The 113114-nt window shown below is 63.6% G+C and carries 110 protein-coding genes and 1 pseudogene (2 of these 111 only partly in view); 71 read left to right on the plus strand and 40 right to left on the minus strand.

All coding sequences use genetic code 11. The features are described 5' to 3' along the window. Together QRM57_RS00865 and QRM57_RS00870 are read left to right on the plus strand one after the other, a co-directional pair. A protein-coding gene (locus QRM57_RS00865) for a GntR family transcriptional regulator (RefSeq protein WP_284985192.1) crosses the window boundary here: on the plus strand, positions 1 to 192 show its 3' portion. The gene continues 489 nt to the left of window position 1, outside the view; 192 of the gene's 681 nt are visible here — the last part of the coding sequence; its start codon lies off the left edge, out of view; its stop codon occupies positions 190 to 192. A gap of 271 nt (positions 193 to 463) precedes the next feature. Beyond that, entirely contained in the window at positions 464 to 688 is a 225-nt protein-coding gene (locus QRM57_RS00870) for a hypothetical protein (protein WP_257370109.1), read from the plus strand. A gap of 22 nt (positions 689 to 710) precedes the next feature. Here the strand turns inward: QRM57_RS00870 and QRM57_RS00875 are convergent, their stop codons facing one another. Then, complete coding sequence (locus QRM57_RS00875) at positions 711 to 1643, minus strand: LysR family transcriptional regulator (protein ID WP_284985193.1); 933 nt, start codon at positions 1641 to 1643, stop codon at positions 711 to 713. A gap of 168 nt (positions 1644 to 1811) precedes the next feature. Here QRM57_RS00875 and QRM57_RS00880 point away from each other — a divergent pair, with 168 nt between their 5' ends. Further along, complete coding sequence (locus QRM57_RS00880; protein ID WP_257370107.1) at positions 1812 to 3116, plus strand: aromatic ring-hydroxylating oxygenase subunit alpha; 1305 nt, start codon at positions 1812 to 1814, stop codon at positions 3114 to 3116. Beyond that, entirely contained in the window at positions 3113 to 4534 is a 1422-nt protein-coding gene (locus tag QRM57_RS00885; RefSeq protein ID WP_284985194.1) for a ferredoxin reductase, read from the plus strand. Before QRM57_RS00880 ends, QRM57_RS00885 begins: the two co-directional genes overlap by 4 nt. Positions 4535 to 4571: 37 nt before the next feature. On the opposite strand, the gene QRM57_RS00890 is transcribed toward QRM57_RS00885, so the two are convergent. Further along, on the minus strand, positions 4572 to 6728 hold the full coding sequence (locus QRM57_RS00890; RefSeq protein WP_284985195.1) for an amylo-alpha-1,6-glucosidase: 2157 nt from the start codon (positions 6726 to 6728) through the stop codon (positions 4572 to 4574). Positions 6729 to 6998: 270 nt separating this feature from the next. Here QRM57_RS00890 and QRM57_RS00895 point away from each other — a divergent pair, with 270 nt between their 5' ends. From QRM57_RS00895 to QRM57_RS00925, 7 genes are all read left to right on the plus strand, one after another. Continuing rightward, positions 6999 to 7340 (plus strand): hypothetical protein, encoded by a 342-nt coding sequence (locus QRM57_RS00895; RefSeq protein WP_257370105.1) that lies wholly within the window; start codon positions 6999 to 7001, stop codon positions 7338 to 7340. 93 nt (positions 7341 to 7433) lie between these two features. Then, positions 7434 to 8825 (plus strand): cryptochrome/photolyase family protein, encoded by a 1392-nt coding sequence (locus QRM57_RS00900; protein ID WP_284985197.1) that lies wholly within the window; start codon positions 7434 to 7436, stop codon positions 8823 to 8825. A 160-nt stretch (positions 8826 to 8985) separates the two neighbouring features. After that, entirely contained in the window at positions 8986 to 10485 is a 1500-nt protein-coding gene (locus QRM57_RS00905) for a CoA-acylating methylmalonate-semialdehyde dehydrogenase (protein WP_284985198.1), read from the plus strand. After that, a complete protein-coding gene (locus tag QRM57_RS00910) occupies positions 10485 to 11549 on the plus strand; it encodes an enoyl-CoA hydratase/isomerase family protein (RefSeq protein WP_284985199.1) in 1065 nt (354 codons plus the stop codon). The genes QRM57_RS00905 and QRM57_RS00910 overlap by 1 nt, the downstream gene beginning before the upstream one ends. Positions 11550 to 11596: 47 nt before the next feature. Continuing rightward, positions 11597 to 12520, plus strand: coding sequence for a 3-hydroxyisobutyrate dehydrogenase (mmsB, locus tag QRM57_RS00915; protein WP_284985200.1), 924 nt, complete (start codon positions 11597 to 11599; stop codon positions 12518 to 12520). A 36-nt stretch (positions 12521 to 12556) separates the two neighbouring features. Then, positions 12557 to 13336, plus strand: coding sequence for an enoyl-CoA hydratase (locus QRM57_RS00920; protein ID WP_284985521.1), 780 nt, complete (start codon positions 12557 to 12559; stop codon positions 13334 to 13336). Positions 13337 to 13486: 150 nt separating this feature from the next. Next, complete coding sequence (locus tag QRM57_RS00925) at positions 13487 to 13780, plus strand: DUF4190 domain-containing protein (RefSeq protein ID WP_257370101.1); 294 nt, start codon at positions 13487 to 13489, stop codon at positions 13778 to 13780. Between the two features lie 251 nt (positions 13781 to 14031). Here the strand turns inward: QRM57_RS00925 and QRM57_RS00930 are convergent, their stop codons facing one another. Beyond that, positions 14032 to 14694, minus strand: coding sequence for a TenA family protein (locus QRM57_RS00930; protein ID WP_284985201.1), 663 nt, complete (start codon positions 14692 to 14694; stop codon positions 14032 to 14034). 218 nt (positions 14695 to 14912) lie between these two features. Between QRM57_RS00930 and QRM57_RS00935 the strand changes: the two genes are divergently transcribed. Continuing rightward, on the plus strand, positions 14913 to 15803 hold the full coding sequence (locus QRM57_RS00935; protein WP_235521389.1) for a helix-turn-helix transcriptional regulator: 891 nt from the start codon (positions 14913 to 14915) through the stop codon (positions 15801 to 15803). 81 nt (positions 15804 to 15884) lie between these two features. Here the strand turns inward: QRM57_RS00935 and QRM57_RS20925 are convergent, their stop codons facing one another. Both QRM57_RS20925 and QRM57_RS00940 read right to left on the minus strand, forming a co-directional pair. Continuing rightward, the gene (locus QRM57_RS20925) at positions 15885 to 15965 is read right to left on the minus strand and encodes an ANTAR domain-containing protein (RefSeq protein ID WP_350309819.1); all 81 of its coding nucleotides are present in this window, start codon (positions 15963 to 15965) and stop codon (positions 15885 to 15887) included. Further along, positions 15937 to 17133, minus strand: a pseudogene (locus QRM57_RS00940) (MFS transporter); the annotation flags it as partial. The gene QRM57_RS20925 and the pseudogene QRM57_RS00940, both read right to left, overlap by 29 nt. 112 nt (positions 17134 to 17245) lie before the next feature. Between QRM57_RS00940 and QRM57_RS00945 the strand changes: the two are divergent. Further along, the gene (locus tag QRM57_RS00945; protein WP_284985203.1) at positions 17246 to 18550 is read left to right on the plus strand and encodes an HNH endonuclease; all 1305 of its coding nucleotides are present in this window, start codon (positions 17246 to 17248) and stop codon (positions 18548 to 18550) included. Between the two features lie 14 nt (positions 18551 to 18564). On the opposite strand, the gene QRM57_RS00950 is transcribed toward QRM57_RS00945, so the two are convergent. Next, the gene (locus QRM57_RS00950; RefSeq protein ID WP_284985204.1) at positions 18565 to 19074 is read right to left on the minus strand and encodes a MarR family winged helix-turn-helix transcriptional regulator; all 510 of its coding nucleotides are present in this window, start codon (positions 19072 to 19074) and stop codon (positions 18565 to 18567) included. Between the two features lie 25 nt (positions 19075 to 19099). Further along, positions 19100 to 20818 (minus strand): AMP-binding protein, encoded by a 1719-nt coding sequence (locus tag QRM57_RS00955; RefSeq protein WP_284985205.1) that lies wholly within the window; start codon positions 20816 to 20818, stop codon positions 19100 to 19102. A 133-nt stretch (positions 20819 to 20951) separates the two neighbouring features. On the opposite strand from QRM57_RS00955, the gene QRM57_RS00960 reads away from it, so the two are divergent. Beyond that, positions 20952 to 22169 (plus strand): acyl-CoA dehydrogenase family protein, encoded by a 1218-nt coding sequence (locus tag QRM57_RS00960; RefSeq protein ID WP_284985206.1) that lies wholly within the window; start codon positions 20952 to 20954, stop codon positions 22167 to 22169. A 9-nt stretch (positions 22170 to 22178) separates the two neighbouring features. Here QRM57_RS00960 and QRM57_RS00965 read toward each other — a convergent pair whose 3' ends face one another. From QRM57_RS00965 to QRM57_RS00975, 3 genes are all read right to left on the minus strand, one after another. Next, positions 22179 to 23792 carry an APC family permease gene (locus tag QRM57_RS00965; protein WP_284985207.1) on the minus strand — a complete coding sequence of 538 codons (1614 nt, stop codon included), beginning with the start codon at positions 23790 to 23792 and terminating at the stop codon, positions 22179 to 22181. A gap of 143 nt (positions 23793 to 23935) precedes the next feature. Then, complete coding sequence (locus QRM57_RS00970; RefSeq protein ID WP_284985208.1) at positions 23936 to 25591, minus strand: GMC family oxidoreductase; 1656 nt, start codon at positions 25589 to 25591, stop codon at positions 23936 to 23938. Beyond that, positions 25592 to 27103, minus strand: a complete 1512-nt coding sequence (locus tag QRM57_RS00975; protein ID WP_257370092.1) for an aldehyde dehydrogenase family protein — start codon at positions 27101 to 27103, stop codon at positions 25592 to 25594. 124 nt (positions 27104 to 27227) lie between these two features. Between QRM57_RS00975 and QRM57_RS00980 the strand changes: the two genes are divergently transcribed. From QRM57_RS00980 to QRM57_RS00990, 3 genes are all read left to right on the plus strand, one after another. Next, a complete protein-coding gene (locus QRM57_RS00980) occupies positions 27228 to 28814 on the plus strand; it encodes a molybdopterin-dependent oxidoreductase (RefSeq protein ID WP_284985209.1) in 1587 nt (528 codons plus the stop codon). Positions 28815 to 28876: 62 nt separating this feature from the next. After that, positions 28877 to 29281 carry a VOC family protein gene (locus tag QRM57_RS00985; RefSeq protein WP_284985210.1) on the plus strand — a complete coding sequence of 135 codons (405 nt, stop codon included), beginning with the start codon at positions 28877 to 28879 and terminating at the stop codon, positions 29279 to 29281. Then, complete coding sequence (locus QRM57_RS00990; RefSeq protein WP_257370089.1) at positions 29278 to 29556, plus strand: winged helix-turn-helix transcriptional regulator; 279 nt, start codon at positions 29278 to 29280, stop codon at positions 29554 to 29556. The genes QRM57_RS00985 and QRM57_RS00990 overlap by 4 nt, the downstream gene beginning before the upstream one ends. A 19-nt stretch (positions 29557 to 29575) precedes the next feature. Here QRM57_RS00990 and QRM57_RS00995 read toward each other — a convergent pair whose 3' ends face one another. The 5 genes from QRM57_RS00995 to QRM57_RS01015 form a co-directional block, all read right to left on the minus strand. Beyond that, positions 29576 to 30166, minus strand: a complete 591-nt coding sequence (locus QRM57_RS00995; RefSeq protein WP_257370088.1) for a TetR/AcrR family transcriptional regulator — start codon at positions 30164 to 30166, stop codon at positions 29576 to 29578. A 44-nt stretch (positions 30167 to 30210) separates the two neighbouring features. Next, positions 30211 to 30969, minus strand: a complete 759-nt coding sequence (locus QRM57_RS01000) for a MerR family transcriptional regulator (RefSeq protein WP_284985212.1) — start codon at positions 30967 to 30969, stop codon at positions 30211 to 30213. Between the two features lie 77 nt (positions 30970 to 31046). Then, entirely contained in the window at positions 31047 to 31700 is a 654-nt protein-coding gene (locus QRM57_RS01005; protein WP_257370086.1) for a PadR family transcriptional regulator, read from the minus strand. A 220-nt stretch (positions 31701 to 31920) separates the two neighbouring features. Then, a complete protein-coding gene (gene nadE / locus QRM57_RS01010; RefSeq protein ID WP_284985213.1) occupies positions 31921 to 32742 on the minus strand; it encodes an NAD(+) synthase in 822 nt (273 codons plus the stop codon). Between the two features lie 59 nt (positions 32743 to 32801). Continuing rightward, positions 32802 to 33818 carry a LacI family DNA-binding transcriptional regulator gene (locus tag QRM57_RS01015; protein ID WP_284985214.1) on the minus strand — a complete coding sequence of 339 codons (1017 nt, stop codon included), beginning with the start codon at positions 33816 to 33818 and terminating at the stop codon, positions 32802 to 32804. Between the two features lie 129 nt (positions 33819 to 33947). Here QRM57_RS01015 and QRM57_RS01020 point away from each other — a divergent pair, with 129 nt between their 5' ends. The 15 genes from QRM57_RS01020 (at position 33948) to QRM57_RS01090 (ending at position 51711) form a co-directional block, all read left to right on the plus strand. Further along, positions 33948 to 35309: an ABC transporter substrate-binding protein gene (locus QRM57_RS01020; protein ID WP_284985215.1), complete on the plus strand. Its 1362-nt coding sequence runs from the start codon at positions 33948 to 33950 to the stop codon at positions 35307 to 35309. A 12-nt stretch (positions 35310 to 35321) separates the two neighbouring features. Continuing rightward, positions 35322 to 36383 carry a carbohydrate ABC transporter permease gene (locus QRM57_RS01025; RefSeq protein ID WP_284985216.1) on the plus strand — a complete coding sequence of 354 codons (1062 nt, stop codon included), beginning with the start codon at positions 35322 to 35324 and terminating at the stop codon, positions 36381 to 36383. Continuing rightward, positions 36380 to 37315 carry a carbohydrate ABC transporter permease gene (locus QRM57_RS01030; RefSeq protein ID WP_284985217.1) on the plus strand — a complete coding sequence of 312 codons (936 nt, stop codon included), beginning with the start codon at positions 36380 to 36382 and terminating at the stop codon, positions 37313 to 37315. The genes QRM57_RS01025 and QRM57_RS01030 overlap by 4 nt, the downstream gene beginning before the upstream one ends. Positions 37316 to 37317: 2 nt before the next feature. Then, on the plus strand, positions 37318 to 38166 hold the full coding sequence (locus tag QRM57_RS01035; RefSeq protein WP_284985218.1) for a sugar phosphate isomerase/epimerase family protein: 849 nt from the start codon (positions 37318 to 37320) through the stop codon (positions 38164 to 38166). Continuing rightward, on the plus strand, positions 38163 to 39359 hold the full coding sequence (locus QRM57_RS01040) for a Gfo/Idh/MocA family protein (RefSeq protein ID WP_284985219.1): 1197 nt from the start codon (positions 38163 to 38165) through the stop codon (positions 39357 to 39359). Before QRM57_RS01035 ends, QRM57_RS01040 begins: the two co-directional genes overlap by 4 nt. Next, positions 39356 to 40288, plus strand: a complete 933-nt coding sequence (locus QRM57_RS01045; RefSeq protein WP_284985220.1) for a sugar phosphate isomerase/epimerase family protein — start codon at positions 39356 to 39358, stop codon at positions 40286 to 40288. The genes QRM57_RS01040 and QRM57_RS01045 overlap by 4 nt, the downstream gene beginning before the upstream one ends. Before the next feature lie 4 nt (positions 40289 to 40292). Then, positions 40293 to 41687, plus strand: a complete 1395-nt coding sequence (uxaC, locus tag QRM57_RS01050) for a glucuronate isomerase (RefSeq protein WP_284985221.1) — start codon at positions 40293 to 40295, stop codon at positions 41685 to 41687. Next, positions 41684 to 43012, plus strand: coding sequence for a mannitol dehydrogenase family protein (locus QRM57_RS01055; RefSeq protein WP_284985222.1), 1329 nt, complete (start codon positions 41684 to 41686; stop codon positions 43010 to 43012). The genes uxaC and QRM57_RS01055 overlap by 4 nt, the downstream gene beginning before the upstream one ends. 22 nt (positions 43013 to 43034) lie before the next feature. After that, positions 43035 to 44264: a D-mannonate dehydratase ManD gene (gene manD, locus QRM57_RS01060; protein ID WP_284985223.1), complete on the plus strand. Its 1230-nt coding sequence runs from the start codon at positions 43035 to 43037 to the stop codon at positions 44262 to 44264. Between the two features lie 406 nt (positions 44265 to 44670). After that, positions 44671 to 45819, plus strand: a complete 1149-nt coding sequence (gene chvE, locus QRM57_RS01065; protein ID WP_235521357.1) for a multiple monosaccharide ABC transporter substrate-binding protein — start codon at positions 44671 to 44673, stop codon at positions 45817 to 45819. Between the two features lie 107 nt (positions 45820 to 45926). Next, positions 45927 to 47456: a multiple monosaccharide ABC transporter ATP-binding protein gene (gene mmsA / locus QRM57_RS01070; protein WP_235521356.1), complete on the plus strand. Its 1530-nt coding sequence runs from the start codon at positions 45927 to 45929 to the stop codon at positions 47454 to 47456. Positions 47457 to 47461: 5 nt separating this feature from the next. Then, complete coding sequence (gene mmsB / locus QRM57_RS01075; RefSeq protein ID WP_284985225.1) at positions 47462 to 48745, plus strand: multiple monosaccharide ABC transporter permease; 1284 nt, start codon at positions 47462 to 47464, stop codon at positions 48743 to 48745. A 126-nt stretch (positions 48746 to 48871) separates the two neighbouring features. Next, positions 48872 to 49903, plus strand: a complete 1032-nt coding sequence (locus QRM57_RS01080; protein ID WP_284985522.1) for a LacI family DNA-binding transcriptional regulator — start codon at positions 48872 to 48874, stop codon at positions 49901 to 49903. Between the two features lie 5 nt (positions 49904 to 49908). After that, positions 49909 to 50481 (plus strand): orotate phosphoribosyltransferase, encoded by a 573-nt coding sequence (gene pyrE / locus QRM57_RS01085; protein WP_159735654.1) that lies wholly within the window; start codon positions 49909 to 49911, stop codon positions 50479 to 50481. Between the two features lie 105 nt (positions 50482 to 50586). Further along, complete coding sequence (locus QRM57_RS01090) at positions 50587 to 51711, plus strand: alpha/beta fold hydrolase (protein WP_284985226.1); 1125 nt, start codon at positions 50587 to 50589, stop codon at positions 51709 to 51711. Between the two features lie 3 nt (positions 51712 to 51714). Here the strand turns inward: QRM57_RS01090 and QRM57_RS01095 are convergent, their stop codons facing one another. Both QRM57_RS01095 and QRM57_RS01100 read right to left on the minus strand, forming a co-directional pair. After that, on the minus strand, positions 51715 to 52476 hold the full coding sequence (locus tag QRM57_RS01095; RefSeq protein ID WP_284985227.1) for a tyrosine-protein phosphatase: 762 nt from the start codon (positions 52474 to 52476) through the stop codon (positions 51715 to 51717). A 15-nt stretch (positions 52477 to 52491) separates the two neighbouring features. Beyond that, the gene (locus QRM57_RS01100; RefSeq protein ID WP_090826227.1) at positions 52492 to 53322 is read right to left on the minus strand and encodes an HAD-IIA family hydrolase; all 831 of its coding nucleotides are present in this window, start codon (positions 53320 to 53322) and stop codon (positions 52492 to 52494) included. A gap of 303 nt (positions 53323 to 53625) precedes the next feature. Here QRM57_RS01100 and QRM57_RS01105 point away from each other — a divergent pair, with 303 nt between their 5' ends. From QRM57_RS01105 to QRM57_RS01120, 4 genes are all read left to right on the plus strand, one after another. Then, positions 53626 to 54783, plus strand: coding sequence for a hypothetical protein (locus QRM57_RS01105; protein WP_284985229.1), 1158 nt, complete (start codon positions 53626 to 53628; stop codon positions 54781 to 54783). A 41-nt stretch (positions 54784 to 54824) separates the two neighbouring features. Next, entirely contained in the window at positions 54825 to 55523 is a 699-nt protein-coding gene (locus QRM57_RS01110; RefSeq protein ID WP_502868608.1) for a TrmH family RNA methyltransferase, read from the plus strand. 136 nt (positions 55524 to 55659) lie between these two features. Further along, the gene (gene fbaA, locus QRM57_RS01115; RefSeq protein WP_284985230.1) at positions 55660 to 56679 is read left to right on the plus strand and encodes a class II fructose-bisphosphate aldolase; all 1020 of its coding nucleotides are present in this window, start codon (positions 55660 to 55662) and stop codon (positions 56677 to 56679) included. Further along, positions 56679 to 57101 (plus strand): DUF3151 domain-containing protein, encoded by a 423-nt coding sequence (locus QRM57_RS01120; RefSeq protein WP_039239501.1) that lies wholly within the window; start codon positions 56679 to 56681, stop codon positions 57099 to 57101. The genes fbaA and QRM57_RS01120 overlap by 1 nt, the downstream gene beginning before the upstream one ends. A 212-nt stretch (positions 57102 to 57313) precedes the next feature. Here the strand turns inward: QRM57_RS01120 and QRM57_RS01125 are convergent, their stop codons facing one another. Further along, positions 57314 to 57946, minus strand: coding sequence for a uracil-DNA glycosylase family protein (locus QRM57_RS01125; RefSeq protein ID WP_284985231.1), 633 nt, complete (start codon positions 57944 to 57946; stop codon positions 57314 to 57316). 268 nt (positions 57947 to 58214) lie between these two features. Here QRM57_RS01125 and QRM57_RS01130 point away from each other — a divergent pair, with 268 nt between their 5' ends. The 6 genes from QRM57_RS01130 (at position 58215) to QRM57_RS01155 (ending at position 62794) form a co-directional block, all read left to right on the plus strand. Then, entirely contained in the window at positions 58215 to 58874 is a 660-nt protein-coding gene (locus QRM57_RS01130) for a SipW-dependent-type signal peptide-containing protein (protein WP_284985232.1), read from the plus strand. Between the two features lie 3 nt (positions 58875 to 58877). Beyond that, positions 58878 to 59537 carry a SipW-dependent-type signal peptide-containing protein gene (locus QRM57_RS01135; protein ID WP_284985233.1) on the plus strand — a complete coding sequence of 220 codons (660 nt, stop codon included), beginning with the start codon at positions 58878 to 58880 and terminating at the stop codon, positions 59535 to 59537. Continuing rightward, complete coding sequence (locus QRM57_RS01140) at positions 59534 to 60055, plus strand: signal peptidase I (protein WP_235521344.1); 522 nt, start codon at positions 59534 to 59536, stop codon at positions 60053 to 60055. The genes QRM57_RS01135 and QRM57_RS01140 overlap by 4 nt, the downstream gene beginning before the upstream one ends. Further along, complete coding sequence (locus QRM57_RS01145; RefSeq protein ID WP_284985234.1) at positions 60042 to 60740, plus strand: hypothetical protein; 699 nt, start codon at positions 60042 to 60044, stop codon at positions 60738 to 60740. The genes QRM57_RS01140 and QRM57_RS01145 overlap by 14 nt, the downstream gene beginning before the upstream one ends. Continuing rightward, positions 60737 to 61276: a hypothetical protein gene (locus QRM57_RS01150; protein WP_284985235.1), complete on the plus strand. Its 540-nt coding sequence runs from the start codon at positions 60737 to 60739 to the stop codon at positions 61274 to 61276. Before QRM57_RS01145 ends, QRM57_RS01150 begins: the two co-directional genes overlap by 4 nt. Before the next feature lie 228 nt (positions 61277 to 61504). After that, entirely contained in the window at positions 61505 to 62794 is a 1290-nt protein-coding gene (locus QRM57_RS01155) for an adenylosuccinate synthase (RefSeq protein WP_235521341.1), read from the plus strand. A gap of 158 nt (positions 62795 to 62952) precedes the next feature. Here the strand turns inward: QRM57_RS01155 and QRM57_RS01160 are convergent, their stop codons facing one another. Beyond that, complete coding sequence (locus QRM57_RS01160; protein WP_284985236.1) at positions 62953 to 64284, minus strand: MFS transporter; 1332 nt, start codon at positions 64282 to 64284, stop codon at positions 62953 to 62955. 337 nt (positions 64285 to 64621) lie between these two features. On the opposite strand from QRM57_RS01160, the gene QRM57_RS01165 reads away from it, so the two are divergent. The 4 genes from QRM57_RS01165 (at position 64622) to QRM57_RS01180 (ending at position 68265) form a co-directional block, all read left to right on the plus strand. Next, entirely contained in the window at positions 64622 to 66079 is a 1458-nt protein-coding gene (locus QRM57_RS01165; protein ID WP_284985237.1) for an MFS transporter, read from the plus strand. A gap of 10 nt (positions 66080 to 66089) precedes the next feature. Beyond that, positions 66090 to 66980 (plus strand): SMP-30/gluconolactonase/LRE family protein, encoded by an 891-nt coding sequence (locus tag QRM57_RS01170; protein ID WP_284985238.1) that lies wholly within the window; start codon positions 66090 to 66092, stop codon positions 66978 to 66980. Positions 66981 to 67071: 91 nt separating this feature from the next. Beyond that, positions 67072 to 67305 (plus strand): DUF6480 family protein, encoded by a 234-nt coding sequence (locus QRM57_RS01175; protein WP_284985239.1) that lies wholly within the window; start codon positions 67072 to 67074, stop codon positions 67303 to 67305. A 39-nt stretch (positions 67306 to 67344) separates the two neighbouring features. Further along, complete coding sequence (locus tag QRM57_RS01180; RefSeq protein WP_284985240.1) at positions 67345 to 68265, plus strand: NADP-dependent oxidoreductase; 921 nt, start codon at positions 67345 to 67347, stop codon at positions 68263 to 68265. Between the two features lie 108 nt (positions 68266 to 68373). Here the strand turns inward: QRM57_RS01180 and QRM57_RS01185 are convergent, their stop codons facing one another. After that, positions 68374 to 69207: an alpha/beta fold hydrolase gene (locus QRM57_RS01185; RefSeq protein ID WP_284985241.1), complete on the minus strand. Its 834-nt coding sequence runs from the start codon at positions 69205 to 69207 to the stop codon at positions 68374 to 68376. A gap of 95 nt (positions 69208 to 69302) precedes the next feature. Between QRM57_RS01185 and QRM57_RS01190 the strand changes: the two genes are divergently transcribed. Continuing rightward, on the plus strand, positions 69303 to 69872 hold the full coding sequence (locus QRM57_RS01190; protein WP_284985242.1) for a TetR/AcrR family transcriptional regulator: 570 nt from the start codon (positions 69303 to 69305) through the stop codon (positions 69870 to 69872). Positions 69873 to 69896: 24 nt separating this feature from the next. Here the strand turns inward: QRM57_RS01190 and QRM57_RS01195 are convergent, their stop codons facing one another. Beyond that, positions 69897 to 71246 carry an MFS transporter gene (locus QRM57_RS01195; protein WP_284985524.1) on the minus strand — a complete coding sequence of 450 codons (1350 nt, stop codon included), beginning with the start codon at positions 71244 to 71246 and terminating at the stop codon, positions 69897 to 69899. A gap of 138 nt (positions 71247 to 71384) precedes the next feature. Between QRM57_RS01195 and QRM57_RS01200 the strand changes: the two genes are divergently transcribed. After that, positions 71385 to 72521 (plus strand): App1 family protein phosphatidate phosphatase, encoded by a 1137-nt coding sequence (locus tag QRM57_RS01200; RefSeq protein WP_284985243.1) that lies wholly within the window; start codon positions 71385 to 71387, stop codon positions 72519 to 72521. Here the strand turns inward: QRM57_RS01200 and QRM57_RS01205 are convergent. Next, on the minus strand, positions 72518 to 74242 hold the full coding sequence (locus QRM57_RS01205; RefSeq protein WP_284985244.1) for a PHP domain-containing protein: 1725 nt from the start codon (positions 74240 to 74242) through the stop codon (positions 72518 to 72520). The two genes, QRM57_RS01200 and QRM57_RS01205, sit on opposite strands and share 4 nt — an antisense overlap. A gap of 111 nt (positions 74243 to 74353) precedes the next feature. Beyond that, positions 74354 to 74788 (minus strand): SipW-dependent-type signal peptide-containing protein, encoded by a 435-nt coding sequence (locus QRM57_RS01210; RefSeq protein ID WP_284985245.1) that lies wholly within the window; start codon positions 74786 to 74788, stop codon positions 74354 to 74356. 258 nt (positions 74789 to 75046) lie between these two features. On the opposite strand from QRM57_RS01210, the gene QRM57_RS01215 reads away from it, so the two are divergent. Beyond that, on the plus strand, positions 75047 to 75502 hold the full coding sequence (locus QRM57_RS01215) for an iron chaperone (protein WP_284985246.1): 456 nt from the start codon (positions 75047 to 75049) through the stop codon (positions 75500 to 75502). Positions 75503 to 75575: 73 nt separating this feature from the next. Here the strand turns inward: QRM57_RS01215 and QRM57_RS01220 are convergent, their stop codons facing one another. Then, positions 75576 to 75764, minus strand: a complete 189-nt coding sequence (locus QRM57_RS01220; protein WP_235521300.1) for a hypothetical protein — start codon at positions 75762 to 75764, stop codon at positions 75576 to 75578. A 123-nt stretch (positions 75765 to 75887) separates the two neighbouring features. Here QRM57_RS01220 and QRM57_RS01225 point away from each other — a divergent pair, with 123 nt between their 5' ends. Next, a complete protein-coding gene (locus tag QRM57_RS01225) occupies positions 75888 to 76934 on the plus strand; it encodes a saccharopine dehydrogenase family protein (RefSeq protein ID WP_284985247.1) in 1047 nt (348 codons plus the stop codon). Continuing rightward, complete coding sequence (locus QRM57_RS01230; RefSeq protein ID WP_284985248.1) at positions 76931 to 77557, plus strand: TetR/AcrR family transcriptional regulator; 627 nt, start codon at positions 76931 to 76933, stop codon at positions 77555 to 77557. The genes QRM57_RS01225 and QRM57_RS01230 overlap by 4 nt, the downstream gene beginning before the upstream one ends. A 15-nt stretch (positions 77558 to 77572) precedes the next feature. Here the strand turns inward: QRM57_RS01230 and QRM57_RS01235 are convergent, their stop codons facing one another. Next, positions 77573 to 78013, minus strand: coding sequence for a hypothetical protein (locus QRM57_RS01235; RefSeq protein ID WP_284985249.1), 441 nt, complete (start codon positions 78011 to 78013; stop codon positions 77573 to 77575). 758 nt (positions 78014 to 78771) lie between these two features. Between QRM57_RS01235 and QRM57_RS01240 the strand changes: the two genes are divergently transcribed. Continuing rightward, the gene (locus QRM57_RS01240; protein WP_284985250.1) at positions 78772 to 79326 is read left to right on the plus strand and encodes an RNA polymerase sigma factor; all 555 of its coding nucleotides are present in this window, start codon (positions 78772 to 78774) and stop codon (positions 79324 to 79326) included. After that, positions 79323 to 80162, plus strand: a complete 840-nt coding sequence (locus QRM57_RS01245; protein ID WP_284985251.1) for a hypothetical protein — start codon at positions 79323 to 79325, stop codon at positions 80160 to 80162. Before QRM57_RS01240 ends, QRM57_RS01245 begins: the two co-directional genes overlap by 4 nt. A gap of 42 nt (positions 80163 to 80204) precedes the next feature. On the opposite strand, the gene QRM57_RS01250 is transcribed toward QRM57_RS01245, so the two are convergent. The 4 genes from QRM57_RS01250 to acs are packed head-to-tail and all read right to left on the minus strand — an operon-like array spanning position 80205 to position 85310. Beyond that, the gene (locus tag QRM57_RS01250; protein ID WP_284985252.1) at positions 80205 to 80699 is read right to left on the minus strand and encodes a CoA-binding protein; all 495 of its coding nucleotides are present in this window, start codon (positions 80697 to 80699) and stop codon (positions 80205 to 80207) included. Continuing rightward, the gene (locus QRM57_RS01255; protein ID WP_284985253.1) at positions 80696 to 82018 is read right to left on the minus strand and encodes an O-acetylhomoserine aminocarboxypropyltransferase/cysteine synthase family protein; all 1323 of its coding nucleotides are present in this window, start codon (positions 82016 to 82018) and stop codon (positions 80696 to 80698) included. The genes QRM57_RS01250 and QRM57_RS01255 overlap by 4 nt, the downstream gene beginning before the upstream one ends. Next, positions 82018 to 83208, minus strand: coding sequence for a dimethylsulfone monooxygenase SfnG (gene sfnG / locus QRM57_RS01260; protein WP_284985254.1), 1191 nt, complete (start codon positions 83206 to 83208; stop codon positions 82018 to 82020). Before sfnG ends, QRM57_RS01255 begins: the two co-directional genes overlap by 1 nt. Further along, entirely contained in the window at positions 83205 to 85310 is a 2106-nt protein-coding gene (acs, locus tag QRM57_RS01265) for an acetate--CoA ligase (protein ID WP_284985255.1), read from the minus strand. Before acs ends, sfnG begins: the two co-directional genes overlap by 4 nt. Before the next feature lie 224 nt (positions 85311 to 85534). Here acs and QRM57_RS01270 point away from each other — a divergent pair, with 224 nt between their 5' ends. The 8 genes from QRM57_RS01270 to QRM57_RS01305 all read left to right on the plus strand — a co-directional run bounded on the left by QRM57_RS01270 (position 85535) and on the right by QRM57_RS01305 (position 92013). Next, complete coding sequence (locus tag QRM57_RS01270; protein ID WP_235521288.1) at positions 85535 to 85960, plus strand: CoA-binding protein; 426 nt, start codon at positions 85535 to 85537, stop codon at positions 85958 to 85960. 63 nt (positions 85961 to 86023) lie between these two features. Then, positions 86024 to 86890 (plus strand): polysaccharide deacetylase family protein, encoded by an 867-nt coding sequence (locus QRM57_RS01275; protein WP_284985256.1) that lies wholly within the window; start codon positions 86024 to 86026, stop codon positions 86888 to 86890. Positions 86891 to 86940: 50 nt separating this feature from the next. Next, entirely contained in the window at positions 86941 to 87351 is a 411-nt protein-coding gene (locus QRM57_RS01280; RefSeq protein WP_235521282.1) for an MmcQ/YjbR family DNA-binding protein, read from the plus strand. A 96-nt stretch (positions 87352 to 87447) separates the two neighbouring features. Further along, positions 87448 to 88074: a hypothetical protein gene (locus QRM57_RS01285; protein ID WP_284985257.1), complete on the plus strand. Its 627-nt coding sequence runs from the start codon at positions 87448 to 87450 to the stop codon at positions 88072 to 88074. Positions 88075 to 88248: 174 nt separating this feature from the next. Next, complete coding sequence (ngcE, locus tag QRM57_RS01290) at positions 88249 to 89658, plus strand: N-acetylglucosamine/diacetylchitobiose ABC transporter substrate-binding protein (protein WP_284985258.1); 1410 nt, start codon at positions 88249 to 88251, stop codon at positions 89656 to 89658. A 5-nt stretch (positions 89659 to 89663) separates the two neighbouring features. Next, positions 89664 to 90680 carry a carbohydrate ABC transporter permease gene (locus tag QRM57_RS01295; protein ID WP_235521276.1) on the plus strand — a complete coding sequence of 339 codons (1017 nt, stop codon included), beginning with the start codon at positions 89664 to 89666 and terminating at the stop codon, positions 90678 to 90680. Further along, complete coding sequence (locus QRM57_RS01300; protein ID WP_235521274.1) at positions 90680 to 91573, plus strand: carbohydrate ABC transporter permease; 894 nt, start codon at positions 90680 to 90682, stop codon at positions 91571 to 91573. Before QRM57_RS01295 ends, QRM57_RS01300 begins: the two co-directional genes overlap by 1 nt. A gap of 119 nt (positions 91574 to 91692) precedes the next feature. Then, a complete protein-coding gene (locus QRM57_RS01305; protein ID WP_284985259.1) occupies positions 91693 to 92013 on the plus strand; it encodes a putative quinol monooxygenase in 321 nt (106 codons plus the stop codon). Positions 92014 to 92067: 54 nt separating this feature from the next. On the opposite strand, the gene QRM57_RS01310 is transcribed toward QRM57_RS01305, so the two are convergent. Genes QRM57_RS01310 through QRM57_RS01335 form a run of 6 tightly spaced genes read right to left on the minus strand, consistent with a single transcriptional unit; the run spans position 92068 to position 97271 of the window. Beyond that, positions 92068 to 92592: a flavin reductase family protein gene (locus QRM57_RS01310; RefSeq protein ID WP_284985260.1), complete on the minus strand. Its 525-nt coding sequence runs from the start codon at positions 92590 to 92592 to the stop codon at positions 92068 to 92070. 1 nt (position 92593) lies between these two features. Then, entirely contained in the window at positions 92594 to 92965 is a 372-nt protein-coding gene (locus QRM57_RS01315; protein ID WP_284985261.1) for a cupin domain-containing protein, read from the minus strand. 2 nt (positions 92966 to 92967) lie between these two features. After that, the gene (locus QRM57_RS01320; protein ID WP_284985262.1) at positions 92968 to 94434 is read right to left on the minus strand and encodes a 4-hydroxyphenylacetate 3-hydroxylase family protein; all 1467 of its coding nucleotides are present in this window, start codon (positions 94432 to 94434) and stop codon (positions 92968 to 92970) included. After that, positions 94434 to 95126, minus strand: coding sequence for a DUF2848 family protein (locus tag QRM57_RS01325; RefSeq protein WP_284985263.1), 693 nt, complete (start codon positions 95124 to 95126; stop codon positions 94434 to 94436). Before QRM57_RS01325 ends, QRM57_RS01320 begins: the two co-directional genes overlap by 1 nt. Positions 95127 to 95136: 10 nt before the next feature. Continuing rightward, a complete protein-coding gene (locus QRM57_RS01330) occupies positions 95137 to 95931 on the minus strand; it encodes a carbon-nitrogen family hydrolase (protein ID WP_284985265.1) in 795 nt (264 codons plus the stop codon). Further along, positions 95928 to 97271: an MFS transporter gene (locus QRM57_RS01335; RefSeq protein ID WP_284985266.1), complete on the minus strand. Its 1344-nt coding sequence runs from the start codon at positions 97269 to 97271 to the stop codon at positions 95928 to 95930. Before QRM57_RS01335 ends, QRM57_RS01330 begins: the two co-directional genes overlap by 4 nt. Positions 97272 to 97502: 231 nt before the next feature. On the opposite strand from QRM57_RS01335, the gene QRM57_RS01340 reads away from it, so the two are divergent. Continuing rightward, the gene (locus tag QRM57_RS01340) at positions 97503 to 98144 is read left to right on the plus strand and encodes a GntR family transcriptional regulator (protein WP_284985267.1); all 642 of its coding nucleotides are present in this window, start codon (positions 97503 to 97505) and stop codon (positions 98142 to 98144) included. Here QRM57_RS01340 and QRM57_RS01345 read toward each other — a convergent pair. After that, positions 98141 to 98434 carry a DUF503 domain-containing protein gene (locus tag QRM57_RS01345; RefSeq protein WP_284985268.1) on the minus strand — a complete coding sequence of 98 codons (294 nt, stop codon included), beginning with the start codon at positions 98432 to 98434 and terminating at the stop codon, positions 98141 to 98143. The two genes, QRM57_RS01340 and QRM57_RS01345, sit on opposite strands and share 4 nt — an antisense overlap. 219 nt (positions 98435 to 98653) lie before the next feature. On the opposite strand from QRM57_RS01345, the gene QRM57_RS01350 reads away from it, so the two are divergent. The 6 genes from QRM57_RS01350 to QRM57_RS01375 all read left to right on the plus strand — a co-directional run bounded on the left by QRM57_RS01350 (position 98654) and on the right by QRM57_RS01375 (position 107429). After that, complete coding sequence (locus QRM57_RS01350) at positions 98654 to 100585, plus strand: cellulose biosynthesis cyclic di-GMP-binding regulatory protein BcsB (RefSeq protein WP_284985270.1); 1932 nt, start codon at positions 98654 to 98656, stop codon at positions 100583 to 100585. Next, positions 100575 to 102263: an ArnT family glycosyltransferase gene (locus QRM57_RS01355; protein WP_284985271.1), complete on the plus strand. Its 1689-nt coding sequence runs from the start codon at positions 100575 to 100577 to the stop codon at positions 102261 to 102263. The genes QRM57_RS01350 and QRM57_RS01355 overlap by 11 nt, the downstream gene beginning before the upstream one ends. After that, on the plus strand, positions 102263 to 104221 hold the full coding sequence (locus QRM57_RS01360) for a glycosyltransferase (RefSeq protein ID WP_284985273.1): 1959 nt from the start codon (positions 102263 to 102265) through the stop codon (positions 104219 to 104221). The genes QRM57_RS01355 and QRM57_RS01360 overlap by 1 nt, the downstream gene beginning before the upstream one ends. Before the next feature lie 120 nt (positions 104222 to 104341). Then, positions 104342 to 105520, plus strand: a complete 1179-nt coding sequence (locus tag QRM57_RS01365) for a GGDEF domain-containing protein (RefSeq protein ID WP_284985274.1) — start codon at positions 104342 to 104344, stop codon at positions 105518 to 105520. Beyond that, positions 105517 to 106014: a hypothetical protein gene (locus QRM57_RS01370; RefSeq protein ID WP_284985275.1), complete on the plus strand. Its 498-nt coding sequence runs from the start codon at positions 105517 to 105519 to the stop codon at positions 106012 to 106014. The genes QRM57_RS01365 and QRM57_RS01370 overlap by 4 nt, the downstream gene beginning before the upstream one ends. After that, positions 106011 to 107429: a putative bifunctional diguanylate cyclase/phosphodiesterase gene (locus tag QRM57_RS01375; protein WP_284985276.1), complete on the plus strand. Its 1419-nt coding sequence runs from the start codon at positions 106011 to 106013 to the stop codon at positions 107427 to 107429. Before QRM57_RS01370 ends, QRM57_RS01375 begins: the two co-directional genes overlap by 4 nt. An 85-nt stretch (positions 107430 to 107514) precedes the next feature. Here QRM57_RS01375 and purL read toward each other — a convergent pair whose 3' ends face one another. From purL to purS, 3 genes are read right to left on the minus strand one after another with little or no spacing between them, the layout of a single operon-like run. After that, positions 107515 to 109824 (minus strand): phosphoribosylformylglycinamidine synthase subunit PurL, encoded by a 2310-nt coding sequence (gene purL / locus QRM57_RS01380; protein WP_257370524.1) that lies wholly within the window; start codon positions 109822 to 109824, stop codon positions 107515 to 107517. Then, complete coding sequence (gene purQ, locus QRM57_RS01385; protein WP_257370523.1) at positions 109821 to 110603, minus strand: phosphoribosylformylglycinamidine synthase subunit PurQ; 783 nt, start codon at positions 110601 to 110603, stop codon at positions 109821 to 109823. The genes purL and purQ overlap by 4 nt, the downstream gene beginning before the upstream one ends. Before the next feature lies 1 nt (position 110604). Further along, positions 110605 to 110856: a phosphoribosylformylglycinamidine synthase subunit PurS gene (gene purS / locus QRM57_RS01390; protein WP_011773385.1), complete on the minus strand. Its 252-nt coding sequence runs from the start codon at positions 110854 to 110856 to the stop codon at positions 110605 to 110607. Positions 110857 to 111231: 375 nt separating this feature from the next. Between purS and QRM57_RS01395 the strand changes: the two genes are divergently transcribed. Next, a complete protein-coding gene (locus tag QRM57_RS01395) occupies positions 111232 to 111417 on the plus strand; it encodes a hypothetical protein (RefSeq protein ID WP_235521253.1) in 186 nt (61 codons plus the stop codon). A 122-nt stretch (positions 111418 to 111539) separates the two neighbouring features. Beyond that, a complete protein-coding gene (locus QRM57_RS01400; protein WP_211713976.1) occupies positions 111540 to 111830 on the plus strand; it encodes a DUF1540 domain-containing protein in 291 nt (96 codons plus the stop codon). A 48-nt stretch (positions 111831 to 111878) separates the two neighbouring features. Here QRM57_RS01400 and QRM57_RS01405 read toward each other — a convergent pair whose 3' ends face one another. Beyond that, positions 111879 to 112847, minus strand: a complete 969-nt coding sequence (locus QRM57_RS01405) for an NAD(P)-dependent oxidoreductase (RefSeq protein WP_284985278.1) — start codon at positions 112845 to 112847, stop codon at positions 111879 to 111881. Positions 112848 to 113048: 201 nt separating this feature from the next. Between QRM57_RS01405 and QRM57_RS01410 the strand changes: the two genes are divergently transcribed. Further along, positions 113049 to 113114, plus strand: the start of a protein-coding gene (locus tag QRM57_RS01410) for an exo-alpha-sialidase (protein WP_284985525.1). The gene runs 2826 nt beyond the window's last position; only the first 66 of its 2892 coding nucleotides appear in the window; it begins with the start codon at positions 113049 to 113051; the stop codon falls past the right edge of the window.

Below are 113114 nucleotides of genomic sequence, written 5' to 3' on the forward strand. Positions count from 1 at the left end.
TATGACAACCTGGCTACCCGTATCTGGTGCATGGTGCTGGACCGCTTGCCGGATCTCGAACATCACGTCCGCGAGCATCTGGATCTCCTGAAAGCCGTGATCGACGGCAATGAAGATGAAGCTGCCGAGCTCGCCAGGGTCCACGTCAATGGATTCGAGCGCGCCGTCCGTCAGGCATTGTTCGCGGCTTAGGGGCAGTCTTCCCATTCGCGCGGTGGCTCCCGGGACATGGTTGACGCCGGGAGAAGCCGCTTGCATACTGACTTCACTAATATATCACTCGGATATCAGAAGAGCGTTGGCAGCTACCCAGCGTCCTTCCGGTGCTTGTGATCGCGTCCCCCAATTTCCCGGAGTATCAGATGAATACACGAGAACCACTTTTCGATGAGTCGATGGTCGGCATCACGTTCGACGAGATCCGCCATCCCCACCGCCTCGCAGAGCGCGGCCGGTGAGCCCGATGCCGCAGACAAAGCCGGCCAGGACGGTGCAGGGTCGGGCCTTGCGCAAGGACTGGGCCCAGCTGACGGGACATGTGGTGGAAGTGTGGTTCGCGGGCGACCGCGTAATGACCGGGGTGGTGGAGCAGGCGGCGGCTGATGACTCCGTCCTCTGGATCGCAGCGCACGGAGCTGATCGGCGGAAGCTCTTTGACCAGTCCACCGGCTACGAGGTGTGGGCCTAGCCCTGCAGCGAGGGTCCCTGGCTCAGGCCTCATCCTCGGGCCGGGCCATGAGGATGCGCTGCGCCCTCTTCTGGAGGATATCCAGCGACTCCTTGATCAGGGGCGAGCCCATGCTTCCCCTTCGTACCGCAGCGACGATGCGGCGTGCGGGCTTGCCCTTCCCGGTGATGCGTAGCCGGACCACATTCTCGGCACCGTGCAGGGGCGCCAGGCGGGGCAAAAGGCCGACGCCCAACCCCGCACCCACGAACGCGATCTGGGTCTCCCATTCAACGGCCTCATGGGCGATCCGTGGTGTCACTCCGACCGCCGTGAAGGCCGCAGTGAACAGTGAGTGGTACGTGGAGCCCGCCGCCTCGGTGATCCATGGCTCCGACGCCAGTTCTTCCAGAGTCACCTTTGCGCGGGCTGCCAGCGGGTGGTCTGCCGGAATGATCACGTCCAGGGGATCGTCAAGCAGGACCGTTTGCTCGAAGCGGGGATCGTCTTCGCCGTAGTTGTCGGACTGCATGGCAACAATGACCGCGAGGTCGATCCGCTCCGCCACCAGCAGGTCGAAGCAGCGTGAGGGGTTGGCCTCCAGCACCTGCACCTCAAGGAGGGGCCGTGTTGAGCGCAGCGTGGCGGCCAGCGGCGCGAGCAACTGGGCTGCCGCCGTCGAAAATCCGCCGAGGCCAAAGTGGGACTGGACCTGGTCGCCGGCCTTCATGGCAGCGGCCCGCAGGTTCTCCCAATCCGCGATCAGGGTGTCCGAGCCGGAGACGAGGAAGCGGCCGGTGGCGGTCAGGCGCACGCCCCTGCCGTCCTTGGTGAGCAGTTGCATCCCCAGCATGCGCTGGAGCTCGCGTAGCTGCGCGGAAACCGCGGAGGGAGAGTACCCGGTGAGTTCCGCGGTTGCCCCGACGGTGCCGCAGCGGGCAAAAACCCGGAGGGTAATCAGCCGTGGATCGATCATGCACCCATCATGCACCGAATGTGCAGAGTTATCTCCTAAATGTTGCGCTTTTGTTGCAGGTCGATGGTCCCTAATCTCGTACTACGAAGACTTCGACAACGCCCGGCGCAAAGAAGCACCGGCGGCATCCCCAAACACGTACTTATTTAGCCTCCCGGGAGGAACCCCATGACTGCTCCAGTGAACTCACCCCTCAAATCACGCGGGAAACTCGCTTCCACCTTGCCCGCCGAGCAGCTCGCTGAAATCTCGGAGCTGTTCGAGTTCCGCCGCCCGGGGTACTCCCTGGACGCCCCCTTCTACACGGACTCCACGATCTTCAAGATCGACATGGAAGCCATCTTCGGCCAGCACTGGATCTTTGCCGGTAGCGTTGCCGAGCTGCCGGAACCCGGCGACTACATCACGGTGGATTACGGCCCCTACTCCCTGATCGTGCTGCGCAACGACGACGGCGGCGTCAACGTCCTGCACAACGTGTGCCGCCACCGCGGTGCCCGCGTCCTGACCGAGTCCACTGGGTCCACGGGAAACCTGGTGTGCGGCTACCACTCCTGGACCTACTCGCCCGAGGGCAACCTGATCCACGCATCGGCACCCGGCGAGGCCAAGTTCGACAAGAACTGTTTCGCCCTCAAACGCGCCCACAGCCGCGAAGTGGCCGGACTCATCTTTGTTTGCATCGCCGACGAACCGCCCACCGACTTTGACGAGACCGCCAAGATCTTCGAGCCCTACCTGGCGCCCCACGATCTGTCCAAGACGAAGATTGCCTACCAGCAGAACATCATCGAAGAGGGCAACTGGAAGCTCGTCATGGAGAACAACCGTGAGTGCTACCACTGCGACGGCCACCCGGAGCTCGCGTGCTCGCTGTTCCCCACGTGGGGTTTGACCGAGGGATTGATCCCTGCCCACCTCGAGGAAGTGTGGGACCGCAACAAGGAAGCACAGTCCTCGCTGGAAGAGCGCTGCCGCCGCTACGGCCTTCCCTATGAAGTGGTCGAAGAGTTGGACACGCGTATCGCCGGTATCCGCATCTCCCGCGAATCCCTGGACGGCGAGGGCGAATCGTTCTCCGCCGACGGCCGCCGGCTCTCCAAGAAGCTGCTCGGCGACCTTCCGGACTTCCGGCTCGGCCGCTGCTCGATGCACCTGCAGCCCAACAGCTGGTTCCACTTCCTGGGCGACCACGTGATCACGTTCGGCGTCTTCCCGATCAACGAACACCAGTCCCTGGTCCGCACCACCTGGCTGGTAGCGGATGACGCCGTGGAAGGCGTGGATTATGACCTGGACAAACTGACCTACACCTGGAAGCAGACGAACCTGCAGGACAAGGCGTTCGTGGAGCTCTGCCAGACGGGCGCCGGCAGCCCCGCGTATGAGCCCGGCCCGTACATGAAGAGCGAGTACCAGGTTGAGGCCTTCATCAACTGGTACGTACAGCGGGTCCAGGAGCACCTGGCGTGATGGAACTCCTTACTGAGACGGCCATCCAGGAGCCACAGCGCATCCGCGGCCTTGAGATGCCGTGGAACAGGGTGATGGGAAGTGCTGAGGCGCCAGCCCGTGCCGCCCGTGCGCTGGGTCCGTGGCATCCGCAGGAGTTCATGGCTGAATGCGTGGAGACCGTTCCTGAAGCGGGCGGACTCATGACCTTCGTCTTCCGACGCTGCGATGGTGCGCCCTTGGCATTCCGCGCCGGGCAGTACGTCAACGTCGCGTTCCCAGTGAACGGCGAGGACCAGGATCCGGTGGACCGCAGTTACTCGCTGTCCAGTTCCCCCACCGAGCCCTGGACCTTCAGCATCAGCGTCAAGCGCGACGCCGGTGGACTGGTTTCGCCGTGGGTGCATGAAAACGTCAAGCCCGGCACAGTGCTGGAGATGCTCGGTCCCGTGGGAGCCTTCCACCTGCCCGACGCCGACCGGCGCGCCCGTTACCTGCTGCTGGCAGCCGGCGCAGGCATCACGCCCATCATGTCCATGGTCCGGACCATCCATTCGCTGCCCGGCCATGCCGACGTCGTGGTCCTTTACCACGGGGCTGAAGCCGGCGGCTTCGCCTTCCATCGGGAGCTGGCCTACATCGCCTCCGTGGACTCGCGGATCCGTGTTTTCTACTCCCTGGGCGACCGCAGCAAGCCCGAAGGCTGGGAAGGCTTCACCGGGAGGCTGACGGCGGCCATGCTGGACGAGGTGGCCCCTGATGCCAACGGCAGGCAGGTGTACGCCTGTGGTCCGGAAGGTTACCTGAATACAGCCACGGAGCTCCTGAACAAGGTGGGCGTCGATGACACGTCCATTTACATGGAATTCTTTACCGGCGACCGCCAGACACTCCTCGAGTACCAGGCAGAGCTGGCGATTGCGGCTGACATTGCCGAGGAAATCGCGGATGAGATCGCCGATTCGGCCGAGGACTACTTTGAGAGCCAGCCGGCTGCCTTCGGTCTCTACGAGCCCGGATACGATGCCGACGGCACGATGGAAGCGTCCGGGCTCACCCTGGAAACCCACGACGCCGGAGACGCGGCTTCCGAAGCGGACGACGGCGGTTCCGCCGCAGGTGCCGCGCCCGAGGCTGCAACACCTGATGCTTCGAGCTTTGACACGGTTGGAACGGGAAGCCTCACGTTGTCCTTCGTGCGCACTGGCATCAACGTGCGGATCGACCCGACCGAGCACATCCTTGAGGTGGCCCAGCGCGCAGGTGTCAGGATCGGCGCGAATTGCAAGGAAGGCATGTGTGGTTCCTGCAAGGTGGTCAAGCTCTCGGGCGACATCGAGATGAACCACCAGGGCGGCATCCGGAAAAGGGAAATCGATGCCGGCAAGTTCCTGCCCTGCTGCTCCACGGCACGCACCGATATGGTGATCGACGCCTAGTCTGTTACCGGAGCCATCCTGTAACAGACTTCCGTGCCTAGGTTTTGCCGGGAGTCCGGTGATGCGCCCGCTCAACAAGGTCGGTCAACCACGGCCGTTGCCCGTGATGGACTGTGAGGCCTTCGGGAATGCCCTTGACCGTCGCTTGCGTGCCTGCCGCGTCAATGGTGATCCGCGCGCTGCCCATGGGCGCGTTGCGGATGTGCAGGTCCCCGAACGACGGCGGCAGCACCGGGTCCAGCCAGATGCCGCCCAGTGAGATGTGGGTGTCGTAGCGCAGCAGGCTCATGACCAGGTGGATGGGCGTGGTGGCGGCCCACGCCTGCGGCGAGCAGGCCGTCGGATAGGGGACGGGCTCCCGGAATTGCGTGCGGTCGAATCCGCAGAAGAGCTCGGGTAAGCGGTCGCCTGAGATCTCGGCGGCTTCCAGCATGGCGGTTGCTATCCGTTGGGCTTCCTCCACGAAGCCATAGCGGAGCAGCCCGGAAACGATCAGCGCATTGTCATGCGGCCATACGGAGCCGTTGTGATAGCTGGCGGGGTTGTAGGCACCCATGTTTTTGGCGAGCGTTCGGACACCCCATCCGCTGAACATTTCGGGGGACATCAGCCGCTCCACCACGGCGGGGGCCTTGTCGTCGTCAATCAAACCGAACCACAGGCAGTGGCCCATATTGGAAGCACAAGCGTCCACGGGGCGCTTGTCGCGGTCCAGTGCCACAGCGTAGTAGCCCTTGTCGGGCATCCAGAACTGTTCGTTGAACCGCTTCTTAAGGTCCTCCGCGCGTTCCCGCAGGCTTTCCGCCAAGGTGAGGTCGCCGTCGTCGTATGCCATCCAGGCGCGCGCCACATAGGCGCCATGCACGTACGCCTGGACCTCGCACAGCGCCAGGGGCGGTTCAGCCAGGGTGCCGTCCGCAAAATTGATGCCGTCCCACGAGTCTTTCCAGCCCTGGTTGATGAGTCCGTGCTCGTTGGGCCGCCCGTACTCCACGAAACCGTCGCCGTCCCGGTCGCCGTAGGTCCGGATCCACTCCAGGGCACGGTCCGCGTGGGGGAGCAGGCCCGAGATCGCGTCTTTGCCGAAACCCCAGCGGCTCACCGAGCCAAGGACCACCACAAACAGCGGGGTTGCGTCCACGCTGCCGTAATAAGCGGATTTGCCGCCCAAGGCCAGGCCCCCGGAGACCCCCAGCCGGACCTCGTGCAGGATCTTCCCGGGTTCTTCTTCGGTGGCCGGATCCACCACCGTGCCCTGGCGGTCGGCCAGCGTCCGGAGGGTGCCCAAGGCCAGGGAGGGGTCTACGGGGAGGGCCATTTCGGACGCCCACAAGGAGTCCCGGCCGAACAGCGTCATGAACCATGGGGCGCCGGCGGCCACCACCACCCTTTCGGGGTGGTCCGGATCCTGGATGCGGAGCGCGCCAAGGTCCTCGTAGCTGCGGCGGAGGGTGTCTTCGATTGACCGGTTGCTGAGCTGCACGACGGGGATCCGGGCTACCCAATCCTGCCTGCGCTGATCGCTGGGCGAGAGCCCGACCGGATCCTGGTGGGTGAAAGGGGCCCCGGCGCTTTGTTGCTTTGGCACCACGCTGGCACGCGTACTCCAGCTCCCGAACGCGGGAATTTTGGCCGTGAAACCCAATGCCCTGGCACCTGCACCGGCACCATCGGCCCGGATCACCACACTTTTCCGGATTTCCTCCCATTTTCCGCGGATTTCCAGGGAATCGCCGTCAGGCAGGTGGGTTTCGGTCCATTCTCGCGTAATCCGGGCTTCCTTGACTTCGAAAAGATCGGCGAAATCCGATTCGGCTGAAAGCAGGATGCGGCATTGCGTAGCTTGGTTTGAGTAATTCCGGACGGTGATTTCTTCGCGGATTCCGTTACCGACTTCCCGAAGCCGCTCCACCAGCAAGGGGCTGTCGGCGTGCCCATCCGGACGGGGAACCCTGCCGACAAACGACGCCCGGTACGGTTCCCTGGTTTCTGCCGCCAAGGGTTCGATGACTTGTCCGTTGACAGTGAGCTCCCATTTGGACAGGATCCGGGTGTCCAAATGGAAGACTCCGTGGGGCAATTCAGGATGGATGTCTCCGTTGGCGGAGGAGATGCAGAAAGACGAGCCTTCCACCAAGGTCACTGTCCCGGCGCCAAGCGGTCCGGCTGCTGTATCAGCGTTCCATCCAGCCACGAGACGCTCCTTACCGATCCGCTTGAGCTGCCGCCGCTGCCGCCTGTCCGGCCGCTTGTGGAGATGAAGTCGACGCTACGCCGACGCGAGGTGCGGCGCCAGATCCTGGCCGCTCTTTAGGACCTCTCAACGCAAGGATGTGCCGGTCCGTCATCCAGAGTTAATCTGCTTTCCTCTTCCGGGTAGCCGGAAGAGGGCTATAGTAGGCAAATAGGACATTCGCTGATGCAGCCCGGCGGCCCTTACTTCTCTCCGAAGAGGCCCCAAGAAATGACCGACACTCAAATTAGCCAATTCTTGCGCGACTCCGTGGTGTTCGAGGACGACAATGAGAAGGGCCTGGACTTTGACACACTCTACGGCCTGTACATCAGTTGGTGCGTTCTCGGCCGCAAAGTCCCCATTCCCGACTCCGCATTGAAGACAGCCCTGGCCCTTGAAGGACTGAAGCAGGTCAAGGAAAACGGCCAGCGGGTCTACCCGGGTATGAGCATGGTTGGCGCAGCAGCACGTGACTACGTGGTCAACTCCGTACCGATGTGGACCGAAACCGCCACCGACATTGCCGTGCAGGAAGTCATGGAGCAGGAACACGTCGCTTCCATCGCCTGACCCCGGCTTAACAGCTCGAACAGCCCATGCCCCTAGGATTTGATAGGGGCATGGGCTGTTCCCATTTTCCGGTCGCCCACTGAGAGGAAAGATGTGAAGCCTTCCGTCGTTTGGTTCCGTGACGATCTCCGTGTGGCCGACAACCCGGCGTTACGTGCCGCCGTCGACGACGGTGAGGCCGTTGCGCTGTACGTCCTCGACGAAGAATCGCCCGGCATCCGCCCCCACGGTGGTGCCGCGAGGTGGTGGCTGCATCACTCGCTCACAGCGCTCAAGGAGGACCTTGCCGCCCTTGGCATTCCTTTGCTGCTGCGCCGCGGAGCGGCCGCTGAGGTGGTCCGGAAGACGACGACGGCGATAGGTGCCGGCGCGTTGTACTGGAACCGCCGTTACGGTTCCGCCGAGCGAACAGTCGACGCCGGCATCAAGTCGTGGGCGGGCGAGGCCGGACTGCACGTCTCAAGTTTCCAGGCCTCGCTGCTCCACGAGCCGTGGGAGGTCACCACTAAGACCGGTGGCCAGTACAAGGTCTTCACACCGTTTTGGCGGACGATTTCCGCGCAGGAATTCCGTGAGCCCCTGGCTGTTCCCCAGAAGGGCCATGGCTTCGGCGGCGAGCTGCCGGCCTACGATGACCTCGAATCGTGGTCCTTGCTGCCCAAAAAGCCCGACTGGGCCGGAGGGCTGGCGGAGATGTGGACGCCCGGGGCCGCCGCCGGGCACAAGCGCCTGGCGGCATTCGTGGACAAGGGACTTTCCAACTACAGCGAGGGCCGTAACCGTCCCGATACCGATGGCAGCAGCTGCCTGTCACCGTATCTGCGCTGGGGTGAGCTGAGCCCCTTCCAAGTGTGGCACGCACTGGGTTCCCGGCGCTCCGAAAGTGCTTCGATCTACGCGTCGGAGTTGGGTTGGCGGGAGTTCTGCTGGCACCAGTACTTCCATAATCCGCACTTGGCCACGGCCAACCTTCGCACTGAATTTGACCGCTTCCCTTGGGCCTGGCCCGGCTCCAACGGCAGCGGCGGCAAGCACCCGGGCCACGAGTCCGCCCCTGAGGAGTTCCGCGCCTGGCAGAAGGGCCGCACCGGTTTTCCCATGGTTGACGCCGGGCAGAGGCAACTGTGGCACACCGGCTGGATGCACAACAGGGTCCGCATGGTTGCTGCCAGCTTCCTGGTGAAGAACCTTGGCATCCATTGGCAACTGGGGGAGCAGTGGTTCTGGGACACCCTGGTGGATGCCGACCCGGCGTCGAACCCCGCCAACTGGCAGTGGGTGGCCGGCTCCGGAGCGGACGCTTCCCCGTTCTTCCGGATCTTCAACCCGGAGGCCCAACGCGTCAAGTTCGATCCCCAGGGGAAGTACATTGCCCACTGGATTCCCGAGTTCGGCACGCCGGACTACCCGGACGGGATCGTGGATCTCAAGACCACCCGGGCGGAAGCGCTGGAGGCCTACAAGGGGATGAAGGAAGTCCACTAGGGGCGGCCACACCCGGAAAACGGCCCTCTGGAAATTAGTAGGAAGTCCGAGTATATTCGGGTTGAGAGATGACCTGGATCACAGTTGGTCACGTGTTCCCCGCCTGGGTCCCAGACCCGGCGGCACGGCAGTCATTCACGATGCAAAGGAGCATTCCACCATGGTGCGCGAGCTTTCACACTACGTAGACGGCCAGAGGATCGACGGGACGTCCGGCCGGTTCAGCGATGTCTACGATCCCTGCACGGGCGAAGTCCAGGCCCGGCTCCCGTTGGCCAGCGCTGACGAGGTCCGCGACGCCGTCGCAAATGCCGAGAAGGGCCAGCTCGAATGGGCGGCCATGAACCCGCAACGCCGGGGACGCATCCTGCTCAAGTTCGTGGACCTGGTCAACGAAAACATGGATGAGCTGGCCAAGCTCCTGTCCTCCGAGCACGGCAAGACATTCGCGGACGCCAAGGGCGATATCCAGCGCGGCATCGAGGTCGTGGAGTTCTCGGCAGGTGCGCCGCATCTGCTCAAGGGCGAGTTCTCGGACAACGCCGGCCAAGGGATCGATGTCCATTCACTTCGCCAGCCATTGGGTGTGGTTGCGGGCATCACCCCCTTCAACTTCCCGGCAATGATTCCACTCTGGAAGTCCGGCCCGGCGCTCGCAGCCGGTAATGCGTTCATCCTTAAGCCGTCCGAGCGCGATCCTTCCGTGCCGCTGCGCCTGGCAGAGCTGTACAGCGCAGCAGGCGTTCCCAATGGCGTGTTCAACGTGATCAACGGCGACAAAGAAGCCGTGGACGCGCTGCTCGAGGATCCCCGCGTGAAGGCTATCGGCTTCGTGGGCTCCACGCCGATCGCCCAGTACATCTACGCCACGGCCGCGGCGCACGGCAAGCGGGCACAGTGCTTCGGCGGGGCCAAGAACCACATGGTGATCATGCCCGACGCCGACCTGGACATGGCAGCCGACGCCCTCATTGGTGCCGGGTACGGTTCCGCAGGCGAACGGTGCATGGCGATCTCCGTTGCGGTGCCGGTTGGGCAGGAAACCGCCGATGCGTTGGTGGCCAAGCTGACCGAGCGCGTGAAGGACCTGAAGGTTGGCCACAGCCTGGACAAGGACTCGGACTTCGGGCCCGTGGTGGCTGCGTCCGCGAAGGAGAGGATCGAAGGCTACATACAGTCCGGCGTGGACGAGGGCGCCACCTTGGTCACCGATGGTCGCGGCCTCACGGTGGACGGCTACGACGGCGGTTTCTGGGTTGGCCCCACGCTCTTCGACAACGTCACTAAGGACATGAAGATCTACAAGGAAGAGATCTTCGGGCCCGTTCTCAGCGTGCTGCGGGCGGCTGACTACGACGAAGCGCTCAGGCTCTGCAGCGAGCACGAGTTCGGTAACGGCGTCGCAATCTTCACCCGCGACGGCGACTCCGCGCGCGACTTCGCCAGCCGCGTCGAGGTGGGCATGGTGGGCATCAACGTCCCCATTCCCGTGCCCATTGCCTACTACACCTTCGGCGGCTGGAAGGCCTCCGGCTTCGGCGACCTCAACCAGCACGGCGCCGACGCTTTCCGCTTCTACACCAAGACCAAGACCGTGACGTCGCGGTGGCCTTCCGGTATCCGCCAGGGCGCCAGCTTCGTGATGCCGGCAGGCAGCTGATGGGGTTGGCGGAGACGGAAGAAGACGTCCTGTTTGAGCGCCGTGGGCACCTCGGCATCGTCACGCTCAACCGCCCCAAGGCAGTCAACGCGTTGAATGCCGGGATGGTGAAGGCCATGCTCCAGCAGCTCACCGACTGGGCTGACGACGACGCCGTCGCCACAGTTTTGGTGCGCGGAGCCGGCGACCGCGGGTTGTGCGCCGGCGGCGACATCGTGGCCATCTACAAGGACATGCTCCACGGCGGGACGGAAACAGCAGCGTTCTGGGCCGACGAATACCGCCTGAACGCGCTGATCTCGCAGTATCCCAAGCCGTATGTCGCCTTCATGGACGGGCTGGTACTCGGTGGTGGGGTGGGTATCTCGGCGCACGGTTCCGTGCGTGTCGTCACCGAACGGACCCGCACCGGCATGCCCGAAACCACCATTGGGTTCGTGCCCGACGTCGGCGGCACCCTGTTGCTGTCACGATCGCCGGGGGAGACCGGGACCCACGCGGCGCTGACGGGCGCGCACCTGTCCGGTGCGGACGCCCTGTTCCTTGGGCTCGCGGACCACTTCGTCCCGTCCGACAGTCTCCCCGCGCTGGCGGAAGCGTTGGAAAGCTCGACGGCGGCTGCCGCCGTCGATCGCTTTGCCCAAGCCGCGCCGGACTCGCCACTTGCCGCCCAGCAGGGGTGGATCGACGCCGCCTACGCCCAGGACGACGCCGGAGAGATCGTGCGGAGCCTGCGCTCTGCGGGTGCTGAAGCTGCTGCCGCGGCGGACACCATCGAGGCGAAGTCGCCGACGTCCGTGAAGGTCACCTTGGAATCGCTGCGGCGGGTCCGGGGGTTGTCCCTCGAGGAAGCGCTGGACCAGGAGTACCGGGTGGGGCTTCGCTGCCTGGCCGGCCCCGACTTCCGCGAAGGCATCCGTGCGCAGGTGGTGGACAAGGACCGCAACCCGCAGTGGAAACCGCCGACGCTCGCAGAAGTCCAGCGGTCCGACGTCGAAAGCTACTTCGCGCCGCTTGGCGAACGCGAACTGGGGCTCGCCAGCGTGGCGGCCCAAGCGAAGTAGGCAGCAGTGAGCAGACAGTGTCCAGCAGCCATTTTGAAGGAGACGACATGACAGATAACGCAGAATCGGCAACGGGACGCATCGCTTTCCTGGGGCTCGGCCATATGGGTGGGCCGATGGCTGCCAACCTGATCAAGGCCGGGCATGACGTCATCGGTTACGACCCGGTTCCGGCGGCCGTCGAGGCAGCTGCAGCACACGGCATACCCATGGCGGCCACACCGGCGGAGGCAGTGGCGGAGGCATCCGTGGTGTTGACCATGCTGCCCAGCGGGAAGCACGTCCTGGACGCTTACCGGGGTGACGGAGGGCCCGGCTTGTTGGCCGTCGCACGCCCGGACACCCTGTTCCTGGACTGCTCAACCATCAACGTGGATGAGGCACGCGAGGCAGCCGTCATCGCAGTGGAAGCCGGCCACCGTTCAGTGGACGCCCCGGTTTCCGGCGGTGTGGTGGGTGCCGAAGCTGGAACGCTGACGTTCATGGTGGGGGCCTTGCCGGAGGACTTCGAAACTGTGAAGCCGATCCTGGAACTGATGGGCAAACGGATTGTGCACTGCGGTGACCATGGCGCAGGACAGGCCGCGAAGGTCTGCAACAACATGATCCTGGGGGTGTCCATGATTGCCGTCTCCGAGGCCTTCGTGCTGGGCGAGAAGCTGGGGCTCACACACCAGGCGTTGTTCGACGTCGCCTCCAACGCTTCCGGGCAGTGCTGGGCGCTGACCACCAACTGTCCCGTTCCCGGTCCTGTCCCTACGAGCCCCGCCAACCGTGACTACCAGCCGGGTTTTGCCGGTGCATTGATGGCCAAGGACCTGCGCCTGGCACTCAACGCGCTGGAGAGCACGGGCGTTGCCGCGGAAATGGGGCCACTGGCGTCCCGGATCTACGACGCCTATGCGGCCGGGGAAGGTGCTGGCAGGGATTTCTCGGGCATCATCACCGATATCCGCGAAAAGTCCGTGTGAGAGTCTGGCCTGATGAGCATTAGCGAGAGGGAGCGCATGACGGAGCAGTACCAGAACATCGTGGTGGAGCAGCGGGGACGGGTTGGTTTGGTGACGTTGAACCGGCCCTCGGCGTTGAATGCGCTCAACACGGCACTCATGAACGAACTCGTTTCCGCGGTGCGGGACATGGATACCGATCCCGGCATCGGCGCCGTGGTGATTGCCGGCTCCATCAAGGCCTTCGCTGCCGGCGCCGACATCAAGGAAATGTCCTCCAAGAGCTACATGGAGATGTATGCCGCGGATTGGTTCCGGCACTGGGAGGACCTCACACGGCTGCGGATCCCGGTCATCGCCGCTGTGTCCGGGTTTGCCCTGGGCGGGGGATGCGAGCTGGCCATGATGGCCGACTTCATCATCGCCGGAGACAACGCCAAGTTCGGCCAGCCGGAAATCAACCTGGGAGTAATCCCCGGCATGGGTGGCTCCCAGCGGCTGACACGGGCCGTTGGCAAAGCCAAGGCCATGGACATGGTTTTGACCGGCCGTTTCATGGATGCGGAAGAAGCCGAACGTTCAGGGTTGGTCTCGCGTGTCGTGCCTGCAGCTGAGGTGGTGGACGAGGCCCTGAAGGCGGCCGAAGCCATCGCGTCCAAGTCGAAGCCCGCTGCGATGGTTGCCAAGGAAGCGGTCAATGCGGCCTTCGAGATGGGCTTGGCCCAGGGAGTCGTGTTCGAACGCAGGGTGTTCCACTCGCTCTTCGCCACCGAAGACCAGAAGGAAGGCATGGCCGCCTTCAGCGAGAAGCGCCAGCCTGAGTTCAAGCACAGGTGACCCGCGACTCCCCGTCGCCGGCCCGCTATTCCGTCGTTGGCCAACCACGGATTAGCGGGCCGGCAACGTCCTCGGACACCACAGGCGGGGCTGCCCGGTATTTGGGTGCAGCGTGGATAGACTCGGGGCACTTACGAATGGGGAGAGAACATGTCAACGGAGATCGTTCAGACTAACCACACTGAAGCGTCCACCCAGCCGATCAACCGGCAGGCCCTCGTGGCAGCTGCGATGGCCGTCGTCGCCCTGGTGGGGCTGTTCTTCGCCGGCATGGCAGTCATCGCTGTGTTCGTCGTTGGGGCAGGGCACGTCGCCTTGAACCAGATCCAGCAACGCAGCGAACGCGGACGTGCGTTCGCCATCGGCGCTTTGGTTGTGGGCTACGGCATCGGGATCCTGTCACTGGGGTCGGCGCTGATCTTCGCCTTTACCTCGGCCGGATAAATAGGGCGCAGCTCACGGTCCTTCTTTCGTCACTTCCCGGTTGTTCGAGCCTCTTCCTTAGAGGACACAAGAACATGCGACGACGAGGGACCCATGACCTGGCAATTTTGCGACAACGACGACTGCCCCGAGAGCTGGCACTGGATGGATCCGGCGGGGACTCCCGAGGGCTGCCGGGGCTCCGATGAAGCAGCGGACTTCCCTGAAGAAGCAAGGCCTGGTGGAACTCAGTTGCACCGTCCGGAAGCCGCTTAGCGAAGAGCAGCCGGGGCAAGTGCGGCGTCGAAGAACGCCCGCTCCAGCCGTACCGCCTCGGCGAAGACAGCGGCAACCCGCTGACGCTCCTGCGGCTCTGAAGGCTCGACGGCGTCGAACTCGTCCCGCAGCCAGCTCACCCACGCGCTGTACTCGGGATTGTTGTGAAGGCGGATCCATTCGGCGTGCTTGGATTCGGCAGGCCAGGTGGCGGGTTCTCCGGCGCGTCCGGCCCAGTCGCCGTAAAGCCATTCGGCCACCAGCAGCACCGCCAGGACGTTTGGATAGGCCCGGGTGGCCAGGGCGTCGCGCATGAGCGCATCGAATTCCGTGGTTGTGGCAGCAAGGACGGGGGACCGTCGTTCTCGTTCCGGCACGCCCAGCTCATCGAAGGAGTCCTGGAAGTACGTGTTCTCATCCGACGCGAAAGCGCCCAAGACGCGGGCAAAGACCAGCCGTGAGGGCAACGACGGCGCCGAGGCCACGGCCTGGCCGAGGAGGGCGGTAAACGCATCGCAGAACTGGTAATCCTGGACAAGATAGTGGCGCAGCTGCTCATCGGGGAGGGACCCGTCCAGCAGTTGGTCAACGAACGGATGGGTGACGGCGGCGTCCCAATCCTCGGCGGACCGGTTCCTGAGTTCTTCGGCAAATCCCACGGTGTTTCCTCCTGGAGTGTCAGCATCGGAGCCTAGCAGCGTACTGGGTTTTCGCGGCCGTCATGACGATCAGGTGCTGCGTCCGGCACTCTGGTCCGGCTCCAGGGGACTTGGCGGACTCATGAGTTGGCCTTGTGCTGGTGTCCGGCCGGAGTCCCGACCGTAGGTGGTCCTGGGAGGGACTCCCTCGGCAGCCGGTCCGGACCTATGGTGAAGACATGGACAATCGGGCCGAAGTACGTGAATTCCTGATCTCCCGGCGAGCACACGTGGCGCCGGAGCAGGTTGGACTGCCAACCGGCTCCAATCGGCGGGTCAAGGGATTGCGGCGCAGTGAGGTGGCCACTCTTGCCGGACTGAGCGTTGAGTATTACACCCGTTTGGAGCGCGGTGCCATCAGCGGTGCATCGCCCCAAGTGCTTGAGAGTCTGGCACGGGCATTGTGCTTGGACGACGCGGAACGCGCCTACCTCTTTGACCTGGCCCACGCAGCGAGCCCAGTCGCGCGACCGCCCCGGCGCCGGAACGCAAAGTCCTATGTGCCGCACCAGAGCCTGCAGTGGGCGCTCGATGCGATTACGGCCGGCCCCGCCTTCGTCCGCAATGGCCGCATGGATCTCTTGGCCGTCAACCCGTTGGCCCGGGCTTTCTACAAGGACTGCTACGACATGCCGGGCCAGCCGCCCAACATCGCGCGATTCACGTTCCTGGATGAACGGGCCTACGGGTTTTACCCCGACTGGGATGCCTTCGCCGAGGTCACTGTTTCCATCCTTCGCACTGAGGCCGGCAGGGACCCGCACAACAAAGACCTTCACGATCTCATTGGCGAACTCAGCACCCGCAGCGATGACTTCCGCACACGCTGGGGCGCGCACAACGTCCGCCACCACGGAACGGGGTTCAAGACGTTTAACCACCCGATCGTCGGTGAGATGACGCTCGCCTATGAGGGCCTGGAGATGGCGGCCGAACCTGGGCTCACATTGACGATCTACGCGGCAGAGCCTGGGTCGCCGTCGGCGGAACGCCTGCAACTGCTGGCGTCGTGGGCTGCCAGCGAATACGGATCTCAGACCCCCTCTGAAAAGAGCCGTGCGGACAACTGACAACCCTCAGTGGATGACGTCCACCCGGGCTTTCCGCGAGTGTTGGCTTTTGTGGCAGAGGCCGACGCCGTCCACCAACGTTCAAGCGAGGTCACGGATTTTCTGATTGCGGTCGGTGGAGGCTTTTCGGAGGAGACGGAAGGCTTCTTCGCAGCTTCCGATCCTTCAGTATCAGCACTGTGAGGGGCAGGAAGTACAGCGCGGCGATGCCCGTGCCCACCAATACCGGACCGCTGGCTCCCAACGCCGATTCCAAGGCGAAGCCGGCAATCCACGATCCCATGGCCGTGCCCAGGTTGAATGCCGAGGTGCTGAGCGCCGAAGCCAGAGTGGGCGCATGGCCGGCATATCCAACGGCCTTGCCGATAAGAATCGGATTGGTGGCCATGCCGAAGAGACCCAACAGGAAGATCAGCACCACAGTGACCAAGGCGTAGCTGGAGAACATGAACAGGGCACCGAGCACCAGGAAGGTCATGCTTGCCGGGATGAAGAGCGCCGTATAGGGGTGCTGGGCACCGAAGCGGCCACCCAGCGTTGAACCGATAAACGCCCCGACGCCGTAAACCATCAGCACCAGGGGAACCGCGGCTGCGGCAAGTCCGGTGTTCTCCGTGAGCAACGGGGAGATGAAGGTGTAGGCAGCCAAGGATGATCCGCAGACGATTGCACAGCCCCCAAGAACAAGCCACACCCTCGAATCGCGCATACTTGCCAGCTCTGCACGCACCGACGGCGTGTATCCAGAGTGCGGATCCGCGGCAACCAATCGATAGACCGCAACCGCACCTACCAGCGCCAAGACTGTGAGCACCCAAAACGGTCCCCGCCAGCCAATGACCTGGCCGGCAAACGCACCCAGGGGAACACCCACGACGTTGGCGAGCATGCCGCCGCCCAAAACAACGCCCAACGCACGGGACGCCGCAGCGCCTGCGGCTTTTGCACCCACGACGGCGGCTACCGCCCAAAAAGCGCCCGTCGCCAACGCCGTGAGGAAACGCGCACCGAGGATGATCGTGAAGTCCGGGGAAAGCGCCGCCATCAGGTGACCCATCGCGAAGACCACCAGTGCGAGGCTGAGCGTCAGGCGGCGTGGCAGCCTGAGCGTCAGGATCGCCATCGTGGGAGTGCCAACGATCATGCCGACAGCAAAGACAGTGATCATGAGACCCGCGTCGGCAACGGAGATACCCAGGTCGCCGGCGATGTCCGGCAGGATGCCCGCAACGATGAACTCGGTGGTTCCCATCAGGAACACACCCGCAGCCAAAACATAGGTCACCATCGGCAACCGGCGGCTCTTGGTTGTGGAAAGTGTGGTGGTCATATCTCCACACCATCAGGTTTGCAGAGCACCAGGGAGTCCCGCTTAAGGGAGGTCCTCCAAGGGACTCCCTTGCTGACGTCATATTGTCGGTGCTTGCTGAAAGAGTAGGCTCATGGAGCGGATTGGGGAGAGTCGAGCGGGTGCAGTGGTGTCTCCTGCGTTCGTTCCCGCTCGGCCGGAAGCGGCTCTGGCGGGCTCCATCCCGGCCCACACTGTGGGCGGGGACCTGATCGAGCAGCTCCGGATGCTGGAAGAGATGAAGTCGGCCATCTCTGCTCTACAGGCGCGCGTTGCTGTGGCTTTTGATCTTGTCCAGCGCGCCGAGCAAGCCGAGGCAGGCGTCCCTGCGTCCGAGCGTGGCCACGGGGTGGGAGCGCAGGTCGCGTTGGCCCGGAGTGAGTCCCCGAACCGTGGGTCACGTCTCCTGGGTTTGGCGAAAGCCCTCGTCGCGGAGATGCCGCATACCTTGGCTGCCCTGACGTCGGGGCAGTTGAACGAGTGGCGTGCCACGTTGCTGGTCAAGGAAACGGCGTGCCTGTCTGTTGAGGACCGCTGCTCGGTGGACAAGGAACTCGCCCCCGATGCCGGGACCTTTGCCGGGAAGGGCGACAAAGCGATCATTGCCGCTGCGAAGGCTGCCGCGTATCGTCGGGATCCGCGCTCGGTGGCCGGGCGGGCAAGCCGTGCCGCCGCTGAACGGACCGTCAGCCTGCGTCCGGCGCCGGACACCATGACATACCTGACGGCCTTGCTTCCTGTCGCCCAGGGAGTGGCGGCGTACGCGGCGCTGACCCGGGCGGCTGATTCGGCCCGTTCCAGCGGGGATGCCCGAGGCCGGGGCCAGCTCATGGCCGATACCTTGGTCGAACGCATCACGGGCACCCCGGGCGGGATTTCGGGGATCAACCTGGACCTCGTCATGACCGACCGCACCCTGTTCCAAGGCGACTGCGAACCAGCCCGGCTCAAAGGCTACGGAATCGTGCCGGCAGAATGGGCCAGAACAGTTGTCGCCGAGGAGCAGTCAGACCAGGCCCAGGAGCTCAGTGTCTGGCTTCGCAGGCTCTATACCGCTCCGGCCACTGGAGATCTTCTGGCCACCGACTCCAAGGCCCGGCTCTTCAGCGGCAGGCTCCGGCACTTGATCGAGACCCGGGACAACACCTGCCGGACGCCGTATTGCGACGCGCCCATCCGGCATATCGACCATGTAGTTCCGTGGCGTTCCGGCGGCACAACGAACCTCACCAACGGCGCCGGTCTATGCGAAGCCTGCAACCACACCAAGGAAAACCCCGGTTGGACCACACAAACCATTCAAGGGGCTACGCATACCTTGGAAATCAGGACCCCCACCGGGCACACATACCGATCGAAAGCCCCACCCTCGCCTGGGCACCGCCCCTTAAGAACGTAGAGAGCCGAGAATCGCTACTCCTCCGTGAAATCCCCGGCATCCCTGCGGAAGGTGCCCAGGACGCGGATGAGGTGCTCGACGTCGTCGTCCCCGAAACCGGACTTGCCGAAAACTTCGGCGTTGAGCGCCGCCGTCGCCTTCTTCGCCAGGCTGCGGCCATCTGCGGTGAGCTCGATCAGGGTGGTGCGGCCGTCGGTCGGGTGCGGCGAGCGGGCCACCAGGGCGGCCTTTTCGAGACGGTCGACGGCGTTGGTCACCGACGTCGGATGGACCTGCAGGAGCGCGCTTGCTTTGTTCATGGGCAGCGCGCCGCTCCGGGCGAAACTGAGCAGTGCCAGCAGCTCGTAGCGCGCGAAGGTCAGGCCAAAAGGCTTGAGCACTGTCTCGATGCGTGCCAACAGGATTTGCTGGGTCCGCATGATCGCGGTGATGGCTGCCATGGGCGCGGCGACATCGCCCCAACCATGCCGTTCCCAGTTGCGCTGGGCATCGGCAATGGGATCGCGGGGGAGTGGGGTGCCCATGGGCCTCCTTCGGTTGCTTGGTTGGCTAGTCTTTCAGATTCGGGAACTCTTCCTCGGTGTACTCCACGCCCAAACCTGCCGGCAGCGGACCGTCGCCATGCCGGGCCACTTCCGTCCCACGCAGCTCCACACGGCGGATCTTGCCCGAGATTGTTTTGGGCAGCTCACCGAATTCGAGTCGTCGGATGCGCTTGAACGGGGCCAGGTGCTCGCGGCAGTAGCGGAGGATGTCTTCTGCGACACCGGGGCCGGGTTGGTAGCCGGCCGCCAGGACCACAAAAGCCTTTGGTACTGACAGCTTTACCGCGTCAGGTGAAGGCACGACGGCGGCTTCCGCCACTGCGGGGTGTTCGATCAGGACGCTTTCGAGTTCGAAGGGCGACAAGCGGTAGTCGGAGGACTTGAACACGTCATCGTCCCGGCCAACGTAGGTGATGACGCCGTCGGCGTCGCGGCTGGCCATGTCGCCTGTGTGATAGTAGCCGTCACGGAAGGCTTCGGCTGTTTTCGCTTCGTCGCCAAAGTAACTCTTCATGAGCCCCACCGGCCGAGGGTCCAAACGCAGGCAGAGTTCGCCGTCGTCGGCTTCCTGCCCGGTGACCGGGTCCACCAGGACCACGTCGTACCCGGGCAGTGGCCGTCCCATCGAGCCGATTTTTACCGCTTGGGTGGGCGTATTGGCGATCTGGACCGTGGACTCTGTCTGCCCGAAACCGTCACGGATGGTGACGCCCCAGGCTTTCTCCACCTGGCCAATCACTTCGGCGTTCAGGGGCTCGCCGGCCGAAACCACCTTGCTGGGCGGGCTGGTGAGCTGCGTGAGGTCGGCTTGGATGAGCATCCGCCAGACAGTTGGCGGAGCGCAGAAACTCGTCACGCCCTCGCGGCCCATCTGGTTCATGAGGGCGGCAGCGTCGAAGCGGTCGTAGTTGTAGATGAAGACGCACGCCTCGGCGATCCAGGGCGTGAAGACATTGGACCAGGCATGCTTGGCCCAGCCCGGGGATGCGACGTTGAGGTGGACATCGCCGGGTTCAAGGCCGATCCAGTACATGGTGGACAGGTGGCCCACCGGGTAAGAGGTGTGGGTGTGCTCCACCAGCTTGGCCCGCGAGGTGGTGCCGGAGGTGAAGTAGAGGAGCAGCGTTTCATCGGCGCGGGTGGGGGCGTCGGGCGTGAAGCCGGTGTCGCCGTCGTACGAGTCAGCGTACTGTTTGGCCTGCCCGTTGCTGCCTTCCGCGCCGACCTCTATCAGGGTGTAATCACCCTGCACGGAATCGAACTTGCCGATGTTGGCGCTTCCGACGGCGACCCAAGCCGCCCCGCCGCGCTCCACCCGGTCCTGGAGGTCGCGGGCGCCCATGAGGGTGGTGGTGGGGATCATGACGATGCCCAGCTTGATGCCGGCCAACATGAGTTCCCAGAGTTCCACCTGGTTGCCGAGCATGATGATCATATGGTCGCCGCGCTTGACCCCCTGGCTACGAAGCCAGTTGGCGACCTGGGAGGACCGCTCCGACAGATCGCGGTAGGTGCGCCGTGTTGAACTGCCGTCCTGTTCCACGATCACTAATGCCGGCTTGGAGCCCCTGGCCTCATCTGCAGCGATGTGGTCGAACCAGTCGAGGGCGAAGTTGAAGTATTCAAAGCGTGGCCACTGGAATTCTGCGTGCGCCAGTTTGTAGTCCTCGCGCAGCTCCAGCAGCCGGTCGCGGGCCGCACGGAAGTCTTCTGTGACTGTCATAGTCCGCCTTTCGCCTTGGGGTTGGCCTGGCGTCCTCGCCACAGCCCCCGCCTAGTGATCCACATCACCTTGCAATATACTAGGACATCCAAGGGTTTGGAAGAGCCTGCACGGGACATGACGAAGGGGTCCAATGCTCGACGAAAAAGCTGCCGGCACCACCACGAATGGCACGGCACCACAACACGTCCTCCCTCCCTATCCGGAGGCGGACCTGATGCACGTCATCGATCTCCTGCCCGAGGAGGAGCGCACGCGATACCTCGAAATCCGGGAATTCCTGCAGGCGCGCATCCGCTCGGCCAGCATCGACTACTGGAACCGCGAGGAATTCCCCTTCGGGTTACTCGCAGATATGGCCAAGTTCGGGCTCGGCGGGCTTCAGACCGACGGTTCCACCAAGCTCTTCAAGGGCCTCATGTACACCGAAATCGCCCGGGCTGATGTATCGCTCTCGGCCCTGGTGGGCATCCACAACGAACTCATCGTGGGCATGATCAACGAGCTCGGCTCTGACGAGCAAAAGCAGAAGTGGCTGCCGGGCCTCGAAGCCTTCACCCAGATGGGTGCCTTCGCGCTCACCGAACCGGACCACGGATCGGACATTGCCGGAGGACTCTCGACGACGGCGCGGCGCGAGGGCGGCGAATGGGTCATCAACGGTGCCAAGCGCTGGATCGGGGCAGGCACCATTGCGGACTTCGCGCTGGTCTGGGCCCGTGACGAGGGCGATGGGCACATCAAGGGTTTCATCGTGGAAAGTGACCGGGCCGGCTTCACAGCCACCAAGATCTCGAACAAGATCGGCCTTCGCATCATGCAGAATGCGGACATCGTGCTGGATGATGTCCGCATTCCTGAATCGAATCTCCTTCCCGGGGCCTCGGAATTTTCCCGGGCCAACGACCTCTTGCGTGATTCCCGGGCCTGGGTTGGCTGGCAGGCCGCGGGAATCCAGCTGGCAGCCTTCGACATTGCCCGCGCCTACGCGCTGGAACGCCAGCAGTTCGGCAAGGAACTGGCACGTTTTCAGTTGGTGCAACAGCAGCTCGCGGACATCCTGGGCAACGCCAACGCTTCACTGTCCATGATGGTGGAACTGGCCCGGATCCAACAGGCCGGCAAGCTCGAAATGGTCCAGGCCGCCATGTGCAAAGCCACCACCACCCGGTTGGCACGCTCCTCCGTAGCCATGGGCCGGTCCTTGCTGGGCGGGAACGGAATCACCACGGATTACGAGATGGGCAAGCTCTTCGGAGACGCCGAGATCCTCTACACGTACGAGGGCAGCTACGAGATCAACTCCCTCATTGTTGCCCGGGCAGTGACAGGAAAATCGGCGTTCGTCTGAGGTTGACTGCTAGGAATTTTGGGCGGCCACCAACCCGGGGTCCGGGTCCGGGGATGGGGACGGCGATGGGGATGGGGACGGCGATGGGGCGGCGGCGGCGTGTTCGGCCAGCACGCCAGTCCGGTGCCTGATGCGGAGGCGGTATAGCAGTGTTCCGCCGATGACTACTGCCGCGACGAACATGACACCGCCCCATTGCAGGTACCACTCAAAGGGAGGCACCGAGTTGTAGATCTCCGGCCGTGGCCACACCAGGTTCAGTGTCATGGCGCCGCCCCAGAGCACCGCGAGGATGTTCACCGGCAGTCCCCATTTGCCGAGGCTGAATCCGGGTTCCGATCCGTCGTCCTTCAGAGGCCACTTCTTGAGGAACCGGCGCCGCAGCATAGGCACGGTAACCAGCAGGTAGGAGAGATAGATCAGCACGATGCTGATGCTGGAGAGGATGGTGAAGATGGCCGGCTGGGAGATGTTGACCAGCAGGGGAATCACTGCCACCACGCCGATGACGATAGCCGCCACGGTAGGCGTCTTGCGGGTGGGGTGAACCTTGCTGAGCTGGCGGCTGAAGGGAAGGTTGTTGTCCCTGGCCATGGCAAACATCATCCGGATGGCAGCAGCGTGGACGGCCAGCGTGCACACCACTACAGCCACGACGATGCACGCCAGGAACGCCTTGCCGAAGGGTCCGCCGAGCACCGACAGCACAATGTATTGCAGCCCGCCGTCAGCAGCCCCGATCTTCGGGTCGGAGAGGTCCGGCGCGGCCAGTATTCCGCCCAGCAGGAGCAGCCCGCCCAGAAGGAAGGACGCCGTGACAGCGCGCAGGATGGCCTTGGGCGCCGTCTTCTTGGGGTCCTTGGTCTCTTCGCCCAGTGAGCTCGCCGTGTCGAATCCGTACATGACGTAACCCGAAGCCATGGCGGCGATCAGGAACACTCCGAAGAAGCCCAGGGGTTGCCCTTCGCCGAACCCGGCCGTGTCCAGGAGGACTTCCGGGCCCCGCACGGCGTGCCACAAAAGGGCCACGATCAGCAGGACCGCCGCGACCAGTTCCACGAACACGCCCACGCTGTTGATCATGGTCATGAGCTTCACCCCGAACGCGTTGATGAGCGTGGAGATGGCGATCATGATGCTGGCCAGGATCACCCCGTTGACCGCAAAGTCGTAAGGGCCGGTTCCATCGCCCACCAATTGGAAGCCGCTCCAGATCTGCGGCAAGGTGATTTGGAGGGCCAAGGCAACGGAGCCCAGGGCCATGATGGAGGAGAGCAGCAGCAACCAGCCCGCCAGCCAGGCCCACGTTCCGCTGGAGAGCCTCTTGGCCCAGTTGTAGACCGATCCTGCCACCGGATAACGTCCGGCCAGTTCGGCGAAACACAAGGCGACCATCAACTGGCCGACAAAGACGATGGGCCACGACCAGGCGTAGGCGGGCCCCGCCGTCGAAAATCCGAAGTAGAACAGTTGGAAAACGCCGGTGAGGATGGAGATATAACTGACGCCGGCCGCGAAGCTGGCAAACTTACCGATGCTGCGGTCAAGGGTTTGGGCATAGCCAAACTCGTCCATACCGCTTGCATCGCTCTTGCAGGGTCCTGATTTGCTGGGTTCTGACATGCGAACTCCTAGTTCAGACGTGCATGAATGGTGATTACCTGCGGCCGCCGTTGGCCGCAGTCGAAATCAAAACCGGGCACCTCTTTGTGCCTCCGGCTGTTCCCCCATTGTTTGTTGCGTGGGTCTTAAAGCAGGGCGCCTGTTCAGGCGACAGAAAAGCTGAAGTCGGCTTCCGCCGTCGTGGGTTCCTCCGTCCGGTTGTCGTTGATGAGGTCTGACTTAATGAGATCGGCACAGCGCTCGCCGATCATCATGACAGTGATGTTCGGGTTGACGGTGACGTGTTCGGGCATGACGGAGGCGTCGGCCACGCGCAGCCCAGTAACGCCCTTGACCCGCAGTTCAGGATCCAAGGGTGACATCCTGTCCTCCACCGGTCCCATCCGGACGGTACCGACAGGGTGGTAGACGGTGTTGTGGGTTTTGCGGATGTAGTCCTGGAGTTCCTCGTCCGTCTGTGCCTCGACACCGGGGGAGAGCTCACGTCCGGTCCACTCAGCCATGGCCGGTTGCGCCGCGATTTCCCGGGCCTTGCGGATGCCGGCCACCATGACGCGCATGTCGTGGCCCTCCGGATCGGTGAAGTAGCGGGGGTCCACCATGGGCTTGTCGCGGAAATCCCGGCTACGCAGCCTGACCGTTCCGCGGGAACGGGCGTGCGTGACGTTAGGGGTAAGGCTGAAGCCGTTCTCCGTGGTGGGGTAGCCGTAGCGCAGGGTGTTCATGTCGAAGGGCACGGAACCGTAGTGCATCATCAGATCGGGGCGGTCCAGGCCCTCCTCCGTGGGTGTGAAAATGCCGATCTCCCACCACTGCGTGGAGGTCTGCACCATGGGCTGCTTGGCCTCATACTGCACCACGCCTTCCGGATGGTCCTGCAGGTGCTCGCCCACGCCGGGGGAATCCACCAGGACCTCGATGCCATGCGCGGCCAGGTGTTCTGCCGGGCCGATGCCGGAGAGCATGAGCAGCTTGGGGGAATCAATGGCACCGGTGGACAGGATGACCTCGCGTCGCGCGTCCAGCCTGTGCGTCCGGCCGAAAGCGGAGTCGACCACATCGACGCCGGTGCAGCGCTTGTCCGCGTCGAACACCAGCTGGCGGGCCCGCAGGCCGGTCAGCAGCGTGAAGTTTTCACGATCGACGATGGGGTGGATGTAGGAGACCGAGCTGGAGGAACGGGTCCCGTCAGAGCGGCGGTTGATCTGGAAGAAGTTGGCGCCGTTGATCACGGTGTTGCCGTCATTGAACTTTGCGCGGGGAATGCCCGTCTGCTCGCAGGCATCCAGAAGCGCCACCCCGGCGGGATCGCTCGGAGGAACGTTCATCAAGTGGACCGGGCCGTCGTTGCCGTGGTGTGGTGCTTCCGGTCCGGCGTCTTCGTTGCTTTCCAGGCGCTGGTACAAAGGCCAGGCGGCAGCAGCATTCCAGCCGGTTGCTCCGTACTTTGACTCCCATTCGTCCAGGTCCTCGCGGGGAGCCCAGAAAGCGATGCAGGAGTTGTGGCTGGAGCAGCCCCCCATGACCTTGGCGCGGGCATGGCGCATGAAGGAGTTGCCGTTCTCCTGGGGTTCGATCGGGTAGTCCCAGTCGTAGCCGGATTCCAGCAGTTCCATCCAGCGGTCCAGCTGCAGGATCTCGGGGATGTTGCGGTCATCCGGGCCGGCTTCCACCAGGGCCACGGTGACCGCGGGGTCCTCGCTCAACCGGGCGGCGACGGCAGCCCCGGCAGATCCTCCGCCAATGACGACGTAATCGAACCCGCGGTTGCCCAGGCTCTCTATGTTGTCGACGTGCATCTAGTTCTCCTTGCCGTGGTCTGCGAACCAGCCGGTCACCTGGGGGCTGGTGTTCTGGTAGATGTGCTTGGCTTCCTGGTACTCGCCCAGACCGGTGGGGCCGAGTTCACGGCCGACGCCGGACTGGCCGAAGCCGCCCCATTCGGCCTGCGGAAGGTAAGGGTGGTAGTCGTTGATCCAGATCGTGCCGTGCCGCAGGCGGCCCGCTACGCGCTGGGCCTTGCCGGCATCCTGGGTCCAGACTGCGCCTGCCAACCCGTAGATGGTGTCGTTGGCGGTGGCCACGGCTTCGTCCTCGGTGCGGAAGGTTTCCACTGTTACTACCGGTCCAAAAGCTTCGTCGATCACAACGGACATTCCCCGGGTCACGCGGTCCAGGACGGTGGGCTGGTAGTAGAAACCGGCGTCGAACTGTTCGCCTTCAGGGGCCGCGCCGCCGCACCGCAGCCGCGCACCTTCGGCCACGCCGCGCTTGACGTAAGCGTCAACTTTCTCGCGGTGGGCCGCTGAAATCAGGGGTCCGGTTTCGGCGGACTCGTCGAACGGCCCGCCAATGCGGATGGCATTGGCCTTGCGGACCAGTTCGTCGACGAAGCGCTCGGCGATGGATTCCTCCACCACCAGCCGCGCCCCGGCGGAGCAGACCTGGCCTGAGTGCACAAAGGCGCCGTTCAGCGCATTGTCGACGGCGGCGTCGAAGTCAGCGTCCGCGAAGACGACGTTGGGGTTCTTGCCGCCAAGTTCCAGCGCCACCTTCTTCACGGTGCCGGCTGCAGCCGCGGCAATGCGCTTGCCGGTTTCCAGGCCACCGGTGAAGGAGACCAGGTCAATGTCGGGGTGCTCGGAAAGGGGTGCGCCCGCTTTTACTCCCGGACCGGTCAGCAGGTTGGCGACGCCGTCCGGCAGGCCCAGGTCCTTCAACAACTGCATGGTCAGGATTGCGGTGGACGGGGTCAGCTCGGCGGGCTTCAGGACGAAAGTACAGCCGGCGGCCAGCGCAGGAGCGATCTTCCACGCGGCCTGCAGCAGCGGGTAGTTCCACGGCGTGATCAGGCCGCACACTCCAACAGGTTCGTAGACGATTCTGCTGACTACGGCGGGGTCCCCGGCATCGACCACCCGGCCCGCCGACTGCCCCGCCAGGCGCCCGAAATATTCGAAGCAGGCGGCGATGTCATCCATGTCGATGCGGCTTTCGACGATGCGCTTGCCGGTGTCCAGCGATTCGGCACGGGCGAACTTCTCGCGGCGTTCGCGCAGTTCTGCGGCGACCTTGAGCAGGAACGCTCCCCGTTCGGGAGCCGGGACGGAGGACCAGACGCCGGAGTCGAAGGCAGCCCGGGCTGCGGCGATGGCGCGCTCGGCATCTTCGCGGCCGGCTTCGGACACCGTGGCGACCAGTTCGCCGTCGGCCGGATTATGGATCTCGCGCACCGTGCCGGACGCTGCCGGCTCCCACCGGCCGTTGATGAAGAGGGTGGAGGCGGAATCGGAAAATGTGGCTTGGGTCATACGGAGCAGGCTAATGCATCTTGAACACCTGTTCAAGGAAAATATGAACATCTGTTCAAAGTGCTGTTGTGTGTCATGAGGGGTCGGCACCCATCCCCGCTCCCGCCCGCTACGAACCACTGTCATGAAAAAGCTCGGACTCCGGAATAAAGGCCCCCAAACCATGGCCGCGCTGGCAGGCGTGGTGTCGGCCGCCGTCGTACTCGCGGTTGCGGAACTGATCGGCGCCTTCTTCACCGCCAGGGCAACGCCGGTGTTCGCCCTTGGCTCCACGTTCATCGACTTCACGCCCCCGTGGATGAAGGACTTCGCGATCGCTACGTTCGGTACCAACGACAAGGCCGCCCTGTTCGTAGGCATGGGCCTGACGATCGCCCTGCTGGCCTGCGTCCTGGGCATAGTGGCCTACCGGAAGTGGGCCCTCGGGGTCCTGGGTGTGCTGTTCATGGGCACGGTAATAGTGGCTTCCGTCGTGACCCGCGCAGGTGTGGGGCCCGTCGATGCCATCCCTTCCGTCCTGGGAACGATCGCCGGCCTCATCGTCCTGCGTCGGCTCATGGTGCCGCTGTGGGGACTGAAGGCGTGGCCGGAAGCTCCTTCTGACATAGCGGCCGACGCCGATAGCCGGGTTGGGGGCGCCGGCGCCAGCCGTCGTCGCTTCTTCGCTGCGGCAGGGGTTGCCGCAGTCGCGGCAGGAATAGCGGCAACCGGTGGCAGGCTTCTGAGCGCCGCGCGCAACAATGTTGCGCAGGCCCGGGACGCCCTTCGCCTCCCGGCGCCGGTCAAGGCCGCCGCCGCCGTGCCCGCCGGGGTCCAGTCTCCGGTTCCGGGAGTCTTTCCCTGGCTGACGCCGAACAACGAGTTCTACCGCATTGACACGGCCCTGAGTGTCCCGGAGATCAACGTCAAAGATTGGTCACTCCGGGTGCACGGAATGGTGGAACAGGAGGTCACCCTGACTTTCCAGGACCTGCTGGACGCGGACTTGATCGAATCCCACGTCACCCTGACCTGCGTCTCCAACCCTGTGGGTGGCAAGTTGGCCGGCAACGCCAAGTGGTTGGGCTTCCCCATACGCGAAGTCCTGAAAAGGGCCAAGCCGAAGGAGGGCGCGGACATGGTGCTCTCAAAGTCCATTGACGGTTTTAGCGCCTCCACTCCGCTGGATGTCCTGCAGGATGACCGCGACGCCATGCTGGCCATTGGCATGAACGGTGAGCCCCTGCCTGTCGAACACGGATACCCTGTGCGCATGGTGGTTCCGGGGCTGTATGGCTTCGTTTCCGCGACCAAATGGGTGGTGGATCTGGAAGTCACCCGCTTTGCGGACAGCAAGGCTTACTGGACTGAGCGCGGATGGTCGGAACGTGGGCCCATCAAGACCATGGCACGTGTGGACGTACCGAAGTCCTTCGCGAAGTTCCCGCCGGGGAAGGTAGCTGTGGGTGGCACCGCTTGGGCCCAGACGCGCGGCATCACCAAGGTGGAAGTGCAGATCGACGACGGCGAATGGGTGGAGGCAACCCTCTCCACCGAAGCCTCCACGGTGACTTGGCGTCAGTGGTCCTACGAATGGGATGCCACACCCGGCATCCACTACGTCAAAGCACGTGCCACCGACGGAACCGGTGAAACCCAGACGGAAAAGCGCGCCGATCCGGTGCCCGATGGAGCCTCGGGCTGGCCGTCGGTGATGGTGACGGTGGAGTAGTCCGGGTATCCGGTTCCCGGTGGGGGTTGACGGGTTACTTGCATTTTGCAAGTATGGGCCGCATGAGCCTTTTCATCACCTGCCCCGTCGAAAACGTCGAACGCACCACCGCCTTCTACACCGCTCTCGGTTGGACCCTCAACACCAAGATGTCCGACCACAATGTGTCCTGCTTCGAGATCGCGCCGGAGCAGTACGTCATGCTCGGCAGCCGCGAGATGTACGCGAGCGTTGGGGGAACCGAGGACATCATCGGTGGACCCGAAACCCCCTCCAAAGTCACCGTTTCCTTCGACATGGACAGCCGGGAGGCGGTGGACCAGATCATTGAGCGCGCCGCAGCTGCCGGTGGGCGGATCGGTGACACCGACGACTACCCCTTCATGTACCAACGCCAATTCGACGACCCCGACGGCTACCACTACTCGCCGTTTTGGATGAAGCCGGATACCGATCCCACGGCGTGAGCAACCTCGCCGCTGCCCTCGACATTGTCGGAGCACGGTGGGCGCTGCTCATTGTGGAACGCCTCCTCGACGGGCCACAGCGCTACGGTGACCTTCAACGCGACCTTGGTGTGCCAACCAACATGCTGGCAACCCGCTTGCGGGAGCTCGAGGCCGCCGGGGTCCTGGTCCGGCTGCCGCTTCGGCACAACACCCGCGCTTACGCGTTGACCGATCGCGGACGCGCCCTTAGTGAAGCTATCGACGCCTTGGCTCGCTGGGGCGACGAAAAGTAGCCAGGACCGGTAACGGTCTTTAGCTGCCAGGGGCGAACGCAATCTCTTCCGTGCGCGCGATTCCCCGCTCGATGGCTGCCTTGTCTATGCCCAGCAGGGTGGTGAGCCACATGCCGTTTTGCACAACGACGATGTCGGACGCCCGGTCCTTGCATTCATCCACGGAAAGCCCGGGAACGGCGTTGCCGATCAACGCCGCAAGCCCTTGGAGATACCTGTCAAAGGCCGCGGCGTTGATCTGCGCGAAGTCCTCGTGCGCCTGGGCCAGGGCCCACAGGTGGAGGCGGAGTGACAAATATGGCGTTGTGAGGAGCCCGGGGTCGGCGACCCGCCGGAGTGATTCCCGGAGTTGCTCATCCGGGGCCGAGGTGGGAGCCGGCTCCACCAGCAGGAGGTCGTGCTCTTCGATCTGGTGCAGCACCGCCCTGATCAGGCTCGACTTGTCTTCGTAGTAGTAATTCACCAGTCCCAGTGCCACGCCGGCTTCACGCGCGACCGCCCTCATGTTGATGCCGGAAATGCCGTGGCGGGACAGTAGTTCCAGGGCCGCTTCCAGGATGCGCGTCTGTCTGTCAGCCTGTTCGCCGGTTTTAGCGGTGCTTGTACCCATTCGGCCAGACTATTGCCTAACTCGGGTCGGCGCATCCTGACCGTCTACAGGTTCTCTTCCGCGTAAGCCCGCAGGGCATCCCTGACAAACGTCGCCCCTGCCTCCCCGCCATAGTTGGCGCCGAAGCGAGGATCCGCCACATACATTTCGCCGAGTCCCGTGACGTAACCTTTGACGTCTCCGCCGGGCGCCGCCGTCGGGGTTCCCGGTATGCCGCGCAGCCACTCAACGTGGCGTCGGGCGAGATCCTGCGCCTCGGCGCTCCCGGGAGAAACGCCGGATTGGGCAGCGACAATCCAGTCGGCACTCAACTTCTGCAGGCGATCCTTCCACTGCTGCTTCTCGTCGGGGCTCATGCTGCGCCACCACGAATCACCGCCCGCGTAGGCGTCCTTGCCCCAACGCTCCTCCACCTCGTCCTTGTACTGAGTGTGGTCGAAGCCGTCAAACATGTCCTGTGCCATGTACTTTCCATCCCCTTTCAACGTGTCGATGGTTTGCCGGACGGACGCGATCTGCCGGGTAAGCCGGTCCTGCTCGCGGGCGAGCCATTCCAGGTGGCTGCTCAACGCTTTGACGGTGTCCGTCTCGCGGTGGAGCACTTCGGCGATCGCCGGCAGGCCGAGACCCAGCTCCCGTAGCAGGAGGATGCGCTGCAGCTGAACCAAGGCCGGACCGTCATAGTAGCGATAGCCGTTATGGCCGGTCCGGCTTGGTTTCAGCAGCCCAATGTCGTCGTAATGACGCAGCGTGCGGCTGGTGGTTCCTGCCATTTTCGCGATTTCCTGGATTGACCAGTCCATCCGTCCCCCGTCCTGTGCTTGTACTTTCGACAGTAGAGGTTGACGTTACGTCAAGGTCAAGGGGGCTTCGGTAGGCATTAGTCGGCCAGGATCAGGTAGAGCGCCCGACGGGTCTCGTCCAGCTTTTCAATGGCAGCCTGGCGCTGTTCGTCGGTGGCCGCCGCCCGGAACTGGTGGATGACGCCCATGAGCTTTCCGACGCTCTGGTGGAACGCGGCGCCGGTGCCGTCTGCCTCGGTGTTCCAGGCATTGGCAAGCTCTTCTTCGTGCTCGGCGATGTAGGCCTTGCCGTCTTCAGTAAGCGTGAATTCGGTGCGGCGTCCCTCGCCGACAGCGACGATCAATTCTTCATCGACCAGCTGCTGCAGTGTGGGATAAACCGAGCCCGGGCTGGGGCGCCAGGCTCCGGACGTCTTCTCGGCGATGGTCTTGATCAGCCCGTATCCATTGGACGGCGCCTCTGCCAGCAGGGAGAGGATAGCCGCGCGGACGTCGCCTCGGTTGGCCCGGCGGGAGCCGCCGGGGCCGAAACCCCTGGGGCCGAAGCCGGGTCCGAAACCACCAGGGCCGAATCCTGGGCCGAAGCCGCCGGGACCGAATCCACCCCCGCCGTGGCCGCCCGGACCGCGACGACCCTTGCCGCGATTGAAGCGGCCCCGGCCGTGTTCGTGCTCGGGGTGTCCATGTCCGTGATCCGGGAAATTGTTGTCGTGTTCGTTGATGCCTTTCATAGCAGCATCGTCCTTTCGGTTGTTGTTACGCCGAAGGAGTATCGGCGATAGTTAACGATATATCGGTATCTATCGCGACGTCAAGGGTTTGTGAGTGAGCGTTTGGGGGAAGGGGGTGGGATGTGAGAGAGGGTGCTTAAAGCACGACGGCGGATGCGGACTTCCGTACGGAAGCCGGCACCCGCCGTCGTGGTTTAGGCCGATGTGGTTAGAGGGTGGGCTATTTCCACCAGGTGTCGAAGATGGTCACCGGAACCGTGCGCTTGTGGCGCGTGCGCAGGTACTTCTGCTCGATGATCTCCGCAACTGCCTCGGGTACCTCGCGCCCCTCTAGGTAATCGTCGATCTGGTCGTAGGTGATGCCGAGCTCGTCCTCATCGGTGCGGCCGGGCTTGTCGTCCAGGAGGTCCGCGGTGGGAACCTTGTCCCAGACGCGCGACGGAGCGCCGAGTTCGGCCAGGAGTGCACGGTTCTGGCGCTTGTTGAGGCCGAACAGCGGCAGGATGTCCGCGCCGCCGTCGCCGAATTTGGTGAAGAAGCCCGTCACGGACTCCGCTCCGTGGTCGGTTCCGATCACCAGGTAGTTGTGTTCGCCGGCCAGCGCATACTGGGCGATCATGCGGGCGCGGGCCTTGGTGTTGCCCTTGTGGAAGTCGGAGATTGGCGCACCGGTGGTCTTTTCGAACTCTTCCTCGAAACCGTCCACGGCTTGGGAGATGTTGTAGGTCCACTCGGTCTTTGCCTTGATGAAATCCAAAGCAGCCTGGGCGTCGTCTTCATCGTGCTGGATGCCGTAGGGGAGGCGGACCGCGACGAAGTTCGCGTCCACGCCGTCGGCTTCCAGTTCCTCCACAGCCAATTGGGCCAGGCGGCCGGCAAGCGAAGAGTCGATGCCCCCGGAGATGCCCAAAACGAACCCTTTGGTGCCGGTAGCTTTCAGGTAGTTCTTCAGGAAGGCGACCCGCTTGCGGATCTCCTCCGCAGGATCGATCCGGGGCTGGACGCCCATTTCCTCAATGATCTTGGCCTGGAGTTCGCGCATGTGTTCCACACTAGTCAGCCCGGTCACAAAGGCTCAACCATATTGCGCCGTGATTCGGCTTATTTGGAGGGCGCCGGGCCGGTGGAACCGCGGACGGTGAGGTGGGTGGGCATGACGGCGAGCCGCCGGCTGGAACCGGCGTGAAGGGGATCCAGTTGGGCGAGGAGCATGGACACGGCCACCCGCCCTGCCTGCTCAATGGGTGAAGCCATGGTGGTGAGGGGTGGATTGCAGAAGTCGGCGCCGAAAATGTCGTCGCAACCCACAATGCTCATGTCTTCAGGAACGCGGATCCCGCGCTCCCGGAGGCGCTGCAGCATGCCGATGGCCAGGAGGTCGTTGAAGACGATGCAGGCCGTTGCCCCGGTTCGCGCTGCGGCGTCGGCGGCTGCTGCTCCGGACGTTGTTTTGGGGGTGAAGGGTCCTACCCGGGAGGTCGTCAGTCCCCGATCGCGGCTTTCCTCCTCAAAAGTCTTCCAGCGTTTGGCGTTTGACCATGACGACGCCGGGCCCCCGACGTAGCAGATCCTGGTGTGGCCCAGCGACGTGAGGTGTTCAAGGGCCTGGACCACGGCTCCGGGGGTGTCGATGACCACCGTGGGGGCGTTGGCTGAGGAACGGTTAATGGTGACGATTGCCTGTGAGGTTGCTGCCTCAAGGATCTGGGCGTCGGTGAGGCGCGATGCGGCGAGGATGAATCCGTCAGCGGTCCGCTGCATTTTCTGGAGGGTGTCTGCTTCCATTTCAGCTGACTCTTCCGTATCCACCAGAAGCTGCGTATAGCCGGCGGCTTTGAGCTGGTTTTGGGTGCCCCGGATGATATCGAAGTAGAACGGGTTGGTGACATCGGGAACCAGCAGGGCGATGGCATTGGTTCGGCCGGAGCTAAGGCTGCGGGCCTGCGAACTGGGGACGTAGTTGAGCTCGGCGGCCACTTTCTCGATGCGTTCACGCGTTGCCCTGTTCACGCGGTCCGGATTGGAAAGGGCCCTGGAGACAGTGGATGTGGCCACTCCCGCCAAGGCAGCAACATCCTTGATTGTGGGTGCGGATCCCCGCCCGTTCGTCTCAGCCATAAAAAGATTGCACCATCTAATGGCAACTTTTGGCAACCGCTTGCCGCATCCTTGCCACACTCCTAGACTCGAAGCCGAAAGCCCCTGTGACGTGGACCACTATCGGGCTGTGTATCCAAGGAGGAAACAATGAGGTTTGCACCATCAGCCAAACTTGCCGCCGTCGCTTTGACGGCCACTTTGGCACTGACAGCCTGTGGGGGGAGCGGCAGCAGCACGTCGGCCAGCTCCGGAGGTGCCGTCGACGGAGCAGGCAAGACACTGAATGTCCTGACCGGTGTCAACAATCAATACCCGGAAGAACAAAAGAAGTGGCAGAGCGACATTGCCGCCAAGTTCAAGGCCAAGACCGGCGCCGAAGTGAAGTTCGAAACCTTTGCCTCAGCCAACGATGAACTGACCCGTATCCAAACTTCCGTTGTTTCCGGCCAAGGCCCGGACGTCTACAGCTTGGGCACCACGTTCACGCCCACCGCCTACGCCACCAAGGCCTTCGTGACACTTTCCGATGACGACTGGAAGAAGGTCGGCGGGAAGGACCGGTTCAACCCGGCCGCCCTTGGCATTTCAGGCCCGGACTCCGATCATCAGGCGGGCATCCCGTTTGTCAGCCGTCCGTTCGTCATGGCGTACAACAAGGACCTTCTTGCGGCCGCCGGCATCGAGAAGCCTGCGACCACCTGGGATGAGCTCGCCGACCAGGCAAAGAAGATGACCAACGCCGGGACCGGAACCTACGGCCTGGCCACCGGGTACAAGGACAATTTTGATCCCTGGAAGTTCATTTGGGCCATGTCCGTTCAGGCAGGCAACCCGCTGGTGGACGGCAACAAGCTGAAGATGGATGACCCCACGGTCAAGAAGGCCTACGAAACCTACTTCGGCTGGCTCACCAAGGACAAGGTGGTGGATCCGGCAGCGATCGGCTGGAGCAACAGCAACGCGGTTGCAGCCTTCGCCTCCGGCAAGGCCGGATACCTGATGATGACCACCTCCAGCTCCATTCCTACCTTGGACAAGTCCGCCATTGCCGGCAAGTACGCCTACTCCCTCATGCCCACGACAGCGCCGGGCGAGTCTTCCCCCAAGGGCGACGGTGACAAGGCCGCCAGCATCCTTTCCGGCGACAACGTCGTGGTCGCGGACTACTCCCAGCAGAAGGACCTGGCGTTCGCCTACATCGAGATGATTACGTCCAAGGACGAGCAGCTGAACTATCAGAAGATCTTCGGTGAGCTCCCCGCAAACGCCGAGGCACTCGCCACCCTGACCGATCCGAAGCTGAAGCCGATCGCAGATGCTGCCGGCAAGTCGAAGGCAACTCCCTTCACTGGCGCATGGGGCGACATCCAGCTGGGGCTCCTGAACGTCACGGTCCAGTCCATCCCGGACCTGGCCAAGGGATCTGTTGATGAGAGTGCCCTGGAATCACGCTTGAAGGACGCCCAGTCCAAGGGCCAGGCTTCCCTCGACCGGGCTGCGAAGTCCTAGGCAGGGCCTCCCATGTCCACGGATTCCTTCAGGGAAATGAAACCCGTGTCCGGTCCGGCTGCCCGCGGGCAGCTGGCCCGGTCCGGGCCGACAAAGCCAGCGCTCGACGCCGGTGACTCGCCGACCGCAGGCACCGGAACCTTCCAGCCAGCCGGCGGTGACCGGAAGCCCGTCCGCCGCAAGGGCCTGAGCGAGCGCAATCGACCCCTATGGATGCTGATTCCCGGCGGTTTGCTGATGTTCGTCATCATCGTGGTGCCGCTGTTCCTGGGCATCTACATGTCGACGCTCAACCTCGACCAGTACTCGCTGCGCAAGTGGATCAGCGCGCCGTTCATCGGCGTCGGGAACTTTGTGGAGGCCCTGACCGATTCGCCGCTGCTGCACTCGGTGTGGCTGAGCGTCAGCTACTCGCTGATCGCCATGCTCGTCACCTTGCCGCTGGGCATCGCAGCGGCTGTTGCCACGCAGAATTCGTTCAAAGGCCGCGCCCTGGTGCGCTCGATTTTCCTGATCCCGTACGTGCTGCCGTCCTTTGTGGTGGCAACCGTATGGCGGACCATGTTCCAGCCCGACGGAGTCGTCAACTCGGCCCTGGGTGTGTTCGGCGTTGACGGTGGCTTGTGGCTCAACGGACCGCAAACGTACTGGACGCTGATCCTGGTCCAGATCTGGGCGTCCTGGCCGTTTATCTACCTGCTGGCACTCTCCGGCCTGCAATCCGTGGATCACGAAGTCCATGAGGCCTCGGCCCTGGACGGCGCCTTGTGGTGGAACAAGCTGCGGTACGTCATCTTCCCGTACCTCAAGGGTCCGTTGTCGCTGGCATTCCTGATCGGCATGCTGCACCACATCAATAACTTCACGCTCCCGTACGTCCTGTTCGGCGTACCGGCCCCGTCCGACGTCGAAGTGCTTCCGATCCTCACGTACGTCACCAGCTTCCAGAGCTTCCGCTTCGGTCTCAGTGCGGCCATGGCCTTCGTGTCCCTGGTGCTGATCGCCATTCCGCTGTTCATCTACCTGCGCGCCGTCAAGCTTGACGACGCCGAGACGCCTGGAGGCAAGAAGTGAGCGCGTCAACCACCTCAGTGCGCGGCACGGCCCACGGCGGCACGGCGGGAAGCACGTTCCGGCCTGGTTCCAAGCGGCAGAACGAAGTAACCCGTCTCTTACCTGGTCCAATGCTGGCGATCATCCTGACGGTGCTAAGTGCCATAGTGCTCATCCCCGTGGCCTACATCTTTTTGGCCTCGGTGAATTCCGACATCGGCGTGGCTAAGGGTGAATTCTGGCCGTCAAGCTTCTCGCTGGAGAACTACACCAAGATCTGGTCCAGCGTGGGCCTGGCCAAGGGGCTTGCCAACAGCGTCCTGGTCGCGGGGGCTACTGCGGTGGTGTCGGCAGCCATGTCCGTGTCCATCGCCTATGTCCTGGTCCGCTACCAGTTCCGCGGGCGGCTCACTATTCTCCGTGGCCTGCTGGCCCTGCAATCGGTGCCGGGTACCCTGATGGTCCTTCCGGTATTCGTGCTCTTCTCCTCAGCCGCCAGCTACCTTGGCATCCAGGTGATCGGTACGCAATGGGGCCTCTTTGTCACGTACCTGACGTTCGCCATGCCGTTCTCCACGTGGGTGATGGTCACCTATCTGCGCGGCCTGCCGCGCGAACTGGAAGAGGCAGCAAGGATCGACGGTGCCAGCAACCTTGGCGTCCTGGTCCGGATCATCCTCCCGCTCAGCTGGCCCGGAATCGTGGTCTCGGGGATCTTTGCTTTCCTGCTGGGCTGGAACGATGTCCTCTTTGCCTCGGTGATGACCCGCCCCGAAAGCCAGACGGCAGCGGTAGCCCTCCAGATCTTCGGCGCTTCGCAGGAGGGTGGAGCCATTCCCTTCTACGGCCAAATGATGGCGGCTTCGCTGGTTTGTGCGGCGCCCGTCGTGATTCTCTACCTGATTTTCCAACGTTACCTAGTGGGCGGTCTCACCGCCGGAGGAGTTAAGTAGCAATGACCGGTCAAGCAACAGTCCAGTGGACGCTTTCGGGCTTCGGAGACGAGATCGACGACGACCCGGTCCTGCAGATCGCGGTGCTCCAGGCCCTGGGAGCGAACCACATTGAAGTCCGCAGTGCGTGGGGAACCAACATCGTGGATCTGACGTCGGGGCAGTTGACCGAACTCAAGAAACTGCTCGATGCAGCGGGAATGGGTGTTTCGGCCATCGCTTCGCCAATCGGCAAAGTGGACGTCACGCTGCCGGTGGAACACGAGGTTGAGCGACTTCAACGGGCAGTCAACGCCGCCCAGGTTCTTGGTTCCCGCTACATCCGCATCTTTTCCTTCTACTACGGGGAAGGAGTGGCCGTGGACAGCATCCGGGACGATGTCATTGAGCGGATGCGTGCCCTGGCCGACGTCGCCGAACGGTCCGGAGTGGTCCTTCTCCACGAGAACGAGAAAGACATTTTCGGCGATACCCCCGACCGCGTCCTGGACATCATCGAGTCCGTAAACTCGCCGGCCTTGAAGGTCGCCTGGGATCCGGCCAACTTCGTCCAGGTAGGGGTGAAGCCTTTCGATGAGGGCTACGCAAAACTCCGTCCCCACCTGGAATACCTGCAGGTCAAGGACGCGCGGTTCGCGGACGCCGTCGTGGTTCCTGCCGGTGAGGGCGACGGCGACCTGCTCCGCACGGTGGAGGCGCTGAAGGCCGACGGATTCGTAGGATTCGCAAGCCTTGAGCCCCATCTGGCCGGGGCCCATGGACTGGGCGGCTTCTCCGGGCCGACCGCTTTCGGGATGGCAGCCCGAGCCTTTGCCAAAGTCGTCAACGAAGCAGGAGTGGAAACCAAATGAGCACCGAATCGTCCAACCCCATCATCAACGTCGCCATCGCCGGTTGCGGCACCATCGGGCGCACGCACGCTGCGTCCGTTGCCGCGATCGCGGACCTGCAGGTCACGGCCTTGGTGGACGAAATCGCAGAAGCCGCGGATGCCTTGGCCCAGCACATCGAAGACCAGGGTGCCGCCCGGCCGGCCACCTTCCGGAGCCTGGACGAAGCGTTCGCAGGTGCCGCCGTCGATCTTGTCATCATTGCCACACCCAGCGGACTTCACATTGAGCAGGCGCTGGAGGTGCTCAACTCCGGCAAGCACGTGGTGATCGAAAAGCCGCTGGATGTGAACCTGAACCGTACCGACGAGATCCTGGCGGCAGCCAAAGCAGCTGAAGGAAAGGGCCTGGTGGCCAGCGTCATCAGCCAGCACCGCTTCGATCCCGCGAGCATCGTGGTGGACGAAGCCCGCCGGGCCGGACGCTTCGGCCGGCTGACCTCGGCCATCGCCTCGGTGAGCTGGTATCGCAGCCAGGGCTATTACGACTCCGGCGCCTGGCGAGGCACCTGGGCCATGGACGGTGGCGGGGCCGTAATGAACCAGGGCGTGCACACAGTGGATCTCCTGCTGTGGTTCCTGGGCACCCCGGTGGAGATCAGCGCCAAGACGGCCCTGCTGGCACACACCGGCGTTGAAGTCGAGGACACCGCGGTGGCCACGGTGACGTTCGAATCCGGCGCGCTTGCGGTACTCCATGCCACCACCGCCGCCTATCCCGGGCTCAGCGTCAGGCTTCAGGTCATGGGCAGCAAAGGCTCGGCAGTGATTGACAGCGACAACCTCCAGTTCTTCCATGCTGCGTCCTCCGAGGAAGAGACCCAGGGTGGACCGATGGGAATGCCTGGCGCGGGCAACCAGGCCGAGGAGGAACTCGCAAAATTCGCTGAAGCGGCGCCGCAATCCAACCTGGACCCCACCGTCTATCCGGCCGGACACATCCGCCAATACCGGGACGTGGTGGAAGCCATCCGCAACGGCCGGCCGGCAGGGGTCACCGTCGAGGACGCAGTGCGGGCATTGGCCACCGTACGCGCGCTGTACGTCTCGGCCACCCTTGGCCGCCCAGTGCTCATTGCGGACGTGGTTGCCGGCAAGTACAACGACGTTGAGGTGCGCACCGGCAACGGGCACTTCGAGGAGGTCTCCGCATGAAATTCTCCGTCTTCACGGCCTCGACGCCGGAATGGACACCGCAGGAAGCAGCCATTGAACTGGCGGCACAGGGCTGGGACGGCATCGAATGGCGGGTCACGGACCAGGCTGAATCTCCGGAACCCGGGTTCTGGGCCGGAAACAAGGCCACATGGCCCATGACCGGCCTGGAGGAATCGCTGCCGGAGATTGCCCGGATCACCTCGGACGCCGGCCTGGAGTACTCCGGCCTGGGCGGTTACGCCCGCTGCGATAACCACGACGGCGTGGAGCGCGTCCTCGCCGCCACGGCCGCGTTGGGAGCACGGCAGGTCCGGGTCAACGTGCTGCCGCTGGGTAACTCCACCATGGGAGGGGGCGAACCCAGCGGAGTGTCCTACCCGGAGCTCTTCGAGGCCACACGGGAACACTACGAATGGGTGGCCGGTCGTGCCGCACACCACGGTGTCAAGGCACTTGTGGAGCTGCATCACGGGACGGTGACCGCATCTGCTTCGTCCGCCCGTCGCCTCCTGGAAGGCCTGGATCCACGGCACGTCGGGGTCATTCACGACCTCGGCAACCTGCTGATCGAAGGCTGGGAGTCTCCGCTGCCGGCCCTTGAACTGTTGGGGCCCTACCTGTCGCACATCCATGTGAAGAACGCTCGCTGGGTACAGGCAGGAGAACGTGACGAGTCCGGGGCGGCGGTGTGGCAGAACGAGTGGGCGCCGCTCGCCGAAGGGCAGGGGAGCGTGCTTGCCTACTTCAAAGCACTGGCCGACGTCGGTTACGACGACTGGGTCACGGTGGAGGACTTTTCCACCGCCCTTCCACTCGCCGAACGCACCGCAGGCAACCTTCAGTACTTGCGCCGGGTGGCAGAGCTGGCCGGATTGTCAGTTCCTGCCAGCGCCGATCTCCCCGCCGGTTCCATCCCGAAAGGCTGACTCCATGTCCCAGTCCCTTGCCACCCACCCCGACCGCCTGCTCCCGGCGGATCCGGGGACGCGCAGCATCGCGCGTGCCTTGTTGGAGCGGGTCCAGGACCTGCCCATCATTTCTCCGCACGGCCACGTGGATGCGGCAGTGATCGAACAGAACACGCCCTTCCCGGATCCTGCGGCGTTGCTGGTCACACCGGACCACTACGTCACCCGGCTGATCCACGCTTCAGGAGTTCCGCTCGACAAACTCCAGCCACAAGCGGGGGCGCGCAACATCTGGCGGTCCTTCTGCGAGGCCTGGCCGTTGTTCGATGGCACCGCTTCCGGGTACTGGCTGCGGACTCAGTTCGAGTCGGTGTTCGGCTGGCAGGGTGAACTGTCCGCAGGGAGCGCGGACGCCAGCTTCGAGGCGATTTCGGCGAAGCTGGCGGAGCCCGGCTTCCGCCCCCGTGAGCTGTTCAAGGACTTCAATATCGAGGTCCTTGCCACCACGGACGATCCTTTGGACAGCCTGGACAGCCACCGCGCGTTGGCCGCCGACCCATCGTTCCACGGCCGCGTACTGCCCACTTTCCGCCCGGACGCGTATATCAACATCGCGCACCCCGCATGGCAAGCCAACGTGGAACGGCTCATCGCGGAAGCGTCCGACGGCGGCACGGGCTACCGCGGGTACCTCACCGCCCTGGAGAATCGCCGCCGCTACTTCGTGGACCACGGGGCGGTGTCCGCGGACCATGGCGTGAGGACCCCCGCGACCCTCAAGCTGGACCAAGCCGAAGCGGAGGCCCTGTTCTCCCGGGCCCTTTCCGGACAGGCAAGCGCCCAGGACCGCGACGCGTTCGAAGCCCACATGATGTACCAGATGGCCAGGATGTCCGTGGAAGACGGCTTGGTGATGACCATCCACCCGGGTTCCTTCCGCAACCACCATCAGCCCACCTTTGAAGCTTTCGGAGCGGACACCGGCCACGACATTCCCGTTGCCATCAACTACACCGAGGCTGTCCGGCCCCTCCTCCAGGACTTCGGTACTGCCGATAACTTCCACCTGGTGCTGTTCACCCTGGATGAAACCGTCTTCTCCCGCGAACTCGCACCACTCGCCGGTTTCTACCCCTCGGTCTACATCGGTGCCCCGTGGTGGTTCCTGGATGCCCCCGATGCCATGCTCCGGTTCCGCTCGGCCGTCACGGAAACCAGTGGCTTCTCCCGCTCGTCCGGGTTCATCGATGACACCCGGGCGTTCTGCTCAATTCCGGCACGGCATGACGCCTCGCGCAGGATCGAGGCCTCGTTCCTGGCGCGGCTCGTTGCCGAGCACCGCATCAGCGAGGACCGCGCACATGAGCTGATTGTCGACGTCGTCGATTCTTCTCCGCGACGGGTCTTCAAACTATGAGTGCCGGGCAGCTGCCGGCACGCCTCAGCCGGGCCATCGCGTTTCCCGGGCAGGCTGCGCCCCCAGTGCGCATGGTGCACCTTGGCCTGGGGGCGTTTCACCGCTCGCACCAGGCGTGGTACACCCACCATGCCGGGGATGCCTCCGAATGGGGCATCGCCGCATTCACGGGGCGCAGGCCAAGGGCTGCAGATATTCTGGCTGAGCAGGACGGCGTGTTCACGCTGGTGGAGCGATCGGGTGCAGCCGATTCCTTCGAGGTCATCGGCAGCATTGTCGAAGCCGTGGACGGCGCAGACGTCAAGCGGTTGGCCGAGCTGATAGCAGCTCCTGCCACCGTGGTGGTCACCCTGACCATCACCGAAGCCGCATACGCTGCGGCCGGAGACGAGACGCCGCTGGCACGCCTGGTCGCAGCGCTCGCGGCCCGCAAGGATGCCGACGCCGGTCCGATCGCCGTGGTCAGTTGCGACAACCTCGCGGGGAACGGCACGGTAGCCCGGAAGGCAGTGCAGGCCATTGCGGAAGCTGCTGATCCGGCCCTTGGTCAATGGATCCGCGCCAATGTGAGCTTCGTCGGCACTTCCGTGGACCGGATCACGCCGCGGACCACGCCTGCGGACCTTGTGGAAGTGGCCGAACAGTGCGGGTACCGGGATGAGGCCGCCGTGGTGGCGGAGCCTTTCCGTAACTGGGTCCTGAGCGGAGATTTCCCGGGCGGGCGCCCCCGCTGGGAGGACTCCGGCGCTGTTTTCGTGGACGATCTGGAGCCCTACGAGAACCGCAAACTCTGGCTCCTTAACGGCGCGCACTCCATCCTTGCGTACGCCGGACTCGTCCGGGGCCACACGACTGTTGCCGAAGCCCTGGCCGATGAGGTGTGCAGGGCCGCAGTGGAGGCGTTTTGGGATGAGGCTTCCCGCCACCTGTCCGGTGAAGCCCTGGATGTTCCGGGGTACCGGCAGGCCCTGCTGGAAAGGTTCGGTAACTCGCGGATAGCCCACCACCTGTCCCAGATCGCAACGGACGGGAGCACCAAGTTGCGCATGCGTGCCTTGCCTGTGCTGGCCGCCGAACGCGCCCAGGGCCGTTCCGGAGACGGAGCTGCACGCATGATCGCGTCCTGGATCGCGTACGTGTCCGCCACCGAAGACGTCCAGGACCCGCTTGCAGAGGACATCAGAACCGCGAAAACGCACGACGGCGAACAACGCACCGCTGCGCTGTTGGCGCTCATCAATCCGGGCCTGGCCGAAGACACTGCCCTGCTTTCCCACATCCACCGGCAGCAAAGCGCCATTGACGCTGCCCGCACCCACGCATAGACCCTTGGAAGGAATGCCAACCATGAAAATCACTGCCGCTGAGGTCTTTGTGACCAGCCCGTCCCGGAACTTCGTCACCCTCCGCATCACCACGGAAGACGGTGTGACCGGCATCGGCGATGCAACCCTGAATGGCCGTGAACTCGCTGTGGCGGCCTACCTCAAGGAGCATGTGGCCCAGCTGCTCATCGGCAAGGATCCGCACCGGATCGAGGACACCTGGCAGTTCCTGTACCGCAGCTCCTACTGGCGCCGGGGCCCGGTCACCATGGCGGCCATTGCCGCCGTCGACATGGCGTTGTGGGACATCAAGGGCAAGTTGGCCGGGATGCCGGTCTACCAGCTCCTGGGCGGAGCGTCCCGGAACGGGCTCCGGGCTTATGGCCATGCCTCGGGCTCCGACATCCCCTCCCTGTTCGACTCCGTCCGCGAGCACCTTGAATTGGGCTACAAGTCCATCCGGATCCAGACCGCCATTCCCGGCATCAAGGCCGTGTATGGTGTTGCCGCGCAGGCCCAGGCCTCAGGCGAACGTTACGACTACGAGCCCGCCGGACGAGGCGCGTTCCCGCAGGAAGAAGACTGGGACACCCGCGCCTACCTCCGCCACCTGCCCACAGTGTTTGAAGCCGTGCGCAACGAGTTCGGCCCCGAAATCCCGCTGCTGCACGATGGGCACCACCGCATGACCCCCATCCAGGCGGCCAAGCTCGGCAAGGCGCTGGAACCATACGACCTCTTCTGGCTGGAGGATTGCACACCCGCTGAAAACCAGGAGGGCCTGCGCGTGGTCCGCCAGCACACCACCACTCCGTTGGCCATCGGCGAGATCTTCAATACCGTGTGGGACTTCCAGACCCTCATCAAGGAACAGCTGATCGACTATGTCCGTGCCGCGTCAACGCACTTCGGCGGGATCTCGCCGCTGAAGAAGGTCATGGACTTCGCCGCGCAGTATCAAATCAAGTCCGGCTTCCACGGACCCACCGACATTTCCCCGGTGGGCTTCGCCGCCCAGTTGCACGTTGGCCTGGCCATCCACAACTACGGCATCCAGGAATACATGCAGCACTCGGACAAGACCAACGAGGTCTTCCAGCAGTCCATGACCTTCAAGGACGGCTATCTGCACCCCGGAGACAACCCCGGCATCGGCGTCGAATTCAACGAGGAAGCCGCGGCAGCCTTCCCCTACCAGCAGGCCTACCTGCCGTACAACCGCCTCGTGGACGGAACTGTCCACGACTGGTAAACCCCACCACGTTCGGATGATGGAACCTCACCGATGCGCCCATGGCCAGGACGGTCTTATGCGCCTCTGATTCCCTGTTCCCAGAAGGGAGTTCCTCCCCGCCATCACGGAGGAACGAGCTTGAGCCCGGCGATGCCCATGAGGCGCCGCCGGGCTTTTGCGTGTCGTTCCGGCTGCGCGAGCATAATTGTGAACGCTAACAACGTTTCATGTCAAGACTTTTGAGGGCGCTGCCCGTCCGCAACCATTTCGTGATCTACAGCACTTGACCGACGGTATTGTTAGCGTTCACAATGGCATTCGCACCACCTTGAAGTGGCATGTGCCGCCCCCCAAGCCCACAGGCCCACCAAAGCGTTACCGTGCCGGACGCGCAGATGCTCCGGCTGCATCAGAGTTCGCGGCAATGCTGCCGCGGAAGGAGAGCAACGTGAGATTGAAGAAACTCCTGGGCGCCGTAGCGGTTGTCCTTACCTTGACCGTCGGAGCCACGGGCTGCGGCAGCCGTGGAGGCGGTGCCGAGGCCAGCAGCGCCGCGAAACCTGCCGATTCACTGGTGGGTATTTCGATGCCGACGCAGACGTCCGAACGCTGGATTGCTGACGGCGCCAACGTTGAGAAGTCCTTGAAGGACCTCGGCTACAAGACCGACCTTCAGTTCGCCAACGATGACATTCCCACCCAGGTTTCCCAGATCGAGAACATGCTGACGAAGGGTGCCAAGGCACTCATCATCGCCGCGATCGATGGCACCACCCTGACCGATGTCCTGGCCAAGGCCAAAGAGCAGAACGTCAAGGTCATCGCTTATGACCGCCTCATCAACGGAACGCCCAACGTCGACTACTACACCACCTTCGACAACTACACCGTTGGCGTCCAGCAGGCTACCTCCCTGCTGACCGGCCTGGGTCTTCTTGACGCAAGCGGCAAGAAAGTAGACGGCAAGGGCCCGTTCAACGTTGAGCTCTTCGCCGGCAGCCCTGACGACAACAACGCCAACTTCTTCTGGACCGGCGCCATGGACACCCTCAAGCCCTACATGGACGCAGGCACGCTGAAGGTTCCCAGTGGCCAGACCAAGTTCGAACAGGCAGCCATCCTTCGCTGGCAGGCACCCGTAGCCCAGAAGCGCATGGAAGACATCCTCACCTCCGCCTACAGCTCAGGCACCAAGCTCAACGGTGTTCTGTCCCCTTATGACGGTCTGTCCATCGGCATCATCTCCGCACTGACCAGCACCGGCGGTTACTCCACCGGAAGCCTGCCGGTAGTGACGGGCCAGGACGCCGAGAAGGGCTCTGTGAAGTCCATCATCGCCGGTGAGCAGTACTCCACGATCTTCAAGGACACCCGCCAGCTCGGCGCGCAGGCCGTGAAGATGGTTGACGCGGTCCTCAAGGGAACCGAGCCGGAAACCAACGACACCAAGACCTACAACAACAAGGTCAAGGTTGTCCCGGCCTTCCTCCTGAAGTCCGTCATCATCACCAAGGACAACTTCCAGAAGGAACTCATCGACTCGGGTTACTACAAGGAATCCGACGTCAAGTAGCACCCTGCGTGGCTCCGCCGTCCAGCGGCACGGCGGAGCCACGCCTCCTCTAGAGCCTGTCGAGTCCTCGGCCCGGCCAAGTTTCAACCAGTCAGCGGGAATTGACGATGAACGTACCCATTCTTCAAATGCGAGGAATCACCAAGACCTTCCCCGGGGTGAAAGCCCTTCAGGACGTCACCCTGGACGTCAACAGAGGTGAAGTCCACGCCATCTGCGGTGAGAACGGCGCCGGGAAGTCCACCCTCATGAAAGTCCTGTCCGGCGTCTACGCCCACAACACTTTCGACGGCGACATTCTCTTCGAGAACGAACCCTGCGAATTCTCCAGCATCACGGACAGCGAGAAGCGCGGCATCGTGATCATCCACCAGGAGCTGGCGCTGAGCCCGTACCTGTCGATCGCAGAGAACATCTACCTCGGCAACGAACTGGCCAACAACGGCTGGGTGGACTGGCGTAAAACCAACCTGGAAGCCGCGAAGCTCCTGGCCCGGGTAGGCCTCAGCGAAAACCCGGTCACCCCCATCCAACACATCAGTGTCGGCAAGCAGCAGCTGGTTGAAATTGCCAAGGCGCTCTCCAAAGAGGTGAAGCTCCTCATCCTTGACGAGCCCACGGCGGCCCTGAACGACGAAGACTCGGACCACCTGCTGGACCTGATCCTGCACCTCAAGGGCCAGGGCGTCACCAGCATCATCATCAGCCACAAGCTCAACGAGATCCGCAAAGTGGCGGACGCCGTCACCATCATCCGTGACGGCAAGTCGATCGAAACGCTGCGGCTCGACCAGGGCCAGATCACCCAGGAACGAATCATCCGCGGCATGGTGGGCCGTGACCTTGAAAGCCTGTACCCGGACCGGACCCCCACCATCGGTGAGGAAGTCCTCCGCATTGAAGACTGGACCGTCCAGCACCCTCAAGACCACTCCCGCATGGTGGTCAACAACGCCAACCTCAATGTCCGCAAGGGCGAGGTTGTTGGCTTGGCAGGACTCATGGGAGCAGGCCGGACCGAGCTGGCCATGAGCGTCTTCGGCCGAACCTATGGCCGCGCCGTTTCAGGCAAGGTCTACAAGTACGGCAAGGAAATCAACACTTCCACGGTGTCCGACGCCATCGATAACGGGATCGCCTACGCTACCGAGGACCGGAAGCACTACGGCTTGAACCTGATCGAGGACATCAAGCGGAACATCTCCATGGCGTCGCTGGGCAAGCTGGCCAAACGAGGTTGGGTGGACGGCAACAAGGAGACCACGGTTGCCAACCAGTACCGGAAGAGCATGAACATCAAAGCACCTTCCGTTGCGGCCATCACGGGCAAGCTCTCGGGTGGCAACCAGCAGAAGGTGGTGCTGAGCAAATGGATGTTCTCGGACCCGGACGTCCTGATCCTGGACGAACCCACCCGCGGCATCGACGTGGGCGCCAAGTTCGAGATCTACACGATCATCGCCCAGCTCGCTGCGGCTGGGAAAGCCGTCATCGTGATCTCATCTGAGCTTCCGGAGCTCCTGGGCATCTGCGACAGGATCTACACGCTGTCGGCAGGCCACATCACCGGCGAGGTCCCCATCGCCGAAGCCACCCAGGAAACCCTCATGCACTACATGACCAAAGAGAAGGAATAGCGAACATGTCCGCCCTACGAGAATCCCTTGGCTTCCTTACAAGCCGCCTCCGCCAGGTTGGCATCTTCGTCGCCCTGATCCTCATCGTCATCCTCTTCCAGGTCCTGACCAACGGCATCCTTCTGGAACCGCAGAACGTCACCAACCTGGTAGTACAGAACAGCTACATCCTGATCCTTGCCATCGGCATGGTCATGGTGATCATCGCAGGCCACATCGACCTTTCCGTTGGTTCCATTGCAGGCTTCATCGGTGCCGTTGCCGGCGTGATGATCGTGCAATGGGGCTGGGCGTGGTGGCTTGCCATCCCCGCTTGCCTCCTCGTAGGTGCACTGGTGGGAGCATGGCAGGGTTACTGGATCGCCTATGTGGGCATCCCGGCCTTCATCGTCACGCTGGCAGGCATGCTGATCTTCCGCGGCCTGACCCTGATCACCCTGAAAAACCAGCAGATCACCCCGTTCCCCAGCGAACTGCGCGCCCTGGGCGGTGGCTTCCTCCCGGACATTTCCGGCGGCACGTCCGTCCTTGAATGGCTGACGGTCATCCTGGGTGTCGGCGGCACCGCAGCCATCCTGTTCCAGGCCTTGAAGGAACGTCGCGTACGCCGCAAGTTCAACCTGGAGAATGAGCCGATGGCCTGGTTCGCCGTCAAGAACGGGTTCATCGCGGTACTGATGCTCATCATCACCTTCCTGCTGGCCAGCTACCGTGGAACCCCGATTGTCCTGATTGTCCTGGCCGTCCTGGTGATCCTCTACTCGGCGCTGATGAACAACAGCATCTTCGGCCGGCACACGTACGCAATCGGCGGCAACCTGCACGCTGCTGAACTCTCCGGCATCAAAACCAAGAAGGTCACCTTCCGCCTGTTCGTCAACATGGGCGTCCTGGCAGCACTGGCAGGCCTGGTCTTCACAGCACGTTTGAACTCTGCCCAGCCAGCAGGCGGCACCGGCTTCGAGCTCGACTCCATCGCCGCTGCCTTCATCGGTGGCGCAGCTGTCCAGGGCGGTATTGGTACGGTGGCCGGTGCCATGATCGGTGGCCTGATCATGGGCGTCCTCAACAACGGCATGTCCATCCTGGGCCTCGGCACGGACTACCAGCAGCTCATCAAGGGCCTGGTGCTCCTGCTCGCCGTCGGCTTCGACATCTTCAACAAGAACCGGACGGGGGCCGGGGGAGGCTCCGGCATGGCCCGTCGCTTCAAGTGGAAGACCACACCGCCGGCCACCGAAGCCGCTCCGGCGGCCAAGGCCGAACCGGTCGGTGTCGACGCCAAATAGGCGCAGCATCCACGTGGCCCGCGTTGCGTTCCGTGACTACTGAACGCAACGCGGGCCGTTCCTCCCCTTCAACGCAGAAGCGAGGTGCGGATGTCTTCACATGCATCGCACGGCCGACCTCCCGTGATGGGCGACGTTGCCAGGATGGCCGGCGTCTCGCACCAAACCGTCTCCCGGGTCCTGAACAACCACCCGAACGTCAGCAGCAAAACCAAGGAGCGCGTGGAAACAGCCATCGAGCACCTTGGCTACCGCCGCAACACCGCCGCACGCAGCCTGGTGACCCGACGGTCCCGGACCATCGGAGTCCTGGCCTGCGAAACGGGCCAGTTCGGGCCAGCGAACACCCTCCTCGGAGTCGAGCAGGCCGGCAGGGAAGCGGGCTACTTCGTCAGCATCGCCAACCTCCGCGAAGTGACCAGCGAGAGCATCAACGACGCAATCGCACACTTCCGCAACCAAGCGGTGGACGGCATAGTCATCCTGGTCCCGCACCCCGACGTCCTCGCCGTCATGCGCGACGTTTCCGTGCCCGTCCCGATCGTCGCGGCAGGTTCCGGCGCGGGAACCGAGTTGGCTGGTGCTTCCCTGGATCAGCGAATGGGTGCCCGCCTCGCCGTCGAGCATCTGATCGGGCTGGGGCATCGCCGTATTGCGCACATCTCCGGACCGCCCCACTGGATCGACGCCGCCGAGCGCATCAAAGGATGGCAGGAAGCCCTTGAGAGTGCGGGCCTCGACGCCGCTGTGCTTCTCCGAGGCGGATGGGACGCTGCCTCGGGCTACCGCGCAGGCTTGGCCCTGGTGGAACACCGCACCGTTACTGCCGTGTTCGTCGCCAACGACCAAATGGCGGTGGGTGTCCTCCGCGCAGTCCAGGAAGCCGGACTCCAGGTCCCCGGTGATATCAGTGTGGTGGGCTACGACGACCAGCCCGAGGCGGAGTACTTCATACCACCCCTCACCACCGTCAAGCAGGACTTCGAAGAACTCGGCAGGCGATGCATGGAAGCTGTGCTGGAACAGCTCGGCGGCCAAAGCGGTAGCGAAGCGCAAATTGTCAGCCCCCGGCTGGTAGTCCGTTCCACCACGGCTGCCCCCGCCCCAGACACGGAGCCGGGCCCCGGCGGCGGCCCCGCTCCGTCCCCACTAAACTAGGAGCCATGACTTCCACGCCTGACACTGCCGCTGCCCGTGCCCGCCTTCTTGAACTCATCAAAGAGCTGGCGGTTGTCCGCGGCAAAGTGATCCTTTCCAGCGGAAAGGAAGCCGACTACTACATCGACCTGCGCCGCATCACCCTCCACCACGAAGCCTCCAAGCTGGTGGGACAGGTCATGTTGGCAATGATCGACGACGCCGGCGTTTCAGTTGAGTGCGCTGGCGGGCTCACCATGGGCGCCGACCCCGTCGGTACCGCCGTCATGCACGCCGCCGCAGACGCCGGCCGCGCAGTGGACGCCTTCGTTGTCCGCAAGGCACAGAAGTCCTACGGCATGGGTCGACAGGTGGAGGGCCCCTCGGTGGAGGGACGCAACGTTGTTGTCCTCGAAGACACGTCCACCACGGGCGGGTCCGCGCTGACCGCCGTCGAAGGTGTCCGCAAAGCAGGCGGCAACGTCGTGGCCGTCGCGGTGATTGTGGACCGCAACACCGGTGCCAAGGAGAAAATCGAGGCCGAAACAGGCGTTCCGTACCTCTTCGCTTTCGGCAAGGACGAGCTGGGCCTCGACTAAAGAGTGGTGGTGCGGCCGATGCCTTTGTAGGGGCATCTTAAGGGCATTGGCTGTCCACAATCCACGGGGCTGCAAGGCGGCCCCCGCGAAGCCTATGCTTGCTGCGTGGACGTTCAAGTAGGGAAGCTCCCGGCGCCGCCGGAGGTGAACGAAGACCTCCCGACGCCGGTGGCTCCGCAGCCGGAGAAAGTTGAGGATCCGGGCTCCTGGGCCCGGATCCTGCCTTACGCTGCCAGGCTCAAGAAGACGTCCCGGCGAAACTTCCTTGTGACGGCCGGGATGTCCGCCGCGCTCGCCGGGGACATGCTCTTCACCCGCCGTGTGCAGGCTGAGCGCCGCGCCACCAAGATCCTTCGCGTCCCCGATTCCTACTCGGACCTGTATTTTCCCAAGGCCAGCTGGATTCTCTTCCCTGGGTACAAGACCAGCTGGGAAGAGGCCCAATGGATCCTCAACTCGCTCCGCCCGGCACTGCACCAGCGCGGCCGGCTCGCGGCGATCGGGTACTCAAACCTTGGACTGGACGTGGACGAGATCGTTCGCGAACTCATCCTCCATGTCCGCGAACTCGGTCTGAAGAAGCTGTACTTCTATGGCCACAGTTTCGGCGGTATGCTCGCCACCCAGGTTGCCGCCCGGCTGCTGGAGCTCCACGGTGTGGAAACCCAACTGATCGTTCTTGACTCGAGCCCGTTCAGCCGTGCCGACGTGCTGGACCAGAGTTGGTTCGACGGCGTGGTGTTCCTTTACGAGAACGGTTTCCGCATTCCGTCAGTCCTGCGGGGTGGCTACGAACTGGGGGAACGCGTGGCCCACAAGGACGAACGGACCTGGCGGCAGATCCTGGACCAAACCATGGAACAGTTGTCGCCGATCGCGCCGTCCAGCGTTCTCATCCAGACGGAGTCGGCCTATATTTACCACTTTGACGGGCTGCGGTTCGCAGGCAAGATCGGGGGAACCCGGATGGCTTTCCTGGGCAACTCCGACGACGGCACCGTGAACTACGAGACGGCGCGTGCTGGCTGGAGCAAAGTGTTCGGAGCCAACATGGCACTGCCCACGCTCAGCACCGAGGGCGCACGGCCTGCGCACGCCAGCCCGCAATGGAACGGTGGGCTTTACCGGCCGTTGCTGGAAAAAGTCCAGAACGAACTCGATCCGCTGCCTCCGGAACCCGAGATACCGTCCTACAAGGAACCGAATGGCAAAGTCGTCAGGCCCGCTTAGCCTTTAGCGGCCGTTCCTGAGCGCCTGAACCTCGACCTTGGTGAGGCCCGCCTGTTCCAGGAAACGGTGGACATCTCCGTACTCGTGCGTGAAGCCGGCCAGGAAGTGCCTCATGGCTGCCTCCGGACTTTGCAGGATCATGAGGTCAGGGCTGAAATAACTGGAGGGTGTCGAGGGCACGCTCAGACGCCAGGTTTCGGCCATGATTTCCAGGACCCCGGGAAGGTTGGCGGTGGTTGCCGTGTAGTCCGCCACCACCTGGTCCTCGGTGCCGCCCGTTGCGAGGAGCCCAATGGCCGCCACCACTCCTGTCCTGTCCTTACCCAACGAGCAATGCACCAGGGTGCGCTTGCCGCGGGCTACCGGCCGCAGGGCGTCCGCTACCCACTCCGGCCGCGACCGGACCCAGCCCAGATACAACTCCCCAAGGTCCTCGGCCGTTTCAACAGCCTGCAGCGATCCGGCCACGGCATTGGGGTCCAGTGGATTGTTGATGAGCTCGACGTCGGGCGGGACGACGGCGGCAATCCCACCGCCGTCGCCGGGCCCGGCCACGTCCGGCGACGTGATATTGCCCGAAGCAGTTCCGGCATCACCCACCAGCCATGGAACCAAGGAACGCTCAAGCTCACTGCGCAGGTCCACGATGGCTTGGATGCCGTGCTCCGCCAGAAAACCGGACGTCGCTGCGGCATCCAGCCCGAACGGCTGGCTCCCCCTGAGTATCCGGCCTCCGGCCAAAGGACGCAGGTTGAGCACAGCCATTGTTGTTGTCCTTACTTAGATTTGGCTCTTGAGATCGGCCACGGAGTTCAGGATCTGGTTGGGCCGGAACGGGAAGGACACGATTTCTTCCCGCTGCGTGATGCCGCTAAGCACCAGGACCGTGTGAAGGCCGGCCTCCATGCCCGCAACGATGTCCGTGTCCATGCGGTCACCGATCATTGCGGTTGTCTCAGAGTGTGCGTCGATCTGGTTCATCGCCGAGCGGAACATCATGGGGTTGGGCTTGCCCACAATGTACGGTTCACGCCCGGTGGCTTTGGTGATCATCGCTGCGATGGCACCCGTTGCCGGCATGGGGCCGTCCTTGGAGGGGCCCGTAGCGTCCGGGTTGGTCGCAATGAAGCGGGCACCGGCCAGGATGTGGCGAACAGCCATGGTGATCGCTTCGAAGGAGTAGGTGCGGGTCTCGCCGAGGACCACGAAATCGGGATCGGTATCGGTGAGGATGAACCCGGCCTCATGAAGCGCGGTAGTAAGGCCGGCCTCGCCGATGGTGTACGCGCGATTGCCTGAGTCGGACGACTGGACCTGGTCCTTGAGGAACTGGGCTGTGGCCAAGGCCGATGTCCAGATGTTTTCCTCCGGTACTTCAAGCCCCGATGCCCGGAGGCGGGCTGCGAGGTCGCGCGGGGTGAAGATGGAGTTGTTGGTCAGGACCAGGAACCGCTTGGAGGTATCGACCCAGCGCTGGATGAGTTCAGCTGCGCCGGGAATCGCCTGGTTCTCATGGACCAGGACACCATCCATGTCCGTGAGCCAGCATTCGATCTCATGACCGTTCCGGTAAACCGACGTGGACGTGTGGGGCGTGGATTCTTCTGCCATATTTGCCTCCGGCTGGGGTTGTTCCTGCACTGCGTCCCAGTCTTCCATCAATCCGGCAGACAGACATCCCGGGTTGCCGCGTATGTGGATAGTTCTACCCATGTGGAAAAGGGCCTTGACTTGTGCCGCGCGCCCACGACTGAACTACGCTTGGGTGCGGCGCAGGCGTGCTGCCACCGTGGGTCGGGGGATCGACACGGGGATCCAGGATGCCGCCAGCGCTACAGCAGGTCCCCTTTTACCGCATTGTCCATCGGTTCCCAGTACACAGCCGGTGTCCCACAGCATCTGAAAGGGCCAGCCATGAGCAACGACAACGGGGCACCCCAGCCTCCCTACAACCCCAACGGCGTCCCGCAGCCGCGCTACGGATCGGGCCAGGAGCCCTACCGCCAGTACCAGCCGGGGCAAACCCAGCCGATCTACCAGCCGGAAGAACAGCAGCCGGGCCAGCCGCAGCAGCCACCGACCCAGGCTTTCCCCACCCAGCAGTACCCTGCGCAGCCGGGCAACCCCACGCAGCAGTACCCCGCACAGCAGTACCCCGCGCAGCCCGGATACCCAGGGCAGCCGGGCAACCCCGGCGGACCCCACCAAGGCCCTGGCGACCACAACAAGAAGTCCCTGTTCCTCATCCTCGGCGGGGTCGCCGTCGTCGTAATCATCGCCTTGGTGGTTGCCTTCACGTGGCTCATTCCATCGATGACCAAGCCGGTCGCGGAGAACACTCCGGCGCCCTCGGTAACCTCATCCGACGAGGCCTCGGAAGCGGCGGCCGAGCCGTCCGCGGAAGCTGAGCCGTCCGGTGACGCGTCGGCGTCTACCGACATGCCTGCCGGTGCCATCCCGCTGCCCGCAGTGTGGGAACAGCTCGCCGGACCTTCGAACGTCCCGGCCGACGGCGATCCGCTGTTCAGCAAGTGGATCACTGGCGAATCCTCCTTCCAGTATCTGGCCGAATGGACGCACGACGAATCCTTCGGCATCACCAAGGACCCCACCACCGGTGAAGAGATCCAAAAGCGGGCCCAAGGCACGGTAGAGACCGATGCCGACGGAATCGCGCTCGCCTACGCGTTCTTTGCGGAGTCGGAGGAAGGCAAGTTCGGGAAGAACCCTGAGGACGTCAAGAAGGCAATCAAGGACATCGAAGCCCGCTACAAGAACATGACCGCTACGGAGTTGCCGCAGAACCTGGTGGGCCACAAGTGCGCGTCAGACTTCAAGACCAGCATGCCGGAGGCGCGCGAGTTCCGCCGTGGGGCGGCCGTCGTGGTGGGTTTCACTTGCAACAACGCACGCGGCGAAGCGATCCAGGCAGTGAACTTGTTTTCGGTGACGCCGTGGGGCACCCCGCAGATGCTAGGTGTCAGCGGACACAAGGAATACTGGGATGCCCACCCGGGATTGTTCGAGCAGCTGGCCAACTCGTACCGCATCAACAAGTGGAAGATGGGCTAGGTCCGGCCAAGCACCAACACGGGCAGGGCTAAAGTTGAGGGGTGACTGACCTTCCCCCCAACACTGCCCTGCCCACCCCTGCCGAGGACCTGACCGGGACGACGCATGACGGCGAGGCAGAAGCGAAACCCGAGGTCGGCGTCGGGCCTTGGGAAGGTGAGCTGCCCGAAGGTGAGCACTGGGACCCGGACCTTTTGAGGGACGGCGACCGCCGCAACGTGGTGGACCAGTACCGCTACTGGAAGCACGAGGCAATCGTGGCCGACCTCGATTCCAAGCGTCACGAATTCCACATCGCCATTGAGAACTGGCAGCACGACCTCAACATCGGCACCGTGGTGCGGACCGCCAACGCGTTCCTCGCCAAAGAGGTCCACATCATCGGACGACGGCGGTGGAACCGCCGCGGGGCCATGGTCACCGACCGCTACCAGCACGTCCGCCACCACCCCACCGTTGAAGATTTTGTCCAGTGGGCTGAGGGGGAGGGGCTGGCGGTGATCGGCATCGACATCTTCCCGGATTCCGTGCCGCTGGAAACCTACGACCTCCCAAAGAAGTGCGTCCTGGTGTTCGGACAGGAAGGCCCCGGCCTCACACCCGAGGTGCACGACGCCGCCGTCGCAACGCTGTCCATTGAGCAGTTCGGGTCCACACGTTCCATGAACGCAGCGTCGGCCGCGGCGATCGCGATGCACGCCTGGGTCCGCCGGCACGTGTTCCAGCAGCCGGTGTCCTGACCAACTCGGCGGAAGTGTTAAGAGCCCCAGTGACCGGAAACACGGCGTCCCGGCGGATATCGCTAGGATGGTGCTAGCCGTAAGCGGTCTACTCCAGGGCTACCCGCCCACAGACGAATTCAGCATAGGAGTCACCATGCCCATTGCAACCCCAGAGATTTACTCCGAGATGATTGACCGTGCGAAGGCTGGCGGTTTCGCTTTCCCTGCGGTGAATGTGACGTCGTCGCAGACTCTGAACGCTGCGATCCGCGGTTTCGCTGAGGCCGAATCCGATGGCATCATCCAGGTTTCCACCGGTGGTGCAGCGTACTGGTCCGGTGCTTCGGTCAAGGACATGGTGGCCGGTTCGCTGGGTTTCGCCGCGTTCGCCCGTGAAGTTGCGAAGAACTACAACGTCAACATTGCCCTGCACACGGACCACTGCCCGCAGGATAAGCTGGCGGACTTTGTCCTGCCGTTGCTGGCCGCGTCCGAGGAAGCGGTGAAGGCCGGCAAGGACCCGATCTTCAACTCGCACATGTGGGATGGTTCGCACGAGACCCTGGAAGAGAACCTGCGCATCGGCCGGGAACTTTTGCAGCGCGCCGCTGCTGCGAAGATCATCCTCGAGGTTGAAATCGGCACCGTTGGTGGCGAAGAAGACGGCGTGGAGAACGAGATCAACGAGAAGCTCTACACCACCACCGAAGACGCCCTGGCCACGATCGAGGCCCTGGGTGCCGGGGAGAACGGCCGCTACCTGACCGCGTTGACGTTCGGTAACGTGCACGGTGTGTACAAGCCGGGCAACGTGAAGCTCCGCCCGGAACTGCTCAAGCAGATCCAGGCCGAGGTGGGTGCGAAGATCGGCAAGGAAAACCCGTTCGACCTCGTCTTCCACGGCGGTTCGGGTTCGACGGAGCAGGAAATCGCTGACGCTGTTTCCTATGGTGTGATCAAGATGAACATCGATACCGACACCCAGTACGCGTTCACGCGCCCGGTGGCCGGACACATGTTCTCCAACTACGACGGCGTCCTGAAGGTCGACGGCGAGATGGGCAACAAGAAGACCTACGACCCCCGCGTGTGGGGTGCTTCGGCCGAAGCAGGCATGGCCGCACGCATCGTCGAAGCCGCCCAGCAGCTCGGATCCGTCGGCAAGACCTTCTAATGTCCGACGAATTCCGCAAGAACCTGATGGGGCCGGAGCCCACGCTCCTGCCTGCCGAAAACGAGATTTACCAGCACCTGGCCCTCGGCAAGGAAGCACTGGACCTCGTCGCCCAGAACCCGACGTCCTCACTTTTGTGGGCGATCCTGGCCGAGGAAGCCTGGGCGGAAGGCCGGACCATCGAGTCTTACGCCTACGCCCGCGTCGGCTACCACCGCGGCCTGGACTCCCTGCGCCGCAACGGCTGGCGCGGCGTTGGACCAATCCCGTGGGAGCACGAGCCCAACCAGGGCTTCCTGCGTGCTCTCTACGCATTGGGCCGTGCAGCCTCCGCCATAGGCGAAGCTGAAGAGCCCGAGCGGATCGAGAAGTTCCTGAACGACTCGGACCCGAAGGCCAAGGCAGCGCTCGAAGCCCGCTAAGCGGACCAAAGCACAGCAAAACGACGACGGCGGCCCTCACCAAAAGGTGGGGGCCGCCGTCGTGTGTGTTGTGAGGCCCGGTCTGCATGCTAAACCGGGAGTTTTACGCGCAGAGCAGGCCCCACAACGAAAGTGTGTGTGTTGTGAGGCCCGGTCTGCATGCTAAACCCAGAGTTTAAGGCGCAGAGCAGGCCCCACAACGAAAGGGGTGACTAGGCCTTGCGCGGGATACCCGTGCGGGCCATCGCCTCTGCGTAGGCGCCGTGGATGGCGTCCAGGTATTCCTGCTGGCGTGCCGGGGTGCCGGCGAAGGAACGGCCACCGAGGGAACGGACCTTGAAGGTCTTGAAGCCACGGCGGGCGATGCTGGCCGGAGCGGCCTTCATGAGCTGGTCGGCGAGGCGGTGGGCCTCATTGCCGTGCGCCACCAGCGCGGAGGTGCGCGGCAGGAGCTGGAGGAGGCGCAGCAACGGCTTGAGTCCCTCGGTGATGTTGGCAGGCGTGAGCTTGCCCGGTTCCTCGTTGGGCTCGATCCACGGGTACGCGTTCCACGGCATCATGAGCTCGGGACGGAGACCCAGCTGCCACTGCATGCCGAGCATGCGGGTGGCTGCTTCCTCGTCGCCGGGGGTGATGAAACCCTCGCCGGAAGTGGTGCGCTGGTTGGAGAAAAGGCTGACGATGCGGCAGTCATCCATGCTGTGGGCGGGGTCGATGTAGAGGACCTCGCTGCCTGGCTTCTGCTCCTTGATGGCGTCGCAGAGCTCGTTGACCTCGGCGATGCGGGGTTCGTAGCGGCGGTTCCAGAGGATTTCTTCGGGTGATTCAGTCGCCAGTTCTTGCATCAGGGGTTAGGTCTCCTAGGTGTTACAGCGCACCGTTCCAAGGGGCCGCGGGCATGCCGCTGCCGAACCTCAAAGGGTGCTGTTGGGGGCTAACTAACCTTACCGGACTATGGGGGTGAACGGGTGCTGCTCCGGCGCGCCCCCGAATGAGACGCGGCGTGTTGCCCGGGAAACGTGTCGGGCGTCTCGATGGCATCGATTAACCCTTAAGTGCAGGTCTCGGCTTGCGTTTCCAAGGCAAGTGGATCATGGGTTCGAAGAGGCAGCCATGTTGATACCCGTCGACGCCGACATTGATCTTGGGGGAACCATGTTCGCACAGGAAACAACCACAGCCGAAGCCCGCCAGCGCCTCCGTAAAGCGCCGAAAATCAGGGCGATCCTGGCCGGTGGACTGGTCCTGGGAGTGGGCGCGGCCATCACCTTGGCAGCCTGGAATGACTCGGAATTTGCCCAAGGCACCTTCACCGCGGGCGCTTTCAACCTTGAAGGCAGCACGGACGGATCCGATTTCGGCGAGAACCCGGTGACCGCGCCCGCGACGCTCGGCTTCACCGCGAACACTGCCAACATGGCTCCTGGCGACGTTGTCACGGCACCCTTCGCAGTCCGGCTGGACAGCGTCACAACCAGCGACGCCACAGTTACCGTGTCCACGGAAACCTCCACAGGCGGCCTCGTGGGCCTCACCTACGCCTTGACGCAGTCGACGGCGTTCGGCTGCGGCCAAGCGGTGACAGCCACGTTGGTTCCGGCCGGCCAATCATTGGGTACGACGCCGGGCAGCGTCACCTTTGCGTTGACCCAAGGAGCCGGCACTGACCCTGGCGCACCGGTCAACCTATGCTTCCGGATCACGGCCGATCAGGACCTGGTCCAATCCCAAACCGGGAGCACCACCTGGGAATTCGCCGCACAATCGCAGTGATCCATGGGTCGCCGACAAGCCGCAAGCAAGCCCAGCGCAGCTTACCTACGCCTGCGTGCGCTCCTCGCAGGGGCATTGGTGCTGGGAGTGGGCAGCTCCCTGACGCTGGCCTCCTGGACTGACAGCGACTTCGCTGCCGGTTCCTTCGGCGCGAGCGTATTCCAAACGGAATCCAATGCCTCCAAGCCATACGACGTCCAGGGCACGTGGAGTGCCAACGACATCTCCCCGGGAGCCACGCTGGTTTTCACCGCATCCGCCATGAGCCCCGGAACGGTGGTTTACGCACCGTTCGCCATCCGGACCAAGGCCGCGTCGGTTGCCGGCGAAGTGGTGCTCGGGGTTCCGGCTGTGACCAGCAGTGGGACGGGGAACGCGGACTTGGGGGCCGCCCTTCGCTACCGCGTGATCCGTTCGGCCACGTGCCAGGCGTCGTCCTTCACGGGACTGCCCACCTTTGTGGTGGGCAGCGACGGGGCCAAGCCGTTCACGCAGGGGCAAGCGGCCGGCGTCGTGAATCCCTTGGCAGCGGCCACCGCCACCCTCCCGGGTGCGCCGACGCAATTCTGCTTTGAAGTGACGCTGCCCGCGGGTGCCAATAACGCCCTTCAAGGCCAGACAGCCACGGCCATCTGGCACTTCACCTCAACGTCCAGCTCATGAGCCGCCACCCGTACCGGAGCCGACTGCGGGAAGCCGTGCTGAATGTCGCGGCCGCCGGGGGTGCTGTGTGCATTCTCGCGGTGGTCTGTGCGCTGCTGTTCAATATCACCCTGATCATGTTCAAGACAGGATCCATGGCGCCGACCATCCCGGCTGGTTCCGTTGCGGTGGTGCGGGAGATCCCCGCAGGCGAGATCAATGTTGGCGATGTGGTGACGGTGGACAGGCCCGGGAAGCTGCCCATCACCCACCGGGTCCAGAGCGTGGCTCCCGCCGGAGGGAACGCGCAGGCCATCACCATGAAGGGCGATGCCAATTCCGAGCCCGATCCAGCGCCGTATGTGGTGGAACGTGTCCGGCTGGTTCTTTGGTCGGTGCCCGGGCTGGCGCGCCCCGTGGCCGCGGCCGCCAACCCGGTGGTTCTCGGTGCCACCACCGTTGCTGTGTCTGCTTTGGTGACGTGGGTACTGTGGCCGCGGGATGTGCGGCGCAGAAGCGGTCAGCATGTTGCGGCGTAGCGGGGTTTTGCTGTCCGTGCTGGCGGCCGCGTTCTTGTTGGGCCCGGTTCCCGCGGTTGCGGATGGCGGGCCTTCCGGCTGGTTGGAGCTCGACGCCGGTCCCGCTGGGCAGGTGCATCGTCTCACCCCGGGCGGGAGCGCGGATTGGGAGGTCGATGTCAGGGTCCGTGGCGAGCCCGCGAAATCACTCCACCTCGGGCTGCAATCCGAGCCGGCGCTGACCGGTTCGCTGCGGGATTACCTGACCGTAGGGCTTCGTTCCTGCACCCTGCAATGGGATGGGAGCACCTGCCCTGGTGCCCAACGCGTCCTGATGGAACCCGGAGCGCTGGCCACCGCGGAGGGTGTGCGGGTGGACCTCATGGACCCCGGGAGCCTGGAGGCTGCAAGCGCCCATGTCCTGGTGACCGCAACCTTGGCCAAGGACGCGCCCCGGGACATCCAGGGCAGCAGGACGCACATCGTGGTGGGCGTGCACGGTTCCGGGGACGACGCAGATGGAGCTGGTGCCGGGGACGGCCCGGGCGGGAACGCCGGAAACGGGACGCTTCCCGGAGAGCCAACCCGACCGCCGTCGGGCGTCCTGGCCGACACCGGAGCCCGGCTAAGCGGGTTCGCAATCCTGGCGTTGGTGGCGGTAGCCGCGGGATTCGGGCTTGCCCGGGTGCGGGGTGCCGCAGGATGAACCTGTTCCTGAAGACCCGGGCGGCGTTCCTGCTTGCTGCGCCGCTCGCCGTGGTGCTGGTGGTGTCCAACCCGCCTGCCGCGACGGAAGCGGCGTGGCAGCAGGAGACGTACGGAACGGGAACGTTCGGCACCATCACCATCCCCGCCCCTACCTTGAACGGCTCGTGCACCTACAACCCGGGCATCGCGGGCCTTGGCGCCTATGTGCGGATTTTTTGGAAACCGCCAGCGGGCTACACCCTAGCCAATGCCGAGATGCAGGCCTCCACCAGTGGATTGGGTTCCTTGCTTGCGCCGCTGACGGGCTTCTCCATCACCTCCAGCACCACGGGGTCGGCGGCCGCCGGTTACGTCACGGACGTTCCGGTCAATCTCCTGGGCGGCCTCCTGGGCCTTGGGACAGAGCTCCAACTGGCAATCGTCGTCCGGGATCCCGTGAATCTTTGGGTGTCCAAGCCGGCGTCCGTGGCAACGAACGCGGGGCTCATCGTCGGGTTGGGCGGCAGCTGCCGGAACCTCCCGCCGGGTACCTGACCACGTGCGGCCCCGCCGCGCACAAAACTTCACCCGACCGCCGTCGAACGTTCCTTGACACCAGACTTTCAGGCCTCATCCGCTAAACTTGGCTGGTAAGAGCCCCGAACTCTTGCGTTGGTCACCGCCCGCGGTGAGCTGCACCGGTTATGTCGGGGCATTCTCATGTACGGCGCCAGGCCCCGGTCATCCCGCTGGGGTCAGCCCGAAAGAATGGGGGAGGATCCCATGCCCGCTATCGTGATCGTCGGAGCCCAGTGGGGCGACGAAGGCAAAGGCAAAGCAACCGATCTGCTCGGTGGCCGCGTTGACTACGTGGTCAAGCCCAACGGCGGTAACAACGCCGGGCACACCGTGGTTGTTGGCGGTGAGAAGTATGAGCTGAAGCTCCTTCCCGCGGGCATCCTGAGCCCCAACGCAATTCCCATTATTGGCAACGGCTGCGTGGTGAACCTGGAGGCACTGTTCCAGGAAATCGACGGCCTTGAGGCCCGCGGCGCGGACACGTCCCGCCTGCGCGTTTCGGCCAACGCCCACCTCGTTGCGCCCTACCACCAGGTGCTGGACAAGGTGACCGAACGCTTCCTCGGCAGCCGTGCGATCGGTACCACCGGCCGAGGCATCGGGCCGGCATACATGGACAAGGTGGCCCGCCTGGGTATCCGCGTCCAGGACGTTTTTGACGAGTCCATCCTCCGCCAGAAGGTGGAAGGCTCGCTGCGCCAGAAGAACGAACTGCTGGTCAAGGTCTACAACCGCCGCGACATCATCGCGGACGAGATCGTGGAGTACTTCCTGTCCTTCGCCGAGCGCCTGCGCCCGCTGGTCATCGACAGCACGCTGGTCCTCAACAACGCGCTGGACGAGGGCAAGGTTGTGCTCATGGAAGGCGGCCAGGCCACATTCCTGGACGTTGACCACGGCACCTACCCGTTCGTGACCTCGTCCAACCCCACGGCAGGCGGCGCGTCCGTTGGCTCGGGCATCGGCCCCACCCGCATTTCGCGGTCCATCGGCATCATCAAGGCCTACACCACCCGTGTTGGCGCCGGACCGTTCCCCACCGAGCTCTTCGATGAGATGGGCGTTTATCTGCAGAAGACCGGCGGCGAATTCGGTGTGAACACCGGCCGTCCCCGTCGCTGCGGTTGGTACGACGCCGTCCTGGCCCGCCACGCTTCCCGCGTCAACGGTTTCACGGACTACTTCGTCACCAAGCTGGACGTGCTCACGGGCATCGAGCAGATCCCGGTCTGTGTTGCCTACGACGTCGACGGCGTGCGCCACGACGAGATGCCGATGACCCAGACCGAGTTCCACCACGCAGTGCCGATCTTCGAGTACTTCGATGGCTGGACCGAGGACATCACCGGCGCCCGCACCCTGGAGGACCTCCCCGAGAACGCCCGCAACTACGTGCTGGCACTGGAGAAGCTTTCCGGTACGCGCTTCTCCGCCATCGGCGTTGGCCCGGACCGCGACCAGACGATCGTTGTCCACGATTTGATCAACGACTAAGTACTGCCGTGGCCGCGGAAGCGGCCAGTTGCAGGTACGACGACGGCGGGTCACCCCCTGCTATCCCGGGAACCGTTGTTCCGTGGGACTGTTGGGGTGGCCCGCCGTTCGCTGTTTGTGGGGCAGTTCGCCTTTGTGGGGCCGTTCGCTGCCGAACGTCAGTGGGAGAAGTCCTGCGAGATTTCCGCCAGAGTGCGTCCCTTTGTCTCGGGTGCGAGCCACTGTGAGAGGGCCGCGCCAAGAAGGGCGACGGCGGCGGCTACAACCATGCTCGGGCCCATGCCGATGTTGCTGATCGCCCACGGGAGGGCGAAGGTGCCCAGTGCTGCGCCGATGCGGCTGAAGGCGGCGGCGAAGCCCGTGCCGATGCCGCGCAGGTGGCCGGGGAATACCTCGGCCGGATAGACCTGGGTCATGGTGGTGTAGCCGGCATTGAAGAAGGAGAAGGCGAGGAACAGTACCAGCACGATGATCCCTGGTGCGTTCGCCCAGACTCCAATGACCAGGAGGATGCCGGCGCAAAGCCACTGGCCGGGAACGGTGAGGATTCGGCGGCCGAGCTTGTCGATGAGGAGAACTGTGGTGACCACGCCTGCGGCCGCCAGCGCGGAGAGACCGACTCCACCGGCCCAGCCGCCGGCGAGGCCGAATTGGTCGAGTACCTCGTCAGCGAAGGTGGCGATCGCGAAGTACGGGGTGACTGCGCAGAACCAGAACCCTGAGGTGAAGAGGGTAGCGCGCCAGTACTGCTTGGAGAACAGCATTCCGAAGGAGGCGTTCTTGATCTTGGTCTTGTTCTTTGCGGCCTGGGACTCCTGGATGATCCTCAGGTCGATCTCTTCGGTGATGCTGTCGCGCATCTGGGGAGACTCGATGTACTTACGTGCAATTGCGAGTGCTTCGTCATTGCGTCCCTTGGTGATAAGCCAGCTCGGCGATTCGGGAAGGCCCCAACGGGCGATGAAGAGGATCAAGGCAAGTATGGTGCTGGTACCGAGGACAATGCGCCAGGGAGTGCCGGCGTCGTGGAGCAGGGTGCCGATGATGAACGCCATCATGAAACCCACGTACCAGGCGATCAGGGTCAGCCCGAGCAATCGCCCGCGGAGCTTTGGTGGGGAGAACTCTGAGAGCAAGGGGCCGCCGATTGAGTACTCGCCGCCGATAGCGACGCCCATGAGGAACCGGATTGCGGCCAGCTGGAGAACGGCCCCATCTCCGGAGGTTACGAAGAACTGGGCCCCTGAGGCGACCAGGAACAGGCCCATGTCCACGAGGAACATCGGCTTGCGTCCGAACTTGTCCGTAGCCCAGCCCGCCAAGGGGGAGCCTACGAAGATACCAACCAGGGGGCCGGCAGCAATCAGGCCCAGGGAGAGTGCGTCAAGCTGGAGATCTGACCGCATGAGCCCGGTGACTGGGCCGATGATTCCAAGGATGTAACCGTCCAGGAACATCCCGCCGATGAAGACTGCTACTAGCCGCACCATGAAGCGGCGCTTGAATGTGGAGCTCGTGTCTTTTGATAAAGATGTGTCGGGCGACGTCGTCGTCCTGGGCGGATGGGTCATTGAGATGTGTTCCCTTCTGGCTTCTGCGCAAAAAGCGGGCGGCGGCGGAGCGCCGGTTTGTCAACGCGCGGGCAGCTGCAGCTCTGGCGACCGATAGTCAGCACCGGCCTGGCCCTGTGAAATATCACTCATATATCAGAACTCTAAGGGTGAGATGCGCCACAGTCAAGGGCTAAGAGAGCTCCGGGACTAATCTGGGACCTGGCGCGGTTACGCCATGCGGGGACACGAACAGCTGACGACGGAACGGGACCAGATGACAACAGAGATCAGTGACGGCGTCGGATTCCGCTCCAAACGCGGACCCATCCTCATCGCGTTGATGCTGTCCACGGGGTTGGTGGCGATCGATTCCACGATTGTTGCCACGGCAGTGCCCTCCATAGTGGAAGACATCGGAGGGTTCTCGTCCTTCCCCTGGCTGTTCTCGGCTTATCTGCTGGCGCAGGCAGTGTCCGTACCCATCTACGCCAAACTGTCCGACATGGTGGGACGCAAGCCGCTCATCCTTTGGGGCATCGGCCTGTTCCTGCTCGGCTCCATACTGTGTGGCCTGGCGTGGAGCATGCCCGCGCTGATCGCGTTCCGCGTCCTGCAGGGTTTGGGGGCAGGGGCAGTGCAGCCTGTATCCATCACCATCGCCGGTGATATTTACACCCTCGCGGAACGCGCCAAAGTGCAGGGTTACCTGGCCAGTGTGTGGGCGATCTCCTCGGTGGTAGGACCAACATTGGGCGGTGTTTTCTCCTCCCTGGGAATTTGGCGCTGGATTTTCTTCATCAACATCCCGCTCTGCCTCTTGGCCGGGTGGATGCTTGTCCGCGCTTTCCACGAGGACGTTGAACGAACCAAGCACCGCGTGGACTACGCGGGTACTGCCCTGCTGACGGTGTCCCTGAGCCTGCTGATCCTGGGCGCGTTGGAGGGTGGACAGGCCTGGGAATGGAACTCCGCCATCGGCATCGGCGTCTTCGTTGCAGGCGCGGCCCCGTTTGGAGTGTTCCTCCTGGTGGAGCGGAAGGCTGCAGAGCCCGTCCTTCCGCCGTGGGTAGTGTCCCGCAGGTTGCTCGCGACGACGGCCCTCGTTTCCTTCGGAGTGGGTGCGGTCCTGCTGGGCCTGACTTCCTACGTCCCCACCTTCCTCGAAGGATCCATCAAGACCTCTCCGATCCTGGCTGGACTCGCGCTCGCGGCCCTGACGATTGGCTGGCCCATCAGCGCCTCCCAGGCTGGCCGGTTCTACCTTCGGATCGGTTTCCGGAGGACGGCCCTGATCGGGATCTCCATCACTGTGGTGGGTGCGTCAGTCCTCGCCCGCACAGCTTCCTCGCCCAATGTTCTCTTGGTTGCCGTGTCCTGCTTCATCGTCGGCCTGGGGCTGGGACTTGTGGCCACGCCCACCCTCATCGCAGCCCAATCAAGCGTGGAGTGGAATGAGCGCGGAGTGGTGACCGGAACCAACCTCTTTGCCCGCTCCATCGGCAGCGCAATCGGCGTGGCAGTATTCGGCGCGGTGGCCAACGCCATCTACGCCAACGGTGCCGGCGCCTCGGATCCACACACCACGGTGTCAGCGTCCTCGGCCGTTTTCCTCGCCGTCCTGGTCGGTGCGGTGCTGACTGTGATTGCAGTGGTCGCCATGCCGGCGACGGACAAGAAGCCAGGCGAATCCCAGGCCCAGGAAAAGACAGGTGCCGCAGCTGTGGAGGACTAGTCTCGAAACCATGGACAAAGCAGCCCCCGCCACCCCGCTCATTGAAGGCAGCCTGGAAAAACTGTTCGAAGGCACCGTCTGGGCTGAGGGCCCCGTCTGGGTTCCGGAATCGCAGACCGTGCGTTGGAGCGATATCCCCAACAACCGCATCCTCGAGTTCAACCCCGCCACCGGCGCCACACGCGAGTACGCCACCGCCGTCGAGTACACCAACGGCCGCACCTTGGACCGGGACGGCAGCGTGGTCCAGTGCAGCCACGGCCGCCGGCGGATGGAACGGGATCACGACGGCGAGGTGACGGTAGTCGTTGACGCGTTCGGAGAGCATCGGCTCAACTCGCCCAACGATGTTGTGGTGGCGGCCGACGGCACCGTGTGGTTTACGGATCCGCCCTACGGCATTTTGCCGGGCACCGTCGAAGGCCATGAGGGCGAACAGGAATACGGCGGCTGCTATGTTTTCCGCTTCGATCCTGCGGCGGGCGAGCTGCGCCCCGTCATCACGGACTTGGTCCATCCCAACGGCCTGGCGTTCTCGCCGGACGAATCCCTGTTGTATGTCTCGGATACTGCAGGTCCTACCCGTGGCGTCCCGTTCCGCATCGCCGTGTTCCCGGTTGCCGGTGGTAGGTGTGGAGCGGGCGAAACGTTCGTTGAGCTTGATGAGGACAGTGTGTCCGATGGCTTCCGCGTGGACACCGAAGGAAGGGTGTGGACTTCCGCTGGATCTTCCGTGCGCCTTTACGCCCCCGACGGCGGTCTGATGACCGCCGTCGACGTCCCCGAACGCGTGTCCAACCTGTGTTTCGGTGGGCCGGACGGCCGGGACCTCTATCTCACGGCAACGACGTCCCTGTACCGGCTGCGGACCGCCACGCAGGACGCCGCGTGGCGGGGCTGATAGCGGCAACTTCGTAAGGTTGCTGTTGGTTGGGAGGTGGTGGTTCGATACGCTGGACCAAAGCATCACCACTTCAAACAGGGGAGTGAGCGTGTCAGGACCAAACCCAGATCCATACGAGGACAAGATCACAGGCCTGGAACCCGGCGGCGGAGTTCCGCCCGGTGAGACGCCACCGGGCGAAGCTTCCACAGCGGGGCCGCAGGGCCATGATGAAGGCGGACCGCGGAAAGGCACCCAGATTTTATGGATGTCCATGATCGGCCTGGTGGTGCTGATGTCGATGCTCTACTTCATCGGGTACATCGTGGGGTTCTTCGACTAGGTTCGGAATAGCCCTTCCATTCCTTGGGTTGTGCGAAGGATGAAGGCAATCACTTACAGCGAATACGGCAACCCCGACGTCCTGGAACTCATCGATCAGCCCATGCCCAAAGTCGCCCCGGGCATGGTGTTGGTGAAGATCAAGGCCACCTCCGTCAACCCGGTGGACTGGAAGATCATGGGCGGGCACCTGGACCCCCTCATGGACATCCAGTTCCCCGCCATCCCTGGCTGGGACGTGGCCGGCGTAGTGGAATCCGTAGGGATTGACGCCCACCAGTTCCAGCCCGGCGATGAAGTGATCTCCTATGCCCGCAAGGACTACGTCCACGGCGGCAGCTTTGCTGAGTACATCGCCCTGCCGGAGCGTGTCCTGGCGCGCAAGCCCTCCACGTTGGACTGGAACGAGTCGGCGGGCCTGCCGCTGACGGGGCTTACCGCCTTCCAGGTCCTCAACCGGTTGGACGTCAGGAGTGGTGAAACGCTGTTGATCCATGGCGGCTCGGGTGGCGTAGGTTCCCTGGCGATCCAGATCGCTTCAGTGCGCGGCATCAAAGTCATTGCCACCGCCTCGGAAAAGAACCACGAATTCCTCCGTTCCCTGGGCGCCGAGCCCATCACCTACGGTGAAGGGCTGGCCGAACGCGTCAGGGCCATGGAGCCCGACGGCGTGGATGTCGTCGCAGATTTTGTCGGCGGAAACCTCGAAGCCACCTTGGCCGTGCTCAAGGAAGGCGGCAGGCACGCATCCATCGCGGATGGAGAGGTGGAAAAGCACGGCGGAACCTGGATGTGGGTCACACCGGTCGGTGCGGAGCTTCAGGAGCTGTCCGAGTTGGTGGACCAGCACAAGCTGAAGGTGGAGGTGGCACAAACCTTCCCGCTGGCCCAGTCCGCTGAGGCATTCCGCCTCAACATGGAGGGCCACACGCGCGGCAAAGTTGTGGTGACGGTCAGCTGACGGCGCTGGATCGGCCGCCAGGAAAATAACAACAACGACGGCGGCAACCCGCCTTCGGTTCGTGTGGAAACGTTGGTGGGTTGCCGCCGTCGGGCGTTAATGCTTGGACTACTTAGCCAGGAAGCGCAGCAGGATCTCGTTGATCTCGGTGCCGTGCGTCCAGAGGAACCCGTGGGGAGCGTCCTCGATCTCGACGTACTCGGCTGAGGGGAGGCGCTTGGTGAACTCGCGGCCCGTCGAGTCGATGGGCAGGATGCGGTCGCCGGTGCCGTGGACGATCAGGGACGGGACGGTGACCTTTTCGATGTCGGCGCGGAAATCGGTCAGCCAGGTGTCAACCACGGCGAACGACGCGTACCAGGACGAGCCTGCGGCCACGTTCCAGGAGTTGCGCAGCGCTTCTTCGCTGAGCCGGTTTCCGAGGAAGTTGTCCGTGTTGTAGAAGTCGTTGTAGAAGTTGGTGAACCAGGAGTAGCGGTCCTCGATGGCGGCGTTGCGGATGCCGTCGAACACGGAGGACGGTACGCCGGAGGGGTTGTCGTCGGTCTGGAGAAGGAAGGGCTCCAGCGACGCCAGGAACACGGCTTTGGCGACGCGGGCTTCACCGTAGGTCCCGATGTAGCGGCCGACTTCGCCGGTGCCCATGGAGAATCCGACCAGCACGGCGTCCTGCAGGTCCAGGGTTTCCAGGACCGTGTTCAGGTCGGCTGCAAAGGTGTCGTAGTCGTAGCCGGTGGTGACCTTGCTGGACTTGCCGAAGCCGCGGCGATCGTAGGTGATGACGCGGTAGCCGGCGTTCAGGAGGGCGGCGGTCTGCTTCTCCCAGGAGGCGCCGTCGAGGGGATAGCCGTGGATCAGGACAACCGGCTGGCCCGAGCCGTGGTCCTCGTAGTAGAGCTCGATGTCCGTGGTGTTTTCAGTTCCGACTTTGATGAAGCCCATGATTCTGTTCCCTTTCCTCGAAGTAGAGAACGACCGTTCTCTCTCTGGTTCAAATACTATAGAACGATCGTTCTCAATACAAGTAGTATGGGTACATGGATATTTCCGAAGTCCGTAGCCGCATAGTCGCCACAGCCGACGGGCTCTACAACGCGAAGGGCATCCAGTCCGTGGGCATGGATGAGCTGCGGACGGCTGCAGGGGTATCCCTCAAGAAGCTGTACCAGGAGTTCCCGTCCAAAGGCAGCATCGTGATGGCCGTGCTGGAACGCCGACACCAGTCCTGGACTGAAGGGCTGGATGCCACTGTTCGCCAGGCCGCGGATCCGCGGGCCAAGCTCCTGGCCATCTTCGATTATCTTGCCGGATGGTTCTGCCAGGACTCGTTCCGGGGCTGCGGCTTCATCAACAGCTTCGCCGAGCTGGGGGCCGTCAGCCCCGAAGTGGCCGAGTATGCGCGGAAGCACAAGGAGTCATTCCAGGAGTATGTCGCGGCGCTGGCGGCTGACGCCGGCGCTCCACCGTACTTGGCCCCGCAGCTTTCCATCCTTGCCGAGGGGGCGCAAACGACGGCGGCCATCGCCGGCACCCCCGACGCCGCGGGCCAGGCGCGGCAGGCGGCCGAAGTCCTGATCGCCGCCGCGTTGGGCCAGGCCGGGACCTGACCGGCCGCCGTCGAGCCTTCCCGGCTAGCTGGCCTCGAGGTCGTCGAGCGACTTGCCCTTGGTGTCCGCGGACATCAGGGTGGCGACAACTGATACGAGGCAGAAACCCAAGGTAGTCATGCCGATGACCAGTGGGATGTTGGCCGATCCCGGGGGAGCGATGGCGGTGAAAAGGCTGGGGAAGAACGAGGCGATCATGAGTCCGATGTTCTGGGAGACAGCGAAGCCCGTCACGCGCATGCGCATGGGGAACTGTTCCTGGAAGAAAGTGGCGAAGGTGGCATTCCACATTTGGAACAGGATGCCCTGCACAATCACGACACAGACGAACACCAGGGGCAGGCTGCCCTGCTGGATGGCCCAAAGGTAGGCCATGGTCAGCAGGCCACCGGAGATTCCACCGGCCACCATCAGTGACCGTCGGCCGATCCGGTCGGACAAGGCGCCGAAGGCCGGGATGGTCATCACGGCCGTCACGTTGGCCGCCATGGTCACCCACAGGAACTCGCTGCTGGAGAAGCCGATCCCGTAGCCCTTCTGGGTAGCGTACGAGACGCCGAAGATCAGGGTGGCCATGCCGATGACGTTGGTAAAGGTCATCGCGATGCAGCGGACGAGTACCCATGGGTGGGTTCGCAGGAGGTCCATCAGCGGGAACCGTCGCTTGGTCTCGGCTCCTTCGGATTGGGCCAGGTAGGCGGGAGGCTCCTGCACCCGGCGTCGAATGACGTATCCCGCCACGATCACCACGGCGCTGAGCAGGAACGGAAGCCGCCAGCCCCAGGAGTGGAATTCCTCATCAGGCAGCAGGGCAGCGAGTGGAATCAGGACTGCGGTGGCCAGGATCGAGCCCACCTGCGTGCCTTGGAGGCTGAAGCTGGCAAAGAAGCCGCGCCGGGCATCGGGGGAGTGTTCCACGATCATCGCGCTAGCCCCGCCCAGTTCACCGGCCACGGCAAAGCCCTGAATCAGCCGGAGGATGACCAGGAGGACAGGTGCCAGGAGCCCAACCTGTCCGTAGGTGGGCAGGAGTCCGACTGCGAAGGTGGCGAAACCCATGAGCAGCATCGCGAAAACGAGGACCTTCTTGCGCCCATGCCTGTCGCCGTAGGCACCCAGCACCACGGCGCCGAGCGGCCGGGAGACATATCCGACGGCGTACGTAGCCAAGGAGGCGATGATGCCGACGGTGGGGTTCTCGGTAGGGAAGAAAATCGTGGGAAACAGGAGCGTTGCCGCCAGTGAATACAGGGCGAAGTCGTAGTATTCCAGCGCACTTCCGATCCACCCGCTCATCGCGGCCTTCTTCGGGTCCTTGTGCGCGGCGTCGCCGTCGGTGATGGGGGTGGTTTCCCTCCGGTGCATGACTGTCACGTCGCTGTACTCCTCTGGCGTCGTTGGCAAAGATCAAGTGTCGGGATAGGCAACTTGAATCGATTCATAAAGCATACGATGTGACGTGGAATACGTCAAAGGCCTTTGGGTGGGTACGGGCCGTGGAAGACTGGACGCATGCCTTTCCGTACCGTGAGACCACGCCCGGAGTCCGACGCGGCCAAAAGCCTGAAGCAGTCAAAGGAGCAGGCGCGCCATATCGCAATGCGGCTCGACGACGCGTGGCTGAGGTTCCAGACGAAGCTGGCCATCCGAAGGGGCCGGGTGGAAACCGTCATCCCCTACACCGGCTACGGCAGCACCTCCTGGATCAGGGTCCTCGCACGCGTCGTCCGCAGCGACCCACGAGATGCGACCGGACATGCCAACCCTTTGCAGGAAAGCATGCGCGGATGGCGCAACTTCACCAGCGCGCCGGTGGCTAATGCGGCCGTGCAAGTGACTGTCGCCGGCGAGGTGCACCATGTTGTTGCCGACCGCGGCGGCGTTGTGGACGCACGTATTCCGGTAGTTCTGGATGCCGGTTGGCACACGATCACCCTGAAGTCGGGGGAGTCCCGAACGGTGGAAGCTCCTGTGGAGGTGGTGGCAGACGACGCGGACTTCGGTGTGGTGTCCGACATCGACGACACCGTCATGGTGACCGCGCTGCCGCGCCCGTTCCTGGCGGCCTGGAACACTTTCGTCCTCAACGAGCACGCAAGGACTCCCACCCCGGGCATGGCTGTGCTTTACGAACGCATCGCGCGGACCGCCCCTTCCGCGCCGGTGTTGTACCTGTCCACCGGTGCCTGGAATGTTGCCCCCACGCTGTCCCGGTTCCTCTCTCGCAACCTGTACCCCGCCGGCCCCAAACTCCTGACCGACTGGGGTCCCACCCCGGACCGGTGGTTCCGCAGCGGACAGGAACACAAAAAGAACTCGCTGGAACGCCTCGCAGAGGAATTTCCCACCATCAAATGGTTGCTGGTGGGCGACGACGGACAACACGATGAAGCCATCTACTCCGAGTTCGCCCAGCGGCACCCCGAAAACGTCAAGGCAATCGCCATCCGCCAACTTTCCCCCGGTGAAGCTGTCCTTGCCGGTGGCCGGTCAAAGTCCGGCGGCCAGCCCACCCCCGGTGTCCCGTGGATCTACGCCCCTGACGGCGCAGGCATGTCCGCACAACTCGAGGAGTTGGGCATCATCCGGGGCGAAGTCAGGTCCGCGGACGATCCCGAGGAAGGCGACGTAGCCGGAGGGAAGGCCTAGGCGACGTCAATGAACACCGGGTTGGCGTAGAACCAGGTGTCCGTCCACGGATCGGCGTCGCCAAGATTGTCTCCATGGCGGACAGGGCCCGCGGGATCCACGGGAGCGCCGTAGTAGCCCGCGCCGTGTCGGTTTCCGTCACTGCCCCGGAGGCGGAAATAGCAGGACTTTTGGACGTCCTTGACGACGTGGCTGATGGTAAACGTTCCAGTCCGCCCCGATACGTCGATCTGTTTCCACACGCTTGTCCCGGGAGCCCTCAGGGTGTCGCGGTCACCTGCTGCGCCGGTGATGGCACCGCCGATCACGTCCACGTGCGCGAGCTTGGGCAGGATCCCCGCAAAGTTGCGGTAGTCCGTCGTCGTAATGGTGATGGAAATTTCGACGTCGGCACCCCGCCTCACCTGCAGGCGGGAGCCCAGGGTGACGCCGTTGCGTCCGTTGCCGTTGCCTGCGCTGTTACCGCGCACCTCGCGTACCCGCACGTCGAGGCCCTGGAGGAGGTGGCCGTGATCCACCCACATGCGGCCGTTGCGCATGGCTTCCAGGACGCCGGTGTAGGAGCGCTGGGTGACTCCGGTGTGGAGACGGCTGAACTGCCCGGGCCAGAAGTCGCTTCCGCCCTGCTTTTCGCCGGAGTCGAAGGGGTCCGGGCGCTTGCCCGTGACCGACCAGCGGTCAAATTCGTTGGGCAGGCTCAGGTAAGGTTCCTCGGCCGGGTAGGCGCCGGTCTTCCACGTGTCCTTGACCGTTAGGTGGTTGTCTGAGTTGGACGTGATCCAGAACGGAAGACCTTCGGCGAGCATTGAATCCCACACCCCGCCAACGGTCGCCGTTGCCCAGTCGAAGCCGCCGTAGGGTCGGAAAGCATCCGCGGGGTAGCCGGGGAAGCTGTATTGCGTGGGGTTGTTGGTGTATTCGCCGCGCTGGTCGCCCGCCCGCGCGAACTGGCTGACTCCGGACCCCTGCGCTCCGGGTGCGCCCTCCATGCCGATCATCACTTCGCGGGCGGCATCGCGCCATGCCCGGAGCTCGTGCGGGGAATCGATGCCCAGCCGCATAGGGTGGTTGGCCAGGGCCACCACGTCCTCAATGTAGCCCGAGCGTTTTTGGTTGGCCAACCACGCGATGGCTTCCACAGCCTTGCGCTCGAAAGTCTCCACCTGGGCCGTTCCGGGGGTTGGCTTCTCCCACTGGTTCAGCTTGCCGTCCCACACGAGCTCGAAGGTACGCAGGAGATTCACTTCGTTGGTACCCGGGGCAACCAGGACCGTCGCGTGTTCTGCCCCTGGGATGTACCACTCCAGCCCCTGGAAGATGAGGAGATCAGGACGTGCTGCACGTTGAACCAGGATCTCTTTATTGGAATTGACCGCTCCGCCATTGTTGGCGTGGCCAAAATTGCTGTGCTCCGTCAGCGCCAGCCAATCGACGCCGTAGGACTGGGCTGCGTCCAGTTGCTGTTTGATCAGGTACTTCGCGTCGTGGCTGTATTGGGTGTGGATGTGGTGGTCGCCCACAAGCCACTTCAACTGGGGGTCGTTCCCGCCGGGGTTCGCTATCGCCGGGCGTGCCAGCGCGGTTGAAGCTGCGCTGCCCGCAGCCAGGATGCCTGCAGATTGCAGGATACGCCGGCGGCTCAACCCCATGGTCTTCAGTTCGGCATCGGCAAGCTCCACGCTTCTGCTGTGGGCGATGATCTGTTCCTCTGCGGTGCACATGGCAATTCCCTCTGTCGATTCCGATCCCCCCAGCGGAATCACAGTAGGGAAGGAGGATGGCACGGAGGTTAACCGGGCGGGAACGCTTGGAGTGTGTGGGTGCCCGCCGGGTCAGCAGGTCAGCGTGCCCTTGAGGACTTTGCCCGTCCAGACATTGGTGGTGCCCGGGACCTTGTAGTAGCCGCGGATTTCGTAGGTCCAGGTTCCGATCACTTCGTAGCCCGAGGTGTAGGTCTTGCCGCTGGCTTTGCTGAGGTCGCCGGTGAACTCCAGATTTCCGGAGCGGTCGAAGATTTTGATGTCGTGGTAGTTCGCGTTGGCTACTGCCCCGAAGGAATTGACGGTTACCGTGGCGCGGATACCGAACGAGCAGCTCATGGACACGTTCGCCGTTGCCGGCGCGGCGAGGCTGGCGGTGGAGAACTGCGGGGCACTGTGCTCGGTGTCGGTGAACGCGGCAAACGCCGCTGTCGGTGCCGCGATCAGGCCAAGAATAACGACGGCGGCGATCACCAGGCTGCGCAGGACGCTGTTCTGCGTGGTCATGGTGGTCATCCTCCTACTGGTGTTTCGCGCCGGGCCTGATCGGGCTGGGGTTGAAGAATCCGATCAGACCCGGCGGGGCTTGGGAACTACTCTGCCGGGCCACCCTCAAGAACCACTCGTGCAAACCTGCAACAGTTCCTCAGGAAATCCTCAAGACTGCCGCACCGGCAAGCGAGCAGGATCGGAGAAGCAGCCGACGCAAGCCGCACCTACCGTTGAGGTATCCAAACAACGTCCAACAGATCAGGGGGCCGCGAAATGGCTGGGACAGGAACAGCTGACAAGACCAAGTCCTACGACGGATTCAGCGATGATGAACGCTCGGCAATGAAGGAGCGCGCGCAGGAACTGAAGAAGACCGCCAGGAAAAAGCAGTCCAACGCAGATGGAGAGGCGGACGTCCAGGCGAAGATCGCCGAAATGCCTGAGTCGGACCAGTCCATGGCCAAGCGCCTCCACGAAATCGTCAAGGAGCATGCGCCGGAGCTGACTCCCAAGACCTGGTACGGCATGCCGGCCTACGCCAAGGACGGGAAGACCATCGTCTTCTTCAAGAGCGCGGACAAATTCAAGAGCCGCTACGCGACGCTCGGCTTCGAAGAGAATGCCGCCCTTGATGACGGACCCATGTGGCCGACATCTTTTGCCCTCAAGGAGATCACGCCGGAGGTTGAAGCGAAGATCGTGGAACTCATCAAGAGGGCTGTCGCCTGAAGCGACTCAAACCCCGACGGCGGCTGGTTGCCCTCCCAGGCAACCAGCCGCCGTCGTAATTAATCCAGGAGCGTCAGAAGGTGGGGTCCGGGTTCGGGTGCGGCGGCACGGGGCCTGGATCGGGAGTGGGCGTCGGGCCCGGTGTGGGATTGGGATCCGGGATGGGGCTTGGGGGAAACGGGGTGGTGGGATCCGGCGGTGGCGGCACGGGCCCGGGATCCGGGGGAAACGGTTCGGGCTCGTGGATCGGAGGAAGTGTCATGACTCTCCTTTGCCTACTCAGGGGTATTGCTCCGGCAGATAAGTGCAGCCTACTCCGGCCCGGCCATGGGCCACAGGCCCACTCCAACGAGACTTCTAGGTCAAATGACCTATAATAATTTTCATGAATGATCTCCTTGAACTTGATACCGCCGGTCCAGTGCTGATCGTGGGCGGATACGGCACCGTCGGCACAGCGCTGACCCGGCTTACCCCGAAAGAATGGCCCCTGCTCCTCACCGGCAGAAACCCGGACCGCGGCAGCCACCTGGCCAGCGGGAATGTGACGGTCAGGAAGTGGGACCTCAACCACCCGGAACCTTTCGCGGCCAAGGTCAGGGCAGTGATCAGCACCGTAAATGACCCCGACGACAGGGTCCTTCGCGCAGCCATCATTGCCGGGATTCCCTATGTGGATGTCACCCGCTGGACCAGCCGGGTCACCAGGGCAGTCACCCGGGCAACCCTCCTCCAGCCGACGGCTCCCGTATTGCTGAGCTCGGGATGGATGGGCGGAGTCACCAACATCGTCGCCGCAGCCTTGGCGCAGGAGGCCGGCGGTGCGGACCAGATTGATGTCGCCATCCGCTACGACATCAACGACCAAGCCGGAGTCGACTCCGTGGACTTCATGGACCGGCTGGGACTGGACTTCGAAGTACGCAAACGCGGCCAGGCCGCCGTCGTCAGCCCGTTGACGGATGCGCGCTGGGTGGACATTGCCGGGCACCGCACCAAAGTGGCGCGGCTCGACACCCCCGAGCAGTTCACCCTGCCGCTGACCATCGGCGCGGGATCGGTGGCTACCAGGATCGGTTTCAGTTCAAACACATCGACGACGGCGTTGCTCGCCGCCCGTGCGGTGGGACTGTTCCGCTGGGGAAGCGGTGAGCGGTGGACGCCGCTGCGCCGATCCCTGCTGTACTCGCCCGGTGCAGGCGGAACCGCGCACATCCGGGTGGATGTGGAGGGCCCGAATGGTATGCGGACTGCTGTCATTTCCGATCCCCAGGGACAAGCGCACCTCACGGCGCTGGGCGGCTTGCTCGGGTTGCAGGCGGTGCTTGCAGATGGCGCCCGACAGGGTGTTTCCTTCCCCGAATCAGCGCCTGATCCTCTCTCTCGCCTGGCGGAAATGGAAGCACACGGTGTGACAATATTGAGGTCATGACCGAAAGCAAGGGCGCCCTGAGGAAAGCGGCGCTGCTGGACGCTGCTGAAGAAGTCCTGGTCACCAAGGGCAACGCCAACGCCGCGATGCGGGACTTTGCCGCTGCCGCCGGCGTACGCATCGGGCACCTGCAGCACTACTTTCCCACCCGGGCCGACCTCATTCGGGCTGTCCTTGAGAGGACACTTGAACGCTCGCTGCATCGGCTGACGGAAGTCGCCGGGCTGGATCTCGGTCCCGGAGCGGGCGGCGGACTGACCCGGGACGATTCCCACCGTCTTTTGACGGCACTGATCCACGAGCATTCGGGTTTGGCAGACGTCAAGATGCACCTCGAGATCTGGGCCCTCGCTGCTTCGGACGAGCAGGCAGCCGCTGCCCTCAGGGCCTTCTACCAGCAGTATTCGGGGCACGTCCGAGGTGTCGTGCGGCGAGGCCGGCCCGAGCTGCCGGAGCCAGAGGTGGAGGGGGTCGCCGCGGCCATCATCAGCCTTTTCGAGGGTGCTGCGGTCACACGCTCGGACATTGCAGGTCTCCGAACGGAGTCCGGCGATCAAGCCATCATTCGCGCGGCACAGTGGATGATCCACGGACAGGGGACGGGCGTCGTCTATGGCTTTTGAATAATTCGCATTGACCTAGCCAACATAGGAATTACTGTGTTCGTCGGAGATGATGACCCAGCCTTTGTCGGTGACAGGGAAGTCTTCAATGACCTTGCCAGTGGCAGTGTCAACGATAACGACGGAATGGGCTGGCCATTCCGGGTCTGGGACGACCCTGTAGTCCGGGTCTTCGGTGGACAGTGACTGCCCCGCCGCGGCCTTGGACCGGTTGTAGTAATCCACGATCTTCCCGCGAGCAGTGTTAATCGCCACCGTCTCCTCAGGACCCGCCGGACTCCCATCCACAGGAGTTGAGTTCCACCAACCGTCATACCCTCCGACAGTTCGGTCCTCCAACGGTACTTTCAGCAGCGACCCTTCGTTCGGTCCGGTGGTCGCGTTTGCTTGGATGCCGGAGGCCACGACACCAGCCAAAACAACCGCTGTGCCCAGTGCACCTAGTACGAGTCTCATATTTTCCCCCTCTTCCCGCGGAACCCGCGATGACGCCGCCGATCAGGAGCGTAAAGCCAAGTCCGCCGATGGCGAATGGAAGGATGAGCAGGTGCATCCCGGAAACACCAGGAACTGAGCCAGGACAGGCGAAAGCCGGACGGGCTTCTGGATACCGCCGTCCGGCCTTGCCGGCAGATTACTTAGGCATTGATCGGCGATTTGGGGGTTTTCGCCGTCTGCCACGAACCCGCTATGACAATTTAAGGCCCTGGATTGGCCGTGCACACGAGTAGTCGGTACTCATATTTGATGGCCATCGGACCAAGCCGGTACTTGTTCGGATTCGATCGACGTAGGCGTTGATCATGCCCAGTCGGCAGGGCGGACGCGAGGAGCCGCTGTTCGACGGCCTGTGAAGGCTTAAGCGCCGATCCCACCTTCCGGACCCGAACAGCGTGGGAACTTGAACGCCTCGCGCCGCCCGGATACGGCCTGGCAGACCCTCCGAAAAATTTCCCAAAAAAGATTCGTACCCCGCGTAACCCTTTGCTGTCCCCTGACGATTACGTCATTGAAAGGGCCGAGCTGGAATTTGTCCCCCATCATGTTCCAGCTCGGCTCTTCTTTGTCCGGGGGAGTTTTCCTCAGGCAAAGCGGGTCTTCCCTACGGATGGTCCGGCAGAGCAGTTACCCTTGGTGGGGTTGCCCGTCGAGCAAAGGCGGGAGACCTGGCTCCACAACCACGGACCTGCCGCCGATCGAAAGTCCCAAATCCTGTGACCGACGCATTGACCGACGAAGCGCTTCACGCACTCAAGGACAATAACGCGGAACTGTTCAGCGCCATCTACCAGGCCTATGCGGGCCAGGTGCTCGGATACCTGACAGCTAAAGGCGTGCCCGATCCCGAGGCAGTCACGCAGGATGTGTTCCTGGCTGTCCTGCCTCGACTGGATGACTTGAGCGGAGGCGTCAACGGCCTGCGGACTTTCATTTTCTCGGTAGCCCACGCACGCATGGTCGACGAGCATCGGAAGAAACTCCGGGCGCCTGATCACCACGAGTTCGAGCCCGATCGGGATACCCGTGAATCGAGTTCGGCGGAGGCTGAGGCCTTGGACCGGCTGGCGCCGTACGAGGTCATGGCGCTGTTGGACCACCTCGGCGAGGATCAACGGGAAGTCCTGACGCTGCGCATCGTGGCTGGCCTGACGGTGGAGCAGGTGGCCGACATCATGGGGAAATCCGCTGGGGCAGTGAAACAGCTGCAACGACGGGCACTGATTACCCTCCGTGAGCACTCGGCAGTAAAGGAATACGTGGCGCCATGACATACAGGGATACAGAACGCGAAGCTATCGTGGACGGGCTCATGCTCGACGCCGAGCTCTCTGACGCGTCGGACCTGCGGCACGCGCTCCTTTCACTGGGTTCATTCGCCAACGTCCCGGCTCCCGCCCCTGGCGCCGAGCTCGCCGCGATGCTGGCTGGTCCGCACGACGAACTCTCCAAGCGCCGTTGGCGCCACAAGCACCGCACCGCCGTCGTCAGTGTTGCTGTGGTGGCGGCGATGGGACTGGGCGTCAGCGGCGTAGCCGCCGCCAGTTCGGGTTTCACCCGCAGCCCGTCCTTTGATGGGCTTCTGGGCAACTTTGCGCCGCGCTGGTCAGCGTCCACGCCTGTGCTGCCCGCACCGGATGCGCCCAAGGTCAGCACCGAGCCAGCGCCCGCTGCGGACCCAGCGGCACTCCCGCCCGCGACACCTGCACCCTCGATCCCCGTACCAGCGCCGGCTGAGCCAGCCGCGCCAAGCGCGCCAGCGCAGGACGCGGCCAACGCGCCAGCACCGGTCCTCGCCCCCGGCCCCGAAGGTCAGCCTCCCCATGTCCTTGGTGCGGATGAGGCCAAGCCCGACTCCGCGAAAGGCCAGCAGGAAAAGCCCACCCCGGGCAGCCCCGGCCAGGATAAGCTGCAGCGTCCCGCTGCGCCCACGCCCGATATGTCCAAGGCTGAGGCGGCCAAACCGGACAAGCAGACGCCCGGCAAACCCGGAAACAAAGGCCAAGCACTGCCGTCCTACCCCAGGCAGTGGTCCGGGGAGCAGGTCAACGAGATCACGGACAAACTGAAGCAGTGGAAGAAGCACGGCGGCAGCTGGACCCGCTAGTGCCGGGCGCCTTGGGGACGACCTGCTGAGGCGGGGTGCCGCTTAGGCGAGGACCTGGCGCTTGGAGGAGATCACGCCGGTGTCGAAGCCGGCCAGGTGGAGTCCACCGTGGAATCGGGCGTGCTCGATCTTCACGCAGCGGTCCATGACCACGTTGAGGCCCGCGGCCTCAGCATCACGGGCTACTTCTTCGTGCCAGGAACCCAGCTGGAGCCACAGGGTTTTGGCGCCGGCCGCGACGGCCTCGTCCAGGACCCCGGGGAGGTCATCGTGTTTACGGAAAACGTCGACGATGTCCGGGGATTCGGGCAGATCGGCCAGCGAAGCGTACGTCGGCTGGCCGAGGATCTCCTTCACCACGGGGTTCACGAAGTACACCTTGTAGCGCGTGGACGACTGCAGGTAGGTGGCCACGAAGTAGCTGGCGCGGGACGGCTTGTCCGAGGCGCCAACGATCGCGATCGACTTGGCCTGGCGCAGGAGCGACAGGCGCTCGGGAGCGGAAGGGCCCTGCCAGGTTCGTTCCGTGGTGCTCATACTTTCGCTCCTACTACTGATGGGACGTCGACAGCTGCTTGCGCCTCGGTGAGCGCCTGGTCAAGGTCCCAGAGGATGTCATCCAGGTCCTCCAAACCCACGGAAATCCGGACCAGGTCTTCCGGTACGCCCGCGGATTCCAGTTGTGCTGCGCTGAGCTGCTGGTGCGTGGTGGAGCCCGGGTGGATGACGAGCGTCCGTGAATCACCAACATTGGCAAGATGGGATGCCAGCTGTAGCGATTCGATGAATTTCTGGCCGGCTGCCCGTCCACCGGCAACACCGAAGGAGAACACAGAGCCCGGGCCCTTGGGCAAGTATTTCTGTGCTCGTTCGAAGTGCGGGTGCGATGGCAGGCCGGAGTAGTTCACGTAGGCAACCCGCGGATCGGCGTCCAGCCATTCGGCCACGGCCTGCGCGTTCTTCAAGTGCTCGTCCAAGCGCTGGGGGAGTGTCTCCACACCCTGCAGGAGTTGGAAGGCGGAGAGCGGGGAGAGCGCCGGGCCAATGTCGCGGAGGTGCTCGCAACGCAGCTTGGTCAGGAAGCCGTATTCGCCGAAGTTGCCCCACCAGGAGACGTTTCCGTAGGACGGCACGGGCTCGGTCATCATGGGGAATTTGCCGTTGCCCCAGTTGAAGCGGCCACTTTCCACGATGACGCCGCCCAGGGTGGTGCCGTGTCCGCCGATGAACTTGGTGGCGGAGTGGATCACGATGTCGGCGCCGTGCTCGATCGGACGCACGAGGTAAGGCGTGCTCAAGGTGGCATCGACCACCAAGGGGATACCGGCGTCGTGCGCTACCTTGGCCAGCCCGGCAAGGTCCTGGACTTCCGACGACGGGTTGGCCACTACCTCGACGAAGAGCGCCTTGGTGTTTTCCTGGATGGCCGCGGCGTAGTCCGCAGGGTCGGTGCCCGGCACGAAGGTGGTGTCCACACCGAAGCGGCGCAACGATACGTCCAACTGGGTGACCGTACCGCCGTACAGCTGGGACGCGGCCACGATGTGGTCGCCGGACTGGGTCAGCGCTGCGAAGGTGATGAACTCGGCAGCCATCCCCGACGACGTCGCAACAGCGCCGATGCCGCCCTCGAGGGAAGCGATGCGCTCCTCAAAAGCGGCCACGGTGGGGTTGCCAATGCGCGAGTAGATGTTGCCGTACTTCTGCAGGGCGAACAGGTTGGCTGCGTCGTTGGTGTCCTTGAACACGAAGGACGTGGTCTGGAAGATCGGCACCGCCCGGGCGCCGTGCTCGGCGTCGGGAGTACCGCCGGCGTGCAGGGCCCGGGTGCGGAACCCGAAAGTACGGTCAGCCATCAGACAGCCACCGACTCGGCGACGGGTGTGGAGGAAAGATCCAGCTCGGTACCGTTCTTGCGGGCAAGGTCGGCCTCGAGTTCGCGCACGATCGGCAGGATGTCCTGACCGAAGGCCGCGATTTCTTCCTGGAAGTGCAGGTAGCCGGTGAGGAACAGGTTCACGCCGATCTTCTTGTACTCCACGATCCGCTCTGCGATCTGTTCCGGGGTGCCGATCAGCTGGGTCTTGAAGCCATCGTTGTACTGGACCAGGTCCTCGAAGGTGGAGTCGGCCCACATGCCCTTGCCGTCCTTCGTGGACGCGCCGGCTTCCTGCACGGCGTCGCGGAAACCCTGAACTGCGGGCTTGTGTGCTTTCTCTACGATTTCGCGGAGGGTGTCGCGGGCTTCCTTCTCTGAATCCCGGGCGATCACGAAGCCGTTGAGGCCGAACCGCGGCGCAGCAAGGGCGCCTTCGGTGCCGCGCTTCGTTTCGCCGGCCGCCGCAACGACGCCGGCGATGTTCTCCTTGAAGCCCTCTAGGTCCTTGCCGTTGGAGAAGTACCAGTCGGCAACGCGGCCCGCGGTGGCCTGGGCTGCCGTCGAATTCCCACCGAAGAAGATCTCCGGGTGCGCCCGGCCGGGAACAGCAACCGGCGCCGGGTTCAGGGTGAAGTCGGTGATGTTGTAGTACTTTCCGTCCTGGCTGTAGCCCTGCTCGGTCCACAGGCCGCGGAGGACGTTGATGAATTCCTCGGTGCGAACGTAGCGTTCGTCATGCTCCAGCCATTCGAGGCCGAAGTTGGTGAACTCGCTCTTGAGCCAGCCGGAGACGATATTGACGGCGGCACGTCCGTTGGAGATGTGGTCGGCGGTGATGATGTACTTCGCCAGGACGCCCGGGTGCCACATTCCCGGGTGGACGGCGGCGATGACCTTGAGGCGCTCTGTCGCAGCCAGCAGGGCCAGGCTGAAGGACGTTGCCTCGTGCTGCTTGTCGGCTCCGTAGGACGCGGCGTAACGGGTCTGGGTCAGCGCATATTCGAAGCCGGAGTTCTCCGCGATCCGGGCGAGCTTCTTGTTGTAGTCAAAGTCCCAGCCGGTGCGCTGTTCGATGTTGGAGACCACCAGGCCGCCGGAAACGTTGGGCACCCAGTAGGCGAACTTGAGCGGCTCGGAGAGTCGTGCGACGTTGCTGATCTCGGTCATGAATTTTCCTTCACTAGTGCCCGCTCGCGCAGGACGTCCTGGATTCCGGCGATTGCCGGCTCGTTTTGGAGTGAGGTGGTATCGCCCAAGACGGTCCCCTCAAAGAGTTGGGTCAACAGCCGGCGCATGATCTTGCCGCTGCGGGTCTTGGGTACGTCCGCGACCACGACGACGTCGCGCGGCTTGGCGATCGGGCCGATCTCCTTGGCAACGTGGTTGCGCAGGTTGTGGGTGACTTCCGCTTCACGCTCATGGGAGCCGCTTCGAAGCACGACGAACGCGACGACGGCGTGCCCGGTGGTGGGATCGGGCACCGGACAGACTCCGGCTTCCACCACATCCGGATGCGACACCAATGCGGACTCGATCTCAATGGTGGACAGCAGGTGTCCGGAGACATTGAGGGTGTCGTCCACGCGCCCAAGGATCCAGATGTCGCCGTCGGAATCGTATTTGGCGCCGTCCCCGGCAAGGAACCAACCCTGTTCCGCGTACTGGCTCCAATAGGAGTCGAAGTAGCGCCGAGGGTTTCCCCACACGGTTCTGGCAATGGCGGGGCCGGGACGGTCCACGACGATGAAGCCTTGCTCGCCGGGCCGGGTGCGTCGACCGGCTTCATCCACCACGCGTGTGCTCACGCCGGGAAGGGCGCGAGCCGCGCAGCCCGGTTTGAAGGACGTGTCCGTGGGCGACGGGGACATGATGGTGGCGCCGGTTTCGGACTGCCACCAGGTGTCCACCACCGGTGCGGTGCCCCCGCCGATGTTGTCGCGCAGCCAGCGCCAAGCCTCGGGGTTGACGGCCTCGCCCACGGTTCCCAGCACCCGGATCGAGGAGAAATCGTAGCTTTCCGGAACGCCGTCCGGGAACCAGCCCATGAGGGAGCGGACAAGTGTGGGTGCCGTGTAGTACTGGGTGACCTTGTAGCGTTCGATGATCTCGAAGTGCCGGCCGGGGTGTGGGGTGTTGGGCGTGCCCTCGAAGATCACCTGGGTGGCTCCGTTGGACAGCGGACCGTAGATCTCGTAGGTGTGGGCGGTGACCCAGGCAAGGTCCGCCGTGCACCAGTGGACGTCCTGGTGTCGCAGCGCAGGATCGGGGTTGCTGAACAGGTACTCGAAACTCCACGATGCTTGCGTCAGGTAGCCGCCGGACGTGTGGACCAGTCCCTTGGGCTTTCCCGTGGTTCCGGAGGTGTACATGATGAACAGCGGAGTCTCGGCGTCGAAGGCCTTGGGCTCGTGGACCTCGGAGGCAGTATCAACGACGTCGTGCCACCAGACGTCCCGGCCCTCTGTCATGGCCACGTTCGCGAGTTCGCCGGCTGGTGTGGTCCGGTTGATGACCAGCACGTGCTCAATGGCGTTATCACCGGAGACGGCGGCGTCGGCGTTGTCCTTGACCGGCACTGCAGCCCCGCGGCGGAACTGGCCGTCGGTGGTGACCAGGAGTTTCGCCTGGGTGTCCTCTACCCGGAACCGCAATGCCTCGGCCGAGAAGCCACCGAAGACCAGGGAGTGGATCGCACCGATGCGAGCCACGGCCAGGGTGATGATTACGGTTTCGGGGATCACCGGGAGGTAGATGACCACACGATCGCCTTTGGTGACTCCCAGCGAAAGCAGCGCGTTCGCGGCCTTGGACACCTCGCGTTGCAGTTCCGCGTAGGTGATGGCTCGGCGGTCACCGGGTTCACCTTCGAAGTAGAGGGCAACCTTGTCACCCTTTCCGGCGAGCACGTGCCGGTCCACGCAGTTGTACGCAACGTTCAGCTTGCCGCCGTCGAACCATGAGATCTCCGGGCCCCGGCCCGCTTCAACATCAACAGGAGTCCAGGTGTGCGCGGTGTGCCAAGGGGCTGCCCAGTGCAGGCGGCGGGCCTGCTCTTCCCAGAAGCCCACCGCTGACCCGTTCCGGTCAAAACTGCCGTCAAAACTGCTGTGACGCGCCCGCTCGCCGGTATCGGCGCCGTGCACTGCGCCGCCCGTTGGCTCGCTCGAGGACCATCCCGAAGAGCCGTGAAGTGAGCCGGGCGCGTCAAGCAGCCCTGCTTCAGGGGCCGTCGCGCCTGAAGTGGTGTGTGTGGGTACGTCAAAAGTCATGGTTGCTCCTTGCCCGGAATTGCAGGCGCAGTGCTAAGGGTGCGAAGAAAGGGATGGTCGCCCTCATCCGCGGGGATGGCCACTCTTCACTTAAGTCGATGGTCCATTTGGCTCAAAACCCGGGGGTATTGGTGCGTAATATTCGATTGAGGCAATTCAGGATGGACAGAAAATGCAGATTATTCGGCCAACTGCCCGGTTGTGCGCAGGAGTAGGCTTAGGGCATGATGCACGTCAACGATCCCGCCGTCGTGGAGCGGTTGATGCGAACAAAAGGCACGTGGGCCATTGTGGGGTTGAGTAGCAATGAGTGGCGCTCCGCCTACGATGTTTCGCTGTACGTCCGGGACACGATGGGCATGGAGATCATTCCCATCAACCTCAAGGGCGAGGACGTGCACGGGGAAAAGGGGTACAAAACCTTGGCTGACATTCCGCCCGCCAAACACCCCATCGACGTCGTGGATTGCTTCGTCAACTCCCAACGCGTGGGGGCCGTGATTGACCAGGCGATTGCGATCGGCGCCAAGGCTGTTTGGCTGCAACTTGGCGTCTTTGACGACCAAGCAACGCAGCGTGCCAGAGACGCAGGACTGGACGTCGTGGTGAACTCCTGCCCGGCACGTGAAGGTTGGCATTACGGCCTGTGATCCCGGGACGGGTTACTCTGCTAGATTGCTGCTGACTCATCTCTTCAGCCCCGGGAGACAGCCATGACTGGCGACCACTCTGCAATGCCATTTTCCTTGCCCAGTAGGCGGGCCCTCCTCGGTGTTGTGGGCGCCTCGGTGGTGGCCGGGCTCACGGCTTGCACTCCCGCTGAAGGGGCAGAAAGTACGACGACGGCGCTGCCGCCAAGTGCCGCCGTCGGCTCGCCGGAGGCCCCGGCTGCTACGGCTGCTACGGTGACGCCGACTCCGACGCCAACTCTTGCGGCGACGAAGCGAATCCGGCGGAGTTTCATCCCGGACTACCAATTGCCGCCGATTGTCGGCGGGCTCGCGCCGGTGATCACCAAGATCCCCACCAAGCATCCGATCGTGTTCCTGACCATCGATGACGGGAACATCAAGACCCCGGAATCCGTGACGCTTATGGCGGAGTACGACTACCCGGCCTCACTGTTCCTCACCAAAAACACCATTGCCGACAACCCTGCGTTCTTCAATGCCTTCAAGGCCCAGGGCAGCCTGGTGGAGAACCACACGGTGACGCACAACATCAACATGGTGCGGCAGTGGGGCTATCAGCAGCAGCTGGACGACATAGTGGGGATGCAGGAGTATGCGGTCCAACAGTATGGCCGCAAGCCCACGCTGTTCCGGCCACCCGGCGGAGCCTACTCAAACGCGATGCGGCAGGCCGTGGCGGCTGCGGGCCTGAAAGCTGTGGTCACGTGGGAGGCAAAGGCAAACGCCGGAAAGATGGACTACCAGGTGGGGGACTCGCTGCGTCCTGGCGACATTGTCCTGATGCATTTCCGGGCCGAGTTTGCAGCGGACCTCGCTGCATTCCGGGCCGCCCAGCTGGCGGCGGGGCTGGAAGTGGTGTTGTTGGAGGATTTCCTGGGCGTCGCGTAAGCGTCGCAATAGGGCTCGCCCCGGAGCCGTCCCGCCAGTAGGCTCACTCCATGGATGTTTCCCGTCTGCGCGAGATTTGCCTGGGCTTCCCTGGCGCTTTCGAAGACTTTCCGTTTGGCCCCGAGGCCTCCGTCTTCAAGGTCCGCTCAGCTGTTGCCGGCGGGGCGCGGCACGAGGCCAAGATGTTTGCCCTGTCCTACATGGACCCGGACAACTGGTCGGTCAGCCTCAAATGTGAACCGGCGCTGGCCGAACAGCTCAGGGCGGCCCATCCGGAAATCACTGGTGCCTGGCACATGAACAAGACCCATTGGAATGGTGTCCGGCTGGACGGCGCCCTCCCGGACGACATGGTCCGGGACATGGTGGAGGACTCCTACGACCTGGTGGTGGCCACCCTCAGCCGCAAGCAACAGGAGCAGCTGGGGTGGGCCAGGCTGGCCGCTCCGCGCGGGAAGTAACACCCTCATAACAGCCCTCCCCATGGTGCTGACATGGGGATAGATTGATACTGCATACCTTGAGACCACAGCCATGGGCTGGTCAGGAGCAGTTTGATGCTGGATCAGAAGACGCTTGACCACTTGTGGAACTTTGGCGATCCGGCGGCTTCCGAAGCCAGGTTCCGTGCCGCCATGGTTGAGGAAATGTACGACGCCGATGAGCGGGCTGAGCTTGCCACCCAGCTTGGGCGGGCCATCGGGTTGCAGGGTCGTTTTGAGGAAGCTGACGCGCTCCTTGATGGAATCGACGACGACGAGCCGACGGTTGGCGTACGCATCCTCCTTGAACGGGGGCGGGTCCTCAACGCTGGTGGGCGTGCCGCCATGGCCGTGCCGCTCCTTGAACAGGCAGCAGAGCTGGCGGACCATCTCGGTGAGGAATTCCTGGCGGTCGATGCGCTCCACATGCTCTCCATCGCCGACTTCGGCAACGCCGAGGTCTGGATGCGGAGCGGCTTGGAATATGCGTCCTCCGCCCGCGATGAGCGAACCAAGCGCTGGATGATTGCTTTGCACGCGGGCTTGGGGTCGTTTCTGCGCGGTAAAAACCGTCTCACGGAAGCCATGGTGGAGTTCCAATTGGCCGAACAATGGGCGGAAAGACTGGGAACTGAGCGGCAGAGGGCGCTCGCCCGGGAGGCGATCACGGAGTGCGGAAAGGCCCTCGCGGAGGGTCCGTAGAAAGATCACGCTTTGACAAATGTTGATCGAAACTGCCGCGAAATATTGATTTTCGATCATTCGTGGTGAATTATGTCACAGAAGGTTGGTGCTGCCAGAGCGCCAACCCAGACTGTCTGACTGAACGGTTCCTGCCGCAACAGTCGACACTACGAGTCACTGGAGGGTTTAGAAATGAACGTTCAGCACCAGTCCGTTGGTCGCCGTGGATTCCTGCGCGGAGCACTCGCCGCAGCTGTCCTCGTTCCTATGGGGGGAACCATTGCTTCCTGTGCTGCGGGCGGCGGTGGAACATCCGCCGGTCCTACAGGAACGGTCTCCGACACCAACCCGTTCGGCATGGCTGACAAGGCCACCCTGGACGCCGTGATCTTCAAGGGCGGCTACGGCATCGACTACGTCGAGTTCGCGGGGAAGCTCTTCGAAAAGAACCACTCGGGTTCCACGGCCAAGATTGCACCGTCCACCGACATCGCCCAGGAACTGCAGCCGCGCTTTGTTGGTGGCAACCCGCCGGACCTGATCGACAACTCCGGTGCAAAGGCCATCGGCTTCAGCACCATTCTCGCCCAGCTCGAGGACCTCACGCCCCTTGTTGAGGCCAAGAACCTCGAAGGGAAGGTCATCAAGGACACCCTGTACACCGGCGTACTGGCTCCAGGCACCTTCGACGGCAAGCTTGCCGCCTTGAACTACGTGCTCACCGTCTACGCAGTGTGGTACTCGGATTCCCTCCTCAAGGAAAACGGTTGGACCGTTCCCAAGACCTGGGATGAGATGTACGCCCTCGGCGAGCAGGCCAAGGCCAAGGGCAAGTACCTGTTTGTCTGGGGCAAGGAAGCGGCCACTTACTACCAGGAACTGGCCATCGCGTCCGCCATCAAGGAAGGCGGCGACGAGGTCCGCCTCGCCCTGGAGAACCTCAAGGCCGATTGCTGGTCGCACCCGGCCATCCAGTCCGTCTTCACTGCGCTGGACAAGATCGTCAAGGCCGGCTTCTTCAAGCCGGGCGGTTCGGGCACCCAGTTCACTGCCGCCCAGGCACAGTGGAGCAACGCGCAGGAAGCCGTGTTCTACCCCTCGGGTTCGTGGATCGAAAACGAAATGAAGGACCAGACCAAGGCCGGCTTCAACATGATGGGCACTCCCGCTCCGTCCGTGACTGCCAGCCCCAAGATGCCGCAGACTGCACTTCACAGCGCTGCAGGCGAACCGTTCATTGTCCCCTCGCAGGGCAAGAACGCTGCCGGCGGCAAGGAACTGCTTCGCATCATGCTCTCCAAGGAAGCAGCCACCAACTTCGCCAAGACCAAGCTGGCGCCGACCATCGTCAAGGACACCGTTCCGGCCGATGGCTTTGGTTCAACCGCCCTGGTTTCGCAGACGAAGATGCTCAGCGATGCCGGTGAGCACATCTACACCTGGAACTTCATTGACCTGTACGGCACCAACAAGGACCAGCTGGTTGTCTGGAACACCTTCCTGGATGGCAAGTCCGACGTCGCGACGCTGACTTCCGCACTCCAGAACATCACCGACAAGGTCCGTAACGACAGCTCGGTCAAGAAGATCGAAGTGAAGTGACTTCAGTGAAAACTCAGCAGAGCCGGAACGGCGACGGCCTGGCCGCCGTCGTTCCGGCGACCGCCCCACCGCAGGTGATCAAGCGGCGGCGGAAGCCGTTGACGTGGGACAAGGTCAGTTTCTTTGCGGTATTCCTCGGACTGCCGCTGGCGATCTACCTGTTGTTCGTGATTTGGCCCTTTATCCAGGCTTTTGGCTACTCATTGACTGACTGGTCGGGCTTCTCGCCCAACCAGAACTTCATCGGCCTTGAGAACTACGCCAAGATCTTCACTGACGACATCTTCATGAAGGCCATGGGGAACAACATCCTCCTGGTCATCTTCCTCCCGATCATCACCATCATCCTGAGCCTGGTACTTGCGTCCCTGGTGACGGTTGGCGGCAGCAGCAAAGGCCAGATCAAGGGCCTGCGCAACTCCAGCTTCTACCGTGTGGTCTCGTTCTTCCCGTACACCATCCCCGCTATAGCGATCGGCATCATGTGGGGGCAGATCTACGATCCCTCGGGAGGGCTCCTTAACGGCATCCTCACCGGGGTGGGCCTGGACCAGTTCAAGGACTTCGCCTGGTTGGGCGATAAGAACACCGCCATGATTGCCACCATGTTCGTGATCGTCTGGGGCTTCGTGGGCTTCTACATGGTGCTGTTCGTGGCCGGCATCAAGGGCATCCCCGCCGAGCTTTTCGAAGCCGCGAGGATCGATGGCGCCGGTAGGTTCCGCACCGCTGTGTCCATCACCATCCCGCTGATCCGCGACAACATCCAGACGGCCTACATCTACATGGGCATCCTTGCATTGGATGCCTTCGTTTACATGGCCGCGCTGAACTCCGGCGGCGGTCCGGACAACTCCACGCTGGTGATGGCGCAGCAACTGTTCTTCACCGCCTTCAGCAAGGGGCAGTTCGGACTCGCAAGCGCCATGGGCGTTGTGCTTGCCATCGCGACGCTGATCTTCTCCGGTTTGGTCTTCGCGGTCAACAAGCTCACCGGCGGCGATAAGGATGTGAGCCTGTAATGAGTACCAAAGTTTCGACACCGGAAATGAAGTCACTGCACTTCCAACCGCGGACACCGGCAACCTCGACGGGCGACAAAGTGGTGGGAGCAGTCTCGCACACGGCTTTGACCATTTGGACACTCATCGTCATCCTGCCGCTCCTGTGGACGTTCATGTCCTCCTTCAAGACGTCCAGCGAGATCTTCGCATCACCGTTCTCCTTGCCGGCCGAATGGAAGCTGGACAACTACGTCAAAGCCTGGAGTGAAGCCGGGATCGGCAGTGCGTTCCTGAACTCGGTGATCGTTGTGGCCGTGGCTTTGGTGATCGTGATGGTTCTGGGCGCCATGTGTGCCTACGTCCTTGCCCGCTACACCTTCCCGGGCAGCAGGGCCATCTACTACCTGATGCTTGCCGGCCTGACCTTCCCGATCTTCCTGGCCATGGTGCCGTTGTTCTTCGTCCTGAAGAATATGGGCTTGCTGAACACCCTGCCCGGGCTGATCCTGGTCTACGTGGGCTTCGCGCTTCCGTTCACCGTGTTCTTCCTGTTCTCCTTCTTCAAGTCGCTGCCCCACGAAATCACCGAGGCGGCAGCCCTTGATGGAGCAGGGGAGTGGCGGACGTTCTTCCAGGTTATGTTGCCGATGGCCAAGCCGGGCCTCGCCTCGGTTGCCATCTTCAACTTCCTGGGCCTGTGGAACCAGTTCCTCATCCCGGTGTCCATCAACGCTGCCGGTCCGCGTGTCCTCTCCCAGGAACTCGCGGCCTTCGCCGGCCAGATGGGCTACGCGGTGGACTACGGTGCACTGTTTGCGGCCGTCAGCGTCACGGTCATCCCGGTGCTCATCGTCTACGTGATCTTCCAGCGCCAGCTGCAAGGTTCCGTTTCGCAAGGCACGTCCAAGTAATTCAACCAAGCCAAAAACAAACGTTCGACGGCGGTCCTCACCTTCCGGTGGGGGCCGCCGTCGGGCGTTAACTCTGAAAGACTGGAACGGATCAGTAGTCCAACGAAAGGCAGCAGCCCGTGATCTTCATTGTGGTTAAGTTCAACGTCAAGCCTGAGTGGTCCGAGCGTTGGCTGGACCTTGTGGCCGGCTTCACCGAAGCGACCCGCGCCGAGCCCGGCAACCTGTGGTTCGACTGGTCCCGCAGCGTGGAGAACCCGAATGAGTTCGTGCTGGTGGAAGCATTCCAGGACGACGCTGCCGAGGCACACGTCAACAGCGAACACTTCAAGAAGGCCATGGCGGACATGCCCCAGGCCCTGGTAGAGACTCCCCACATCATCAGCCGGCAGTTCGAAGGCAGCGGGTGGGACCGCATGGGCGAGCTGACCATCGACTAGGCGTACAAAGAGGTGCCCGGCTCATCGAGCCGGGCACCTCTTCGTTAACAGGGTCTAGAACATCCAGGGGATTTCTGCGTGGCCGAAGTCCGAGAATGAGCCGAAGCGGCCGGCCTTGAACGCGAGCACCTCGCCGTCCCGGTCCCGGCACGTGGTGACCTGGCCGAAGAAGACCTGGTGATCCCCGACGTCGTACTGCTGCACCACGCTGCAGTCCGCCTGGGCGAGGGCGCCCTTGATGACCGGAAGGCCGTTGTCGGTGATGTCGAAGTCGCCGTCGCCGAAGCGGTCGCCGCCACGGACAGCGAAACGCCGGGCCACCGACTCCTGCTTTGCGCCGAGGATGGAAACGGCGAACTTGCCGCTGCCCATCAGCGCCTCACCGGTCCGGGTGCCGAAGTTCAGGGAGATCATCAGGATGGGTGGTTCCAGGCTGATCGAGGTCAGCGAACTGATGGTCATCCCGTATTGCTCGCCCTCGTGTTGGGTGGTGACCACGGCGACGCCGGTGAGGAAGCGGCCCATGGCGCGGCGCATCCCCATGGCATCGGGGATGGTGAAGGCTGGTGCCAGGCTCATGTCAGTTGCTCCGCTCGGCTGGTACGGAATCCGTGTAGTACCGGACTTCGAACATCTTGGCGCCATTCTCGGAGACCCACGGCCCGTGTTCCATTCCGGGAGGACGGGTGGCCCAGTCGCCGGCCTTGAACGTCTTGCCCAGGCGCTGGTCCACGAAGGAGCCCTCGAAGATGAAGACTTCTTCCCAGAAATCGTGGGTCAGGACGCCGTTGGGGGAGGTGTCCGTGCCAGGCTCGAACTTGAGGATGCGGGTGACGCTGTCGTTGTCCGAATCCCGTGCCAGGATGGCCTCGGACAGGCCTTCGATGGGCGGGTTGCAGGGTGCGAAGTCCACCGATGAGACGGGGGTGAACTCGAATTCGGGCTTTGCCATGGTTAGATTCCTTCCGGTGCGGAGTCGATGCCGTAGGAACCGAGGAACGTGTCCAGCTCCGCCACCAAGGCGTCGTAGCCGTAGTTCCGGTAGGTGTAGGCGCCGCGAACCACGAAGGGCGCACCGGCATAGAACATCTCGTACTGCTGGTGGCGGCCGGCGAACTCGGAACCGATGATGTCCCAGGCGAGTTTGAAGAGTTTGACGCGCTCCTCGCTGCTGACGCCGGGGGACTGGACGTAGCGTTCCATGTCCGGCCGGGTCACGCTGCTGGTCATGTCGGCGACGCTGGAGGGCAACTGCAGGACGCCGCCGCCCACCAAGTCCCGAAGGATCGAAATCACTCGCGGGTACGTCTCGGACTGCAGGCCCATGGCCCCGTACAGTGCACTCTTTCCCGGGACCCTCATACCGGCGTCGTCCGTTGTGGCCGTGTACTCGGCAGCCAGTACGGCAGACTCTACGGACTGGACAATCGCGGCGAGTTCGCCGAGCTTCTCCTGAACCCCGGGGATTTTGTCCGTGCCGTTCACCTGCGTGACCTTGCGGGCCACGGAGGCAATGAACTTCAGCTTGGTGGAGAACCGGATCTGGGCCTGCCAGTTGCCCAGGGCGTGGGCGCCGGTGTCGAAGAACTGGCGGCGCAGGGTGTCGATGTTCCGGTTGATGAAGACGCGATCCCACGGGATGAGGACGTCGTCGAACACCACCAGGGCATCCGGCTCGTCGTAGTGGCTGGTCAGCGGGTAGTCGAAGTCGCTGGTGGCAGCCGGTGCGAAGGGGCGGCGGCAGTACAGCTTCAGGCCGTCAGTGGCAACCGGGATGGCGAAGCTGACGGCGAAGTCCACGTCGTCCGGGCCCAGCGGTTTGATGCAGGTGACGAAGACTTCATCAGCGATCGCGGCACCGGTGGCGAGCATCTGCGAACCGCGGACAATGATGCCCTCCTCGGTTTCACGGACGACGCCGACCTGCAGGTACTCGCCTTCCCAACCGGACGCTGTGGTTGCGCGGGAAACCTGCGGGGGAATGATCGCGTAGGACAGGTACAGGTTTTCGGCGAGGACCTTCTTGTAGTATCGCTCCACGTTGCCGGCGAAGTCGCGTTCCTCGTTCTTGAAGACGTCCGCGTGCGATCCGAAGGCGGCAAAGAAGGTGCCAACGTGGTCCGGGCTGCGGCCCACCCAGCCATGGGTGTGCTTGGCCCACTTCTCGATGGCCTCGCGTCGCAGCACCAGTTCTTCCTGGGTGCGGGGAGCAGCGAAGGTGCGGTTGGCCGGGCCGTCAATTTCTTCGGAGTGGAACTGCATGCCGTTGGCGGGATCGGCTGCGATGTCGAACAGCTCGGACATGGTGTGGGCAACCTTCGCGAAGGCCGGGTGTTCCAGGACGTTGCCGACCACCTCGCCGTCGAGGATCACTGTCCGGCCGTCGTTCAGGGACTTCAGGTACTCTTTTCCGGTCCTCATCAGAGTGAGCCTTTCTTGATTTTGTAGTTATGTTCAATGGTGGTCCCATTCGGGAAGGAGAGCTCCAACTTCCAGGAAGTTCCGTCAACAAACTTTCCGTTCAGCAGCGGCAGGGTTCCGCCGAGGCACATGAAGTCGGCTTCACCGATGTCCGTGCGGGCCAAAAGGCGTTCGACGACGTCCGCCGGCTTCCGCAGGCCGCTCAACGGGCCTTCCTGGTACAACTCGCCATCCACCCAGGAGCGTGCAGTGCACTGGTCAAGGTCGAGGTTCTCCAAGGATTCGACGGCGATCACCTCACCGGCGACCGGCTTGGGGCACGCTCGCTTGGAATCGCCGATGTCCGTGGCTTCGATGTCACGGTCGGTGTGGTCGGATCCGATGCCCAGGTAGAACTTCCCCTCGTGGCGGATGTAGAGGGGTTCGATCTCACCGGAGGTCAGGTTCTCCGACGCGTCATGCTCGCCCGAGGTCTCGAACAGGTCAGAGTCCATGCGGTAGAACATAGGCACTTCCGGCGGTGGTGCTACTCCGATGGCCGCCAGTTCATCGATGTGGTGTTGGACTGCTTCAGGATCACGGCCTGTGTAGCCGGCCACCACTCCGTGGAAATCCGTGAGAGTGATTGTTTTTTCCGTTCCCACCACCCTGAAAGTGAGTGGGACTTGCCTTGTTGTTTGCTGTGTTTGCATTTATTTTCCTCTAGACGGTCAAGGTGTCGTATGCGGCGAGGCGGTCGCCGATGACGGGAAATTCGGTGCGGACTGCGCTCACTTGCTGCGGGTCGATGTCCACCATGAGCACGGCTTCTCCGGAGTCCGCTTCGGCGATAACTTTGCCTGCGGGGTCCACCACCCTGCTGTGGCCGCCCAGCTCGGCACCTTCCTGGCTGCCGGCGGCGTTGCAGGCAATCACGAAGATCTGATGCTCCACGGCCCGTGCAGTGGTGAGCAGGCGCCAGTGTTCCCGCCGCGCTGCAGGCCAAGCTGCGGGGACGATGACGATCTCCGCACCCCGGGTGCTCAGCTCCATCCACAATCCGGGGAAGCGGAGGTCGTAGCAGGTGATGCCCGCAACGGCACCGAACGGCAGCTGGACGACAGGCAGTGATGACCCTGCCGTGAGCAGGCTCGCCTCCTTGGACTTGTAACCGAAGACGTGGACCTTCCGGTACGTGTGGACCACGCTGCCGTCCGGTCCCAGCAGGATGGAGGTGTTGCTGAGCCGGCCGTCCTCGTGGGCTTCGATGATGCTGCCGAGGTGGAGGTGGACGCCCAGGTCTGCGGCCACCCGTGCGCACATGGACACCGTGGGCCCGGTGAGTGTTTCCGCCAGGGCCTGGTATTCATCGAAATGGAAGTAGCCGGCGCTCCAAAGTTCGGGAAGGACTATCAGCTCGGCGCCCTTGATGCCCCGCAGGATGGCTTCGACGCGGTCGATCCGCTCTTCACGTGTTTCGGAGTCGGGGCTGGCTACCTGGACGAGTGCGATTTTCATGCTCGGTCCTCATCCAGGTCGCTGAGCCGCAGGCCCTTGGTTTCCTTGGCGAACATCACAGAGACCATGGAGATCAGGCCCATGGCGGCGAGGTAGATTCCGATCGCGTAACCGGTGCCGAAAGCGCTGTACAGGGCCAGGGCGATGATGGGGGACAACGAGCCGGCGATCAGCGAGGCAAGGTTGTAGGACACGGAGGTACCGCTGTAGCGCACATCGGTGGGGAAGAGCTCGGAGAAAAAGGCTCCGATGACCGAGCTGTACGCTGCGAAGATCAGCAGTCCACCCACTGCGGCGGCGATGATGCCCCACAGTTGCCCGGTGTTCAGCAGGAAGAAGAAGGCGAAAGCCCAGACCACGGTGGCAATGGAGGCGCCGATCAGGATTGGTTTGCGGCCGACTTTGTCCGCGTAAAGGGCCAGGATGGGAATGGCGACCACTGCCACGGCCTGGCCGATCATGACGGCGGTGAGGCCTGTCTGCCTCTGCAGCCCCATGATCTGGGTGACGTACGTGATGATGAACAGGGAGTAGATGTAGAAGCCTGCGTTCTCGCCCATGCGGCTGCCCGTGGCGATGAGGATTTCCCGCCAGTTGCGGCGGAAAAGGATGGCCAGCGGCATCTTGCGTTCCGGGCTGCCTTCGGCTTCGCGCTTCCGCTGTGCTTCCTTGAACAGCGGAGTCTCCTGGACGTAGAGCCGCAGGACGAGGCCAATGATTACCAGCAATGCAGACAATCCGAAGGCGATGCGCCAGCCCCAGGCCAGGAATTCGCTCTCCGGCATGGTGGCGGCCAGTATGGCCAGGACACCGGCTGCCATGAGGTTGCCGAGGGGCGGTCCCATGTTGGGCCAGGAGGCCCAGAAGGCGCGACGCGCACTTTCGTTGCTGTGTTCGGAGACGAGGAGGACCGCGCCGCCCCATTCGCCACCGAGGGCAAATCCTTGAATCAGGCGGAGGAGCAGGAGGAGCAGTGGAGCGGCCACGCCGATCGCAGCGTAGGAGGGAATGAAGGCGATGAGGGTGGTGGCTACGCCCATGAGCATGAGGCTGGCCACCAGGGTGGCGCGGCGTCCGTACTTGTCGCCGAGGTGCCCCAGGACGATTGCTCCGATAGGCCGGGCCAGGAAGCCCGCCGCAAACGTTCCGAGGGCCAGCATGGTGCCCACCAGGGGATCATCCGTGGGGAAAAAGAGTTTGTTGAATACCAGTGCAGCGGCAGTTCCGTAAAGAAAGAAGTCGTACCACTCGACGGCGGTACCGGCCAGGCTCGAAGCAGCCACGACGGGCAGGCTGGAATGCTTCTGCTGCCTCAGTTCTGCTTTCTTCAAATCGGTCATAGTGGGGATCCTTTTGCGGTTGGGACAGGGGGCTCTGGGGAAACAAGCCCGGGAGGTCCCAGGAAATTGAGGGGTTCCGTACGTGAGCGGAGTCACTGGGACACCGTCACTGAACAACACTGTAGACGGGCTGTATACAACCTGTCTATATTTATGGAAGAAGTTTCTTGGAGGTATTAGGGACGGCCCTGAATGCAACTCGTATACTGGGCTTCGCGAGAAAGGCTCTGCATGATCCAGATGACCCCAGCTGCACAATCGCAGCCGGAAGTGGCGTACCAGTGGATGAAAAGCTATATCGCGGCCCTTCCCCGCGACGAGGAAACATTCCTCAACGAGGGAGTCCTGGCCAAGACCACGGGCACCTCCCGCACCCCGGTACGCGAAGCCCTGCTCCGGCTCGAAGCCGAAGGATTCGTCAAGCGCATCCCGCACAAAGGCGCTTATGTCCCACCGATCTCGGACCCGGACGTCCGCGCCATTTTGCAGGCCAGGTCCGTGGTGGAGAAGTGGGCTGTCCAGTCGCTCGAATCCATGGCCGAAGCCCAAATCGACGCCTTCCAGGGCATCATCGACCAACAGCGCGAAGCGAAGAAGGATCCCTCGAGGTTCATCGAGTTGGATACCGAGTTCCACACACTGATGGTCCGTGCAGGTGGCAACCCCGTCCTCGCCGACTTCTACGCCTCGCTACGGCAAAAGCAACTGAGGATCGGCGTCAAAGCCGTCTCCCGGGGGACGGACCGCGCCGGCGATGTGCTCCGCGAGCATCAGCTCATAGTGGACGCCCTGCGCAGCCGGAGCCTCGACGCAGCGCACCAGGCCATCGATTCCCACCTGGAATCCACGCGACTGGCCGTCATCGGCTACTAGTCCTCGCTGTGCAGCTCCCGCTGGCGGGCGCTCAGCAGCTCAAACTCGGGCCGGGCAGCCACGAACCGTTCAACGGCGTCGAGCACTTGCCGAAGGTGGGCGTGATCCGGAGCCACCAGCGCCGCGCCGATCAGTGCGCGACGATGCTGGTCCTGGAAGCCGGTCTCTGCGGCCGAAACCTCGAAACGCCGTTTCAATTCCGCCACCAGGGGCCGCAGCAGCGAGCGCTTTTCCTTCAAGCTATGGACATCGCCCAAGAGGACGTCGAACTCGATCCAACCTATCCACATGGTTCATTATCACCGCAGGTCAGTGGGATGGAACTGCAAGGACTTGATGGAATCTTGAGGAAACGCAGCAAGGCACCTTGAGTTGGGGTTGGCAGTGTCTATGAGGTTGGCCCAAAAGGCCGATGGACTCATTCGCTGCTAGTTACCAGGACTGACATCGTGCCCTTAGCCCCTGCCCGAACCCGAACCAGACCCCATACCCGTTTCCGTGTCGCGGCGGTGACGCTCGCGTGCGCTGCCGCTTTGGCCCTGTCTGTGGCCACCATTCCGGCGGCAGTCGCAGCGCCCTCCCAGGGATCAACCCTGAAGGCATCGTCCAGTGTTTCTGCCCTCGCCGGGCAGTCGGAACAGGTACTGGTGGTCCCGGTGGCGTCGGGTCTGGAGCCCACACGGGTCAAGGGAACAATCGTGGTGTCCGGGAAGCCGGAGGGCACAGTCCGTGCAACGGTCAACGGCCGTGTTGTGCTGGAGACTGCCGCTGCTGCCAGCATTGCCCTCGATGCTGTTGTCAGCAGCGCCGACGTGCTGGACCAGCAACTGACCGTGGGCCTGCAGATCGTCCCCGCAACCCAGACCATGTGTGTGCTCTCCAACGCCACGGCAACCCTGAACAACATGGTGGTGGACTTCAGCGGGACCGCCAAGGCACCCACCACAGTGGGTGAGTTCTTCCCGGCGTCCGTGCCCGCCGTCGTTCTTCCCGTCCCGGCCGATCCGGGCTCCGATGTGTCGGCGGCCATCATGACTGCCTCGGCAGCGATGTCGCACCGTTACCCGGACGCCGCAGTCACTGTGGTTCCGGAAAGCGAACTTGCGGCGCGCGTGGCAAACCTGCCCGCGGGTAGCCGGATCCTCAGCGTCGTGGCCGACCAGGGCGAAGTTGGCACCAAGCTCACCACCACCGCCGGACTGCCGCAGCTGGTCCTTAGCGGCCACGAGGACCAGCTCCGTACCGCGGCCAGGGCCCTGGCCAGCGACAAGACCGCGCTCGCGGTGACACCCTCGGTCACCGGCCTGACCTCGGCGCTGCCCGCCGCGCAGGGCCTGACCCAGAGCATCAAGGACCTCGGGAGCACCACGCTCAAGCTCTCGGGCTATGGCACCCCGGAATCGTATGTTGGTGTCTCGCAGTCACAGTTCGGCGGGCCTGTATCCTCGGTGAAGGTCCAGCTCAAGGGAACCCACACGGCCGTGCCAAATAACGCCCAGGCGCAGCTTTCGGTCTTCTGGAACGACTACCTGCTCAGTTCCAGGAACCTCGACGGCGGCGACACCTTCAGTGTGGACGCTGAGGTTCCAGCCGGCCAGCTCCAGGCGAAGAACGGCTTGCGGATCCGGCTGGCGGCACTCCCCGCCGGCGGTGACTGCTCCGGACCGGCAGGCGTCATGCCCATGGAAGTCACAGTGGATACGGCGGGCAGCACCGTGACGGCTGTCCGCGGGGACTCCACCAAGGCCGGCTTCGCACGGTTCCCGCAGGTTTTGGGCCAGAGCGTTCCGGTAGCTTTCGGCGACGGGAACGCCCAGGCGAACACCCTCAACGCCGCCACCTTGATCGCTGCCCTCCAGCGGGACAGTGCCTCGCTGCTGGACACCCGGGTGGTGGGCGTCGATTCATTGGCCGGATCGAGTGAATCCGGGCTGGTGGTGGGTGCCACGGCAGAGGTGGCCAACAAGCTCTCAGCACCCCTGCGTTTGGCGGAGTTCCGCACGATCTCACCCGACGACGTCGAATATGGCGTGGGCGTGTCCGCCCCCTATGGCGTGCTGGAAGCTTTTGAACAGGGCGGCCGCAACCTGCTGTTGCTGGGTGCATGGGCCCCCGAAGGCGACGCCGCGGCAGCTGCCACGCTCCAAGGATCGCTTGCCGCGCATGTGGGCGGGGTTGAAGGCGGCTGGGGTTCCCTGTCCCGCAACCTCCTGGTGACGCAACCGTCCGGTACGCCGGTGTTGTTGGAGAGCAACGTCGTTGTTCCGCAGAAGGCTGTCACCGATGACTACCGTCCGTACGCCTGGTGGATCGGCGGAGCCGTACTGGTCCTCGGGCTCGCGTTTGCGCTGCGCACCCTGCTGGCCAGGAGGCGTGCCAAGGAAGCGCAGGCCTACGTGGATGCGGAGCTGAAATCTTCCGAACCGGGCCATGGCAGCTAGCCTCGCCACGCGTCGTGCCGGCCACCGGAAGGAGGCAGTGCCTGCGGCCCTGGGTTTGCTGGCCCGGGCATGGGAACGGCTCGACGCCCCGGTTGCCGGCCGCAAGGTTCCGGGGACCAGGATCGTCGCACTCCTGTCGGCCGTGGTCGGGTACCTCGCCTGCCTGTACACGATCGGGCACGGCACCAACCTGGACTATTCGGACGCCCAGAGCCATCTGACCATCGCACGCCGGATTTTCGACAGCAAGGCTCCGGGCTTCGAGCAGTTGGGAACGGTCTGGTTGCCCATGCCGCACCTGCTGCTTGCGCCATTCGTGGTGAACATGTGGTTGTTCAGCACAGGCTGGGCGGCCGGGCTCCTGGGAATCCTGGCCTTGTCAGCCACCACAACGGGCCTGTACCTGATTGCAGCCCGGCTGGGGTTGGGGCGGGCCGGCCGACTGGCCACCACTCTGGTTGTCCTGGCCAACCCCGCGGTCCTGTACGTCTACACCACGGCCCTCACCGAGCCCGTGCTGATCATGTGCATCGTGGGCGGCATGGCCGGCCTGGCGCATTGGGCAACCAGCCGTCGCCGCATGAGCGCCGGTGAACTCGCTGTCTTCGCCGGCATCCCGTCGGCGGCCGCCGTGCTCTCGAGGTACGAAGGCTGGGCGCTGGTCATGACCGGGACCCTGTTCGTGCTCATTGTCGCCAAACGCCGCACTGGCGCCTGGCGCGAGGCACTCATCATGGCTGGTGGTTACGTGATGATTCCCGCAGCCGCCGTGCTGTGGTGGATTTCCTACAACTGGGCCATCTACGGCAACCCGCTGGAGTTCATGTTCGGGCAATACTCCGCCTACGCCCAGCAGAAGAGCATCACCGACGGCGGCCTGTTGCCTACCAAGGGCAACCTGGGACTGACGCTGACTACTTTCCATTGGTCGCTGCTGGAGACAGCCGGCGTCCTGGTCCTCGCGATGGCGGCGTGCGGCGCCGTCGTGCTTGTCTTCAGGCGGGGATTCGCGAACGGCACCCTGCTGGTGGCGGTGACCGGCAGTGCTTACGCCTTTGCGTTGCTGAGCCTGTTCCTGGGCCAAACCGCGATCAACAACGACCATTCGTTGCCGTCCACGTGGTGGAACAACCGATTCGCACTGACGGCCTTGCCGCTGGTGGCGATCCTGGTGGCTGTGTTCGTCCAGGACATCACGCGGGCCCGGCGGTTCAGGCCTTTGGTGGTCGGTGCTTTGCTGGCAGGACTGGTGGGGCAGAACCTGTGGTGGAATGAGGACCCGACTGCTCGCCTGGCCGTTCTGGCAGAAGGCCGGATGTCCGCGGAATCCACCACCAATTCAACCGCTGCAGCGCGCTGGCTCAACGCCCATTATGAGTCCGGAGGAATCCTCATGGATGAAAGCGCCCGCGGCAATGCGATCCTCCCCGTCATGGGAATTCCCCTCAAGGAAATCTACAACCGCGCGTCCGGCGACTACTTTGCCCCTGCCCTGGAAGATCCGGCGAAGTACGCCAAGTGGGTCTTCGTTAATGTGGAGGCAGGCTCAGGTGCCCGCGATTCCGGTCCCACCGACCTGGTGTACCAGGCCATGGTGAAGGACCCCGGATTCAACGTGCGCTACTCAGTCGCTTTCTCCACGCCAACACACCGGATCTATGAAAGGTCCTCACACTGATGACACCTCCATCCCACGTTGCGGAGCAGCGGCTGAACCGGAAGTCGATCGGCCAGACACTGCTCGAAGCCGGGCTCGTGACCCCCGAGCAACTCCAGAGGGCACTTGACCGGGCCGCAGCTGAGGGTGGGCTGCTCGGCCGGCACCTGATCCTGGAAGCGGGGCTGGACCGCCGTCGGATTTATGAAGTGCTGGCCCAGCAGTGGCAGGCTCCCTTGGTTGACCTGGTGGCTGAACCGGCGGATGACGCACTCATGGAGATGCTCGGTTACAGCGAGCTCGGGGAACCGTTCTGGTTGCCCTGGCGGATGGAAGGCGATCTCCTCACCGTAGCCACCGCAGTGGCGCCCACGGACGCCATTGCGCATGAAGCAGCCTTGACGTTCGGGGCCGCCGCCGTCGAGTTCCGCACCACCACCGACTGGGACATCAACCAATCCATCCAGCGATCGTTCCGTCGGCACCTTCTCTATGAATCGGCTGAACGCCTCGCCGAAGAGCGTCCGGGGGAATCTGCGCGCACGGCCCTGACGCGGTGGCAGCGAATCCTGCCGGTGGTCCTCGTGGCAGGCATCGTGGCGGCGTTCGTGGTGTCCCCGCTGACCGCCGTCGTGGTGCTGCTTGCAGCGGCCAACATCGTGTTCCTGGTCAGCATCGGCTTCAAGTCACTGGCGAGCCTCCGCCGGCCCTTCGACACCCTTCATGAGGCCGCAGTGGCCAAGGCCAGGAACAGGGAACGGGCCAGCCGTGGACTCCCACCCCTGGCGGAAGAGCGGGTTCCTGACGCTGACCTGCCCATCTACACCATCCTGGTTCCGGTGTTCCGCGAGGCCAACATCATCGACAAACTTCTGGTCAACCTTGGGCAGTTGGACTACCCGCGCTCCAAGCTCGACGTCCTTGTGCTCCTGGAAGAGGACGACGCCGAAACCATCGCCGCCGCGAAAGCTTCCAGGCCGCCGGAGTACGTGCGCATCCTGATCGTGCCCAAGGGCGAGCCGCAAACCAAGCCCCGTGCCTGCAACTACGGGCTGACTTTTGCCCGCGGGGAGTACGTGGTGATCTACGACGCCGAGGACCGCCCGGATCCGGGCCAGTTGCGGGCATCCATCGCAGCGTTCAAGAAGGACGAGTTCGAGCGGCAACACCTCAACCCGGACCGCAAACCCCTCATCTGCGTCCAGGCCGCCTTGAACTATTTCAACGCAGACCAAAACGTCCTCACCCGCATGTTCACCATCGAATACACCCACTGGTTCGACTCCATGCTTCCTGGGCTGGACAACTCCGGGATTCCCCTGCCGTTGGGTGGCACCTCCAACCACTTCGTCACCTCCTTGCTCAAGGAAGTCGGCGCGTGGGACCCCTGGAACGTCACGGAAGACGCGGACTTGGGCCTCCGTGCTGCCGTGGAGGGATACAGGGTGGGCGTCATTGACTCCACCACGTGGGAGGAGGCCTGCTCGCAGGTCCCAGCCTGGATCAAGCAACGCACCCGGTGGATCAAGGGCTACATGGTGACCTCCGCCGTCAACACAAGGAACTCGCTGCGGTACATCAAGAGCACAGGGATCGCCGGCACCATCGGCTTCCTCGGCCTGATCCTGGGAACACCGCTGGCTTTCCTCGCCTACCCTCTGGTGGTCGGGTTCACCGTGGTCACGTACATCGGCTACGACATCGTTGGATTGGTACTGCCCCAATGGCTGCTGGTGGGTGGCGTGGTGTCCATGCTGTTCGGCAACGCCATGATGATCATCGTCTCCGGTATCGCCACGCTGCGGCGCCACGGCTGGCGGATAGCCATCTTCGCGTTGTTGAACCCTTTCTACTGGGTGCTGCACTCGGTGGCCGCCTGGCGGGCCGCGTGGCAGATGCTGACCAGTCCCCACAAGTGGGAGAAGACACCGCACGGCCTGGAAGCTGAATTCCACGACGACGGCCACTGGGCCGGGTGAGAATCCGCCCTGAACCCAGGGATCTTGAGCCAATCTTGAGGTAATGCCGCAGTGGGGTTGAGCGAGCCACATCACACTGGGCTCAAAGGCCGAAGCATTACCAGCTGAGGGGGTTGGGCGATGGTTCTCGATGCATTCTCTGTACGGGTTGCCTTGGGCGTGGTCACACTGACGCTCTTCGCGCTTTTCTGCGCATCTTTCTACCGAACCCGCTCACCCTACGCAGGCTGGTGGAGCATTGCCCTGCTGGAATTCATGGTGGGCAACGCGGCGTTCCTCCTCAACGGCACCACCCATCAGCAGTGGGCCAACCCGGCGGGGAACGTCCTGGTGGTAGCCGGCGCATTCAGCGTCTGGGCCGGAGCGAGGTCGTTGCGGGACCTCAAAACAGCGCCGTGGCAGCTGGCAGCGGGCCCCGGCATCACGGCCGTTGCCTCCCTGCTGGAGGAACCTGGAACCAACGTGTGGTCCGGGGGCTTCGTATATCTGGCCATGATGACAGCGGGCATCGCACTGGCGGCCCGGGACCTCTGGCTCATCAAGTCTTCCCACTCCCAGGCGCATAAGGCACTTTCGCTGGCCGCGGGCCTGCTGGCCCTGTACTACTTGGGCCGCTGGGCCGTCTACGCCATGGAAGGTCCCACCAGCGCTACTTTCCGCACATACTTTGGGCCCGCACCATCCGGGCTGGTCTCCATGGTCCTGCTGGTCACCGTGTCCTTCAGCATGACGGCACTGACCAGCGACCAGCTCATCAAGGGGCTTAAGGAACGGGCCACCCGGGACCACCTGACGGGCCTGCTGAACCGTGGAACCTTCCTGGACCTGGCCACTGGCGAACTCAAACGCTTGCGTGCCACCGAGTCCAACGTCGCGATTATCCTGGCGGACCTGGACCACTTCAAAGCCGTCAACGATGAGCATGGACACGGCACGGGGGACGTCGCCCTTAAAGCCTTCGCAGCTGCCTGCACTGCCTCTGCCAGGTCCACCGACCTCATAGCCCGTTACGGTGGCGAGGAATTCATCCTCTTCCTCCCGGGGGCCACCCAGGAACGGGCCGAGAACATCGCCGGCGAGATCAGTCGACGCATGGCCGCCACGGCCGTTCCCGAAGGTGTCACGTTTCCCACGATCAGTTATGGCGTCACGTCCAGCCCCAACGCTGCCGCGGACCTCAATTTCATGATCGAGGTAGCGGACGCGGCCCTGTACAGCGCCAAAGCACAAGGAAGAAACCGGATTGTCGGAGCAGACCGCCTGCAGGCGGCCGTTATCGCGGATGAGGCACGATCATGAATGAACTCACCACCAGGATCCAGATCCAGCACAACCACGAGTTGTCGGCTTTCAGGCAGGACATCACCAGCGCACCGTACCAAGAGGCGACAATTCCGTCCCTGAATGCCGGCCGCCGGTCAGTGCGGATGAGTCCCGTTCAGTCGGTCGAGGACGGAAACGCCAACCTGACCATAGTGGCCGACGTCGAAGGCCTCGCCCGGTTCACGGCGGACAAAGGTCTCAAGGGCAGTTGCATCACAGTGTCCATCGCAGGGCACCGCCGCAACACAGGCAGCCGGGTCCACCTGCCGCTGGCCGAATGCGACGCCTGGATCGAAGCCATCCTGGGCGGGTCCTGGATCACCCACGTTTACCGGGCAGGGTACAAGGCAGAACCGGACGGCCGGCTGGACATCGCCTCCTACCGCCTGTTCCTGGACGAGCGCAGGAATCCCGTTTCCAAACCACAGGCAGTTGCCGACACCACGTTGCGCCGCCTGGAAGAGTCGTGACCAGCATTTCGTCCGGCTCTCCAGCAGGCCTGGACCCCAGGATCGGCAGGCTGGAACGGCACATCCAGGCCCTGATGGAGGAACTGCACCAGGCTCGCTACGAACAGCGTCGGGACACCCTGACCGACGCCCTGACCGGGGTGGGCAATCGCCTGGCGTTGATCAACGCCTACAACGATGCACAGGCTGCCACGGCCCAAGGTGCCGCACCGCCAGCGCTGCTCCTCCTGAACCTGGACGGGTTCAAGGCACTGAAGAACTCCGCCGGCCATGCCGCCGCGGACCAGATCCTGGTGACGGTGGCCATGCGCATCAAGTCGGCCGTCCGCGATAACGACGTCGTCACCCGCCTGGGCGGCGACGAGTTCGCCGTGCTGTTGCCTGCCACCCCGCAAAGCCGGGCCACCGCCGTCGGGAACCGCATCCTTGCCGCCCTGGAACCAAACATCGACCTGGGAAACAACTCCGTCCGGTGCGGGGCGAGCATGGGCCTGCGGATCGCCGAAGCACACCACAGCGCCGAGGACCTCCTCCAGGAAGCCGACCTGGCCATGGAGGAATCGAAAAACGAGGGCCGGAACAAGCTCAAGGTGTTCGACCCGGGAACGCTGCACGCCCGGCAGCTTCAACGCCAGATCGTGGGGGAACTCCGCGACGCCATTCGTTCGGAGCAACTGGTCCTGTATTATCAGCCGATTGTGGAGCTTGCCACGGGACGGATCGAGGGAACCGAGGCATTGGTCCGCTGGAACCACCCCGAGCATGGCCTCATCATGCCGGACCAGTTCATTCCGGTAGCCGAAGCCACGGGCCTCATTGCTGAGCTGGGCCGCTGGGTCCTCCGGACGGCTGTGCGGCAACTGCGCGAGTGGCGGCAGGATCCGGCCACCGCGGGCCATGACTTTTCCATGCGGATCAACGTCTCCGCCGCAGACCTTCAAAGCCTTGAGTTCGTGGACGACGTCAGCGAGGCCCTGGCGGAGGAGTCCCTGGCTCCGGAGTCTTTGGTGCTTGAGCTAACGGAGAGCGCCATCATCCACAACAACGAACTGGACCGTTACACTTTGGCCAGCTTGCAGAGGCTGGGAGTGGGACTGGAAATCGACGATTTCGGCGCAGGCTATTCGTCCATGGGCTACCTCCGGAAACTTCCCGTGGACCGTGTGAAAGTGGACCGTCAGTTCGTGAAGGAACTGGGCAAGGACTCCACGCAGCTCGGCTTCCTTGCTGCCATCCAGCAGGTGATCCGCTCCTGCGGCCTCGACGGTATCTGGGAGGGTATTGAGACGGCCGAGCAGGCTGAAGCCCTTCTAAGCATTGGCTGCACCAGCGGCCAGGGCTACTACTTCGGCAAGCCGTTGCCGGAAGCCGAGTTCACGGCCCAGCTGGCCCGACAGGATGCCTGGCCGGCTTAAAGCAGCAACGCGGGGTCACTTACGGCCCATCCCGAGGGGATTTATGGGCCGTAAGTGACCCCGCGTTGCTTTAAGCGGAGAGGTCTTAGCCGAAGTACTTCGGCAGCGTACCTTCGTGTGCTTCGCTGAGGGCGTCCAGGGAGAGCTCGTCCACCCCGTTGATCTCCAGCTTTCCACCGGCAGCGTCAACGACGCCGATCCGGATGTGGGCGAAGCCGCGTGCCGTGCACATGTCCTTGAAGCGGACTTCCTCCGAACGCGGCACCGAAACGATGGCGCGGGCCTGGGATTCGGAGAAGAGGGCCGTGAACAGGTCCACGCCGTCACGCTCCATCAGTTCCTCAAGGGCAATGCGGGCGCCAACACCGTAGCGCAGCGAGGACTCAACCAAGGCAGCCGCGAGGCCTCCCTCGGAGAGGTCGTGGGCAGCGTCAACCATGCCATCGCGGGAAGCGTTGATCAGGATCTGGCCCAATTCACGCTCGGCAGCAAGATCGACCTTCGGCGGCAGGCCACCGAGGTGCCCGCGCAGGTTGGACCATTCCGAACCATCCAGCTCTGCTGCGGTGGTGCCCAGCAGGTAGATGGCCTGGCCGTCCTCGCGCCAGCCCGACGGCGTGCGGCGGGCGACGTCGTCGAGCTTGCCCAGGACTGCCACCACAGGGGAGGGGTGGATGGGCGTGGTGCCCGTCTGGTTGTAGAGCGAGACGTTGCCACCGGTGACGGGGATGCCGAGCTCCATGCAGGCGTCGGAAAGGCCACGGATGGCTTCTGCGAGCTGCCACATGACGTCCGGGTCCTCGGGGGAACCGAAGTTCAGGCAGTCGCTGACGGCCATCGGAACGGCGCCGGAGGTAGCAACGTTGCGGTAGGCCTCGGCCAGTGCCAGCTGTGCACCCTGGTACGGCTCGAGGTAGGTGTAGCGGCCGTTGGCGTCGGTGGCCAGGGCAACGCCCAGGCCGGTTTCCTCGTCAACGCGGACCACGCCGGCATCGTCCGGGAACGCCATGGCAGTGTTGCCGCCGACGTAGCGGTCGTACTGCTTGGTGATCCAGGACTTGCTGCACATGTTCGGCGATGCGATGAGCTCGGTGACGGCTGCAGCCAGCTCGGACGGAGCCGACGGGCGGCCGGCGTCCTCGACGGAGCCGGTGAAGGTGTTGGCCTGGACCGAGTCCTGCCACTCCGGGCGGGCGAACGGACGGTCGTAGACCGGGCCGTCGTGCGCAACGGTGCGGGGATCGACGTCGACGATTACTTCGCCTTCCCAGGTGATGATGAGGCGACCGGTGTCGGTGACCTCACCCAACCAGGAGTACTCCACGGCCCACTTGTCCATCACAGCTTCGAACGCTTCGATGTTTTCCGGGGTGACCACGGCCATCATGCGTTCCTGCGACTCGGACATGAGGATCTCGCCCGGGGTCAGCGTGGGATCGCGGAGCAGGACGGAGGTCAGTTCAACTTCCATGCCGCCGTCGCCATTGGAAGCGAGCTCGGACGTGGCGCAGGAAATGCCTGCGGCGCCCAGGTCCTGGATACCTTCAACCAGTGAGCCCTTGAAGAGCTCCAGGCAGCACTCGATCAGGACCTTCTCAGCGAAGGGGTCGCCCACCTGGACGGCGGGACGCTTGGACGGCTTGGTATCGTCGAAGGACTCCGAGGCGAGCACCGACGCGCCGCCGATGCCGTCGCCACCCGTGCGGGCACCGAACAGGACAACCTTGTTGCCCTTGCCGGAGGCGTTGGCCAGGCGGATGTCCTCGTGGCGCATGACGCCCACGGCCAGTGCGTTCACCAGCGGGTTGCCCTGGTAGACGGAGTCGAACACCATTTCGCCGCCGATGTTCGGCAGGCCCAGGCAGTTGCCGTAGCCGCCGATGCCGGCAACGGCACCGTGCATGACGCGCGCGGTGTCCGGGTGGTCGATCGCGCCGAAACGAAGCGGGTCCATCACGGCGACCGGGCGGGCGCCCATGGAGATGATGTCGCGGACAATACCGCCGATGCCGGTTGCGGCACCCTGGTAAGGCTCAACGAACGACGGCGAGTTGTGGGACTCGATCTTGAAGGTCACGGCCCAGCCGTCCCCAAGGTTGGTGACGCCGGCGTTTTCGCCGATGCCCACCAGCATGTCCTTCTTCATTTCCTCGGTGACCTTTTCGCCGAACTGGCGAAGGTGGTTCTTGGAGGATTTGTAGGAGCAGTGCTCGCTCCACATGACGGAGTACATGGCCAGCTCGGCGCCGGTGGGGCGACGGCCAAGGACCTTCACGATCTCGTCGAATTCGTTCTGCTTCAAGCCCAGTTCGGACCACGGAAGTTCCGTGTCCGGGGTCTTGGCAGCGTGCTCAACGGTGTCGATGTTGAACTTCTTGGTGGTTTCCGTGGTCACTTGTCGCCTCCCACAATCTTGGTCAGTACGGAGGTGAAGAATCCGAGGCCGTCGGTGTCGCGGGGAGCGCCGGCGGAGCCGGACAAACCAGCCTCGGGTCCGAAACCGGCCTCAACAGCGTGCTCGGGGTGCGGCATGAGGCCCACCACGTTGCCGGCGGCGTTGGAGATGCCGGCGATGTCGCGGCGGGAGCCGTTCGGGTTGAAGCCAACGTAGCGGAACACCACGCGGCCTTCGGCCTCAAGGGCGTCCAGGGTCTTCTCGTCCGCGATGTACTGGCCGTCCTGGTTCTTCAAAGGCACGATGATTTCCTGGCCATCGGTGTAATCCACAGTCCAGGCAGTGTTGGCGTTTTCCACGCGCAGCGTCTGGTCGCGGCAGATGAACTTCAGGTGGTCGTTCTTGATCATCGAACCGGGCAGCAGGTGCGACTCGGTGAGGATCTGGAAACCGTTGCAGATACCCAAAACCGGAAGTTTCGCCTCGGAGTTGGCAGCATCGATGATCTTGGTCATCAGCGGCGCGAAACGCGAGATGGCGCCTGCACGGAGGTAGTCGCCGTAGGAGAATCCGCCGGGGATGATGACAGCGTCAACGTCGCCCAGTTCGGAGTCGGCGTGCCAGAGCGGAACCGCCGTGGCGCCGGCGAGCCGTACTGCGCGAGCGGCGTCGCGGTCGTCCAGGGTGCCGGGGAAGGTGACGACGCCAACCTTGGCGCCTGCGAGCCTGGGCTCGGCGGCGACGGCTACAGCCTCGCCAATCAGGGGGATCGACGTCATATCAGGCCTCGACGACCTCGACGTTGACGACATCCTCGATCACCGGGTTGGACAGGAGGGTCTCGGCAGCTTCGCGGGCCTGGGCCAGGATAGCGTCGGTCACCTCGCCGTCGACCGTCAGTTCGAAGCGCTTGCCTTGGCGGACTGCGCTGAAGCTGTTGAAGCCGAGGCGGGGCAGGGCACCCACAATGGCCTTCCCCTGGGGGTCCAGAATCTCGGGCTTGGGCATGACGTCAACGACGATCCGGGGCATCCGGTAACTCCTGTGCGGTGAGTTGGGTGAACCTTAAATAAGGCTGCCGCGGAGGTGCCGTCTCACGCCGTTCAGCCGCATTCAAACAGCGTCTAGAACACAGGGTTAAACACGGTTGTGAACTGCAATGTTTGAACGGCATGGGGGGCGCTCCGCGAGCTTGCACACCTATTCTACCGGGAGCGGCGCACATACCCTATTCAGCCCGTTTCCGCGAGGACCCCCCGCCGTCACGGCGGAAAATGCCCCGTTTGAGGGCCCGACGGCGGCACCGCCAAGCCCCGACGGTCGCCGCTGCCAAGCCCCGGCGGCCGCCGCTGCCAGGGTTCGACGGCGGCGCTGGCCGCGGGTGGCTTGCGTCACTAGGATTGCCGCATGGCTGAGAAACCGAAATCGATGGTGCTGGGCGTTGTGGCTGCGGCCGTTTTTGCCGGGCTTGGCCGGATGGTCATCCAAAAGATCCTGTCCGACAGGGCTGCGCGGGAGCGGCACCTCACGGCACCGCTGGACCAGGAAACGCGGGCAAAGATCAGCGAAGCACTGCGGACACCCCGCAATTAGCCGGCTAATAGCGCACGCACAAATGCGCTAATGATTCGGGTTCAACCATGTGATTCCGGCGTAGCTTGGAGGTACACGCGGGGTTCGCCCCCGTACCATTCAGGATCCAGCCAGGAGGAACAATGACCGAACACATTGCCGAAGTATCCGCCTGTAGCGTGGGCAGCTGTGGCTTCAACCACGACGGCTGCACCGCATTTGGAATCACCATTGGTGGCACCCAGGATCACGCCTCCTGCGCCACGTTCATCGACACCAATGCGATGGGCGGCCTTCCCAAGGTCCTTGCCCATGTGGGTGCGTGCCAGCGGTCCGAGTGCGTCCACAACAACAACCTCATGTGCGAGGCACACGACGTAAGAGTAGGGCCCGGCCGTGAAGCGGCTGACTGCCTGACCTACGAGCACGCCTGACCGTTACCGCGAAAGCGGGCCTGACCTCAGCGGAGGTCAGGCCCGTTTTTACGTTGCCGCTTCGTGCCCCTGGCCGGCAACCTGGTTCGTCAAAGGTTTGCCATCCTTGAGTGCAGTGACATTGCCAACGACCAATTGGGATGAGCCCTTGGGGCGGTTGCCAGCCACGTGCGGGGTGATGATCAGGTTCGGCGCAGCCCACAGCTCCGACCACGCCGGGAGTGGCTCCTGCTTGGTGACGTCCAAGGCTGCCACACGGAGCCGTCCCTCCTGCAGGGCGGCCAGCAGTGCGTCTTCGTCGACGGTGGCGCCGCGGCCCACATTGACGAAAACGGCCCTGGCGGGAAGGTGCCGGAGGATGTCGTCGTTCAGGGCATCGGTGGTGTCGGGGGTGGCGGGAAGGATGGAGATCAGCACGTCGGTGGTGCCCAGGACGTGGGGGAGTTCCTCTGTTGAGACCACCGGGAAGCCGTAGCGCTCACCTTTGGAGTTGGCCACGCCTGTGACCTTCGCACCCAGGGCGGCCAGCAGGGGAGCGAGCCGTCCGGCGATCGATCCGAAGCCCCAGATGGTGACGCTGGCGCCGTCGAGCGTGTAAAGCTGTTCGGTCGCGGGATCGGACTGCGCGGCGTTGAACTCCGTGTTCCAGGTGGTGTTCCGTTGGGCTTCCTGCAGGACGTCCAGGCGCCGGACCGCTGCAAGAACCAGCGCCAGCGCGTGCTCGGCGACGGGACCGTCGTGCAGCGAGCGGCCGGAGGTGATGGCCACGTGCTGGGCGAATTCGGCCGCCAGAACGGAATCGGGCCCGGCGGCCAGTGTCTGGACCAGCTTGAGGTTTGGCATTCCGTGGGCTGCGTCCGCCAGGTTTTCCGCGGTGTTGCGCCACGCAATGAGGACCTCGGCATCGCGGTGATCGCCGGGAATGGGCTGGTCCACGGCGTAGGTGGCTATCTCGTCCCCGGCCTCGGTGAGCTCGGTGAGGTCCAGTTCGATGGTGTCCGGGGCAAGGATCTTCACGGCAACTCCAAGGTCGTGGGGGTGGGTGGTTCTTTCTCGAGGCTACCGCCTGGCCTCCCCGGGGCACCGAATCCACCTTAATGCTGGCTATGTGACCCAGAACACCCTATGGTGGTAGGACGTTCGACGTAGCACGTAGCATCCACTCGAAAGGACCTCGATTTGAGATCACCATCGCCCGCCCATATCGCAGTTACCGGCATGCTGAGCCTGGGCCTTCTGGCCGGGTTGGCCCTACCCGCCACCGCCGCACCCATCCCACCGGCG

The organism is Arthrobacter sp. fls2-241-R2A-172 (genome assembly GCF_030208885.1).
Lineage (GTDB): Bacteria > Actinomycetota > Actinomycetes > Actinomycetales > Micrococcaceae > Arthrobacter.

Bases quoted from the DNA above. Each gene is read 5' to 3' on its own strand.
- QRM57_RS01250 (WP_284985252.1), bottom strand. From the start codon at position 80,699: ATGAGCACCACGGAACGAACCTGGCAGGGCCCTTCCGCTCCCGAGCGC.
- QRM57_RS00950 (WP_284985204.1), bottom strand. From the start codon at position 19,074: ATGGGCACCCCACTCCCCCGCGATCCCATTGCCGATGCCCAGCGCAAC.
- QRM57_RS01095 (WP_284985227.1), bottom strand. From the start codon at position 52,476: ATGGCTGTGCTCAACCTGCGTCCTTTGGCCGGAGGCCGGATACTCAGG.
- QRM57_RS01335 (WP_284985266.1), bottom strand. From the start codon at position 97,271: ATGACCGATTTGAAGAAAGCAGAACTGAGGCAGCAGAAGCATTCCAGC.
- QRM57_RS00875 (WP_284985193.1), bottom strand. From the start codon at position 1,643: ATGATCGATCCACGGCTGATTACCCTCCGGGTTTTTGCCCGCTGCGGC.
- QRM57_RS01190 (WP_284985242.1), top strand. From the start codon at position 69,303: ATGGATATTTCCGAAGTCCGTAGCCGCATAGTCGCCACAGCCGACGGG.
- QRM57_RS01370 (WP_284985275.1), top strand. From the start codon at position 105,517: ATGAATGAACTCACCACCAGGATCCAGATCCAGCACAACCACGAGTTG.
- QRM57_RS01280 (WP_235521282.1), top strand. From the start codon at position 86,941: ATGGATGTTTCCCGTCTGCGCGAGATTTGCCTGGGCTTCCCTGGCGCT.
- QRM57_RS01315 (WP_284985261.1), bottom strand. From the start codon at position 92,965: ATGGCAAAGCCCGAATTCGAGTTCACCCCCGTCTCATCGGTGGACTTC.
- QRM57_RS01255 (WP_284985253.1), bottom strand. From the start codon at position 82,018: ATGGCTGACCGTACTTTCGGGTTCCGCACCCGGGCCCTGCACGCCGGC.
- QRM57_RS01160 (WP_284985236.1), bottom strand. From the start codon at position 64,284: ATGGTGCGGCTAGTAGCAGTCTTCATCGGCGGGATGTTCCTGGACGGT.
- purS (WP_011773385.1), bottom strand. From the start codon at position 110,856: ATGCCCCGGATCGTCGTTGACGTCATGCCCAAGCCCGAGATTCTGGAC.
- QRM57_RS01310 (WP_284985260.1), bottom strand. From the start codon at position 92,592: ATGAGCCTGGCACCAGCCTTCACCATCCCCGATGCCATGGGGATGCGC.
- QRM57_RS01365 (WP_284985274.1), top strand. From the start codon at position 104,342: ATGGTTCTCGATGCATTCTCTGTACGGGTTGCCTTGGGCGTGGTCACA.
- QRM57_RS01155 (WP_235521341.1), top strand. From the start codon at position 61,505: ATGCCCGCTATCGTGATCGTCGGAGCCCAGTGGGGCGACGAAGGCAAA.
- QRM57_RS00945 (WP_284985203.1), top strand. From the start codon at position 17,246: ATGGAGCGGATTGGGGAGAGTCGAGCGGGTGCAGTGGTGTCTCCTGCG.
- QRM57_RS01215 (WP_284985246.1), top strand. From the start codon at position 75,047: ATGGCTGGGACAGGAACAGCTGACAAGACCAAGTCCTACGACGGATTC.
- purQ (WP_257370523.1), bottom strand. From the start codon at position 110,603: ATGACGTCGATCCCCCTGATTGGCGAGGCTGTAGCCGTCGCCGCCGAG.
- QRM57_RS01400 (WP_211713976.1), top strand. From the start codon at position 111,540: ATGACCGAACACATTGCCGAAGTATCCGCCTGTAGCGTGGGCAGCTGT.
- QRM57_RS01230 (WP_284985248.1), top strand. From the start codon at position 76,931: ATGACCGAAAGCAAGGGCGCCCTGAGGAAAGCGGCGCTGCTGGACGCT.
- QRM57_RS01100 (WP_090826227.1), bottom strand. From the start codon at position 53,322: ATGGCAGAAGAATCCACGCCCCACACGTCCACGTCGGTTTACCGGAAC.
- QRM57_RS01145 (WP_284985234.1), top strand. From the start codon at position 60,042: ATGTTGCGGCGTAGCGGGGTTTTGCTGTCCGTGCTGGCGGCCGCGTTC.
- mmsB (WP_284985200.1), top strand. From the start codon at position 11,597: ATGACAGATAACGCAGAATCGGCAACGGGACGCATCGCTTTCCTGGGG.
- QRM57_RS01360 (WP_284985273.1), top strand. From the start codon at position 102,263: ATGACACCTCCATCCCACGTTGCGGAGCAGCGGCTGAACCGGAAGTCG.
- QRM57_RS00905 (WP_284985198.1), top strand. From the start codon at position 8,986: ATGGTGCGCGAGCTTTCACACTACGTAGACGGCCAGAGGATCGACGGG.
- chvE (WP_235521357.1), top strand. From the start codon at position 44,671: ATGCTGCCGCGGAAGGAGAGCAACGTGAGATTGAAGAAACTCCTGGGC.
- uxaC (WP_284985221.1), top strand. From the start codon at position 40,293: ATGTCCCAGTCCCTTGCCACCCACCCCGACCGCCTGCTCCCGGCGGAT.
- QRM57_RS01220 (WP_235521300.1), bottom strand. From the start codon at position 75,764: ATGACACTTCCTCCGATCCACGAGCCCGAACCGTTTCCCCCGGATCCC.
- QRM57_RS00985 (WP_284985210.1), top strand. From the start codon at position 28,877: ATGAGCCTTTTCATCACCTGCCCCGTCGAAAACGTCGAACGCACCACC.
- QRM57_RS01135 (WP_284985233.1), top strand. From the start codon at position 58,878: ATGGGTCGCCGACAAGCCGCAAGCAAGCCCAGCGCAGCTTACCTACGC.
- sfnG (WP_284985254.1), bottom strand. From the start codon at position 83,208: ATGACCGAGATCAGCAACGTCGCACGACTCTCCGAGCCGCTCAAGTTC.
- QRM57_RS01210 (WP_284985245.1), bottom strand. From the start codon at position 74,788: ATGACCACGCAGAACAGCGTCCTGCGCAGCCTGGTGATCGCCGCCGTC.
- QRM57_RS01120 (WP_039239501.1), top strand. From the start codon at position 56,679: ATGTCCGACGAATTCCGCAAGAACCTGATGGGGCCGGAGCCCACGCTC.
- QRM57_RS01340 (WP_284985267.1), top strand. From the start codon at position 97,503: ATGATCCAGATGACCCCAGCTGCACAATCGCAGCCGGAAGTGGCGTAC.
- QRM57_RS01105 (WP_284985229.1), top strand. From the start codon at position 53,626: ATGAGCAACGACAACGGGGCACCCCAGCCTCCCTACAACCCCAACGGC.
- QRM57_RS01300 (WP_235521274.1), top strand. From the start codon at position 90,680: ATGAGTACCAAAGTTTCGACACCGGAAATGAAGTCACTGCACTTCCAA.
- QRM57_RS01355 (WP_284985271.1), top strand. From the start codon at position 100,575: ATGGCAGCTAGCCTCGCCACGCGTCGTGCCGGCCACCGGAAGGAGGCA.
- QRM57_RS00960 (WP_284985206.1), top strand. From the start codon at position 20,952: ATGCTCGACGAAAAAGCTGCCGGCACCACCACGAATGGCACGGCACCA.
- QRM57_RS01200 (WP_284985243.1), top strand. From the start codon at position 71,385: ATGCCTTTCCGTACCGTGAGACCACGCCCGGAGTCCGACGCGGCCAAA.
- QRM57_RS01225 (WP_284985247.1), top strand. From the start codon at position 75,888: ATGAATGATCTCCTTGAACTTGATACCGCCGGTCCAGTGCTGATCGTG.
- acs (WP_284985255.1), bottom strand. From the start codon at position 85,310: ATGACTTTTGACGTACCCACACACACCACTTCAGGCGCGACGGCCCCT.
- QRM57_RS01035 (WP_284985218.1), top strand. From the start codon at position 37,318: ATGACCGGTCAAGCAACAGTCCAGTGGACGCTTTCGGGCTTCGGAGAC.
- QRM57_RS00925 (WP_257370101.1), top strand. From the start codon at position 13,487: ATGTCAACGGAGATCGTTCAGACTAACCACACTGAAGCGTCCACCCAG.
- QRM57_RS00970 (WP_284985208.1), bottom strand. From the start codon at position 25,591: ATGCACGTCGACAACATAGAGAGCCTGGGCAACCGCGGGTTCGATTAC.
- pyrE (WP_159735654.1), top strand. From the start codon at position 49,909: ATGACTTCCACGCCTGACACTGCCGCTGCCCGTGCCCGCCTTCTTGAA.
- QRM57_RS00870 (WP_257370109.1), top strand. From the start codon at position 464: ATGCCGCAGACAAAGCCGGCCAGGACGGTGCAGGGTCGGGCCTTGCGC.
- QRM57_RS00880 (WP_257370107.1), top strand. From the start codon at position 1,812: ATGACTGCTCCAGTGAACTCACCCCTCAAATCACGCGGGAAACTCGCT.
- QRM57_RS01165 (WP_284985237.1), top strand. From the start codon at position 64,622: ATGACAACAGAGATCAGTGACGGCGTCGGATTCCGCTCCAAACGCGGA.
- QRM57_RS01235 (WP_284985249.1), bottom strand. From the start codon at position 78,013: ATGAGACTCGTACTAGGTGCACTGGGCACAGCGGTTGTTTTGGCTGGT.
- QRM57_RS01140 (WP_235521344.1), top strand. From the start codon at position 59,534: ATGAGCCGCCACCCGTACCGGAGCCGACTGCGGGAAGCCGTGCTGAAT.
- QRM57_RS00975 (WP_257370092.1), bottom strand. From the start codon at position 27,103: ATGACCCAAGCCACATTTTCCGATTCCGCCTCCACCCTCTTCATCAAC.
- QRM57_RS01130 (WP_284985232.1), top strand. From the start codon at position 58,215: ATGTTGATACCCGTCGACGCCGACATTGATCTTGGGGGAACCATGTTC.
- QRM57_RS00920 (WP_284985521.1), top strand. From the start codon at position 12,557: ATGACGGAGCAGTACCAGAACATCGTGGTGGAGCAGCGGGGACGGGTT.
- mmsB (WP_284985225.1), top strand. From the start codon at position 47,462: ATGTCCGCCCTACGAGAATCCCTTGGCTTCCTTACAAGCCGCCTCCGC.
- QRM57_RS01320 (WP_284985262.1), bottom strand. From the start codon at position 94,434: ATGAGGACCGGAAAAGAGTACCTGAAGTCCCTGAACGACGGCCGGACA.
- QRM57_RS01325 (WP_284985263.1), bottom strand. From the start codon at position 95,126: ATGCAAACACAGCAAACAACAAGGCAAGTCCCACTCACTTTCAGGGTG.
- QRM57_RS00935 (WP_235521389.1), top strand. From the start codon at position 14,913: ATGGACAATCGGGCCGAAGTACGTGAATTCCTGATCTCCCGGCGAGCA.
- manD (WP_284985223.1), top strand. From the start codon at position 43,035: ATGAAAATCACTGCCGCTGAGGTCTTTGTGACCAGCCCGTCCCGGAAC.
- QRM57_RS01025 (WP_284985216.1), top strand. From the start codon at position 35,322: ATGTCCACGGATTCCTTCAGGGAAATGAAACCCGTGTCCGGTCCGGCT.
- QRM57_RS01205 (WP_284985244.1), bottom strand. From the start codon at position 74,242: ATGTGCACCGCAGAGGAACAGATCATCGCCCACAGCAGAAGCGTGGAG.
- QRM57_RS01330 (WP_284985265.1), bottom strand. From the start codon at position 95,931: ATGAAAATCGCACTCGTCCAGGTAGCCAGCCCCGACTCCGAAACACGT.
- QRM57_RS01185 (WP_284985241.1), bottom strand. From the start codon at position 69,207: ATGGGCTTCATCAAAGTCGGAACTGAAAACACCACGGACATCGAGCTC.
- mmsA (WP_235521356.1), top strand. From the start codon at position 45,927: ATGAACGTACCCATTCTTCAAATGCGAGGAATCACCAAGACCTTCCCC.
- QRM57_RS01285 (WP_284985257.1), top strand. From the start codon at position 87,448: ATGCTGGATCAGAAGACGCTTGACCACTTGTGGAACTTTGGCGATCCG.
- QRM57_RS01055 (WP_284985222.1), top strand. From the start codon at position 41,684: ATGAGTGCCGGGCAGCTGCCGGCACGCCTCAGCCGGGCCATCGCGTTT.
- QRM57_RS00895 (WP_257370105.1), top strand. From the start codon at position 6,999: ATGACCGACACTCAAATTAGCCAATTCTTGCGCGACTCCGTGGTGTTC.
- QRM57_RS01015 (WP_284985214.1), bottom strand. From the start codon at position 33,818: ATGGCTGAGACGAACGGGCGGGGATCCGCACCCACAATCAAGGATGTT.
- QRM57_RS01170 (WP_284985238.1), top strand. From the start codon at position 66,090: ATGGACAAAGCAGCCCCCGCCACCCCGCTCATTGAAGGCAGCCTGGAA.
- QRM57_RS01275 (WP_284985256.1), top strand. From the start codon at position 86,024: ATGACTGGCGACCACTCTGCAATGCCATTTTCCTTGCCCAGTAGGCGG.
- QRM57_RS01345 (WP_284985268.1), bottom strand. From the start codon at position 98,434: ATGTGGATAGGTTGGATCGAGTTCGACGTCCTCTTGGGCGATGTCCAT.
- QRM57_RS01270 (WP_235521288.1), top strand. From the start codon at position 85,535: ATGATGCACGTCAACGATCCCGCCGTCGTGGAGCGGTTGATGCGAACA.
- QRM57_RS00955 (WP_284985205.1), bottom strand. From the start codon at position 20,818: ATGACAGTCACAGAAGACTTCCGTGCGGCCCGCGACCGGCTGCTGGAG.
- QRM57_RS01245 (WP_284985251.1), top strand. From the start codon at position 79,323: ATGACATACAGGGATACAGAACGCGAAGCTATCGTGGACGGGCTCATG.
- ngcE (WP_284985258.1), top strand. From the start codon at position 88,249: ATGAACGTTCAGCACCAGTCCGTTGGTCGCCGTGGATTCCTGCGCGGA.
- QRM57_RS00980 (WP_284985209.1), top strand. From the start codon at position 27,228: ATGAAAAAGCTCGGACTCCGGAATAAAGGCCCCCAAACCATGGCCGCG.
- fbaA (WP_284985230.1), top strand. From the start codon at position 55,660: ATGCCCATTGCAACCCCAGAGATTTACTCCGAGATGATTGACCGTGCG.
- QRM57_RS01395 (WP_235521253.1), top strand. From the start codon at position 111,232: ATGGCTGAGAAACCGAAATCGATGGTGCTGGGCGTTGTGGCTGCGGCC.
- QRM57_RS01125 (WP_284985231.1), bottom strand. From the start codon at position 57,946: ATGCAAGAACTGGCGACTGAATCACCCGAAGAAATCCTCTGGAACCGC.
- QRM57_RS00965 (WP_284985207.1), bottom strand. From the start codon at position 23,792: ATGTCAGAACCCAGCAAATCAGGACCCTGCAAGAGCGATGCAAGCGGT.
- QRM57_RS00995 (WP_257370088.1), bottom strand. From the start codon at position 30,166: ATGGGTACAAGCACCGCTAAAACCGGCGAACAGGCTGACAGACAGACG.
- nadE (WP_284985213.1), bottom strand. From the start codon at position 32,742: ATGCGCGAACTCCAGGCCAAGATCATTGAGGAAATGGGCGTCCAGCCC.
- QRM57_RS01080 (WP_284985522.1), top strand. From the start codon at position 48,872: ATGGGCGACGTTGCCAGGATGGCCGGCGTCTCGCACCAAACCGTCTCC.
- QRM57_RS01150 (WP_284985235.1), top strand. From the start codon at position 60,737: ATGAACCTGTTCCTGAAGACCCGGGCGGCGTTCCTGCTTGCTGCGCCG.
- QRM57_RS01000 (WP_284985212.1), bottom strand. From the start codon at position 30,969: ATGGACTGGTCAATCCAGGAAATCGCGAAAATGGCAGGAACCACCAGC.
- QRM57_RS01180 (WP_284985240.1), top strand. From the start codon at position 67,345: ATGAAGGCAATCACTTACAGCGAATACGGCAACCCCGACGTCCTGGAA.
- QRM57_RS01045 (WP_284985220.1), top strand. From the start codon at position 39,356: ATGAAATTCTCCGTCTTCACGGCCTCGACGCCGGAATGGACACCGCAG.
- QRM57_RS01020 (WP_284985215.1), top strand. From the start codon at position 33,948: ATGAGGTTTGCACCATCAGCCAAACTTGCCGCCGTCGCTTTGACGGCC.
- QRM57_RS01040 (WP_284985219.1), top strand. From the start codon at position 38,163: ATGAGCACCGAATCGTCCAACCCCATCATCAACGTCGCCATCGCCGGT.
- QRM57_RS00910 (WP_284985199.1), top strand. From the start codon at position 10,485: ATGGGGTTGGCGGAGACGGAAGAAGACGTCCTGTTTGAGCGCCGTGGG.
- QRM57_RS01005 (WP_257370086.1), bottom strand. From the start codon at position 31,700: ATGAAAGGCATCAACGAACACGACAACAATTTCCCGGATCACGGACAT.